Raw genomic sequence first — 112,140 nt, 5'->3', positions numbered from 1 at the left:
GCTGGTCGAGCGCGGCTACCTCAAACTTCTGCGCGGCGGCTGACACACGCACCGATCCCTCCGGAACACACCTCAGTCCTACGCCCGCTCGCGCTACACACGCCGCGCGCTGCGCTCCCAAGCGCAGCGGCGCGACCGCCGGGGGGACACACCCCCTCGAAAATCTTTGTCCACCCCCAACGCCTGAACTCTCCGCCACCGTGACCCCGACACGCCGCGACTTGGCCGCGGCGCTTCGAGGCAAGACGGAGGCTCCCCATGCTCGACAGGTCCGCGCAGCTCGCCACGCGTTACGTCCGCACCCATGAAGCGGCGCGCATGCTCGGCATCTCACCGCGGACGCTGGAGAAATACCGCTGCCACGGCAGCGGCCCGACCTTTCGCAAGCTTGGCGGGCGCGTCGTCTACGCGATCGACGACCTCGAGGCCTGGGCCGACCAGGCCGCGTGCAGCTCGACGTCCGATCCCCGATACGTCGAGGCCCGCGCCGCCGGCCACGCGCATCGCTGAAGCGGGCTCGTCGATGTCATCGCGCCGCCTCATCACAGCCAGCGAACGGAGCAAGCTCGATCCGTTCATCGTCGCCACCGGCGACGCAAGTCCGCGCGACCAGCGCGACCTGATGGAGCGGCCGTTCTTCTCCCTCGCGAAGTCCAGGCGCACCGCTCCGATTCATTACGAGGCAGCCGGCGTGCGCGTCGAGGTCTACGCGGTGCCCGAGCACGGCATGGCGACAATTTGGGACGCAGACGTTTTGATCTGGGCGGCGAGCCAGATCGTCGAGGCCGAGAACCTCGGCTTTAAGACCTCGCGTTTCCTTCGCTTCACGCCCTACCAGCTCCTGACCGCGATCGGTCGGCAGACAGGCGCACGCGATTACAAGCTCCTGAAGGGCGCGCTCGCCCGCCTGCAATCGACCGTCATCCGCACCACCATCCGCAACGGCGAACATTGGCGCCGTCACCAGTTCTCCTGGATCAACGAGTGGGAGGAATGCACGACGCGCGACGGCCACGTCGAGGGCATGGAGTTCGTGCTTCCCGACTGGTTCTACCGCGGCGTCATCGACCGCTCGCTCGTCCTGGCCATCGACCCCGCCTACTTCCGTCTGACGGGCGGCATCGAGCGCTGGCTTTACCGCGTCGCCCGCAAGCATGCCGGCCGCCAGCCGAAGGGTTGGCTATTCGAGATCGCCCATCTCCACGAGAAGTCCGGCAGCTTGGTGCGCGTCTCGGATTTCGCGCTCCAGATCCGGCGCATCGCCGCGCGCCAGCCGCTGCCCGGCTATCGCTTGCGCATCGAGTGGCAGGGCCGCCGCGAGCTGCTACGCATTCTGCCGGCGCACTTATCCACAATCCCTGTGGATGGCGCTGTGGAAACGCTCGGGACTTCGCACGCAAACGGTATCGGGATTTCGCACGCAGCCCTATCGGGACTTCGCACGCATGAACCGCAGTTAACGCTTTGGCCGGAAACGGCGATTCAGGGCCTTAACTTAGAGTCTAACTCAGAATCTAACTCTTGTAGTTGGCGTGCGCGATCTGCGGATAACCAAGTCCCGCCTTCGCAAACCTCTGACCGATCAGCGCAACAGTCGTCGCTGCCCTTCGACCGCAAGCCGGGAGGGAAGAGATGATCGTCGCCCTGCTCAACCAGAAAGGCGGCGTCGGCAAGACGACGCTCGCGCTGCACCTCGCCGGCGAGCTGGCGCTGCATGGCAAGCGCGTCACCCTGATCGATGCGGACCCGCAGGGCTCGGCGCTCGATTGGTCGCAGCAGCGGGCGCGAGAAAACGTCTCACGGCTGTTCGGCGTCGTTGGCCTCGCGCGTGACACACTCCACCGTGAGGCGCCGGAGATCGCGCGCACCGCAGATCATGTCGTCATCGACGGGCCGCCACGGATCGCTGGCCTGATGCGCTCGGCGCTGCTCGCTGCCGATCTCGTGCTGATCCCCGTGCAGCCGTCGCCGTTCGACGGCTGGGCCTCCGCTGAGATGCTCGGCCTGCTCCGCGAGGCCCGCATCTATCGCCCGCAGCTCGCCGCGCGCTTCGTGTTGAACCGCTGCGGCGCGCGCACGGTGATCGCACGGGAAACAGCGGAAACGCTCGCCGATCACGATCCGCCGGTGCTCTCCAGCACCATTGGCCAGCGCGTCATCTTCGCCGACGCCGCACAGTCCGGCCGGCTTGTCTTCGAACTTGCCGAGCAGAGCGCTGCGGCCCGCGAGATCGCAGCGCTCGCCGTTGAAGTCGCAAGGATCGCGCCATGAGCGAGCGCGCCACCCGACGCGGCTTCGCCGCCCGGCCCGGCGGCGCCGAGAGCTGGATCAAGGCGCCCGACGCCTCAAGCCGCCGCAGCGACGAGCCATCCGCTTTCACCGCGCGCCTGACGATCGACGTCACGCCGGCGCTGCGCGGCCGCATCAAGGTCACCGCTTTCCGGCGCGGGATCACCGTCGCCGACATGCTGCGCGACCTCCTGGCGCGCGAATTCCCTGCCGATCCCGGAGAGAGCTCATGAACGACAACGAGCCGTCGCCGCCGCGTGTCGTGCCGCCATCGCATCGGCGCACCGTCGCACTCACCCATGTCGAGCTGACCTGGATCGAGAAGAAGATCGAGCACTGGCTACGCTTCGGCCGGCGCGCCGAGGAGAAGATCCTCGATCGCCGCCGCAGCATCTCGAGCTTCAAGCCAGGCAGCATCTTTGCGTTCGTGCGCTGGGCGTCGAACGACTTCGGCACCGTCGTCTCGCGCATGGATATCGTGCGCGCGGTCGAGCCTGGCGCACGCTTCCAGACGCTGCCCTTCGTTCGCCCCGGCGGCGAGATTCTGCTGCGGGTCGATAGCTGGCCGAAGGTCGAGCGCGTGCTGCAGGCGATCGACGCCGTCGAGGCGCTCGACATCGATCCAGCCGACGCCGCGCCGGAATACTGGCGCCACCTCCACAACCGTCTCGCCGCCGGCCATGAGCCGCGCCCCTACACGCGCGATCAGCACGCCGCCTGGCTCAAGCGCAGGAGCGTCACGCTATGACCCGCTTCGGCTACGTCATGATGACGTACTTCGCCATGCTCGTCTTCATCGGCTTGGCTTTCGTCCATCCGGCGCCGCGCCTGGTCTGGAACGCCACGGCGAGCACACCGACCGGGCTCTATGCGCTCCGCCCGGCCGGTCAGCTCCACGCGCTCGAACTGGTCGCCGTGCGTGCGCCCGAACCGATCGCCAGCTACCTCGCCGATGGCGGCTTCTTGCCCAAGGGCGTGCCGCTGCTGAAGCATGTGATGGCGCTGCCTGGACAGACCGTGTGCCGCGCAGGCGACGCCATCACCGTCGATCGCGTCCCCGTCGGCGCGGCGCGTGAACGCGATCACCTCGGCCGCCCGCTTCCGCGCTGGAGCGGCTGCCACACGCTCGGCCCCAGCGAAGTCTTCCTCATGAACCCGACCGTCCCGGACAGCCTGGACGGGCGCTATTTCGGCGCGCTTCCAACCACCGCGATTGTCGCCCGCGCGGTCCCCTTGTGGACCGACGAGGCCGGTGACGGCCGCTTCGTGTGGCGCGCCCGCACCGAGTGACACGCTTCTCAACCCGCCAACAACGGAGGTTTCCCATGGCGCAGATTGGTCAGTTCACCCGCGACAAGTCCGGCTTCACCGGGCGCATCCAGACGCTCTTCTTCTACCGAGACCTTTCCCTCGTTCCGGCCGAATCCTCCGATGCCGAGAATGCGCCCGACTATCGCATCCATCTCGGCGACGGCGACGGTCCGGAGATCGGCGCGGGCTGGAAGCGCACCGGCGAGAAGGCCGGCGAGTACGTCTCACTCGTCATCGACGATCCCGCACTCGCGCAGCCGATCCGCGCCAACCTCTTTCAGTCGGGCGAAGACAAGTCCGCCTGGGTGCTGAACTGGAACCGTCCGCCGAAGCGCGGCGATGGGAGCTGACCGCATGCGGCGCGCGCTTCTTCTGCTCGCCAGCGTAACGGCGCTCGGCATGCCCGCCGTCGCCGTCCACGCCCAGGCGGCTCCCATCGCGCTGCAGGCTTCGCGCGACTCCTACGCCGCTCTCATTGCCGAAGCCGCGCAACGCTTCGGTATTCCAGCGGCATGGATTCGAGCGATCATGCGGATCGAGAGCCGTGGCGACCGCCGTGCCATCTCACCCAAAGGTGCGATGGGGTTGATGCAACTCATGCCCGAGACCTGGGCTGCGCTGCGCGCTCGCTACGGCCTCGGGCGCGACGCGTTCGATCCACACGACAACATCCTGGCAGGCGCGGCTTTCCTGCGCGAGATGCACGACCGCTACGGATCGCCCGGATTCCTTGCGGCGTACAATGCCGGGCCCGGGCGATACGAAGACTATCGCGATCGGCATCGTCCGCTGCCGCCGGAGACCGTCGCTTACGTGGCTGCACTTGTCCCTTTTGTCGGGGACGGCGCGACCGATGGGCCTGTCCTTATGGCGGCCTCCGATCCGTCGTCCTGGACACAGGCGCCGCTCTTCATCGTGCGGTCGGCAAGCGCTGAGCCGATCGATCCAGCAACGTCCAAAACGCCGCCAAGCAACAGTCCGGCTGCGTTGGCGGTGCGCGATGTGTCAGCAATCGCGCCACAGTCCGACGGCCTGTTCGTCCACGTTTCGCAAGCGGGGCCGAAACCGTGATTGCACTGCTCTCCCACCGTCATGCCGCTACGTCGCCTCGGTCAGCTCGCCCTTTCCCCATCGGCTTGGCGGCTTCCGACGTCCCTGGGGGCTGCATCACTGCCCTCGAGTGCGATTTCGTAGGCAGGCGCGGCACAGTGTTCTTCCGGGAAGAAGGAAGGGCGGGCAAGGGAGGAGCACAGAAACCAACCGACCGAGGGCCAGATAAAAGGCCGCACTGTGCGGCTCGGTTGGGCGGTTGTTTTTCTTGGGTTTTTCCGCCGTTCCGGCAAGGTGCGCGCCTTCGGCGCAATGTGCGCGTTTGCTTCAAGGTCCTGTTTGTCCTGCGATTTGTGAACATTGCCGGAGGCGGCGATGGCGCGTGACGACGATTTCCAGGCCCGGCCTGGCCGCATCCGCTCCTCGCGTGCGCAGCGAGCCAAACCATTCGTCGCCCAGGCGCTCGCCGCCGCCCAGCGGGCCGGCGGCGGCATCTCGCGACAGGGCATGCTCAGAGGCGGGACGCGCTCGACATTCGGGCGCGGCCGGGTCGCCAGCGTGCAGGCCAACCGCCTGCTGACCGGCCGCTCGCGACTGGTGACGATCAAGGCTCGCGTCGTCCGGCACACGGCGCGCTCGGCGCCGCTCGCCACCCATCTCGGTTATCTCCGCCGCGAGGGCGTCACAAGGGACGGGGAGAAGGCCCGCCTGTTCGGTCCGGAGACCGAGGAGGTCGATCCCAAAGAATTCACTGAGCGATGCCAGGACGACCGGCATCATTTCCGCTTCATCGTCTCGCCCGAGGATGCCGCCGAACTCACCGATCTCAAGGGCTACACCCGCGAGCTCGCCGGGCAGATGGAGAAGGACCTCGGGACGAAACTCGACTGGGTGGCCGTCGGTCACTGGAATACCCAGCATCCGCACGTCCACCTCATCGTCCGCGGCGTCTCCGAGGACCGCCAGGACCTCGTCATCGCGCGCGATTATATCAAGGAAGGGATGCGGGCCCGTGCCCAGGATCTGGTCACGCAGGAGCTGGGGCAACGCACCGATCTCGACATCCGTCTCGCGCTCGAACATCAGGTCGAGCAGGAACGCTGGACCCAGCTCGATCGTCAGCTCGTCCGCGACGCCGACCGTCACGGCGTCATCGATCTGGCGCCTGGTGGCGATCGACAACCGGATGAGTTCCACACGTTGAAGGTTGGGCGGCTGCGTCGGCTGGAATCGCTCGGTCTCGCGCATCAGCTCGGGCCAGGCCAATGGGCGATGGACGAGGCAGCCGAGACGACGCTGCGCGAACTTGGCGAACGCGGCGACATCATCAAGCGCATGCACCGCGCCTTGACGGAACGCGGCATCGAGCGTGGCGCGGCCAGCTACGTGCTTGCCGGTGAGAGCCTCGACGACCCCGTCATCGGTAGGCTGGTCGATCGCGGCCTCAACGATGAACTGAAGGGTACGGCCTATGCCGTGGTCGACGGTGTCGACGGCCGCACCCATCATATAAACTTGCCCGATCTCAAGGCCGCCGCCGACAGCGCGATGGGTTCGATCGTCGAACTGCGCAAATTCGACGACGCACAGGGGCGCCGGCGCGTGGCGCTCGCCGTCCGGTCCGATCTCGACATCACCGCCCAGATCACGGCGACGGGCGCCACCTGGCTCGACCGGCAGGCGATCGCATGGGAACCGGCAGCGCTCGGCCAGGGCGGCTTCGGCGCCGAGGTGCGCGATGCGATGGATCGACGCGGCGAAGAACTCGTTCGCCAGGGTCTCGCCGAGCGTCATGCCCGTGGCGTCACCTTCGCGCGCAATCTCATTTCGACGTTGCGCGACCGTGAGGTGGCGGCGCTCGGCGAGAAGCTTGCGATCGAGACCGGGCGTCCGTTCAACCCGTCCGCCTCGGGCGAGTATGTCGCCGGCACCTACCAGCGACGCATGACGCTCGCATCTGGCCGCTTCGCCATGATCGACGACGGGATGGGCTTCCAACTCGTGCCCTGGTCGCCCTCGCTCGAAAAACAGCTAGGCCGTCACGTCTCCGGTGTCGCTCGCGACGACGGCGGCATCGACTGGAGCTTTGGCCGCAAGCGGGGGCTCGGCCTGTGACCCGCCCCGATCCTTCACGTCTATCCCGAAAGGGCCCTGTCATGTCCGCCACCAAAATCCTCTGGGGCCAGGTCATCACCGTCTTGCTGATCGTGCTCATCACGATCTGGACTGCGACCGAATGGACGGCCTGGCGTCTCGGCTTCCAGCCCCAGCTTGGGCATCCCTGGTTCGAGATCTTCCATTTTCCAATCTATCTGCCGCCTGCTTTCTTTGCCTGGTGGTACGGCTACGACGCCTATGCCCCGGATATTTTCATCGAAGGCAGTTACATCGCTGCCTCTGGCGGTCTGATCTCCGTCGTCGTGGCGATCGGCATGTCGGTCTGGCGGGCGCGCGAGGCGAACAATGTCGAGACCTACGGATCGGCGCGCTGGGCGCAGTCACAGGAGGTCAAGGCCGCCGGCCTGCTCGGCCCCGACGGCGTGGTGCTCGGCCGGCTCGAGCGCGACTATCTGCGCCATGACGGCCCGGAGCATGTGTTGTGCTTCGCCCCGACGCGGAGTGGCAAGGGCGTCGGCCTCGTCGTGCCGTCACTGCTGACTTGGCCGGGTTCGGCCATCGTGCATGACATCAAAGGGGAGAATTGGCAGCTCACCGCCGGCTTCCGTGCGCAACACGGCCGCGTGCTGTTGTTCGATCCGACCAATCCGAAATCATCCGCCTACAATCCGCTGCTGGAGGTCCGCCGCGGCGAATGGGAGGTTCGCGACGTCCAGAACATCGCCGACATTCTGGTCGATCCTGAAGGAAGTTTGGACAAGCGAAATCATTGGGAGAAGACCAGTCACGCGCTGCTGGTCGGTGCCATCCTCCATGTTCTCTATGCCGAGGCGGACAAGACGCTCGCCGGCGTCGCCGCCTTCCTCTCCGATCCGAAGCGGCCGATCGAGTCGACGCTCGCCGCCATGATGAAGACGGCGCATTTGGGCGAGGCCGGCGTTCATCCCGTTGTCGCCAGCGCCGCCCGCGAACTGCTGAACAAATCCGATAACGAGCGATCTGGGGTTCTTTCGACCGCCATGTCGTTCCTCGGACTCTATCGTGATCCCGTGGTGGCGGAAGTCACCCGGCGGTGCGACTGGCGCATCGGCGATATCGTTGGCGGTAAGCAGCCGGCGACGCTCTACCTCGTGGTTCCACCCTCCGACATCAATCGGACCAAGCCGCTGATCCGCCTGATCCTCAACCAGATCGGCCGGCGCCTGACCGAGGACCTGCAGGCGAGGGGCGGGCGCCATCGGCTGCTCCTGATGCTGGACGAATTTCCGGCGCTCGGGAGATTGGATTTCTTCGAGAGCGCTCTCGCCTTCATGGCCGGCTATGGGCTGAAGGCCTTCCTGATCGCCCAGTCCCTGAACCAGATCGAGAAGGCCTATGGCCCGAACAACTCGATCCTCGACAATTGCCATGTGCGCGTCAGTTTCGCGACCAATGATGAGCGCACCGCCAAGCGCGTGTCCGATGCACTCGGCACGGCGACGGAGATGAAGGCGATGAAGAACTATGCCGGGCACCGGCTCTCGCCCTGGCTCGGCCATCTGATGGTTTCGCGATCCGAGACCGCCCGGCCGCTGCTCACCCCCGGCGAGATCATGCAGCTCCCGCCCGCGGACGAAATCGTCATGGTCGCGGGCACTCCGCCGATCCGGGCGAAGAAGGCGCGCTACTACGAGGATGAGCGGTTCCAGGAGCGGGTATTGCAGCCGCCGGCGCTGACCAGGCCCACGACCGCGCGGACAGACGACTGGAGCACCCGACCGATTCCAGCGAGTCCCCAGATCGCCGAACTGTCCCCGGCCGAACAGGCGGAGGATGACGATCCAACGGACTCCGAGCGCCGTCGGCAGCCGGAACTTAGCCGGGCGAAGCCGATCGAAAAGAAGGAGCCGATCGACAACGAATTCGCACCCGATCCTGGCGATGACGCGGACGACGACGCTGTTCGCAACAGCCGTATGAACCGCCTCATGCAGGGCGTCGCGCGGCAGGTCTCGCTCGACCCCGGCGACGATATGGAGCTGTGAGACGACGATGAGCACATCGAAGAAAAAATCGGCCGTCTCGGTTTATCTCGATCCTGATGTCATGAAGCGGCTGTCCGCCTATGCTGCCCGGCGCGAGCAATCGATGTCGCTGATCGCGGAAGCCGCCATCGCCTCCTTCCTGTCGCCTGATGCCGATGAGCGGCGCGAGGCTGCCATCGCCAAGCGGCTCGACCAGCAGGACCGGCGTCTGGCGCGCCTCGAACGCGATGTTGGCATCGCCGTCGAGACCCTGGCGCTGTTTATCCGCTTCTGGCTCACCACCACGCCGCCGCTGCCTGAGCCCGCCGCCCAGGCCGCGCGAGCCAAGGCCGGAGCGCGGTACGACAATTTCGTCGCGGCGCTTGGCCGCCGGCTTAATGAGGGGCCGAAGTTGCGCCAGGAGATTCCTGAGGAGGGGGAGGAGTTCGCTCGGTCTCGCGGAGACGCAGAATGAACCCCAATTGGCCAAGACCGGTGGGTGGCTTCTGTCGTCTGTCTCCAATTATTGCGTCACCATTCGCGGCGGTCAGTCTGGGGCATCATCTTGTCGAAGACATCGGGTTCATCTTCAGATTCAAACGAAGTGAACGGCCGTGCGTCATCGAGCAGAAGCAGCGAGATCGCGAAATCGTACTGCTCGGCGAACACCGTCATCTCCCGCACCGGTTCTCGGAACCAGACACCGGTCCCATGATCGATGGTTGCCCTGCCATCAATGAGCAGATCCTGTTTGACGGGAAGCGATGTTGCCGGAATCTCGATCGGTCCCGCGGACGTGCGGAAGAACGCCCCGGTTTTCAACGCTGATGGACTCGAACGGGCCCAAAGAATGAAACCATCGCGGGATACGACGAGGACCGCTCTCTTTTGTGTATAACTGAGCCAGCGCAATGTCGCAGCAATGAGGGAAACACGATACCGATCCGCGCAATGGGCAATCATGTCGAGATCGACCTTGTCCCTCTCTGGGACCTGGCGGCGGAAGTCATCGAGCGGCATCAGGAAGTTGGCAGCGAACACGTTGGCTTGGTGCTCTACCTGTCCATATTCGGAATCCCAGCGAACCACATCCTGTTCACCGCAGCGGAAGCCGTTCGGGTACGCCGCCCGGTGCAGAAGGAAGTGGCCGAATTCGTGGGCCAGGGTGAAATTGATCCGGCCTTTCGAACTGATCCGGTTGTTGTAGATGATTCCCCAGCCCTTGCGGCCAACCGGCGCTTTGAATAGCGCGCCATCGAAACCCGGTAGATTGTCACCCTGGACACTGACAATCGGGTCATCTGGAAACCGCTGCGCAGTGTATTCACGGGCCACCGCCGGGATATCGATCGGAAAACGATCCGCCCCGAACACAGCGTTCAGGAGATGAGTGATCTCGAAAGCCCAGCGCTCGGGTGACGGCGCGCGCGTCATTCGTCGTCGCCCAATAGGTCAGCCATGCGTCGAATCTTGTCTTTGGTGGCCGCGTCCATTTTCCTGTATTTGCGGAAAAAGGCGTTATCTGTGGCGTCTTCGACGCCAACCTTCTCGGTTGTGTCGATAAGGTAATCAGCCGTGACACCGAGGACCGCCGCGATCTTGGCAACTTTGTCGGCCGAGGGGCGCGGCGGATTCTTGTTCTCCAGCTCCCAAATGTAACTTTTACTCGATTCAGCGAGTTCAGCGAGTTTGTCGAGGGTGTAGCCCTTCGCCTTTCGCAGATCTCGGATCTTGTCGCCTAGCGGCGTCGACACGTCATGCACTCCATATTCCAAATCACCTCTGTTCAGAGTAGCGATATATGTGGTCCTTGACAACGCGCATTTCACCTCCCATATTAAGTTCGGAGTAGCGATACTTTTTATTTTATAACCCTGAGAAGGATCAAGATATGGCGGACAAGCGTGGACCTGACACCCATCATGTGGTGCCGAACCATGATGGTGGGTGGGATGTTAAGCGTGGCGGCGGTGAGCGCGCCTCGGGACACTTCGATAGGAAGCAGGACGCGATCGATTACGGCAGGCAGGTGAGCCGCAATCAGGAAACAGAACTGCGCATCCATAACAAGGATGGCCGCATCGGCCAGAGCGACAGCCACGGGCACGATCCCAATCCGCCGAAGGGCTGACCGCCCAACGCCGCGCCTATCCGGGCGCGGCTTTTTATGAGGCACATTCAATCACCGCCATCGGCGGCACGAGGCAAACGAAGATGCAGAAGCTGACGGCGGTGCAGAACGAAGATTTCAACCAACCGAAGGGCATCCAGCGCGCGCGGCGGCTTCCGGATCCCGCGCTCGGAGCCCTGTGGAATTCGATCATCTTAGATGAGCGCCTGAAGGCCCAGCTCCTATCTCAGGCGATGCTGAACTTCACGATGCGCGGCAAGGTCGATCGTAGTGTCATTCCGCTGCACGGCGTGATTCTGCTTGTCGGACCGCCTGGGACCGGCAAGACCTCTCTCGCCCGAGGGTTGGCGCATCGTACCGCCGAGACGTTTCCGGGCGGCGGGTTCCGCCTGCTCGAAGTCGAGCCGCACGCGCTTACCAGTTCGGCGATGGGCAAAACCCAGCGTGCAGTATCAGAGCTGTTCTCCCAGTCGATCGCCGAAGCCGCCGCCGCAGGACCGACCATTGTCCTCCTCGATGAGGTGGAGACGCTTGCCGCCGACCGGTCGAAAATGAGCCTGGAAGCCAACCCGATCGACATCCATCGTGCGACCGATGCCGTGCTTGTTCAGCTCGATGCGCTGGCCGAACGGCATCCGAACCTGTTGTTCCTTGCCACCAGCAACTTTCCCCAGGCGGTCGATGCGGCGTTCACGTCTCGCTGTGACCTAGTCATCCATGTGCCTCTGCCGGATCGTGAGGCGTGCGGGCTTATCCTGAAAGATTGCCTGACTGGTCTCGGTAAGACCTATCCGGCCATCGCGAAGTTGCCCAGCTCGCCGAGTTTCGACCGCTGCGCGGCCGAATGTGTCGGGCTCGACGGACGAGCTATCCGCAAGATGGTGGCCAACGCTTTGGCCAGCAGCCCGCAGACGGCCATGAATCCGGAACGCGTGACGATCGAGGATTTGTTTGCCGCGGCGCGTGCCGCCAAGGCGGGACGTATGTCGGGAGGCAAAGTGTGATGAGCACCGTTGCCAGCCGCACCTTCAAAAGCACGCCGGACCGCGACGCCTCACGGACCTGGACGGCGATCGTCGATCTGTTGACCGAGGGAAAGCCCAGCGATGCGCGGACCGAGCTTCTTGCCATTGCGGGCGTTGCCACCAGTGTGATCGCGGACCAGGCGCCGAAAGATGCCGCCATCACAGTGACCTGTGATGGCCCGCGGACGCGGATCTATTGCCTCTATGACGATGATGCCGTCGAGGGCTCTGACGCCAACGAGGATGCTCTTGGCTTTGATCCACTGAAAGGGGATTGGCGGGTTTCGCTTCCTTGCCTGGCCGATGACCTCGCCTGGGTTCAAGGCGCGCTCAAGAAGCACAGCACCCGCATTACGGCGCGCGATCTCGATGCCGCTATGTCGAGTGCTGACGAGGCGGCGACCACGAAATCCCAGACCCTTGTGTTCGATCCGAAGGGGTTTCTCGGCTCATGACCAACGTCGCTGTCAACACCTATACGCATTCGGTCACCTATGTCGCAGACAATATCCTGAAGAGCCTGAAAGATATCATTCGCCTCAGTGGTCTCGATCCATCGGAGTTCGTCGGCGACTGGGAAACGCACATGCGCGGCGTTCAGACTTGGCTGAACACCGGTGATCTCGAAACCGTAAAGCTCGAAATCTACGACCCGAAAACCGATGCGTTGATCTTCCGATGGGACATCGATATCTCCTACGGCTGGTCGGGTGACGACGGCAATTTCTGGACCGACACCGAACAGCTCAAATACGCGATCAGGAAGGCCGGCTTGGCTCCGAGCGAGGCTCGCTACCGGTTCCTGTTGCATACGAAACCTGGCCGACCGGATGTGATCGGGTGGAGCAAGGCGACCGGGCGCTCGACCGACGGGATGGTGCGGCAAAGCCTCGGCACCACGGTTGAGCACAGCGGCCTTGGCGCCAGCACATCATATCTGAGGAGAGCCTGATGCTCACGGTCGATGAAGCGTTCCGCAAATTCAAAAGCCGTCTCGAGCTGAACGACAGGGAGCAGGCGAACGCGTCGGCGCGCCAGAAGGAAGTGCGGGATTATCTCGACACCAAATTCAAGATCGATCGGAGCTTTCTGACCGGCTCATACGCGCGCTGGACCAAAACGAAGCCTTTGAAGGACGTCGATATCTTCTTCGTTCTGAAGTCATCGGAGGATCATTACCGCTCGAAGACGCCATCGGTAGTGTTGACCGACTTTCACAATGCCTTGATCGAAAAATATGGTGACAAGGCCAAGAAGCAGAACCGCTCAATCAACGTCGATTTCGGCGTGAAGGCCGATGCTGATGACAATACCGACTATCGCGTCATCAGCGTCGATGTCGTTCCGGCATTCGATAAGGACGACGATTTCGAGATTCCCGACAATGAACTCGGCAAGTGGATCGAGACTAACCCTCAAACTCATGCCGCAGAGGCCACCGCAGCGCATCAGGCTTATTCCAACGAATGGAAGGGCCTCGTGCGGATGGTGAAATACTGGAACAACAACCCGAAGCACGGCGAGAAGCCGGTGAAGCCCTCGTTCCTCATTGAGGTCATGGCGCTTCAGTGCCTTCATGGCGGCTGGGGTGGCAGCTTTGACCGGGAGATTCAGGGGTTCTTTGCGACGCTCGCGGCCCGGATTTTCGATGAGTGGCCCGACCCTGCCGGCCTTGGCCCCGCAATCAGCAGTGGAATGGACACTGCCCGCAAGACGCGGGCGCGCGACCTTCTGCGTGCGGCGGAGCGCGAAGCAACTCTGGCAATCGACCATGTGCGTCGCGGCCGGAACGGTGACGCATTGCGAGCCTGGCGCGAGCTGTTTGGCCCCCAATTTCCGCTGTCGTGATGGCCGGCCGCCAAAACCAAAGTGAGATTTCCTGATGTCCGAATGGTCCTTGTCTCAGCTTCTGTCGTCGCTGCATGAAGATATTCAACAGCGCCTCGCGACGGTCCGAAAGTCCTTCAATCATCCAGGCACGAAGGGCGATGCCAGCGAGAACGTTTGGATCAACATGTTGGAGACGTATCTGCCTAAGCGTTATCAGGCGGCTAAAGCGCATGTAGTCGATAGCCTCGGAAACTTCAGTCAGCAAATCGACGTCGTGATTTTCGACCGCCAGTATTCGCCGTTCATCTTCACCTACGAGAACGAGACCATCATCCCCGCGGAAAGTGTCTATGCCGTCTTTGAGGCGAAGCAGACCGCGGATGCCGGTCTGGTGGCCTACGCGCAAGAAAAGGTCGCAAGCGTGCGTCGTCTGCACCGCACGAGCCTCCCTATCCCATATGCGAAGGGCGTGTATCCGGCAAAACCGCTGATTCCGATTCTGGGAGGCCTGCTGACGTTCGAGAGTGAGTGGAGCCCCGCACTTGGACCTTCGTTCGAGAAAGCTTTGGTCGCAAACCTTGGAGATGGGCAGCTCGACATCGGCTGCGTCGCCGCGCACGGTCATTTCTTCTTCGATAGGGAAGCTGACGGCTATAGTTTCATCAACGAGAATAAGCCCGCGACGGCTTTCCTGTTCAAGCTGATCTCTCAACTGCAATTCAGTGGCACCGTTCCAATGATTGACGTTGAGGCGTATGGACAGTGGTTGACGAAGTAGCCTTCTGACGCGGACGAGGATTGTGTGGCCCGATGTGATTCGGTGCCGCAGGAGCTTGAAGTAGCGCTCTCAGTTTTTTGTGATTCCGCACCCAGCAAGTCTTTTTTCTCTGCTCTACGCTCGCCCCCTACGACATCTAAAACCTTGTTGATCTGCCCCATTTATTGCCTCTTTTAATCATCCCCGTTGCCAATCGCATGCCGCGATTGGCCGTTGACGGGGACGATCGTGGCGGTTGCTCCACTCCATTCCGAAGCCTTTTCTCGCGGCGCGCGCATGCTACGCACCGCGCTCGGTCCAGCCATCGCGACCTTCCTCGAAGACCCCTCGATCGTCGAAGTGATGCTTAACCCCGATGGTCGGTTGTGGATCGACCGGCTGTCCGGCGGCCTGGAAGATAGCGGGCGCGTCGTGTCGGCCGCCGATGGCGAGCGGATCGTGCGCCTGGTCGCTCACCACGTCGGCGCCGAGGTCCACGCCGGCGCGCCGCGTGTCTCGGCCGAGCTGCCTGAGACGGGGGAACGCTTCGAGGGATTGTTGCCGCCGGTGGTCGCGGCCCCGGCCTTTGCGATCCGTAAGCCTGCCGTCGCGGTGTTCACGCTCGACGACTATGTCGCCGCCGGCATCATGACCGCCGGCCAGGCGGCCGTGCTGCGCGGTGCCGTCGCCGCGCGCAAAAACATCTTGGTCGCTGGCGGCACCTCGACGGGCAAGACGACGCTGACCAATGCGCTGCTCGCCGAGATCGCCGGCACCACCGACCGCGTGGTGCTGATCGAGGATACGCGCGAGCTGCAATGCCGGGCGCCGAACCTGGTGGCGCTGCGCACCAAGGACGGTGTCGCCTCGCTGTCCGATCTCGTCCGCTCGTCGCTGCGCCTCCGTCCTGATCGCATTCCAATCGGCGAGGTGCGTGGGCCGGAAGCACTCGATCTCCTCAAAGCCTGGGGCACCGGCCATCCCGGCGGCATCGGCACCATCCATGCGGGGACCGCGCTTGGGGCCATCCGCCGCCTCGAGCAGCTCATCCAGGAGGCCGTCATCACGGCCCCGCGCGCGCTGATCGCCGAGACCATCGATTGCATCGCCGTGCTCTCCGGCCGCGGTTCGGAGCGGCGCCTTGCCGAACTCGCCCTTGTCGCCGGGCTCGATCCCGCCACTGGCGACTACCGCGTCATCCCAGCCGCGGCGGGCGGCGAGACCATCCCTCAAGGAGATAGAGCATGACCCGGTTCGCGCTGCGCATCCGTCGCCATATCGCGACGCTTTCCACCATCACCTTCGTCAGCCTGGCGCTGGCCCCGGCGGTTTACGCCTCGGGCTCATCGATGCCCTGGGAGACGCCGCTCAACACCATCCTGGAATCGGTGCAGGGGCCAGTCGCCAAGATCATCTCAGTGATCATCATCACTGTGACCGGCCTGTCGCTCGCCTTCGGCGATACGTCGGGCGGTTTCCGCCGCCTGATCCAGATCGTTTTCGGCCTCTCGATCGCCTTTGCCGCATCGAGCTTCTTCCTTTCCTTCTTCAGCTTTTCGGGCGGGGCGCTGGTGTGATGGCGGGGATCATCGATCCGGATGTCCCGGGCTTCTTCGCGCCGGTTCACCGCGCGCTGACAGACCCGATCCTGATGGGCGGCGCACCGCGGGCGGTCGCAATCGCAAATGGAACGCTCGCTGCCGCCATCGCGCTCGGCCTGCGCCTTTGGATTCCCGGCGCGCTGATCTGGGCGGTGGGACATGCCGCCGCCGTCTGGGCGGCGAAGCGCGATCCGCAGTTCGTTGACGTCGTGCGCCGGCATCTGCGCTACCCGTCCTATCTCGGCGCGTGAGGCTCCCATGCTGAACCTCGCCGAATATCGCAACCGTCCCGCCGGCCTCGCCGAATTCTTGCCCTGGGCCGCCTTGGTCGCCGAGGGCGTCGTCCTCAATAAGGACGGCAGCTTCCAGCGTACGGCGCGGTTTCGTGGACCGGACCTCGACAGCGCTACACCGGCCGAACTGGTCGGCGTCACCGCGCGGCTCAACAATGCACTGCGCCGCCTCGGTTCGGGATGGGCGATCTTTGTCGAGGCGCAGCGCGTCGCGGCCCAGACCTACCCGCATAGCATCTTCCCGGATGCGGCGTCGGCGCTGGTCGACCTTGAACGACAGGACGCGTTCGAAGAAGCCGGTGCGCATTTCGAGAGCCGCTATTTCCTCACCTTCGTCTGGTTGCCGCCGGCCGAGGACGCATCGCGCATCGAAGGCTGGCTCTATGAGGGCCGCGCGCAGACCGGCGTCGATCCGTGGGAGCTGCTGCGCGGCTTCGTCGATCGCACCGACCGCGTGTTGCAACTGGTCGAGGGTTTCATGCCCGAGGTCGGCTGGCTCGATGATGGCGAGACGTTGACCTACCTCCATTCCACAATTTCGACACGCCAGCAGCGTGTCCGCGTCCCCGAGACGCCGATGCATCTCGACGCGCTGCTTGTCGACGAGCCGCTGACCGGCGGGCTGGAGCCGCGGTTGGGACGTTCCCATCTGCGCACGCTCACCGTCGTCGGTTTTCCGACCACGACCCATCCCGGCATTCTCGACGAGCTGAACCGGCTCGCCTTTCCCTACCGCTGGTCGACCCGCGCCATCCTGCTCGACAAGACCGAAGCCGTGAAGCTGCTGACCAAGATCCGACGGCAGTGGTTCGCCAAGCGCAAGTCGATCGGTGCCATCGTCAAGGAAGTGATGACCAACGAGGCCTCGACCCTCGTGGATTCCGACGCCGCCAACAAAGCAGCCGACGCAGACATGGCGCTGCAGGAGCTGGGTTCCGACGACGTCGGCCAGGCCTATGTCACCGCCACCATCACGGTCTGGGACGAGGATGCGGGCATCGCGGCCGAGAAGCTGCGGTTGGTCGAGAAAGTCATTCAGGGTCGCGACTTCACCTGCATGCCTGAAGGGGTGAACGCGCTGGAAGCGTGGCTCGGCTCGTTGCCGGGGCACGCCTATGCCAACGTCCGCCAGTCGCCTGTCTCGACGCTGAACCTGGCCCATATGATCCCGCTCTCGGCGGTCTGGGCAGGCCCGGCGCGCGACGAGCATTTCAAGGCGCCGCCACTCTTCTTCGGCAAGACCGAAGGCTCGACGCCATTCCGCTTCTCTCTTCATGTCGGGGATGTCGGCCATACGCTGATCGTCGGCCCGACCGGCGCTGGCAAGTCGGTGCTGCTCTCGCTGATGGCGATGCAGTTCCGTCGCTATCAGGGCAGCCAGATCTTCGCCTTTGACTTCGGCGGCTCGATCCGCACCGCGGCGCTCGCGATGGGAGGAGATTGGCATGATCTCGGCGGTAGCCTGTCAGCCGGATCGGAGGACAGCGTTTCCCTCCAGCCGCTGGCGCGCATCGATGACGCGGCCGAGCGCGCCTGGGCGGCCGAATGGGTGACGGCGATCCTCGCCAAGGAAGGCGTCACAATCGACCCGACCGTCAAAGAGCATATCTGGTCGGCGCTGACCTCACTCGCCTCGTCGCCCGTTCAGGAACGGACGATCACCGGGCTCGCGGTCCTTCTGCAGTCGACCGCGTTGAAGCAGGCGTTGCAACCCTATTGCGTCGGCGGTTCCTTCGGCCGGTTACTCGACGCCGAGGCCGAGCATCTCGGCTCAGCCTCGGTCCAAGCCTTTGAAACCGAGGGTCTAATCGGCGCTGGCGCGGCGCCCGCTGTGCTCACCTACCTGTTCCACCGCATCGAAGGCCGGCTCGACGGCCGCCCGACCTTGCTGATCATCGACGAGGGCTGGCTCGTCCTCGACGATCCGGCTTTCGCGCAGCAGCTTCGCGAGTGGTTGAAGACGTTGCGTAAGAAAAACGCCTCCGTTGTTTTCGCCACGCAATCGCTCTCGGACATCGATGGCAGCAGCATCGCGCCGGCGATTGTCGAGAGCTGCCCGACACGGGTGTTTCTGCCGAACGAACGGGCCATCGAGCCGCAGATCACCGCCATCTATCGCCGCTTCGGCTTGAACGACCGCCAGATCGAGATCCTCGCGCGAGCCGCGCCCAAGCGCGACTATTACTGCCAGTCGCGCCGAGGCAATCGCCTGTTCGAGTTAGGACTCGGCCCGGTCGCGCTCGCCTTTTGCGCCGCGTCCTCAAAGGCCGACCACGCCGCGATCGAGCGTATTCTCGCCGAACACGGCCGTGACGCCTTCACGCCCGCTTGGCTTGCCGACCATGAGTTGCTCTGGGCGGCCGATCTCATTCCCGACCTCACCAATCTGGAGACACCGTCATGATCAAGCTCCGCCATCTCGCGGCGGTGAGCACCGTCGCACTGACGCTCGCGATCGCTGTTCCACCGGCTCATGCCATCATTGTATTCGACCCAACGAACTACGTGCAGAACGTGCTCACTGCCGCGCGCGAACTGCAACAGATCAACAATCAGATCCAGATGTTGACCAACCAGGCGACCTCGCTGGTCAACCAGGCGCGCAACCTCGCCAATCTGCCGATGTCGACGCTGACCCAGCTTCAGTCATCGATCGCCCAGACGCAATCGTTGCTCAGCCAGGCGCAGAACATCTCCTTCAACGTCCAGCAGATTCAGACAGCTTATTCGAGCGCCTATGGCGCCGCGCCGACCTCGGGGTCGAATGCCTCGCTGTTCGCGCTGGCGCAGACGCGCTGGCAGAACTCCGTGGGGGCGTTCGAGGATAGCCTGAAGGTGCAGGCCGGCGTTGTCGGCAATATCGGCACGAACAATTCCGCCATGTCGTCGCTGGTGACGGCGAGCCAGTCGGCGACCGGTGCGCTACAAGCCGCCCAGGCTGGCAACCAGCTCCTGGCTCTGCAATCGCAGCAACTTTCCGACCTTGTGGCTGTACTCGCCGCCAAGGGGCGGGCCGACGCGCTGCAACAGGCGCGCGATGCTGCAACGGAATCGCAGGGCCAGCAGCAGTACAAGATCTTCTCGACGCGCTCCGGCTATCAGCCCGGCAACGTCACCATGTTCCACGGCAACTGAGGCTTGGGACGATGTGGCGGTCTGACATTTTCCGTGCATTGGCGATCGTCGCCATGATCGGTGTCTTTATCGCGACACTCGCGGCGATCAACCGGCGGCCCGCGCCGTCGGCAGCGCCGGAAGCTCCGCTGGCCTCCGCTCCAGACGATCTTTCGGCCGAGCTGCGCCGGTGCAGCGCGCTCGGCCAACAGGATGCCGAAGATCCGCATTGCCAGGCGGTCTGGGAGGAGAACCGCCGCCGGTTCTTCGGCAGGCCGGCGCGGCCGTTGCCGCCAATGGCCGCGCCGGCCAACCCCGCAGCAACAAATTCGGTAGGGGGAGACGGACGATGAACAATGTCGGCGTCATCGATACCTTCCTCAACACCTTCACGACCTACATCGATTCCGGTTTCGGCCTGATCAAGGGCGATGTCACCTATCTTTCCTCGACCCTGATCGTCATCGACATCACCCTGGCTGGCCTGTTCTGGGCTTGGGGCGCCGATGAGGATGTCATCCAGCGCCTGGTGAAGAAGACGCTCTATATCGGCTTCTTCGCTTTCATCATCACCAACTTCAACAACCTCTCCGCCATCGTCTTCAACAGCTTCGCCGGTCTCGGTCTAAAAGCCGGCGGTTCCTCGATCTCGACCACCGATTTCTTGCGGCCCGGCCGGCTCGCCCAGGTCGGGCTCGATGCCGGGCAGCCGCTCCTCGATGCGGCGAACCAGATGGTCGGGCCGGTCGCCATCTTCACAAACGCCATTCAGATCGCGGTGTTGATGGTGTCGTGGATTCTGGTGTTGATCGCCTTCTTCATTTTGGCGGTCCAGCTCTTCGTCACTCTGATCGAGTTCAAGCTGACGACGCTCGCCGGCTTCATCCTTATTCCCTTCGCACTCTTCAACAAGACAGCGTTCCTGGCCGAGAAGGTGCTCGGCAATATTGTCGCGTCCGGCATCAAGGTAATGGTGCTCGCCATCATCGTCGGCATCGGTACTGGGCTCTTCTCGCAGTTCACGCAGACCTATGCCGGCGGTCAGCCGACCATCGAGCAGGCGCTGTCCGTGGTGCTCGCGGCGCTCGCCATGCTTGGCCTTGGTATCTTCGGCCCCGGTATTGCAACAGGTCTCGTCTCGGGCGCTCCACAACTTGGTGCGGGCGCCGCTGCCGGCACCGGCTTCGCGGTTGCCGGCGTGGCCATGGCCGGCGCCGCCGGCGCTGGAATGGCCGCCAGGGGCGGAGCCGCGGCTCTGTCCGGCGGGGCCGCAGCGGCGCGAGGAGCATCCTTTGGCGCCGGCGCGGCGTCCTCCGCCTATAGCCTCGGCTCGGCCGGGCAATCGGGCGCGGCCGGCGTCGCCTCCGGGCTTGGTGGCGTCGGCCGTGCCGCTGGCGGAGCCGCGACGGCGCCGTTCAAACGTGCTGCATCGCGCGCGGCCAGCAGCTTGAGGGAAAGCTATCAATCAGGCGCGCAAGCTTCCGGCGGCGATGCGGACGCATCGACCGCATCCAATACGACTCCTGCTGGCAACGCCAATCCGTCGTCCCCGCCGGCCTGGGCGCAGCGCATGAAGCGCGGCGCTTCAACCGCCGCCGACGCCATCAAATCGGGTGACGCCCGTGGCGGCGGCCATTCCGTCGATCTATCCGAAGGGGAGTAACCCATGTTCCGCCGACCCACGGTGCGCTACGGGCGCACCCCCGAGCCCGAAACACCCTATCAAAAAGCCGCTCAAGCCTGGGATGAGCGCATCGGCTCGGCCCGTGTCCAGGCGAAGAATTGGCGGCTGATGGCGTTCGGCTCGCTCGCGCTGTCGATGGGGCTCGCCGGCGGCCTCGTCTGGCAATCGACGCACGGCACAGTGGTCCCGTGGGTGGTGCAGGTCGACAAGCTGGGCGAGGCGCAGGCGGCCGCCCCCGCGACGGCCGACTACACGCCCTCAGATCCGCAGATTGCCTGGTATCTCGCCCACTTCATCGAAATGGTCCGCTCGCTACCGGCCGATCCCATCATCGTCCGGCAGAACTGGCTGCAAGCCTATGACTTCACGACGACGGCGGGAGCGGCGGCGCTGAACGACTACGCCCGTGCCAACGATCCGTTCGGCAAGCTCGGCAAGCAGCAAATCGCCCTCGATGTTTCCAGCGTGATCCGTGCCTCGCCGGATTCGTTCCGCGTCGCCTGGGTCGAGCGGCGATATCAGGACGGCGCGCTCGCCGACACCACCCGCTGGACCGCCATTCTCACGGTCGCGATCCAGCCGCCCACCGATGCCGACCGGCTGCGCAAGAACCCGCTTGGCATCTACGTCAACGCCATCAATTGGTCGAAGGAGTTGGGACAATGACCCCGCCGATTTCTTTCGAAGCCGGCGGTTCGGCTTCGCGCACTCTCGTAAACTGGCTACCCCGCAAAGGCGGACATGTGCTTTTCCGTAAAGGCGGATTGGCGGTTCTGCTGATGTCCGTCACCGCACTCGGCGGCTGCGCCCATAATTTCATTCCACCCGACATCAACTATGACGCCGTCGAGCCGGCGACGCTTACCGTCGATCCGCCCGCACCGGTCAAGATCGTCGAGCTGCCGAAACCGCTGCCACTACCCGGCCAGTTGAAGCCGCTGCCGAGTGGCAAACCGTCGCCGGAGGTTGCCGATCCACATGTCCGCGTCGACCAGGCCAATGCCGCCGCGCGCATACAGCCAGTCCGGGCCGGCTTCATCAACGCGGTACAGGTCTATCCCTTCTCCGGTGGCGCGCTCTATCAGGTCTATACAGCACCTGGCGAGATCACCGATGTCGCCCTGCAGGAAGGCGAACAGCTTGTCGGCTCCGGTCCTGTCGCTGCGGGCGACACCGTACGCTGGATCATCGGCGATACCGAGAGCGGGGCGGGGGCGACGAAAAAGATCCACATCCTGGTCAAGCCAACCCGGGCGGATCTGGTGACGAACCTGATCATCAACACCGATCGCCGCACCTATCTTCTCGAACTGCGCTCCACCGAGAAGACCTACATGGCTTCGGTCTCCTGGCAATATCCGGAAGATCAGCTCATCGCGTTGCGCCGGCAGAACCAGGAAGCGCAGGTGGCGGCTCCGATCGCCGCCGGCGTCGATCTCGCCGCAATCAATTTCCGCTATGCGATCCAGGGTGACAATCCGGCCTGGCGGCCGCTGCGCGCGTTCGACGACGGATCGAAGGTATACATTGAATTCCCGTCCGGTATCCGTCAGGGCGAAATGCCGCCGCTCTTCGTCATCGGTCCCGCTGGCGGCTCCGAGCTGGTGAACTATCGGGTCAGCCGCAACTACTACATCGTCGATCGCCTGTTCGGTGCCGCCGAATTGCGGCTCGGCGACAAGGACAGCGAGCGGCGCGTCCGTGTCGTGCGCACCGATGGAAGGCCGCGGTCATGACAGAGGAACCCAACCAGGAAAAGGATGAGGCGCCCACGCCAGTTGTGCCGCCGGACTTGCGGCTCCGGGTTGAAAAGCCGCGCGTGACCCGCCTGTCGCGCCGGGTCTTGATCGTTTTGGCCGGAGTCTCGGCGCTCGCCATCGCAGGCGCGCTTGGCTACGCGCTCCAGACCCGGAACAAGGCCGGGGCAGGGCAGGAGCTGCTATCGACCCAGAACCGTCCTTCGGCCGACGGCCTCGCTGGCCTGCCGAAGGACTATACCGGCTTGCCGCGTCAGGCACCGCCACTGGGGCCGCCACTGCCTGGCGATCTCGGCCGGCCGATCCTCAACGCCGGAGCGGCGCCCAACACCGTCGTGCCGGCGACGACGCCCGATCCCGAAATCCAGCGCCTGGCGCAGGAGAAGGAAGCCGCGCGCGTCAGCCGGCTCTTTGCTCAAGCCGGCCGGCAGCCCCAGGGCGTCGCCTCCGTGGTGCAGCCGGTTATCGCCGGAACGGATACGGCCGCGAATCCCACATCCCCCGTCGATGCCGGCTCGGCGCAGAACATGCAGGACCGCAAGAGCGTGTTTCTTAATGCGGCGACGGACAAGCGCACCGTGAGCCCCGACCGGCTCCAGGCCAAGGCCTCGCCCTATGTCGTGCAAGCGGGCACCGTCATCCCCGCCGCCCTGATCACCGGCATCCGATCGGATCTGCCGGGACAGATCACCGCCCAGGTAACGGAGGCGGTTTATGATTCGCCGACAGGCCGATTTTTGCTTATTCCGCAGGGGGCGAAGCTGATCGGCCAGTACGACAGCTCTGTCGCGTTCGGGCAGTCGCGTTTGCTGCTGGTCTGGAATCGTCTCATCATGCCGGACGGCACTTCGATCGTGCTGGAGCGCCAGCCAGGAGCCGATACCGGCGGCTATGCTGGTCTCGAGGACGAGGTCGACAACCATTGGGGCATGCTGTTCAAGGCGGCCGTCCTCTCGACCCTGCTCAGTGTCGGTGCCGAAGCCGGCACCAGCCAGAACGAGAACAACCTTGTTCAGGCGATCCGCAGCGGCGCCTCCAACAGCATCAGCCAGACTGGCCAGCAGATCGTCCAGCGCCAGCTCAATATCCAGCCGACCCTCACCATCCGACCTGGATTCCCGGTGCGCGTGATCGTCACGCGCGACCTTGTCCTGGCGCCTTATGAAAAGGGAGGAACGCCGTGACCAAGTTGAAGCTCGGACCGATCGCCGACGAGAAGCCCGTGAAACTCACCATTGAATTACCCGCGGCTGCCCATCGCGACCTAGTCGCTTATGCCGAGGTGCCCAGCCGCACAACCGGCCACGCGATCTCCGACCCAGCCAAACTCATCGTGCCCATGATCGAGCGCTTCATGGCGACCGACCGGGCGTTCGCGAAGGCGCGACGGAACTCCATTCAATCCAGAGCGGGAGCGCCCGTGATATCTGGATAACGCTCGCGAAGCATGTCGAGGAAAGGGCGCAGCGAGGGGTTGCCATTCGCCTGGCGCCAGTAGGCGTGAAAATTCAGCCGCGTCGACCCCTCGGCATCATGTACCTCGCGAAAGGTGACGCCCGGATAGGCGGCGCCGGTCGCCCCTTCCAGCGCGAGCAAGACGCCCCAGCCTGCACCGACCATGGTGAGAAGCCGGTCGAGCGCCACATCGTGACGAAGCAATCTGCAAGGGTCGGAGGATCCCACCTTGCTGATGAGAAGCTTCAGGAATTCCGGTCCCGGGCCGCGCTGTGGTAGCAATAGTGCCTCACTCCTTAGCTCGCTCCAATGAACCGCGTCACGAGCTGTCAGCGGATGGTTCTCGGGGAGAGCGACGACCACTCGCTCGCTCCATACCGACAACAACCTGTCGCTCCATGTCGGAGTGTTCTCGGCCACGAAGGCGACGTCGATGGCGGAATTGGCGAGATCGGAGATCAGATGGTCGCTTGATCCGTCAACCAGATGAGTATCGACGTCGGGGAAGCGGTGCCGATGGTCGAGGAGGGTGGCCCGGAGATTACCGGCTGAGAGTGAGGCGTGGACGCCGATGGTCAAGCGACCACTCTCGCCTCGGGATCGAGTCTTCAGGCGCGTGGTGATAGCTTCAGTTTCCTCGACGATGCGGCGTGCGGCGTCGAGGAACTCCTGGCCTTCTATGGTCGGCCGGGTGCCACCATTGGTGCGCTCAAAAAGTGTGGCGTCCAGTTTATGTTCGAGATCCCGCAAGCATCGACTGAGTGTCGATTGGCGGATGTTCAGCGTCTCCGCAGCCTGCCTTAGGCTTCGGTGTCGAGCCGCAACAAGCGCCCAGCGCAGATCTCTGAGTTCGACCGACAAGGCTCACGTCACGACTAGCCGAACGCGAAGGCCTGATTGACGGCGGACCGCACGGTGCCTCCCGTCGTGGGCCCGCCTTCGGCGGTGGAAATGGTTGCCCCACAGTTTTATCGGCCAAGCCATGCGCCACCGGCACCGAGCAACAAAAGAACCGCCGAGACAATAAAGACAAGCGTGCCCCCGCTTGGAATATTTTGTGTGCCGCCGGCAACGAATGCGCCAAAGAGCGCGATGCCAACGGCACCGCCGACCTGTCTTGCCGTCGTCAGCACCGCCGATGCTGTGCCGGAGCGTGTACGCTCCACCTTGGCAAGCGCGGCCGACATCATGGCCGGCGCCGCCACTCCGGTCCCGATTGAGATCAGAAACAGGCCAAGTGCGATTGTTAAGAAAGGAGCTGCGCTATCGAGCCTGTGGAACGACAACAGCCCATTGCCCGCCGCAGCTATCAGCATACCCCCTGCCATAGGCGGCCAAAAACCCACCCGTGCCCCAAGCTGTCCACCAACGATATTGGCGAGCATGATGACGGCGGTAAGCGGCAGAAATGCCAGCCCCGCCATCGCCGGTGAATAACCCCGAACCTGCTGGAAGTAGAGACTGAGAACGAAGACCAATCCGAAGAAGGTCAGGCTGATCACCGTGCCGACAAAGGCCGCGGTCGAAAATCCGGGCAATCGAAACAAGCCCAGTGGCAGCATGGGCTTGGCCGTTATGGCCTCGATCTTGAAGAAGGCGATGCCGACTACCGCGGCGGCGGCGAACCCCGCAAGGACCCACGGATCGGCCCATCCTCGTGCCCCCGCCTCAATCACAGTTCCGGTTAGCATGAACAATGCCAGAGCGGCGGTGATCAGTCCCGCGACGTCGAACCGGCCGTCCACATAGGTCGCGCTCTCGGCGATTTTGGTCCGCGTCCACCAGATGCCCAGCGCGCATAGCGGCAGGTTGATGAGAAAGATTGGACGCCAGCCAAGCCCGGAGATGATGAAACCTCCGATCATCGGACCAGCTGCGACCGCCAGCGCGCCGGACGCGCTCCACCAACTGATCATCCTGATCCGGGCCGCCTCGTCATTGCCACACGCGTGGGCAATCAGCGCCAGTGACGTCGGGAGTATCAGGGCTCCGCCGATGCCCTGTGCAATTCGGGCAGCAATCAGGATCGATGTCGACGGCGCAAGCCCGCATGCAAGCGACGCGACTCCGAAAACAACGAGTCCGGCCAGAAAAATGCGCCGACTCCCGAACCGGTCACCGGCCACGCCCGCCGTCAATAGCAGTGTCGCGAACGCCAATGAGTAGGCATCAATGATCCACTGCAATCCGGACGTCGACGCCCCGAACTCCGTGGCAATTTCCGGCAGAGCGACGTTGGCGACGGTGATGTCGAGCTGCACGACGACAAAGCCGATGCTGGTGACGATAAGCGTCCAGCCGGGGCGCCCGCCATCCTGGGCGGGTTGTCTTACCGCAGTGGAGACAAGGCCGATCATACTATTCCCATCGAGCAGCACACTCTTTCTTTCACGGTGGTCCGCTCAGTGGGCATTCGGATCATCGTCACCCTCCTATTTCAGCTTCGCCGGTTCGCCCAAGGTTTCGAGCGCAACGCGTGCGGCCGCCATCGATGCAGGCCAGCCGGCGTAGAACGCGACGTGGGTGATCAGTTCGCTGATTTCTGCGTAGGTGACACCGTTCGAGCGCCCCAGCACGAGATGATCGGCCAGCGCTTCGGGTCGGTAGGTTGCGACCAGCGCCGCGATCGTAATCAGGCTCCGATCACGTTTCGATAGCTCCGCGCGTTCCCATACTTCGCCCAGCAAGACGGTGTCGGTGTAGTGGACGAGCGTCGGCACGATTGTCCGCACCCGCTCACGCAATTGCTGTCGTTGTTCTGCCATGTATCTCCCGCAAGCATGTCGTTGCAGGGGATTTAGACATTAACCATTGGCTTGAAAATAGGCACGATGGCGCATAACCTGTTTAGCATGGCTAAACAGTCGGCACCAACTTCGGAAATCAATCTATTCGAGGGCATCCCGCAATTCCTCGCGGTCGCCCGCAACGCCAGCTTCCGGGCGGCGGCGCGCGAGCTGGGCGTCACGCCAGGTGCGATAAGCCAGTCGATCAAGTCGCTCGAGCGACGGCTGGGAACGCCGCTCTTCATCCGCAGCACGCGCCACGTTGCGCTGACGGACGTCGGCAGCGTGCTTGCGGATCGCATCGGCGATGTGCGCGCCGTGGTTGCCGACGCTATCCGCCAGGTCGAGGGCTTGCAGGATGAACCCGTGGGAACACTGCGCCTTTGCATACGACGCCTGGCGTTTGGACCGATTGTTGAACAGGCCCTGCCGAGATTTCGGAGCGCGCATCCAAATGTCGCAATCGATATCGAAGTCCGCGACGGGCCGATCGATCTCATTGCCGAAGGGTTCGATGCCGGCATCCGGATTGGAGAATTTCTTGAACCCGACATGTTTGCTGTCCGGATCGGCAAGCCTTTCCACTGGGTTGTCGTCGCCTCTCCCGCCTATCTCGCCAAGCGAGGGACGCCGAAGGTACCGGGCGATCTCCTCGAACATGAATGTATTGGCTACCGCATCGGCAGCGAGCCCATGCCGTACCAATGGGAGTTTCGCGATCGAGATCGCGATCTGCGCGTCCGCCCTCCAACAACCCTGATCGTCAATGACGCTGGCGCGCTCTGCGCTCTTGCGGAGCGAGGCATGGGCCTTGCCTACACTTCGGATCGCATCGCCGAGGACGCGCTTCGCGAGAAGCGCCTTCACACGGTCTTGGTGGATTTTATGCCTCCTGAAGACGCACTCTATCTCTATTATCCCGCCGGAAGCCGCGACCAACCGAAGGTCCACGCGTTTGTCGATGCGGTGATCGCCTCACGCGACCTCTGACGTGTTGGTCGGCCTGTCCTCACGAGGTAGGGTCCGGCCACAGATGCTGAGGCGAGATTTTCGACGCCTCGAAACGCAACACGCCCGTCCGACAAGGGCTCTGGTTTCACACCGGGTGTCGCGATTCAAGAGTGCGGGGAGCGAAAGCAGCCATCGCCGACTGCGGGCAACAGACAGCGCGCGCGTCGCGGCTCAAGGCCCTTGGAAAAGCTTTCGACCAACGAAATCAACAAAGACCTTCAATCGCGGTGAGAGGTGGCGGTTCGACGGCCACAGTATCGAGAACTGGCCGGGATCGACGAGGAAGTCGTCCAGCACAGTGATGAGGCTTCCATTCTTCAGCGCTTCGTGCGCCAGGAAGTCAGGCATGTAGGCGATGCCGAGCGCGACGAGCGCAGCGGCGCGCATCGCTTCCATGTTGTTGCAGGTGAGCGCCGTGCGCCCGCAGAGCGGCGTCTGATCGTCTAACAGTACCCATTCTTGCAGCTTGCCCGTCGTCGGGAAACGAAAGCGGAGGGCGTCGTGCATCTTGAGATCGGCTGGCCGCAAGGGCACGCCCTTGCGATCCAGATAGGCGGGTGCGGCACAGAGCACGAAACGAAATGCCCCCAGCCGACGCGACATCAGGCTGGAATCGACGAGAGTCCCGCTCCTGATCGCCGCGTCGAGTCCGGCATCGATGAGATCGACGAGGTGGTCGTTGAAGTCGAGATCCAGATCGATCTCCGGGTAGAGATCGAGGAATTCCGGCAGGACGGGCAGAAGGAAACGGTAGCCGATCGTCGGCAGGCTGATGCGGAGCGTACCGCGCGGTCCCGTGGCGGCGCGCGCGACCATGTCTTCAGCCTCGCGCAGATCGTCCAGGATGCGGCGGTATCGCTCGTGAAGCAGCGCACCTTCTTCGGTCAGCGAGACGCGGCGCGTCGTGCGGTGGAACAATCTCACGCCGAGCGTCTCTTCGAGCCTGGCGACACTTTTGCCCACCGCTGACGGTGACAATCCGAGGTCGCGTCCCGCTTCGGCGAAACTCAACCGTTCCGCCGTCCGTACGAAAATCGCGATTCCGTTCATCCCATCCATGAGTCGAATATTAGAGCGTTTTGCGCTTTAATGAAACGACAACGAGCGGGATTATCGCCTCATGATCCGCATTGTATCGAGGAAAAGAAGGGGAGGATCGGAACCGCAGCGGTTCCTGGCCCCATTCCCCCGGTGCGAGGACAAGCTTGAAAATACCGGCACATCAACACGGCGGCAGCCCGGTCATTCTTGGCGCAGTCTGTCTCGCGGCGCTCATCCTGCCGCTCAGTTTCTCCGGCGGCGCCGCCGCGACGCCCGCCATCGGCCGTGAACTCCACGGCAGTCCCGAGGCGCTGACCTGGATCACCAACGCTTTCATGTTGACCTTCGGCAGCCTGCTGATGGCGGCCGGTGCGCTGGCCGACCGCTATGGACGCAAGCGCATCTTCACCATCGGCGTCGCTCTATTCGTACTGTTCTCGCTGGCGTTGAGCGTCGCGCCATCCCTCTGGGTCGTCGATCTCCTCCGCGCCGCACAGGGCGTCGGCGCAGCCGCAGCATTGGCGGGCGGGGCCGCTGCGCTCGCGCAGGAATTCGATGGGCATGACCGGACCCGCGCGTTCAGCTTGCTCGGCACGACCTTCGGTGTTGGCCTGGCCTTCGGGCCCCTGACGGCGGGGCTGCTGATCGAGACCGCCGGATGGCGGTCGGTGTTCCTGACGAGCAGCTTGGTCGGCGCGCTGGCGCTGTTCTTCGGCGTACCGCGTATGCGCGAGACGCGCGATCCCGATGCCGCGACGCTCGACTGGCCGGGCACGCTCAGCTTCACCGGCATGCTGGCGCTTTTCACCATCGGCGTGATCGAGGCGCCGGCGCGCGGTTGGACGGATGGTGCGACCATGGGCCTTCTCGCCGGCGCGGCGGTGCTGCTCGCGGTGTTCGTGTGTATCGAGATCCACGCGGTGCGACCGATGCTGGACCTGTCGCTGTTCCGCTATCCGCAGTTCGTCGGCGTGCAGATTCTCCCGATCGCGACCTGCGCCTGTTTCGTCGTGCTGCTCGTCATCCTGCCCTTGCGCTTCATTGGCATCGAAGGCCAGAGCGCGGTCGGCGCCGGGTTGATGATGATGGCGCTCGCAGGCCCGATGCTCGTCGTACCGATGGCGGCTGCCGCGCTGACGCACCGCTTTTCGGCCCATGTCATTTCCGGTGCGGGTCTCATAATCGCGGCCGTCGGGCTGGTCTGGTTGGGTACGGTGGATCTCAACGCCGGCCTCGCCGTACTGCCGCCGATGCTGCTGATCGGCATCGGTACGGGTCTGCCCTGGGGATTGATGGACGCCCTGTCCGTCAGCATCGTTCCAAGGGAGCGCGCCGGAATGGCGACCGGCATCTTCGGCACCGTGCGTGTTGCCGGCGAAGGCGTCGCGCTTGCGATCGTCAGCGCAGCACTGACAGGTCTGATCGGACGGGCGCTGGCCTTGTCGCAAGCCGCATCCATGCCATCAGTTCCGCAGGCGAGCCAGCGCCTCGCAGTCGGCGATATGATGGGAGCGGTCGCGCTCGTCCCCGGCATGGATGCGCCCAGCTTGATCCGGGCCTACGAAGCAGCCTTTCAAACGCTCACCAATATCCTCGCCGCTGTCACCATCCTCTGCGCCATAACGATATTGTGGCTTCTCGCCCGCGCGCCGACCAGTGAGGCCGATGCTCTGCCGAAAACCAGATGTCTTGACTCAAACGGACGGTAAAAACGTCGGCGTGACACGGTCGGGGTAGTCTGGAGTTGTCGCCATCTTTACCACACGTCATCCATGCGGAAATCGGCGGTGTTTGGTAGCTTCCGCGTAGAATGTCGCGCCATGGCGTAGAATCGGCGGGGCTGGCGGGCCACGCCCGACGAAGATGAGCACTATATGTACGCTATAGCCCTCTAACGCCGCACAACTTTAATGATCGGCAGAACTCGAATGCGCGCTGTCCAACGCTTTCTGACCGGTCAAGCGTAACGCTGCCTGCGCTACGAGGCGGGCGATGCGGTCCGACAACTCCCGGTCCGATACGGCTCGGGCAAGTGTAACGCCTCCGCTCAGCATGGCGAGCAGCACGATCGCCTGATCTTTTTGCGAACCGACTGGCGTGCCTGGGGCATCATTGTCCGGCAAACCTGCGGCGACCTCGTCGACGAGGCGCATCAACTCCGCCGTATAAGCAGCGCGCGTATCGTCATCGGCGCGCATCACATCGGTGGACAGGCTCGGCAAGGCACAGCTTTCGCCGAGATCGCAGGTCCGTTTGTAACCAAGATAGAAACCCACGAAGGTCGTCAGCCAGTTCGTCTGGTCGTTGCCTTTGAGCGCTGCAATTCCTTGCCGCAACTCTTCCAAGCCCGACAGCACGGCGATGCGGAAGGCTTCGCTCTTGGATTTAAAGTGCCCATAGAAGGCGCCGTTGGTGACGCCAGCAGCCTTGGTCAATGCTTCGATACCGCCGCCGCCATAGCCCTCCTCCCGGAAAACCCGGCCCGCCGCCGCCACGATCTTGGATTTGGTCTCCTGTTTATGCTCCGGGCTGTAACGCATAGCCGTCCTCATTAAGAGTGATCACTCTTTATCTCTTGCATAGAGAGTGACCAACGTTTATGGATAGAGAGTGTTCGGTATATATCAGATGCCGTTCCCGTTCAAACGAGGAGAACCCTATGCCCATTACGCTCACCGTGCCCGAAGGGCTGCTATCGCCACAGGCCCAGGCCGAGGCCTTTTCCGGGCTGACAGACGCGCTTCTCGAAGTTTCGGGTCTGACCGGGAATGCCTTCATGACGGCCAACATCGTCGGCTCCATCAACGTGTTGCCTAGGGAACATATACTTGCCGGTGGCAAGGTGGCGGCGGCAGCTTTTGTCGAACTCAAGCTCCCCGAGATCGCGCTGGCGACGCCTGAGGCGAAAAGCGCTTTTATTGAGAAGGCAACGGATATCGTCGAAAAGGCAGCCGGAGGACGGCTGAAGCGTGAACATATCTGGTCGAACATCGTCTACGCTCCCGAAGGAGCTTGGGGCATCGCCGGCCGCAGCTACGACAATGCCAGCTTGGTCGAGGCCATAGTGGGCGGCGGCATCGCCCCGTAGCGTTTCGCATCGCTGAATTCTCTAGAGCAACGTGCATTCATCGGAGCGCACGTTGCTCTGGACTGCGAGACGCGAAGATTTCGCGGTCTGGTAGCTTATTGGAGGTCATGCCATGCAGCTTGCCAACTATCTCTTTTTCACGACCCAGTGTGAATCAGCGCTCGACTTCTATACCAAATGTGGCCTTGGTCGGGTCACGGCGCTCATGCGTCATGGCGACCACGGAGTGCCGCTCGCCAGCGAAGGCATGCGCGGCAAAGTCATGCACGCCCGCTTCGAGGGACCTGGTCTTCTGTTCTTCGCCTCGGACAATCACGATGCCGAACCGATGCGAGGCTCCGCTCACATGCTCATCATGGACGACCGCGCGTCTACAGACAGATTATTCATGGCGCTTGCCGATGGCGGCAAGATCACCACACATCTCGCAGTGCAGCCGTGGGGGAGTTATTACGGTAAACTCACTGATCGGTTCGGTGTCCAGTGGATGCTGGACTGTCTATCGTAGACTGCCGTGTGATGGCCATGCGGTGATCGGAGTGTCATCGTGCTGCCGCGCAGAATATCGTGCTGTAGCGTGCAATCGGCGGGGGTGGCGGGCCACGCCCGATGATGATGAGCACTACGTCTACGCTATAGCCCTCTAACGCCGCACGGTGCGACTTCAATGCTAGTTGGCGCAGTTCATCAGCGGTTTTGGCTATTTTCTGAATGGCCGGGTCTGGTGGTTTGTAGCCGGCCGCTTTTGGCGAAGAACCCCCGATATGAAGACGCCCACGGACTTCGGTGCCGATTTCACTTGCACCGGCCCTTGGGGCAGGCCGGATAAGGCGGTTCGTTCGAGAAAGGACTGTACGTTTGGCGAACTCTGGACCTTATCTCCGCTCTGCTGAAGTCGCTCGCCGGTTAGGGGTGAGCGGGAAGGCATTGCGGCTGTACGAGGCGCACGGCTTGCTCCGAGCCGAGCGAACACCAGCCGGCTGGCGGGTCTATGGTCCCGATCAGATCGCGCGTTTGCACCAGGTGATCGCCCTCAAGAACTTCGGCTTTCCGCTCAGCCGGATCGCCGAACTCCTGTCCGGCGGTCTTCCCGACTTGGCGACTTTCCTGGAGCTGCACGAGCAGGTGTTGCGCCAGGAAGCGAAGCGAGTCGACCAGGCACTCCGGCTGCTGTCGGCGGCCCGAGCCAAGCTCGCCGAGCACGGCAGCATTTCCTCGGACGATTTGATGAACCTTACCAAGGAAACCGCGATGACCAACAAGCGCAACGACGATCTGGCCGCCGCCTATCGGGCGGTCGCCGCCAAACACTTTTCCCCGAGCGACCAGGCGACCCTCGCCGCCAACGGCTATGGGGGCATGGACAAGGCCGATGCCGATTGGGAAGCATTGCACGGCGAGGCCACCCGGCTGATGAAGTCCGGCGATCCTTCCTCGCCCGAAGCGATGGACCTTGCCCGGCGCTGGATGGGCAAGGTGTTCGAGGCAACGGGAGGTGACCCTGCGCTGACTCGCAAGATGAGGACCGTGGCGCGCGAGACGCATGAGCAGCCTGCTTTTGCGGCTGCGTCAAGCTCGTCAAATGACATCATGGACTTCGTTGGACAAGCTTACGGCGCGGCCATCGCGGAGGGTATCATGCCAAAACCAGACGACGCAGCCTGATAGGAGCGCCGGTCGATCCGCATGAAATTCCGATTTGAGATCGACCGGTTCGCATAGCCTCGGACCAGAAAGGCGGCTTTGGGTAGCGCGCCAAGCTCGTGGATACGGCTGCTTATGGGCGATTCCCGCCCTTACAGTAGGCCTGCGTGTTGTTGGAAATGCTGTTGGTCGGCCATGCGGCAAATCGGCGGTGAATGAGTAGCCATCGCGCAGAATATCGCGCCATGGCGTAGAATTGGCGGGGTGGCGGGCCACGACCGATAGCGATGATAACTACGTCTACGCCATAGCCCTCTCGGGTGCGATACCATCGTGAAGCAGCCATCGCGGAAATCTTGGCTCGTGACCGGAACGCGGCGGCCGGGCCTCCCGGCTGCAAGGTGTCGCAAAAGCTAGACTTTCATCCCTTAGTTATGCGACAGACGCTTACGCCTACGATGAACAACGAGTATGTTCGCTATCGAGGACCAGACCATCTCCGCCTTGCACCAACCAGATCCGCACATCCGACCGTACCGACCGGAGGACGCGCCCAGAGTGGCTCAGATCTGGCAGGATAGTTGGAACGCGACAGGGCTCGGCGAGGGTTCGCTCAGCGACTACCAGCAAAGGTTAGCCTCTCAGGGGGTGGCGTGGAGTATCCATGTAGCCATTATGGAGGGCGCTATCGAAGGTTTTCTGGCCTTTCAGCGCCCCGATTGGGTAAGACAGTTGTTCGTCTCACCCTCGCATCAGGGCAGAGGTTTGGGCAAAGCACTCCTGCGCCTTGCCAAGCTGGAAATGCCGGACGGATTCTGGCTGCGCACGGATGCGGCCAACGTCACGGCGCGACATTTCTACGAAGGGGCGGGGCTCGCGCTGCGGGACTTGGGCGTCCACCCCGTACACGGGCAGCAGGTTGCAACCTACATCTGGCCATGCCCCGACTGATCCTGTGAACGAGCCGGTGACTACCGCAAGACTACATTGCAGTTTTAGATTTTCAAGATTGAGACCTTCTGCAACATAGTCTTCGATTAGAACCGATGAAGCGGCAAGCATTTGCGCGGCGATGGCGGGCGGCACTGCGATATGTGAGGTCTCCGCGCCGCCCGCCATCAGTCACGCCCGATCTTGCGGCGTTTCCTGCGAGATCGTGGAGGCATATGCCGTCCTCTCCATAGCAAACGCTTGCTTTCCCTTCGCGGTCCAGAGCGCCAGCGCGTGTTCAGCCTGATCGCTTCGGAGCTTGTCGGCCACCCAGAGCAACGCGCCGTAGATCATGGTGCGGTCGTCGCCCGTCAGGTCCGCGACCCCGGACTTGACGACAAGGCCACCGAGTTCGATCAGATGCCGCGTCCGCTTGCGACGTTCGACCTGCCAGGTGCGCATCTGTGGACGCCCCGATGGATGCAAGAAGAATCTTTCGATCAGGCATTGCGCGAGTAAGTGCGGGGTCAGAGTAAAAACTCACCCCTGTGCGAAGCCGGTCAACATATGTTGGGGGGAATATATGGCGGCCTGCGCCATGACCTAACCCGCCTGCGGCGTGACTGCGCTCCTGGCAGCCCGCTCGATATCGTCATCGTTGCCTTAGCTCAGACGATTCGCCGGTTCTTCGATGCAGTCGAGCAGTTCGATCTTACGACGTTGCGATGTGATAGCCGCGACCCTGATTGGCTAGCGTTCGAGTCCGCTTTGCGAACACTGCGCAAATCGATCGGTTTTCAGATCAAGGCGCTTGCCGACTCCTATTCCATTCCTCCTCAGGGAGAATTCTCGGCCTATTTGCCGCAAGGGTCCGACGGAAGCGCCTAACGCTGCGGCCGGCTAGGCCGAGCGAGCCCCACCGCGATGACCATTCTCTGCACACGTGATGGCGCTGGAACTCGGAGAGGCGCGGCGCAATATGGGGCGCAACAAACGTCTGATCTCTTGAGAGAGATGGCGCGCCCGACACGATTCGAACGTGTGGCCTCCACCTTCGGAGGGTGGCGCTCTATCCAGCTGAGCTACGGGCGCATCTCACATTGCCTAGTCCGACCGACCTTAACAGGTCAACGGATTCGGCAATCCTACTCACAAAGCCCCAGCCAGTTCGCTGGATTGCTACGCCCTTATCCGCTGCGCCTTTCCGGAAGCTGCTTACGCGGTGCTTACGCGGAAAAATATCGGACTTGGGCGATCTGCTGAGGCTAACCTAACAATCTGACTTTACGCGTCTTTCCTATTCATACTCAAAACATTGCCCCCTTGACAGCAGCCTTCGGAGGGCAGCGCTCTATCCAGCTGAGCTACGGGTGCATCAGAGATCGAAGGCTCGCGCCTTGATTGTCGCCTTAGCGGCGCAATGCGACGCTACCCTTAGCCGATTTCGCAGCCTTTCGCCAAGCCATATCGGCGCTGCAAAGGCAAATTATGGTCAAAGCGGGCGCGGGCTTGCACTCCCTGGCCCGCGCCCGCTTGACGGAAGCAATGTGGTCGCGGCCGCGCGATCGCGGCGCATCCGCAGCTTCGAAGCCGCGCTCGAAACAGCCATGACGAAACGAACGGCGTGTCGCCCGCGCTAGTCCCGGGCAAGCAACGACCTGCCGCGCCGCCGGCTCACATGCTTACGGCATAGAAAGCGCCTGCACGCGTATTGTACAGTCCAGCAATCAGCTCTCGCGCGGCAGATATGATTATGCCGTCGTTCTGCTAATGTATAGTTGGGAATGAGGACTCGCCGCGGAGTTTGACGATTTCGTCCTTGAGGTGGAGTTTCCGGCGTTTCAATTCGGCCAATTTCAGCTCGTCGGTGGCAGGATGAACCAGAGCCTTCTCGATTTCTTTCTCGAGAGCCTCATGGCGCTGCTCGAGCGCGACCAAATGATTTTCGAGTGACATGCAGAACTCCTTGTTGAAGTCTTCGCACAGGGACAGTGTGCCACAGGATTTCCATTTCGCGAAGGGTTTCGTGACAGCCTGGCGTAAATTTCATGAAGAAGCCGTGGCGCATTTTCCGCGACGGCCTCCGCCATTGCGCTTGCCGCGGGCGGGCGGCCACCCTATTTTCGCGCATCGGATGAAGCTTGGCTTTGGGTTTCGCCTTTCGAGGGATTCCACGATCAAAGCTGTTGAAGTCCAAGGGTGCTGAAATCATGACGGACAAGGTGAGCGAGGCGGACCGCGCGTCGTTGCAGGCTGAGCTCGAGCATTTGCGTCAGGAACATCGCGATCTTGACGTCGCGATCGAAGCTCTCCTCCATCTTGGCGCGGCCGATCAGCTTCAGATTCAGCGGCTCAAGAAACGCAAGCTTATTCTGCGCGACCGGTTATTCTTTATCGAGGATCAGCTGACGCCGGACATTATCGCCTGACCTTGCTCGCTTAAAACCTTCAAAGCTTCTGCAGTCGCGCAAGCGTAAACAGGCCGAATGGCGCGAGCCGGCGTCGTTCGAGCAGCCTGACCGACCGGTTAGCAGCGATCCAGTCACCGAGAATCGACCATTGAAATCCAGGGCGCCAGCCAAGGTCCGCGCTGCGCAGGCTGAGCCAGGATTCGATCCAGGCCATTGGGCCTTTCGCGGCGCCAATGTGATTGACGAGGATGATTTCGCCGCCCCGCTTCACCACGCGGACCAGTTCGTCGAGCGTTGCGTGAGGCTCCGGCACGACAGTCAGCACATAGGGCGCGACGACGGCGTCAAAATGCGCGTCCGGAAAGGCAAGCCGCATCGCGTCCATGACGATGAGGCCTTCGACATTGGCCAGCGCTTTCGCCGAGACGCGCCGCTGCGCCCGCCGCAGCATGGGTTCGGAGAGATCGACGCCGATCAGATGGGTGCGCCGGTCGAACATCGGCAGTTCGAGTCCGGTGCCAACGCCGACGTCGAGAACGCGCCCGCCCGGACGTTCGGCCGCGGCCGCCGCCGCCTGGCGCCCCGGCCGCAGCACGAGCGCGAAGACGAGATCATAGATGGGCGCCCAGCGCGCATAAGATGATTTCACGTGAATATTGTCGAGAACGGCCGCATCCGCGGCAGCGGGCGCGTAAACGGCCTCGAGGGCGCTCGCCTGCCCCGAATGGTTCTGCTCTGTCAAAGGCCCATCCCCCAGCTGCGCCCGGAGCCATGCTAGCCGAAGCCCAGCCCCAACGTTAGTCAGTGTTGAAGTTCACGCGCTGAACCTCTCGGCCATTAAAGCTGAGCCGGCTCGACCTGTATATCCGCAGATTCCCAAGGATGGAGGCGAGGCGCAGCTTCCGTCGAGCTGATAAAGCCGCCGCCCAAAACCCGCGCCTGCGGCTGGTCGGACGCATAAAAAACACAGGCCTGGCCCGGCGACACGCCATCTTCGTCATTGGCGAATTCGACGAAGGCGTCTTCGCCGCGGAGGTAAAGGATTCCCGATACCGGGGGGCGCGTCGAGCGCACCTGCACGAAAATAGGCCGGCCCGCGGCGGAAATATCGGTCAGGGAGCCATCACCGATCCAGTTCAGCGCGCGCAAATGCGCCCGACGCGTGGCCAGCGCCTCGCGCGGCCCCACGACGACACGCGCCTGCGCGGCGTCAAGCTTGACGACGAACAAAGGCTCGCCGGTGTTCGTTCCGCCGAGCCCAAGGCCGCGTCTCTGACCGATAGTGTAATGAATCACGCCCGCATGGCGGCCGAGCACGCGGCCATCGACGTGGACGATATCGCCCGGAACGGCGGCGCCCGGGGACAGCCGTTCGATGAGGTCGCTATATTTGCCGTTTGGGATGAAACAGATGTCCTGGCTGTCGGCCTTGTCGGCGACAATCAGGCCGAACCGCCGCGCCAGCGCCCGCACCTGCGTCTTCGTCATATCCCCCAAGGGGAAACGCAGGAGCTGGAGCTGCGGCTTTGTCGTCGCGAACAGGAAATAGCTCTGATCGCGGGCGCTGTCGAAGGCGCGATACAGCGCCCGCTCGCCGGCCTCGTCGCCTCTTGTCGAGACATAATGGCCGGTCGCGAGCACATCCGCGCCAAGACCGAGCGCGGTCTCGAACAAATCAGCGAATTTCAGCTCGCTGTTGCAGGAAACGCAGGGAATTGGCGTTTCGCCGGTGGCGTAGCTGTGGGCGAAAGGATCAATGACCTTTTCGCGAAAGCGCTCTTCATAATCCAGGACGTAATGGGGAATGCCGAGGCGGGCCGCGACGAGACGCGCGTCATGAATATCCTGACCCGCGCAGCAAGCTCCCTTCCTGTGAACCGCCTCACCGTGATCGTAAAGCTGCATGGTCACGGCGATGACGTCATAGCCCTGCTCCTTAAGGAGCGCCGCGACCACGGATGAATCGACCCCGCCCGACATTGCAACGACGACGCGGGTCTCGGCGGGCGTTTTCGCAAGGCCAAGCGAATTGAGCGCATTGGAATTGGCGCGCTCGTTCGCCGCTGGCGGAGGACTTAGATTCATGTCGCCATCGCTCATTCGATCTTGCCGCCGCAGACGATTCTCCCCGGGCCAATGGCTGAGCGGCAATCGTCGAATGACCGCCGCGCCTGGTTCAACTCACCGATTCAACACCCGACCCCGGCCGTTCTGAGCCGCCCGTAACGCCCGTCCAAGACGAGGCGCGTCTACCACCTCATATAGCCTCTTCACCGCTCGGCGCAATGTCGCAGAGGAGCCGCCCCAGCGAGGTTTTCCGCGCGGCTGAAGTAACCAGCGCGCAAGTCCCGTCACCCGGCTCTCCGTAACGTAACGCCGCGAACGTTTCAAGTTGACACGAAATTCGATGCTTTTCCAAGAAATTCTACAATAATCGCGGTCGAGTAATGACGAATTGTTAACAAAACAACGATGTGCGTTTAGGCAAATCTTAAAACACAGGTCCTATGTTGAGCTCTATCAAGCAGTCAGATCGGTGAGTTTTAATTATGGCCGAACCCAATCGTCATCGCGCGAAATATGTCATCGGCCCGGACGGGAGCCCTTTGACAGTAGCCGATTTGCCGCCGCCTAGCACGAAGCGATGGGTGATCCGGCGCAAAGCTGAAGTCGTCGCCGCTGTGCGCGGCGGCCTGTTGTCCTTAGAGGAAGCCTGCAATCGCTATACTTTGACAGTCGATGAATTCCTCTCATGGCAAATGTCGATCGACCAGCACGGCCTCGCTGGACTGCGCACAACCCGGATTCAACAGTATCGACTATAGAGCATGATCGCTTCAAATCGGAGTGATCATGCTTTTTTATTTGCGGTTATTGTTCCATACTCGCTGCCTGCTGAACGGGCCAGCGTTAGATCGGTAATCTTCATCTGACTAGAAATGTTCGGGCGCCTTTTCCGCTTCTTCCTCATCCAATTTATTGCGCATGATGAATGGCAACTGAGCCAGCGTGAACAGAAAAACCAGAATGAAGAGACCGGGAAACTTGAAGGCGACCCACACGTTGGTCGCCTGGGTTCGCCAAACGATTTCGTTCATGGCGGCCAGCACGAGAAAAAACGTCGCCCAGCGCAAAGTCAGCACGCGCCATCCGTCTTCGGTCAGGGCCATCGCATGATCAAACAGGATCGGCAGCACCGGCCGATTGAAGGCAAGGCCGCCAAACAGCGCGGCGCTGAAGCAGACGTAAAGCACAGTCGGCTTCATCTTGATGAAAGTGGCGTCATGCAGATAGAGCGTCAGCGCGCCGAACGCGACGGCGAGCACAGCCGTCATCAATGGCACGAACGGAATACGGCGCGTCAAGGAAAATGAAGCGATAAGGGCGACTACGACCGCCGCCATCAGCACCAGCGTCGCGATGAAAAGGCCGGCGCTGTCGCCCGACAGGACGGATGCTGGAAGAAAAGGCGCAACGATCGGCTCAAACACCTTGGGCCGCGCATTGGCGAAGAAAAAGAGCGCCAGCGGACCCAGTTCCAGAGCGAGCTTGACCCAGGCGTTTTGCGGCTTTCCGCGGCCTCCGGCTTTTTCCGCCGCCTTCAGATCGGAGTTTTGCTTCAACATTTCGCTCATGCGCCGGATGTTCCGTGTTCGGTTTCTCGTCGCTCTGGTCTAAAGCATAGCCCCGAAAAGTTGGAGACTTTTTGGAGAAAGGCTATGCGCCGAGGAAAGAGTATAGCCCCGAAAAGTTGGAGACTTTTCGGACGAAGGCTATGCGTCGCAGAAAAGCATAGCCCTGAGAAGTTGTGAGCGTCAGGACGACGCGACGCTGTAAAAAAAAGCGTCATGGAAGGAAGAAAGTTCTCAAAGGAACGCGCCGGCCAGGCGATGAGCGCGCTAATGCTTCAAAAAACCCATCTGGACAAGGCTGAGGAAGATTTCCGCCACGATCAGAATGACGATCGTCGCCTCCAGCCTCGTCGCGCGATCGGCGTCGAGAATGTCCGTCAGAATGCGCGCGGTCTCGACGATCATGTCGAGCTTGCGCGTCAATGTTTCGGCGCGCTCCTTCAATTCATATTCATCTTCGAGACGCGCGTAGAGCCGCTCGAGGTCTGGCCGATCCCATAACACGTCCGGCTTTTCCTCGACGGCGACGCGGCCGGAGACGCGGTGTTGCACCAAAAGGGTCTGGCCGATCAGTTTCAGCATCGATCGCCGTTTCCAGGGCGGCCGGCCGCTGCGTGCGAGGCTGGCGGCGAAAGGCTCGATAATGTCGAAGACGGCGTTGACTTCACGCTCGTCGCGGCCGAGCGAAACCGTTTTCGCGAGCGCATCGGCCACGACGAGAACACGCTGTTCCGACAGGTCCTTCATCGCTATGGCGCCGCCGGGCGGGATCTTGTCATCGAAATCGGGGGAGATTTCGAGCACGGCGGATTCGTCGTCGATATGCTCATGCGGACCGGAAACCCGCAGTTTCACCTGTTTCAGGACGTCGTCTTCCTCGAGCGGGGACAGGCCGATCATCACGGCGACGCCGAAACGGTACAGCGCGACGAAGCCATTGCCGCCGACATGGAAAGCGAGCGGATTGGCCGAGATCATATCCGATCGTTCGAGCCCCGCGGGGTCGATCCGGTCGCCAAGGAGGAGCGCCCGCGCGGTGACGCGGCGGATCGGCGCTGAAGCCGGGGCCGTCGTTTGAATGCTGGTCATTGTCGGAACCTAGCTGAGCCGGGGCGGATTGGAAAGAAACCCTCCGACGCCGCACGGCGGCGGCGCGACGCCTCCAAAGCTATCTCCATATTATGTGACGCTTTTAGAACCGCCGGATCAAGCTCAGCGGGAGGCAAGCCCGAGAAGACGGGCGAGATCGCCAATGCCTGCGGCGGCGAGATCAACGGGAACGAGCGGACGCGCCTCTCCCGCGCCGCCCGTTCCGAACTCATCCGGGCGCGCGATATGCGCGGTCCGAAGGCCACACGCCGCGGCGGCGGCAAGATCCGAACTATGCGTCGCCACCATCAGACAGGCGCTCGGCGGCAAGTCGAGAGCTGCGGCCGCTTTCAGGTAAACCCCCGGCTTTGGCTTGTAATCGCCGGCGAATTCGGCTCCGAAAATGGCGTCGAAAACGAAATCATTATGCCGCGCGAGATCGACGAGCAGCGAAATATTGCCGTTCGACATCGGCGCGAGGATGTATGTTTCGCGCAGCTTCGCGAGTCCGCGGGCCGCATCGGGCCAGGCGGGCAGCCTGTGCCAGGCGAGGTTCAGCGCGGTCAGCGCGGCTTCCGGCGCGCCTTCGAGACCGAAGCGCGGCAGGATGCGGTCGAGGTTGCGGCGGTGGATCACGTCGAGCTTCGAGAAAGGGATGCGGCCCGAGCGGACCTCCTCCATGCCGGTTTGATATTCGCCGCGCCAGGCGTCCGCGAAGGCCAGCCAGTCCAGGGCGTAGCCGAAAGGAGTTAGGATGGCCTCCGCCTGCGAGGCGACGCCGCCGCGCCAGTCAACCAGCGTGCCGAACACGTCGAAAAACAGGGCTTTGACAGCGAGAAAGCCGGGGGCCGTCCGGCTCGAACCTATGCTATGCGCCATGCGCCCGATTCCTATACTCATCGCTTTTCATCGCCAATCGCTTTTCTGCGCGGCGCGCGATTTTGGGTATTACAGGCATATTGACGCTGAAGCCGCGCTCGGATATAGAACGCGGCACTCTTGTTAGAGGATGCATTGTGACATTTTTTCTCATCGTATCTTGCGCGTCGGAGATGGGACGGAGATAACTCCGTTATCCCTATCTGGCGCACGTCCGAGGCCCTGAGGGGCCTTTTTTATTGTCCGCAAACCTAACCTCTCGCATGCCTGACTGATCGCAAGTCGAACCATTCGAGTGTATCCGGAGCAAATTATGTCCAATCTGATGACTGGCGCCGAAATGGTCGTCCGGGCGTTGCAGGACCAGGGCGTCGAGACGCTTTTCGGCTATCCGGGCGGCGCGGTGCTGCCGATCTATGACGCGCTCTTTCACCAGAACCAGATTCATCACGTGCTGGTCCGCCACGAACAGGGCGCCGCGCATGCGGCGGAAGGATTTGCGCGCTCGAGCGGCAAGGTCGGCGTTCTCCTCGTGACGTCAGGCCCCGGAGCGACCAACGCGATCACCGGCCTCACCGACGCTTTGATGGACTCGATCCCGCTCGTTTGCATCACGGGCCAGGTGCCGACGCATTTGATCGGCTCCGACGCGTTTCAGGAATGCGATACGGTCGGCATCACGCGGCATTGCACCAAGCATAATTATCTTGTGCGCCAGATCGAGGATCTGCCGCGCATTCTGCATGAGGCTTTCTACGTCGCGCAGAATGGCCGTCCGGGTCCCGTCGTCATCGACATCCCGAAGGATGTGCAATTCGCGGTCGGCGATTATTTCGGCCCGCATAAAATCGAGCACAAAACCTACAAGCCGAAGCTTGAAGGCGACGCCGACAAGATCGAGCAGGCGGTGGCGATGATATTGGCGGCGCGCCGGCCGGTTTTCTATACCGGCGGCGGCGTCATCAATTCCGGGACGGAAGCCTCGCGCCTGCTGCGTGAACTCGTCGATCTCACCGGCTTTCCGGTCACCTCGACGTTGATGGGCCTTGGCGCCTATCCGGCGTCCGGCAAAAAATGGCTCGGCATGCTCGGCATGCACGGCACTTTCGAGGCCAACAACGCCATGCATGATTGCGATCTGATGATCGCCATTGGCGCGCGCTTCGACGACCGCATCACGGGCCGTCTCGACGCCTTTTCGCCGGGCTCGAAAAAGATTCACGTCGATATTGATCCGTCCTCGATCAACAAGAACGTCAAGATCGATCTCGGCATCATCGGCGATTGCACGCATGTGCTGCGGCAGATGGTCGACCTCTATCGCGCGCAAAAGGCTTCGCCGGACGCTTCGGCCCTTGGCCAGTGGTGGACGCAGATCAATCGCTGGCGCGCGCGTAAATCACTTTCCTACAGATCCTCGAAAACGGTGATCAAGCCGCAATATGCGGTGCAGCGGCTCTATGAGCTGACCAAATCGCGGAAAACCTACATTACGACCGAGGTCGGCCAACACCAGATGTGGGCGGCGCAACATTATCATTTCGAGGAGCCGAACCGCTGGATGACGAGCGGCGGCCTCGGCACAATGGGTTATGGCCTGCCGGCGGCGATCGGCGCGCAGCTCGCCCATCCCGACGCTCTCGTCGTCGATATCGCGGGCGAGGCCTCGATCCTGATGAACATTCAGGAGATGTCGACCGCGATCCAATATCGCCTGCCGGTCAAGATCTTCATCCTGAACAATGAATATATGGGAATGGTGCGGCAATGGCAGGAGCTGCTGCATGGCGGGCGCCTCTCGCAGAGCTATTCGGAGGCGCTGCCGGACTTTGTGAAGCTCGCCGAGGCCTATGGCGCCAAAGGCATCCGCTGCTCCAATCCGGCCGACCTCGACGCGGCGATCCTCGAGATGATCGACTCGCCGCAGACGGTCGTTTTCGACTGCATCGTCGACAAGACCGAAAACTGCCTGCCCATGATCCCATCGGGCAAGGCGCATAATGAAATGCTGATGCCCGACGATGACGACATCGAAGGCGTGATCGACGCAGCCGGCAAGATGTTGGTGTAAAGGCGATGAATGCTTTGACAAACACTCCAGTCGCTCCTCTTTCGCCCTATTCCTCGGCGATCGGCAAATCGAACATCGAGACGCATACGCTCTCCGTGCTCGTCGACAACGAGCCGGGCGTGCTCGCCCGCGTCGTCGGCCTCTTCTCCGGCCGCGGCTACAATATCGAGAGTCTGACCGTCGCCGAGGTGGTGCAGTCGGAGCATTTGTCGCGCATCACAATCGTGACGTCTGGAACGCCGGTTGCGATCGAGCAGATCGGCCATCAGCTGGAGCGGCTGGTGCCGATCCACAAGGTCACCGACCTCACCTTGCGCGGCGGCTCCGTCGAGCGCGAGCTGGCGATGATCAAGGTCGCCGGCAAGGGCGCCGACCGTGAGGAGGCGCTGCGCCTCGCCGACGCGTTCCGCGCCCGCGTGGTCGACGCCTCGATCGAGAGTTTTGTGTTCGAGCTGACAGGCGCCGTCGACAAGATCAATCAGTTCATCGAGCTGATGCGGCCGATCGGTCTTGTCGAAGTGTCCCGCACCGGCGTCGCCGCGATCTCGCGCGGCCCGCAGCCGATGTGAAAGCTCGGAATGATTTTTGACAAAGCCGCCCCGGCGCCTAAAAGACGCCCATTCATCATCATCTGAAGCCCGCAAAGCTTGCGGCAGTTTGAGGAAACATCACGCCATGCGCGTCTATTATGATCGGGATGCCGACATCAATCTCATCAAGTCGAAAAAGGTCGCCATCGTCGGCTATGGCAGCCAGGGCCATGCGCATGCGTTGAACCTGCGCGATTCCGGCGTAAAGGATGTCGCCGTCGCGTTGCGCGAGGGCTCCGCCACGGCGGCCAAGGCCAAGGGCGAAGGCCTGACGGTCATGAACGTCGCGGATGCCGCGAAATGGGCCGATGTGGTGATGATGCTGACCCCCGACGAATTGCAGGGCGACATTTACACGGAGCATCTCGCCCCGAATTTGAAGCAGGGCGCCGCGCTCTTATTCGCCCACGGGCTCAACATTCACTTCAATCTCATCGAGCCGCGCAAGGATCTCGACGTCGCTATGGTCGCGCCGAAAGGCCCCGGCCACACCGTGCGCTCCGAATATAAGCGCGGCGGCGGCGTGCCCTGCCTGATCGCCATCGCGCAGGACGCCTCGGGCAATGCGCATGACATCGCGCTGTCCTATGCCTCGGCCATCGGCGGCGGCCGCGCCGGCATCATCGAGACGACGTTCCGCGAGGAATGCGAGACCGACCTTTTCGGCGAGCAGGTGGTGCTCTGCGGCGGTCTTGTCGAACTCATCCGCGGCGGGTTCGAGACCCTGGTCGAGGCGGGCTATGCGCCCGAAATGGCCTATTTCGAATGTCTGCACGAGGTGAAGCTGATCGTCGACCTCATTTATGAGGGCGGCATCGCCAATATGAACTATTCGATCTCGAACACCGCCGAATATGGCGAATATGTCACCGGTCCGCGCATCGTGACGCCAGAGACCAAGGCCGAGATGAAAAAAGTCCTGAACGACATCCAGTCCGGCAAGTTCACCCGCGACTGGATGCTTGAAAACAAGGTCAACCAGACCTCGTTCAAGGCCACGCGCGCAAAAGCCGCTTCGCACCAGATCGAGGAAGTCGGCGCAAAGCTGCGCGCCATGATGCCCTGGATCGGCGCCAACAAGCTGGTCGACAAGGCGAAGAACTGAGCCGATATCGTTGAGGCGCGCAAGCGGCGTGGTCGATCACGCGCCGCCGGCGCCGGCAAGAATCCACCGCCTCCGGGCGGGGGCGGCTTTCGCCGAGCTGATGGCCCTTGATGTTCCGTCAAGGCGCCGCGGGGCTCATGGGCGCGGCAGCGATCGAATGAGATGTCCGCTGATCGGCTGGTCATCCGGGCGTCCGAGGATCGGCGATTGCATTTGTCCGAATCGCGCGCCCGGCGTGTGGCTCCCGCGATTGGGTTGAAAATACGCAGGTTCGCTTGATCTGCGGCGGGAAAGTCAGAGCGACTGGAAAATCGGCGTGAACTTCTTGACGAGCGCGCGTTCCGAGACGACATCCGCCTTCCGGTAAATGCGAAGCCTGCAATTCTTGATCGTTCCCTTGCTGATCTCCAGTTTCTGAGCGATCTGGCCGGTATTTTGGCCTCTCATGATCAAGGTCAAAATCTCGCGCTCGCGTGGCGTGAAGATGTGCAAAATACTGGCGATCCGGCTGATATAGTCGGGCTCGTCGCGGGACGATGACTGCGGTTCGAGGACGAACATTCTCCCTCCCGGCGCCAGTGGGAAATCCCTGTCGAACACTTCCGACTTAAGAACAAAGTCCTTCAGGAGACGCGTCTGAGGGCTCGACCCGGCGAACAGCGTGGCGACCGTCGACATGATGGATGCGTCCGAGGCAACCGCCTGATTCCAGGATTCATTGGAATACACCTCGACGCCGAAGCGATCCTGAATCAATGTGGGCCGCTTTATGAAGCCCTTTATTTCGGTATCGTTCGTGTGCCGAAGATCGTTGAACAGCCATCCGAGATGAGCCCGGTGATATCCTTCGAGGGCCGGAAATATCAGCTGGGCGCGCTGCACGTCGGCCTTTGAAAAATGACCCTTTTCGCGCTCAAGGAAAAGGCCAAAGCAGCAATGTCCAACAGTCGAGAAGAACATTCCCATCTCGTCAGACACATTGGCCGCCGCCTGGAATATTCTGCTATAGATTATCGATTCCGCGCTTGAATTTTTCAGTTCTGAGAGCGTCAAAACTCCAGGGCTGCCATTGCTTTTCCAATACTGTGAAAATGGATCGACGCCCGAGCATTGTTCATTATAGATATCGACGGTCTCATCGGAGACATTATGGGTATATATAACATCAGGCGGCGCAACTCGTGAATAACGGATGATCCAGCTCGATTCATGTCGAATGCTGGCGCCAAATAGATCTATCAGTTCTCGATGAAATCCGTCCGTCCCGATCGATCTCGCGACCCCGCCAAGCCGCCGAAACCATTCTTCGTCATCGAAGCGAAGCAACGGCGATTTCTCAACATGACTGCTCATCGCGTATTCCGCCGATTGCGACATGCGTCCAATCCATAGAATGAGATAGAGCTTGCCGGGACAAAAGCCAAAACGCAAAGGATTTGCAACGGCGTCCGGATCTTGAGCCTACAAAGCTTGTCACCCGCGCCGGGGACACTAAAAACACAAGCCTTTTGTGACGTTCCTTCGCCTCCGTGCCGCGACGGCGGCGTCTTCAACGGCGGTCTGCCCCGTCCGCGTCTATCAGCCAGCGGATCGGTCGCCAAGCAAAGCGCATGCCCGGTGCGGACTGCCCGAGTTCCAGACTGGCTCCCTCGCTTGTCGTCGCTCGATCGGCGCGATCCCGTCTGCGCGCGGGGATGGAGGATGAAGGAGGAGGAGACGGCGCCTATCACTATCTGCCGGCTTCGATAGTGCCAATCGGCACCATTGCGCCGATGCACCGAGGCGAATTAAACAGGACCATAATCAAGACGTCTGGAGGGACGATCCAAGAGTATAAAAGCGGGCGGTGGCGACAGGTCGCCACTGGAAGCGGGCGTTCGAGCCACGAGCTTCTGTCAATTGCTTATTTTCCGCTGTGCGGCCGCAGATAAATCAAGTCCATCTTGTTTTATCCATGTCTCATATAGCGCATACACACTCTCTAAGAATCTCGCGCTTCTGCTGCAGTGAATAATCGCGTCGCCATACGGCGATCACGATACTGCTCTCCTATGTATCCAGCTACCCCATTTCGTAGCGTTGGCAGCGTTATACGCTTGCCTGTCGGATAACACCTCCTGTCACAACCTCTCTATGGCTTTCATGTCTTTGCTCATTTGATAGGCGATGACACTGCATTATAGGCATACTGCTCAAAGTGGTTTCTTACGAAGAAATTATTTTGACATTCGGTTTAACCGCTGTCTAAATCGAGCGTCGCCAAACCTGTGCTCTTAGGCCGCAGCTCTACGCCGACAAGAATCGAAATCGCGAAGGAGGAGAGGGAATGACAAGCATCGTCGAGACGTCACTCGGCAGCGAGGCTGAAGGAAAGCTTCACCGATCTATCAACTGGACCGGCGCCTTCTGGGTAGCGAGCGGCGTCCCGGCCCTCGTCCTCTTCTCCATTGGCGGCATCGCCGGAACGACCGGGAAGCTCGCCTTTCTCATATGGACGGTTTCGATCGTCCTCGGCTTCCTTCAGTCATTTACCTATGCGGAAATAGCGGGCCTGTTCCCGAACAAATCCGGCGGCGCCTCGATCTACGGCGCTGCGGCATGGGTCCGCTACTCGAAATTGGTCGCTCCGCTCTCCGTGTGGTGCAACTGGTTCGCCTGGAGCCCTGTGCTCTCTCTTGGTTGCTCAATTGCCGCGGCCTACATCTTGAACGCGCTGGCTCCCGTCCCGCTGGCAAGTGGACCGGAAGTCGCGCAATGGCTCGCAACGCATGGCGCGAGCATCTCCGGGTCCGACGCCGACAAGGCTGCGGCGGCGGTTGCGGCGCTGACGCCGGATATTCGCAACTGGACGGCGTTCACGCACTCAATCGGCCCGGTCAGCTTCTCGTTCAATGCGGCGTTCTTTGTCGGCGCCGTCTTGATGTTGATGGTTTTCGCGATTCAGCACCGCGGCATTCTCGGCACGGCGAATGTCCAGAAATGGATTGGCCTGACTGTCATCATACCAATGGTCGTCGTCGGTGTGGTTCCGCTTCTTACCGGCAAAGTGGACTGGAGTAACTTCTCTCCGCTCGTTCCACTCGCGGCCGCCTCGGCGCCAGAACCAGGAAGCTGGAACATACCGGGTTGGACTCTCGCCCTCGGCGGCATGTTCATCGCCGCGTGGTCGACCTATGGATTTGAAACCGCTGTCTGCTACACGAGCGAATTTCGCGACCCTTCGAAGGATACATTCAAAGCGATCTTTTATTCCGGCCTTCTTTGCATGGCCCTGTTCATCCTGGTGCCGTTCACATTCCAGGGCGTACTCGGCCTAAACGGAATGCTCGATCCGGCGATCGTCGACGGCTCCGGCGTCGCCCAGGCCATGGCGCATATGGTCGGCGGCGGCAAATTTGTCGAGAGCATCCTTGTGATGCTGATGATACTGGCTCTCATTCTCTCAATCATGACCGCGATGGCCGGATCGTCGCGCACGCTCTATCAGGGATCGGTCGATGGCTGGCTGCCCCGCTACCTCAGCCATGTCAACGAGCATGGCGCGCCGACGCGCGCGATGTGGACCGATCTGACCTTCAATTTGATCCTCCTCGCCATCGCCTGCGCCGACGCCACGAGCTTCTTCTTCATCCTCGCGGTGTCTAACTGCGGCTACATCATCTTCAACTTCCTCAATCTCAATTCCGGCTGGCTCCACCGGATCGATTCGGGGCATGTTCCGCGCCCATACAAAGCGCCCTCCTGGATCATCGGGCTCGGCGCGGTCTTCGCCTTCGTCAACGTCATATTCATGGGCGCCGGCGCGAAAGTCTGGAATCCGGTGGCGCTATGGGCCGGCCTCGGCACGGCGGCGCTCATCATCCCCGTTTTTCTCTACCGGCACTATGTCCAGGACGGCGGCAAGTTCCCGCACGAGACCTTTGAGGATCTTCAAATCGGCGACGGAAAAACGATTGTGACGAAGAAAGCCGGCTTTCTTCCCTATTTGACGCTGATCGCCGGCGTCGTCGTCTTGCTCGCCGCCAACTGGTTCTTCCAGCTCTAAACCTTCCGCGCCCGAATCGTTCCGGTGCGGGCGCGGCTCTCTCAAAAACACGCTTCCAACTTCAATGGAATGCATCAAGGGACGCTCTTCGATGAACACCCATGTCTATTCCCGCCAATCCGTGTTGAATGAACGCCACCGGCAACTCGGGACCAAATTCGAGTCGTCCTGGAACGACATGCCCATCCCGCAGCTCTACGCTACAGATCCTTACGTTGAGACGACAACCGTGCGAACCAGCGCAGGCCTGTTCGATGTGACGGCCCTGCGCCTCATCGACGTGTCCGGGAGGGACGCGCTCAGCGCGCTGAACGAGATGCTTACCTCCGACATCACAAAAATTAAGCCGGGCACATCGGCGCTCAGCAATATCGTCGACGATAACGGCTCTTTGATCGACGACGTTCTGATTTATTGCGACGGTCCGGACGCCTATCGGATTTCGCACGGCGGCGGCGCACTCGAGGATGTTCTGCCGAGCATCGCCGCTGGGCGGGAAGTGCATTTCCGCAAAGACAACGATACGCATATTCTGTCGCTTCAAGGACCGAAGGCGCTCGACATTCTTGCGCCCCATACACCCATGAACCTCGCCGACCTGCGCTATTTCGAGCACCGGAAAACCACTCTGTTTGGCCGCGACGTTTCGATCGCGCGGGGCGGCTATTCGGGTGAGCGCGGTTATGAAGTCTTCTGCAGGGCCGCAGACGCCGTCTTCATCTGGGACTCCATTCTCGACGCCGGAAAGCCTTTCGGCGCGATGGCCGTCTCCTGGGCCTGTCTTGACATCGTGCGCGTCGAGGGCGGCCTTTTGTTCTTCCCTTATGACATGCCAGAGGGCGACACCACGCCATGGGAAGTCGGCGTCGACTGGACGGTTGATCTCGACAAGCCTTCGTTCCGCGGCAAGGACGCTCTCTCGCGCCGACGCGGACAGAAGCGCGTTGCGCAAGTCGGAATCGAGATCGATCATCACGAGGCCATCGAGCCCGGCGCACAGATCTTCAAAGGCGGCAAGCAGACCGGCATCGTCAACAGCAGCACATACAGCCAGCATCTGATGCGTTCGATCGCCCTGGCGCATGTTGAGCCGGCGCACAAAGGGTTCGGGACGGAGCTCGAGATCCGGAGCGACGCCGGAATCTTCAAAGCGCGCGTGGTCAAAACGCCCTTCTACGATCCGCTTCGTCTTCGCACCCATCCCTTGAGCGAGCGGTCTCCACGCTGAACGGGTTCGCCAACGTCTATGATCAACCACAGTTTTGAATAAAAGGATTTGGACATGACACTTCGCGTTGCAATCATCGGGGCCGGCCCGAGCGGATTGGCGCAGCTTCGCGCATTTCAGTCGGCCGGAAAAAAGGGCGCCGAGGTCCCCGAACTCGTGTGCTTCGAGAAACAATCGGATTGGGGCGGTCTTTGGAATTACACATGGCGCACAGGCGTCGACGAGTTCGGCGAGCCGGTGCATGGGAGCATGTATCGCTATCTCTGGTCGAACGGCCCGAAGGAATGTCTTGAGTTCGCCGATTACTCTTTCGAGGAGCATTTCGGCCGGCCCATCCCCTCCTACCCGCCGCGCGCGGTTCTCCACGATTATATCATGGGCCGCGTCGAAAAGAGCGATGTGCGCAAATTTGTGCGCTTCAACACGGTCGCGCACTGGATCGATTTCGATGAGGCGACGCAGAAGTTCACGGTGACCGTGAAAGATCTGAAAAAGGACGAGCTCTACTCTGAAGATTTCGATTACGTCGTCGTCGCAAGCGGCCATTTCTCGACGCCGAACGTTCCCCACTTTCCGGGCATCGAAGTATTCCCTGGCCGCGTGCTTCACGCCCACGACTTCCGCGACGCTAACGAATTCGTCGGAAAGGACCTGCTGGTCGTCGGAAGCAGCTATTCCGCCGAGGATATCGCGAGTCAGTGCTATAAATACGGCGCCAAGTCGATCACCTTCAGCTATCGGACAAGACCGCTGAACTTCCAATGGCCGGAGTGCTTCACCGTCAAACCGCTACTGACCAAGCTCGTCGGCAAGACGGCCACTTTCAAGGATGGTAGCGAGGCGGTGGTCGACGCCGTTCTCTTATGCACGGGCTACCTGCATCATTTTCCGTTCCTGCCGGATCATCTGCGTCTCAAGACGTCGAACCGGCTCTATCCGGGCGGGCTCTACAAGGGCGTCTTCTGGCAGGACAATCCGAAGCTCATCTATCTTGGAATGCAGGATCAATATTTCACTTTCAACATGTTCGACGCGCAGGCGTGGTATGCGCGAGACGTCATTCTCGGGCGCATCGCACTGCCTTCCAAAGAGGAGCGCCAGAAGGACATCGACCACTGGCGCGCATTGGAGGAAAAAGTCGAAACCGCGTTCGACGGAATCGACTTCCAGACCGAATATGTGCGCGACCTCATTCCCGCCACCGACTATCCGATGTTCGATCTCGACCGCGTCGCCCGATTGTTCAAGGAGTGGGAGAACGACAAGGCCGCGAGCATCATGGGCTACCGCGACAACAGCTATGTTTCGGTCATGACTGGAAACCGCGCCCCAACGCATCACACCAAATGGATCGAGGCGCTCGACGATTCATTCGAGGCGTTTTTGCAGCATCCCGCCGCCGCGGAATGAGCGGCGCGCGCTTCAGCTCGAACGAGCTAACGCAGTGTGAACCGCCGCCAATGAATAGGGCGTAACAATGAATCTCGAAGTAACGCGCTCGCTTGACGTCTCAGCTAAAGGGTTGCGGCCGCGATCGCGGCTGCTTTGCGCACCGGGCGGTGGCGCAGCCGCCTTCGTCCTCCGCGCTGGCGACGAGGCGACAATCATCGATCCTGAAGGCCGTCAGATCGGTCAACTTTTTGTCGCCTCGGATAGGCCGGTTCTGAGCAGCCACTTCGCTGATGCTGCGACGCTGACCTTCGGCGGTGATGAATGCGTCACCGCCTGTGGCGCCGACGCCGAACTCGCCCGCGCCTTTCTAGCGGCGCGAGCAGATGCGGAGCTGCTGGAAACGACGTTGTTGTTCGGCCGTGAAAGCGTGGCCGGCGCCAGCGTCCGCTTCAAGGCGCCGGCCGACATGCGCTGCCTCCTTGCGGCTCCGGGCGACCGCATGCGGCCGGACGAGCAAGATGCGCCGACCGAGCTGCGGATCAATATCCAGTCGCCGCACGACCGCGCCGCCGCGCTTCCACCCCCCCTCGCAACGCCAAGGCTTGATCTGCGCGTGAAGGCCGCGACGGCCAGCGGCTATCGCGTCGCGGCTGGCGAATATATTCAGATCATCGACGTCGAGGGGCGTCAATGTTCTGACTTTCTCGCCTTCGACTCCAAGGCTCTCGCAGACGGACGCGAACTCGCCATTGATCCAACGACGACGCGCACGCTGATGGGCTCCGCTACGCCTGGGCCCGGTCTCTATTCGAAATATTTTGATCAGGACATGGGGCCACTGGTCGAAGTCGTGCGCGACACTGTGGGCAGACACGACACCTTCATGCTGGCCTGCAATTCAAAATATTACGACGATATGGGCTATCCAGGGCATGGCAACTGCACTGATAATTTCAATGCGGCGCTCGCGGCTTTTGGCGTCAGGCCCCGCCGCGGATGGCCGGCCGTCAATTTTTTCTACAACACATTCGTCTCCCACGACAACAGCATCGGGATGGACGAACCCTGGTCGCGGCCGGGCGACTACGTGCTGCTCCGCGCTCTGACCGATCTCGTCTGCGCCTCATCTTCCTGCGCCGATGACATTGACCCCGCCAACGGCTGGGCGCCGACCGACATCCACGTCCGGGTCTATGACGCCGCCTCCAACTTTTCCAAAGGGATAGCACACCGCATGACACCCGATGCGCCGCCGAAACTGACGCGCGAGTCCGGCTTTCATTCAAGAACCTCGGCGCTGACGCGCGGCTTCATCGAATACCGCGGCTTCTGGATGCCGCAATGCTTTGCCGCCGCCGGACCTGTTGCGGAATATTGGGCTTGCCGCGAGCGCGCAGCCTTGATGGATCTTTCCGCGTTGCGCAAATTCGAGATCACCGGCCCCGACGCCGAAGCCCTGCTTCAGAGCGCCGTCACGCGTAACATCCGCAAGCTCGCGGTCGGGCAGGTCGTCTATACCGCTCTTTGCTACGAGCATGGCGGCATGATCGACGATGGCACAGTCTTCCGCCTGGGCGAGAATAATTTTCGCCTCGTCTGCGGCGACGATTATTGCGGCGTCTGGCTGCGTCAGCTGGCTGCGGAGCAAGGGCTGCGCGCGTGGGTCAAGTCGTCGACGGATCAACTCCATAACGTCGCCCTGCAAGGGCCAAGATCCCGCGACATTCTACGGGAAGTTCTGGCGACGCCGCCGCATCAGCCTTCAATTGACGAACTCAAATGGTTCCGCTTCACCATCGGCAAGATAGCGAACGCTCCGGTGCTCGTGTCCCGCACAGGCTATACGGGCGAACTTGGCTATGAGATCTGGTGCCATCCCGATTCCGGGCCAAAGGTGTGGGACGCCATCGTTGCGGCCGGCGAACCCTATGGACTCGCGCCGTTCGGCTTCGCCGCGCTCGATATGGTGCGCATCGAGGCCGGTCTGATCTTCGCCCATTTCGAATTCTGCGATCAGACCGATCCGTTTGAAGCGGGCATTGGCTTTTCGGTCCCGGCGGAGAAGCTGGAGTCCTATGTCGGCTCCGAAGCGCTCGCCCGGCGCCGCGCGCACCCGGTCCGTCAACTCGTCGGTCTCGACATCGCGGGAAATGAACACGTCGGCCACGGCGATCCAGTCCATGTGGGACGCGCCCAGGTCGGCGTCGTCACAAGCGCGACGCGCTCGCCGAAGCTTGCAAAGACGATCGCGCTGGCGCGGTTGGATATGGCGTACGCCGCGATCGGAACACCTGTCGAAATCGGGAAGCTGGACGGACAACAGAAGCGGCTGAAGGCGACAGTCACGCGTTTCCCCCATTACAATCCCGATAAATCCCGGGTGAGGGCTTAAATGCGCCGCTGAGGTGGATTGCGGCTGTTTTGGTTTGTCGCCATTGGCGCGATGGTCAAGGAGTTTGAAGTGCTTGTTTCCGGCATAGTCAGTCGGCCTGTATATGAGGCCTTGGCGATCGATCCGACTGGACGAAGTCATCTTATCGCGGCCGATCACGCGATGGCGCCAGGCGCCGAATTGCTGGCGTCCTTGCCTGGCAATGCGAGAGTCGAGTTCTGGTCCGCGCTCGGCGACAGCAGGATCGCCCAATCTCCGCTGCCCGAGCTAAACGCAATCTCGCGTAGCTTCCGATCGACGACGCAGTTGCTCGATGCGCTCCCCCATCGTCTGGCGCGCGAACGGATGGGCTTTCGCCTGTATGCGGTCGGGCTCGAAGCCTTCGTCTGGGACGTCGCGAAGCTCGCGCGCTCCTCGGGCATGGATGATGGCGAATATCACTTGACCCACGCCGGATCGGAACGGCGGCGCGTCTATTGCGTCCACTGCCGCGCTTTCACAGAAAACGTCGCGACCAATATTGTCGCCTGCAGCGGCTGTGGCGCGCATCTGCTCGTCCGCGATCATTTTTCGCGGCGGCTCGCGGCCTTCATGGGGGTGCAGGTTGACGCCGAATCCCCCGGCGAGCTCCCTTCAATTGAAGAGGCATTTCCATGAACGGCGCTGATCAATTCGTGGAGCACCTTGCCTTGAGGGTTCGCGAGGCCGAGCCAATCTCGCCTTTGCTGAAACGCTTCGTTTTTGAGGCCGCGGATGGCGGCGAACTTCCGCCAGCGGGCCCCGGCGCTCATCTTCGCTTGACGCTGCAGGGCGGCGGCCGGCGCTGGAAGAACGCTTATTCGATCGTCTCCGCGCCGGCTGATCGCAGTCACCTCGCCATCATTGTGCGCCGGGTCGCTCAATCGCGGGGAGGGTCCGCCTTTCTGCATGAGGCCGTCGAGACAGGGCATATCGTCGCCGCGCACGAGCCGGGCAATCTGTTCCCCATATCGCGTATCGCGCAGAAACATCTGATGGTCAGCGGCGGCATCGGCGTGACGCCTTTTCTTGCTTATATGACGGCGTTGAAACAAGACGGAGCGCCGTTCGAGCTGCACCACTTTTGCCGGGATGAGGAAGTGTCGGTCTTCGAGAGCATTCTATCCTGCTTCGATGCCTCGAACATCCATATTCATCCGGCTTCGGCGGCGTTCGATCTTTCAGCAGCGCTCACATCGCAACCTCTGGGAACGCATCTTTATACCTGCGGTCCTGAAGGCCTGATGACGATGGCGCTCGCCGCCGCGCGAGACCATGGATGGCCGAAGTCGAAGCTTCACTCTGAATCGTTCGGCGGCGCACACGCCGGCGGCGTTCCGTTCATCGCGATCTTGCAGCGCTCCGGCCTCAAAGTCAGTGTTCGCGACGATCAGACGCTGCTCGAAGCGATTGAGGAAGCCGGCCTTGAGCCTGCCTGCCTGTGTCGCGGCGGCGCCTGTGGCGAGTGCTTGACGAGCGTGATCGAGGGAGAGCCGGATCATCGCGATCATTTTCTTGACGCCGGGGAGCACGCATCGAACCGGTCAATCATGATTTGCGTCTCGAGGGCGAAAACCAACAGCCTCATCCTCGATCTATAGCACGGCGGAGCGCCGGTTCGGCCGTTTGAAACGCCAATGATGTGAACGCAAGCGCGCCAACATCAGCGAAATGAAGCGGAGAAATTGATGAACACGCGGTTCAAACCGACTGAGACATTCCGGCGCGACTTCGCCTTTTGCAACAGCGACGAGGCCATCCTGCGCTTTCCGTTCCCGTTCCCCGAAGACGCCTACATGTACTCGGTCAACATCGAGCCTCATGTCAGGGGCGGGGCGACGCCGGCTCTCGACCATCTGTTCGACATTGACGAACACTATGTAGCGGAATGCCGGGAGAGGGCCCTGGTGCTGCAGGAGGATCCGGGCCGTTGCAAGGTGCTGCCGCATATGATGGCGGCTCAGTGGGACACGCTGGAGCTCATCATGGAGAGCTTCGCCAGGGATTACCCCCAGGACTTCTCTCTCACCAAGGATGGAGCCCGCTGGACCTGGGAGAATCGCCCGCTCGGACTGAAGCAAACATTCACCTTTGGCGATGAGGCGACGCTCCCCTGCGAACCGTTCGAATATATCACGCGCCAGGCGCAGGGCGACTTCACCCTGCAGGACCAGCGCGACGACAATTTATTCGTCGACGGCGGAATGGTCACGACGCAGGCTGACTGGTCGCTCGAATTCAACATCGGCATGACGTTTCACGAATGGCACGGACCGGTTCCGCTCGCGCATCAGATCGGCGTCTTCGACCGCGCGCTGAAATTCCTCTTGCGGCTTCAATATGGCCAGCCGGTGCGCAGATTGAACTGGACGATGACCATCAATCCGAGGCTCGACACCAGCCCGGAAAATTATCCCCTGTGGGGACCGGACCGTACGACCGTCACCCCTGAAAACGTCGCCGACAAGGTGTTTCTGCGCGTTGAATTGCAGACCCTTTTCCGTCTGCCGCGCTCAAACGCCATTCTGTTCGGAATCCGCTGCTATCTGATCAGCGTCGGCGATATCGCAAAAGTCGATAAATGGCGCAAGCGCCTGCATCGCGTGCTGCGCGATCTTCGTCCGGAGCTTGAAGATTACAAAGGGCTGACCCGCTTTCGCAAAATGGTCGTCGATTATCTCGCGCCTTTCGATGACGGCGCCGCGTTGTCGAGCGGAACCCACTCAGAGCAGGCGGAGCTCTAGAGCATATTCCGATCAGATCGGTTCGATCTGATCGAGAAGAATATGCTCAAGCTTTTGAAGCTGGAGCGATTTCTGAGCGATCGAATGACTCCATTCGATCGGTAAGCGCTCTAGCGGCCCAAGGCGACGTTACGGCTTATCGAAAAACCCGCCGATCGTCGATGGAGGATCCGTTTGTGCGCGCTCTGAGGCAAATGCAATCGCTCTATGAGAGTATGGGTGGCGAGGAGGAAATTCGTCGGCTGGTCGAGACGTTCTACGACATTGTCGAGACGGACCCGGAGGCGAAGGAACTACATCTGCTTCATCTGCGGGGACACGGCGTCGCCCATTCTCGAATCGAGCAATTTAACTTCCTGTCCGGTTTTCTCGGTGGTCCGCAATATTACGTGCAGAAATATGGGCATGCGCATCTTCGAGAGATGCATGCGCATGTTCCGATCGGCCGCAAGGAGCGGGATCTTTGGCTCGCCTGCATGACGAAGGCGATTGCCAAGGTTGGTCTCGGTTCACAGACCGCGGATCGGCTAATGCGTCATTTTACTCGGGCCGCCGAGGGGTGTCGAAACCAGGACTGACCACCGGAGCGCGACTTTTTTTGACGCTTCATCGTTCGTTGCGCGTCCGATCGGTATCTGGCGCAGCGGCGCGCCAGCGCGGGATGATTGAATAGTCTGGGCTTACGCAGCCCTCGCATAGGCAGACAACGACTTGGCGCCTTTCCTCCCGGGCGCCTTGCCGGAGGGCGAGCGGCAAAGGAATCCCGCTTCGCTCTCCGGTCCTTTCTCGATCGCAATACAATAATCGCGATGACAACAGCCGGCAAAAACAGCCGCAGCCGATTAAAGCGCGAATAATACGGAAGCGCATTAAAGCCGCGCTGATGCACAGGAAGCGAGGCCGGTCAGATCGATCGAATGACTCCATTCGATCGGAGAGCGCTCTAGTCCTGGGGGTCAAGCCCGGAAAGATAGTCGACGATCGCGGCGACGCTCTCATCAGGGGCCGGCGCCCCGTAGGTCTTCCGCATCTTCGCGACTTCTTCCCCCCACGCGGTTGGCGAAAGCCGAGGCTGGTAGAGCACCATGCCGCTCGAGTGGCATATCAGGCAATTGCTGTTAATCGCCTTCGCGTTCGCTCCACCCGGAAAGCGACGATCGCTTTCGGGAAAAGTCACGGAGACGCTTTTCAGCGTGACGCCGGCGGCCGAAACGGTGGTTTCCGATTCCGCCGCGACGGAGCAGCCGACCGAGGCGCAAAGCGCAACCGCGGCGAAGATCTGCGTGATCATGGGCAAACCCTTCCTACCTTTAAGAGACGGTGATCGGCGTCGATTCAATGACGTTCAGCATGTAGCCGCCCGGATTCCAGGTCGGAAGCGGCGGCTGCGTAAGGCCAGCTTTGTTCGTCGTCCGCACCATCAGCATCCGCGGCCCCCGCTCCGCCGCAGTGAAGTTGATCTGCCAGAGCCTGAAGCTGTATTGCCCTTCGTCCGTACCCAGCGTCGCCGGCGTCCAGCTTGTCCCGCCATCCGCCGAAAAGTCGACGCTCGCGACGCCCGAGTCGCCGCCGAACGCAAGACCGCGAACCAATGTCGGCTTGCCCGCTTCTATCGTGGCGCCGGCGGAAAGGTTTGTGATGAAGGAGCGCGGAACCATCCTGCTGATGGGAACGGTCTTGAATCCCTTTTCCCCAGGCTTGACATTGGCGCCTGGCGTGTCGGGGATCCGATAGGCCGTCTTCATCCAGAAGTTTTCGTCAGGCTCGCCGAGCACTTCTATCGAGCTGAGCATCTTGATCCAATAAGTCGAATACCAGCCGGGCACGATTAGCCGGAGCGGAAAGCCGTTGAGAATCGGCAGCTGTTCGCCGTTCATGAGATAAGCGATCATGACCTCGCCATCGCGCGCATGATCGATGTCGAGCGACTTCATAAAATCCGGCGTCGCCGGCAGCACGCCTTCTTCGAGCCCCCTGAAGCGCACCTGAACGGCCCCGGCCCTGACGCCAGCTCTGTCCAATACGTCGCGCAGCCGGACGCCTGTCCATTTGGCGTTGCCCATGGCGCCGTGGCCCCATTGGCCGCCCGGAACGCGTGGCTGGAAAAATCCGCGCGAGTTGCCCGAACATTGATTGACGGCCGCGATCTCAAACCGCGGCAGCGCGAGAATTTCGCTAAGGCTCAGCGACAGCTCCTGGTTCACCAGACCTTTGACGGAGAGACGGAACGAGGTCACGTCGATCGACTCCGGTATGTCGGCAAGATGCCAGCGCACAAAAAACTGGTCGTTCGGCGTGAAAACGCCCTTGTCGAAGACGGAAAACGGCGTCTCGAGTAGCGGCGGCCGCGTCCGTTGCAGGATCATCTCGCCCTTCTGCGGGAACGCCTTGGTCAGGGGGCGCTCGCTCGGCGGGCCCGGCAAGTGAAGATTGAGGGTTTCAGCCGAAGCCCCGAAAGATCCTGAGGCGATCATGACCCCAAGGGCGCTCGCGCGTTCGAGGAATTGGCGTCGTCCAAATCGCAGGTCGACCATCGCGTCGTCTCCTCCCCATCATTGAAATTTAGTTTGAATAGCCAGCCTGCATCGCGCCGCGGCGCGTTGTCGGAGGCAGCCGATTGAACCAGGGCCTTCCATGTCTTCGACGCCTTGCCGCATCAACGCAAACGGGAACGCGCTTGCAAACATGAATCGGTCTTTGATGAACCCGTCGGCCTTAAAGTATATTTTACCACCCCTAGCAAACGTATAGATATCTTGCGACATAAACACATTTTTAGTCCCGGAAGCGATAGTGATCTTGGTCCAGCATCACGACGGGCGTCACGTCGTCATTTTGACCAGCATCAAGCTGAAGAATGCGACGAAGAGAAAAGCGGCAAAGCCCAACACGAAGGGACGAATGCCCTTTGCCCGCAGCTTGGCGATGTCCGTTTCGAGTCCCATCGCGGCAAGCGCCATTGAGAGAAGAAAAGTCGTCGCTATGACGATCGGCGCCTTCGCTTCGCCGGGGACGCTTATTATGCTGTTGACGCCGACGAGCGCGATGAAGCCCAGGACGAACCAGGGCATCGGCGCTTTGGCCTGGATGTGACCGTGACCGTCGCGGCGGGCGCGGCGCGTAGCGACGAGGCCAAGAGTGATGACCAGGGGCGCGAGCATCATCACGCGAGACAGCTTGGCGATCGTGCCGAACTCGCCCGCCTGTTCGCCATCCTGGTAGGCGGCGGCGACCACCTGCGCAATCTCATGGATCGAACTTCCAGCCCATAGGCCATAAGCGTGGGGGTCAAGGTGCAACAGCGCCGGCAGCATCGGGTAGACGACCATCGCGATCGATCCAAAGACCGTGACGCAGGCGACCGCATAGGCCACATCCTCGTCATGGGCGCCGGTCACTGTGTTCGTCGCGATGACCGCGGAAGCGCCGCAGATCGAGGTTCCGGCCGCGATCAGCTCAGCAAGCTTGCGGTCGACGCCGAGGATCTGACCAGCCCATTTGGTGAACAGAAAGGTGGCGACGAGCGTCAGGGCGATCACGCTGACGCCGCTGGCGCCAACCGCGATCACCTGCGTCGCCGTTAACTGGAGGCCCAGCAGTATGATGCCGAAGCGCAAAATCCGGCGCAGCGAAAAGGCGATGCCCGCTTTGAGACGCGCCGGAGTTCCGATCATATTGCGATAGCCAATGCCGATCACGATGGCGAGAATCATCGGACTGAAGGCGGAGAGGCCCGGCAATTGCCTCAGCGCGAAGGCAAGTCCCGCGATCGCGGCGGCCAGAATCAGGCCCGGCCAGATGCTGGTGCGCGCGGGCGCGACATGCGCGAGATGGGAGCCCGGCTTCAAAGCCGTGGAATGCAGGGTAGCGTGGAAATCGGGTCGGGTGGGCGCGTTCATGGCCGGAATCCTCAATCGTCCCGGCCAATATGATGACTGATGATTAATCTATCCAACGCATTTTCTGTATTGAATTGTTCGATTTATAAGAACGATCGAAAAGAGCCAGCGTGAATTCAGGGATCTCGTCCAACCAGTCGAGGACTCTCTCTGATGAATCGACCGGTTCAAAGGGTCGGCAAAGGTCGCCCGGCGCCGGCGCCGAAAGACTGCGCCAAGGACTGGACGCGGTGAACGTCGAGGCTGACATTCAGTTTGCGGGCATTCTGCGAAATGGGCGCCTTGACGTCGTTTCGCTTCCAGCTTAATCAGCTTATCATGATCATATAATTTTGTCGAGATAAGAGTGAGCGACCAGGGGCGAGAGGCCATGCTGAACGAAGGTCAAACGAGCCGCCCCGCCGGGCTTCGGACTCGCTCGCGTCAGCCGGCGGCCGATCGCGTTAAGGCCGCGCCCGGCAAGCGTCCGCCCAAGCGTCCGCCGAAGGCATCTCGCATGATCGCGCTGGCGTCCGTCTGCCTCGTGACGCTAACCGGGATCGAGGCCGCCCTCGCCGCTCCTGTCGTGACTGAGCGCGTGATAGAGGTCGAGCACGTCAAAATCGAGACGACAAAGACGTTCGAGCAAGTCGAGGCGGCGCTTGACGGCGCTCTTCCCCCGATCGATCCGGCGATCGCGGCGGCGTTGACGAATGGCGATAGCGGGCTCGCCAAAAAGCTGGAGCATGGCGCGGAGCTTTTCATCTTCCTGAAGCGCGACCACGGCGCTTTTCTGCGCAGCGCCGGCCGGTCCCGCAAGGCGCTGCAATATGAAATCGGCAATCCGCTCACGGCGACCATGATGACGCAGCACGAGCTACCGGCGGCGCTTTATGCTCCGCTGCGGGTTGTGCTGTATGAGAACGCGGCGGGAGGCGCGACATTTGAATACGACAAACCCTCCACGCTCTTTGGTCAGTTTGGCGACGAACGGGTCGCCGCGGTCAGCCGCGATCTCGACGCCGAGCTTGAGCGCGCTTTGCGGCGCGCTGCGGAATGAGCGATCCAAAGCGCCGGCGAGCGCGGCGATGCGCCGGCTCGCATGCGTGAAACCCCGTTTCAAAATGGCGAGGGCGGCTGTCGGCGTAGCAGCGCGACGAGAATAAGGCAGGCGAAAGCGCCGGCCGCGGCGGCCAGAAAGCCGTCGATATAGGCGAGCACGGAAGCCTGTTGAGCAACGTTCGCCGCGAGAAGTTTGGTCGCCCGCGCGGCCGTCTCCTCGAGGTCGGCCGTGCGCGCGCCGACGGCGGCGCGATAGGCCGCGAGGCGCTCAATCGTTAACGCCGCCAACCCGTCGACATGCGCGCCGACGAGATTGGAGTGGATCTGTTCGCGGATCCTGACGAAAGTCTGCATGAAAGCGGTGCCGATCTCGCCGCCGAACAGACGGCTCATCTGCATCAGGCTGCCGATCGTCAAAGCGTCCGCCGGATTGATCGAACGAACGATCAAGACAATCAACGCGGTCAGCGCGAATGATTGACCAATCGCCTGCAGGATCTGCGAGGGGAGGAAGTCATCGGTCGCCCACTCGCTTGTGAGGTTGGTCGCCATCAGGCAGGCGGCGCCAATCAAGGCGGTGCCGAACGCCAGCACGAGACGCGCGTCGGCGCGTTTCAGCAAGGCGCCAAGCAGCAGGACGATGGCGAACTGCGGCAGGGCGATCCAAAGCAACACGGCTCCTACCTGAAGCTCCCGGAAATTTTGCACGGTCTGCAAATAGTTCGGGATGATGTAGGCTGTCGAGAGGATGATGAAGCGATAGCCGGCCAGGAGAGCCATGAGAAGCAACAGGTTTTCGCGGGCCATCAGCCGTATGTTGATGAAGGGACGCGCCGCGATGAGTTCCCTGACGACGAAGAACATCGTTAGCAGCGCGCCTGAAATCAAAAAGCCGTTGACGAGGCCATTGTTGGTCCAGTCCAGCCTGTTGCCTTGATCGAGACCAGCGTAGAGCAGCGCGAAGCCGAACCCGGCGTATATGAGCCCCGGCCAATCCAGATCGCGCAAACACATCGACGTCGGGGGATCACGCGGCACGCCATAAAAGATGCAGCCGAACATCAGTGGCAGGGCGAAACAATACTGCCAGTCGATCCACGCCCACGACAGATGGTCCGAAAACCAGCCTTCGAGGGAAGCGCCGATGTTCTGCGACATTTCCGAATTCATCGCATAGACAGCGACGCCGTAGATGACGAGACGCGGCGGCAGGCTGCGCACAATAAAACTGATGGTCAGCGGAATGAACGTGCCGGAGCCGAGGCCGCCGAGAAACTGGGCCGCGAGGAAGGCGTTTAGATTAGGCGACAGCGGCGCGAGAAGGCTTGTCGTGAAGAACAGCACGATGCCAAGCAGCAGAAAACGCCGCACGCCGAAGACGGCCGCCATATAGGGAGAGGCGACGCCGCTCATCATCTGACCAACGCCGAAACTCGTCGTGATCCATGCGCCTTCATCGAAGCCGGCATGGAGGCCGCCGCGCAGATCGGTAAGGCCAAAGGTGGTGACGCGGCTGCCAAGTGTGCTCATCATCGCGCCAAGCAAAACACCCAGAATGCCGATATAGGGGCGCAGCGTATCGGCGCGAAGGCGCGGCGGCGCGGCTGACGCGATCGAAACAGGAGAGGCCATCACTTGGTCGCGGCAGGCGGCGCCATAGCCGCGCCAGCGCCAGCCCCCTCGCCGTTTCTCGTATCGATCGTGGCGACGACGGACATGCCCGGCCGCACCAAAGCGCCGAGCGCCGGGTTCGGATCGAGCACGATCTTCACCGGAACGCGCTGGACGACTTTAGTGAAGTTGCCCGTCGCATTATCTGGCGGCAGCAGGGCGAATGTGCTGCCTGTGCCTGGAGACCAACTGTCGACATGGCCGGTCAGCTTCAGATCCGGAAAGGCGTCGACGGTAACGCGCGCCGGCTCTCCAATCCGGATGTTCGTCATTTGCGTTTCCTTGTAATTGGCGATCACCCAGATGTTGGGCAGCGGCACCACGGCAATCACCTGCGCGCCCGCATTGACGAATTGTCCCGGGCGCACCTGGCGCTGACCGACCAATCCATCGGCCGGCGAAAGGATGCGCGTATAGGTCAGATTGTTGTGCGCGAGATCGGCCGCGGCGGCGGCTGCGCGCAACTGCGCCTCAAGCTGTTTCTTCTGGACGTCGAGACTGGAGAGAAGGGCCTTTTGCTGATCGAGCTGCGCCTGATTCAGGAGGAGTTGCGCCTCGGTGCGTTTTTCATTGGCGTCCGCCTGCTCGGCCAGTTGCGGCAGCCCGGCGATGCGGGTTTGCAGCAATTCCTGCTGACGCTTCTGTTCGAGCTGGTAGCGCTTGAGGTCCGCTTGCGTTGCTTCGATCGTCGCCTCGGCCTGACGAACAAGGGCCCGCTGCACGTCTTTCTGGTTGGCCAGATTATCGAGGCTCGCCTGCGCCGCCGCGCGAGAAGCCTCCGCTTGCTCCAGCGCCGCAGTGTAGTCGGAAGGATCGATTTCGACGATGAGATCACCTTTGCGCACGGGCTGATAGTCGCCAACAGCGACCGTCTTCACATAGCCCGAAACCTTCGCCGCGAGCGGCGTGACGTCGCCGACGATGTAGGCGTCGTCGGTCGTCTCGAAGCGGGCGGCGCCGGTCCAGCGGTTCCAATGTCCCGCGATGAACCAGGCGAGATAGCCAATCGCCGCGACCAGAATGACGCGCAGGAGCGGATAAAGCCATCTCGCCCGGGAGTCTCGCGGCGGCGCCGCAGCCGGGGCTTGCGACAGTGGCGGATCTTTCGCCGCGTCATCCATCAGCGCGACATTCCGGCAGGACGAGCGCCCTGCCGGCTCGCGTCCGGCTCAGCAAAGGGCTTCGGCGCCGCTTCCTTTCCAGCATCATTCCCCCATTTGGCTTTTGCGTGCGCGCCCGCGACCTGCCCGGCGAGCCGGGCGCGCGCTGCCTGAGCGCGGGCAAGACCATAAACGCCACCATACGGCGCCGTGCGGCCTTGAAACAGCCCGGCGCGCCATGAATTGAGTTGGGAGCGGAGGCGTGTTAGCAACGGCTCATCGTTCATTTCCGCTGATCCCCTGCCGCTTCAACGCCGGGAGCGATTGGCCGGCACGCGAGACTGCCTGTGGTTCCGGATCGAAGAGGAGCAACGACATGAGTAAAATTGCCTATCATGTAGTCGAGCACGATGGAGGCTGGGCCTATACGTTGGATGGCGTGTACTCGGAGACTTTCCCAAGCCATGCCGCTGCTGTCGCCGCGGCGAAACGCGTGGCGGAAGAACAGAGGACGCCGGGAGAGACCGAGGAAATCGAATATGAAACCGAAAAGGGAAAATGGAAAACCGAGCGCGCCGACGGCGATGATCGGCCATCGACCGAGGTCATCGAATAGCGCGACGGGGGAAAAGCCGTTATCTCCCGGCGCCGCCCTGTTGAACGCTGCGATACCCGCGCTGACTTTGATATGCCGCTCGTCATGTTAACTGCGGCCGCCGGGGCTCGGCGAGCCGGCGCCGTTGCAGGGGAAACACATGTTCAAGGGTTTGCTGACCGATAAAGCCGGCGGGTCTTACGCGACAAAACTGACGCAGCTCGACGAGGCTCAATTGCCGGACGGGGACGTCACGGTGCGCGTGGCCTATTCGACACTGAACTACAAGGACGCATTGGCGATCACCGGCCGTTTCCCTGTGGTGCGTCATTTTCCTATGGTTCCGGGCATTGACCTCGTCGGCGCCGTGGAAGACAGCGGCAGCCCGAAATTCAAGCGCGGCGATCTCGTCCTTGTCAATGGCTTTGGCATCGGCGACGTCCATTGGGGCGGTCTCGCGGAACGCGCGCGCCTCAAAAGCGACTGGCTGATTCCGCTGCCGAAAGCGTTTACGCCGCGTCAGGCAATGGCGATCGGCACGGCGGGTTATACTGCGATGCTCTGTGTTATGGCGCTGGAGCATAATGGCGTCACGCCGGACAAGGGCGAGGTGCTCGTCACCGGCGCGGCGGGGGGCGTCGGCGGCATCGCCATCGCGCTGTTGCATAAGCTCGGCTATGCCGTCGTCGCTTCGACAGGCCGGGCGGCGGAAGCAGATTATTTGAAAGGTCTCGGCGCGGGGGAAGTGATCGACCGTGCGAAGCTGTCTTCGCCCGGCGAACCGCTGCAAAAGGAGCGCTGGGCCGGCGCGATCGACAGCGTCGGCAGCCATACTCTCGCAAATGTCCTCGCGGCCATGCGCTATGGGGGCGCGGCGGCCGCCTGCGGACTTGCGCAGGGGCTTGATCTGCCCGGCTCCGTCGCGCCCTTCATCCTGCGCGGCGTCACTCTCGCAGGGATCGACAGCGTCTACCGCCCGATGCCCGACCGCCTCGAGGCCTGGCGCCGGTTATCGAGCGATCTCGATACGAGGAGGCTCGATTCCCTGACGCATCAAATCGGCCTCGACGAGACGATCGGCTACGCCTCGAAAATACTCGAGGGAGCCGTGCGCGGGCGCCTCGTCGTCGCCATCGATCAGGGCGCCGCGGGCTGACCGAACCGCCGGCCCGCCCCGTGGCCTCACAACTCGCCGGTGAGGAATTGCGCTCGCCCGTGACCAAACGACCAGTCCTCGTCAGTGTTCTCGACGCAGGACACCATGAGGTCCGCCGGATCGACGCCGCAGCGCTCATGCAGATAACGGGCAAGACGGGCGTAGAAGTCGACCTTCTGCGCCTGAGGGCGCGGGCGAGTCGTTACCTGGACAACCACGACATTGGCGGTTCTGGCAATCCCAAGACCCGTATCCTTAATGACCATGCGAGAGGCTGGATGCTCGTTAACGATCTGATAGCGGTCGTCCGCGGGCACGTGGAACGCATCAAGCATGGCTGCATGGGCCGCATCGAGAAGGGCGGCGAGGCTTTCGTCGGAGCGGCCTTCGACGAGGTCAAATCGTAAAAGAGGCATGAGAGTCCTGTCTGTTCTGCTCCGGGCGGCGGAGCGGGCGGGCGAAAACTAGACCGTTTTCCAAATGCATATAATTGGAAAATGTGCTGTTCCCTTTAGTTTGATGCGCGGGCTTTTAGCCGATCAACGCTCGCTTGAAGAAACCGGCGCGGCTTTTGGCATGCAGCGCTCGGCCAGCTTCAGAGAGCGTCAGGGGGCCGATCTCGGCCGCAAGATTGAAATTCCGCCGGTCAGCGCAGCGATGCGCGCCTTTCTCGACCCGCAGTCTCGCGTCGATGCATCTTGCAAGGACAACTGGAAAGGTCGCGGCGGCTCTGACGGCGACGGCTGGCGAGCTTTTCGCCAAACCGCCGGCCCTGCGCGACGAATTTACCGCCGCGCCTCCGAGAGATGGTCGAACCGGCGGCGGTAAGCGCCAAGGCCCATCGTATCCGAGCGCAGATCCATGATGAAGTCATGCAGCTCGGCGGCGGGAGCCAGCGCCTCGACATCGTCCCAGCCGGGCCAGCCGGGCTTTTCGGTATAGCCCATGATTTGGCCGCGGCGCCCGCTCAGCAAGCGTTGCGCGGCGGCCGTGAAGGCATTTGGCACGCTGACCGTTATGTGGTCGACCGGCTCCAGCAACACAGGCTCGGCCTTCGCCAAAGCTTCCGCGATCGCGATGCGCGTCGCCGTCCTGAACGCCATATCGGAGCTGTCAACCGCGTGGAAGCCGCCATCGACAAGGGTCACCCCGACGTCGACCACCGGATAGCCGAGCGGGCCCTTCTGCATCGCCTCTTCGGCGGCTTCGCGCACCGCGGGAATATAGTTCCTCGGCACGGAGCCGCCGACGATCTTATCCGTAAACAGGAAGCCTGCGCCGCGCGGGCGCGGTTCTACCTCGAGCTTCACGTCGGCGAACTGACCGTGGCCGCCGGTCTGGCGTTTCACCCGGCCATGCTGCGACACCGCGCGCCGGATCGTCTCTTTATAGGCGATTTTCGGCGCGCTGACCGTAACGAGAACATTATAAACCGAGGAAAGGCGCTCGATCGCCGCATTGAGATGGATCTCGCCCTGCCCCCTTAGCACCGTCTCGCCCGTCTCGGGGCGATGCTCGATGCTGAGCGAAGGATCGTCCTGGACAAGCTTTTGCAGAGCGGCGGAAAGCTTGACGTCATCCTTTCGATCCTTCGTCGTCACGGCGAGTTCATAGACCGGCGGCGGCGGCTCGGGGAAGGGCTCCATCTGCGCGCCGCCGAGAAACGCGCCGGTCGCCACCCCGTCGAGGCGGCCGAGCGCAACAAGCTCCCCGGCGTCGGCTTCTGGCGCGCGAACCGATTCCGCGCCGGCGAAGCGGTAGATGCCGCCGACACGGACGCCATCGAGCGTCGCGCCATCGCGCAGGGCGCCGCGCCAGACGCGGCCGTAGCAGAGCTTGCCAGCCTGCACCGTCTTGAAAATCTGAACCGCCGGCTGGTCACCAGCCGGAACGCCGCGCCGCTGCGCCGTCTCAATCGCCGTCGGCACGTCGTGACGCAAGGCTTTCCACAAGCGATAGACGCCATGCCCGCGGCTCGCCGCGCCGATCAGCACTTCGACGATCGAGCCTTTCGCCTGGTCTTTGCGCAAGTGCTGATAAAGCTCCTCCGGCGTCGGCGTGACGTCTTCGAGGAGCTTCTCCATCAAGGCGTCATCCTGATCCGCCAACGTTTCGGTAAGGCCCGTCAACGCCTGCTTTTCGGGTTCGCGCATCTGCGGCGGCAGTTCGATCGGCTCGACGCTCTGTTTCTCGCCATAGCGGTAGGCGCGCCCGGTCACGACGTCGATATAGCCGATGACGGCGTCGCCGGCGCGGATCGGCAGCTGGCGCGCCAGCAGCGGACGCGTCGAATGCGTCTGCAACGCCGCGATCGCATCCTGGAACGAGCCCGCGAGCGTATCTATCTTGTTGATGAAGATGAGATGCGGCAGGTTGTGCTCTTCGAGCGATTTCAGGAGCAACGGCAGATTCGAGATGCGCTCGGTCGTCGGTTCGCAGACAACCACCGCAAGATCGACCGCCATCAGCGCGGCGGACGTTTCAAAAGCAAATTCCACCGAACCGGCGCAATCGAGAATCGACCAGCGCTCGCCGAGAAAGGCGCAATGGCCAAGCCTCGCCTCGGAGCCAGGGCGCCCGCGCACGTCCGTCTGGCGCTTTGCCGGCGCCCCCGCCGCGAGCAGGAGCGCGTCGAATAAAGTGGACTTGCCGGCGCCTTGGGGGCCTATAAGCGCAATTGAGCGCGGTCCAGCAGCGGCCTTCGGGACAGAACCTGTCATGGCGGCGCTTCCTCCATCCGCGGGTCGCCGAAACGGCGATCCAGCAGCGGTTTGGATTGTCTTGCTCTTAGGTTCATTCTCGGAGGATCGCGGCTTTTGTCAATCGAGCGTATCGCCGCCTGGACACTGGAGTGCGCCGCCGCCGGCGCGCCGGCTCAAGTGGCGCCCTATTTGCTGCAACGAGAGAGCCGCCCGCGCGCGCGCCGGAAAAGCCGACACGCCAATATTCGCTGAGGAAACAGCCAAGCCCCGCCTTAAGCCATTCGAAAAGTGAGCGTCGCGCTCCCTTCGCCCCATCTGACGCGCCAGAGACGGCGTAGCTTTACCCTAAAATGAGGCCCTGATGACGAAAGCTATCGATCCAGTTTCGGCGAATGGGGCGGCCGCAATCGAGCGCCCGCTCATCGACGACATTCGTCTGCTCGGCCAATTGCTCGGCGAAACCATTCGCGAGCAGGAAGGCGAAGACACGTTCGAGCGCATCGAGACTATTCGCCGTCTGAGCGTCGCCTTCCAGCGCGATGCCGACCTCGAGGTCGAACGCAAACTGAACGAATTGCTGCATGGGCTGACGTCGGAACAGGCGATGGCGGTGATACGGGCGTTCACCTATTTCGCCCATCTCGCCAATATCGCCGAGGATCGCCACAATATCCGCCGGCGCGCCGAACAGGCCGAAAAGGAGCCGCACCTTCACGAGGGCGGCACGCTCGCCAAGACGTTCGAGCGCCTCTCGGCCGCGGCCATCGCGCCGGAGACAATCGCCGGGGCGATCGGGCGCAGCGTCATCTCTCCCGTATTGACCGCCCACCCGACGGAAGTTCAGCGCAAGAGCCTGCTCGACGCCGAGCGTTCAGTCGCCCAGCTTCTCCTCGCCCGGGAAAGCATCAAAGGCCAGCGCGAGCGCAAGCAGAATGAACTTCTGCTGCGCGCCAGAATCGCGCAGCTCTGGCAGACCCGCCTTTTGCGCTATGCGCGGCTGACCGTCCGCGACGAGATCGAAAACGCGCTCGGCTTTTACAACACGACCTTCCTGCGGCAGATTCCGCGCCTTTACGCCGAACTCGAGGATCATCTCGGCGGCGCGCCGGTCGGATGCTTCTTCCGCATGGGCTCATGGATCGGCGGCGACCGCGACGGCAATCCCAACGTCAACGCCTCGACGCTTGAACTCGCCCTCAGACGCCAATGCGACGCGGCGCTGCGCTATTATCTGCGCGAGATTCACGAACTTGGCGGCGAACTTTCGATTTCGGGGAAGCTGTTTGGCTGCACGCCCGAGCTTCGGGATCTGGCGGACCGCTCCGGAGACGAAAATCCGCAGCGCGAGGACGAGCCTTATCGCCGCGCCCTGATCGGCATCTATTCAAGGCTCGCCGCCACGCTTTTGCTGCTGACGGGCGGCGAGGCTCTGCGGCACGCCGTTCCGCCGGGCGAACCTTACGCGGACGCCGGCGAACTGCAGGCCGATCTCGCCATCGTCGAGGCTTCGCTTCGCGCCAATCATGCCGCAGCCCTGGTTCCCGCCCGGCTCGGGCCGCTGCGCCGCGCCGTCGACGTGTTCGGCTTCCACCTAGCCTCGGTCGATCTGCGCCAAAGCTCCGACCGGCACGACGAAACGCTGAAGGAGCTTTTGCGCGTCGCGCGAGTGGTTGACGATTACTCCGCGCTCGATGAAGCGCAGAGGCAAAAGCTCCTCGTCGACCTTTTGCGCGATCCGCGGCCGCTGCGCGTTCCGGGCGTCGCCTATTCGCCCCGCACGGAAGAGGAGCTTGAGATCTTCGAGTCCGCGCGCGACGCGCGTCAGTCTTTCGGCGCTCGCGCCGTGGTGCATTACATCATCAGCCATACCGAGACGGTCAGCGACCTTCTGGAGGTTCTGATTCTGCAAAAAGAATGCGGCATGATGCATGGCGTCCTTGGCGACGCCGGCGCTTCAGCCGAACTCATGATCGTTCCGCTGTTCGAGACGATCGAGGATCTGCGCAACGCCGAAGCCATCATGCGCGCCTTCTATGTGCTGCCGGGCGTCGCCGATCTGGTGCGCGCCTCCGGCGCGGAGCAGGAGATCATGCTCGGCTATTCCGACAGCAACAAGGATGGCGGCTTCTTCACCAGTAATTGGGAGCTTTACCGCGCCTCCACCGCTCTCGCCAAATTGTTCGAGCAGCATCAGGGCGTCGCGCTTCGCCTTTTCCACGGACGCGGCGGCACCGTCGGACGCGGCGGCGGCCCGAGCTATCAGGCAATCCTCGCGCAGCCGCCAAGGACGGTCAATGGACAGATCAGGCTGACCGAACAGGGCGAAGTCATTTCGTCCAAATACGCAAATCCGGAAATCGGGCTGCTCAACCTCGAGGCCCTTGTCGCGGCGACCCTTGAGGCGACCCTATTGCCGTCGGCGGGCGCGGTCCCGCAGGCGTTTCTCGACGCGGCGGCGGAGCTTTCGCAAGCCAGCATGAAGGCCTTCCGCGCAGTGATCTACGACAATCCCCGCTTTGTCGATTACTTCTTCACCGCGACGCCGATCGCCGAGATCGCCGAACTCAACATCGGCTCGCGTCCGGCCTCGCGCAAATCGACGCGGCGGATCGAAGATCTGCGGGCGATTCCGTGGAGCTTTTCCTGGGGTCAGGCGCGCCTTAATCTTCCGGGCTGGTTCGGATTCGGTTCGGCGGTCGAGCATTTCATCGCCGGCGCGCCTAAGGAAAAGATGGCGCTGCTCCAGCGCATGAACGCCGAATGGCCATTCTTCCGCGCGCTTTTGTCGAACATGGACATGGTGCTCGCCAAGGCCGACATGGGGATCGCCAAACGCTATGCGGAGCTGGTGCCGGATCAGGAACTCGCGCACGCCGTCTTCGCTTCCCTCGACCATGAATGGCGGCGCACGACGAAGGCGCTGAACGAGATTACCGGCGCGACGACGCGGCTCGCCGATAATCCGGCTCTCGCCGGCGCGATCAAGCACCGCTTTCCCTACATCGCGCCTTTGAACCATCTGCAGGTGGAGCTGCTGCGGCGCTGGCGCGGCGGCGACCACGACGACAAGACCTTGCGCTCGATCCTCATCACCATTAACGGCATAGCGGCGGGCTTGCGCAATACCGGCTGAACCACGATCCTCGCCTCACGCTGAACGCGGCTCCGCCGGGAGCTGCGCCCTGCCCCCTTGAGGCCAAACAGTGACCGATTACGTCCGTAAAATCCTCGACGCGCGCGTCTATGACGTCGCGTCGGTGACGCCGCTCGAACGCATGACCCGGCTCAGCCAGAGGCTGGGCTGCCCGGCCCTTCTGAAACGTGAGGATTTGCAGCCCGTCTTCTCCTTCAAAATTCGAGGGGCCTATAATCGCATCGCAAGGCTGTCAGCCGAGGCGCGCGCGGCCGGCGTCATCTGCGCCTCGGCCGGCAATCACGCGCAAGGCGTTGCCTTGTCGGCTCAGCGCCTCGGCATAGCGGCGACGATCGTCATGCCCGTGACAACGCCTCCGATCAAGATCGACGCCGTCCGCTATTGGGGCGGCAATGTGGTGCTCTACGGCGACGCCTTCGACGAGGCCTACGCCCACGCAAAGAGTCTTGAGAAGGAGCATGGCCTGACGTTCCTGCATCCCTTCGACGATCCGGACGTCATCGCGGGCCAGGGCACGATCGGCATGGAGATCTTGCAGCAGCATCCGGACCCGATCGAAGCGATCTTTGTGCCGATCGGCGGCGGGGGCCTTGCCGCGGGCGTCGCGTCCTATGTGAAGTTCCTGCGGCCCGAGACGCAGGTGATCGGCGTCGAGCCGGTCGACGCCGCATCAATGAAAGCCGCCATCGACGCCGGCGAGCGCGTCATCCTCGATCGCGTCGGCCTTTTCGCGGATGGCGTCGCGGTTCGCCAGGCGGGCGTCGAGACGTTCCGTCTCTGCCGCAAGCTGCTCGATGACGTGCTGCTCGCCGACACCGACGAAATGTGCGCCGCGATCAAGGATATTTTCGAGGACATGCGCGTCATCGCCGAGCCGGCCGGCGCGCTGTCCCTTGCCGGGCTCAAGGCCTATGCGCTGAAGAACCCGCAACGGACCGGCGCGCTCATCGCGATCAACAGCGGCGCCAATATGAATTTCGACCGGCTGCGGCATGTCGCCGAGCGCGCGGAAGTGGGCGAAGCGCGCGAGATCCTGCTCGGCGTGACGATCCCCGAACAACGAGGCAGCTATCGCCGCTTCGTCGAGATTCTCGGCAGCCGCACCATCACCGAGTTCAATTACCGCTACGCCGGCGGCGAAAAGGCTCATGTTTTCGTCGGTCTGAAGCTGGCCGAGGCGAAAAGCGAAAAAGGCGTCGTGATCGAGCAATTGAAAAAGGCCGGCTATGGCGTGCTCGACATCAGCGCCGATGAAACCGCAAAGCTCCATGTCCGCTATATGGTCGGCGGCGGCGCCCCTGGCCTCAGCGACGAGGTGATCCTGCGCTTTGAGTTTCCCGAACGGCCCGGCGCGCTACGCAAATTTCTCGACTGTCTTGGCGCGGACTGGAACATCACTTTATTCCATTATCGCAACCACGGCGCCGATTATGGCCGCGTATTGGTCGGCGTGCAGGCGCCGCAAGCGGACAGGGCGCGCTTTGAAGAGCGTATCGCCAGCCTCGGCTATCCTTTCGAGGAGGAGACGGATAATCCCGCCTATCGCATGTTCCTGAAAGGCTGAATGCCGTTCTGGCTGGTTACCCCCGACGCATCGACCGTGCATCTCTGCCCGTCGATGTCCTCAGGGGGCCGCCGACTTTTTACGATGGGCGATGAGCGCGGCGACGGCGCAGGAGGCGATGCGGGTCCGCTCCGAATCGGCGCGGCTCGTGAGGATGATCGGAACCCGCGCGCCGAGAACGATGCCGGCGGCGTCGGCGCCGCCGAGGAAGGTCAGTTGCTTCGCCAGCATATTGCCCGCCTCGAGATCGGGCGCGACCAGTATGTCCGCGCAGCCCGCCACATTGGAGACGATCCCTTTTTCGGCGGCCGCTTCGGGACTGATGGCGTTGTCGAAGGCGAGCGGCCCGTCGACGAACGCGCCCGTGATCTGTCCGCGCTCGGCCATCTTGCAAAGCGCGGCGGCGTCGACGGTCGACCGCAGCTTCGAATTGACCGTCTCGACGGCCGAAAGCACGGCGACCCGCGGCTTCTCGATGCCAATGATATGCGCGAGGTCGACGGCGTTTTGCACGATGTCGCGTTTCTGGTCGAGATCGGGCGCGATGTTCACCGCGGCGTCGGTCAAAAGAAGCGGGCGCGGATATCCCGGCGCGTCTATGAGATAGACGTGGCTGAGCCTGCGCCCTGTGCCAAGTCCGCTGTCGGGCGCCAGAACGGCGTGGAGCAATTCGTCGGTGTGCAGCGAGCCCTTCATCAGGAGGGCCGCTTCGCCGTCCCGCACCAGCGCCACGGCGGCGGCCGCGGCGGCGACGCTGTGCGGCGCGTCAACGAGCCGGAACGCCGAAATATCGACCTTGGCCGCCTCCGCCGCCTTCAGGATCTTGGCTTTGGGTCCGACCAGGATCGGCGTAATGAGGCCAGCATGAGCCGCCTCCACCGCCGCGCCGATCGCGTTGGCGTCGCAAGGGTGGGCCACCGCCGTCACGGCGGGCTCCAAGCCCTCCGTCGCGGCAAGGAGCGCGTGGAAGCGTTCATGCCGGCTGAGCCGCACATCGGGGAGTTCTATCCGCTGCCGACGCACCTTTTCCGTCGGCGCGCGCACGTGAGCGACGCCGCTGATGACAAGCTCGCCGTTCTGATTGAGGCAGCGGCAATCGAGAACCAGATTTCCTTTTTCCGGATGCTTTTCCGCGACGGTGACGGACGTCGTGATCGTGTCGCCAATGCTGACGGGCCGAAGGAAGCGCAGATCCTGACCGAGATAGATCGTCCCCGGCCCCGGCAGCTCCGTGCCAAGAACGGTCGAGATCAGGCTCGCCCCCAGCATGCCATGCGCGATGATCCGATGAAACATATCGGTCTTGGCGTAGGCAGGATCCATATGGGCCGGATTGACGTCGCCCGAAACGACCGCGAAGAGATCAATGTCCTGCTGCGTCACCGTATGCGAGAGGCTGGCGCTGTCGCCGACCGCAAGCTCGTCGAAAGTGCGATTTTCGATCATCTGGGCGTCGGACGCGGAGGTCATCTGGGGCTCAATGTTCGAGAACATATTGGCCCGGCGCGTCTTCGATCGCCGGGTAGCGCTTTGAACCTGTCGCCGACGGCGCGATGCGCTCGCTGGAAAGAGAGTCGAGCCAGTTCCACCACGCCGGCCACCAGGAGCCCTCGCGGCGCTCCGCGTCAGCCAGCCATTCATCCGGGCCGATGTAAAGCGCGCCGACCGGGCGATGCCCGACGCGAAAATGCCGATGCGGGTGGCCGGGCTCGCTGACGACCCCTGCATTGTGGCCGCCGGAGGTCAGGACGAATGTGAGGTCGGCGTCGTTCAGGAGATGAATCTTGTAGACTGAACGCCAGGGCGCGATGTGGTCCGTCTCCGTGCCGACGATGAACAACGGAACGCGGATGTCGCTGATCGCAATCGGCTTGCCGCCGACGGTGAAGCGGCCCTCGGCGAGCTCATTGTCAAGGAAGAGGCGGCGCAGATATTCGCCATGCATGCGGGCCGGCATGCGCGTGCCGTCCGCGTTCCAGGCCATGAGATCGTTCGGATGGTCGCGCTCGCCCATCAGGTAGATTTTGATCAAGCGCGACCAGATCAGATCGTTGGAGCGCAGCAGCCGGAAGGCCCCGGACATCTGGCGGCTGTCGAGGTAGCCTTGCGCCCGCATGACGTCGTCGAGAAAAGCCAGCTGGTCCTCTGTGATGAACAGCTGCAGCTCGCCAGCCTCGGTAAAGTCCGTCTGCGCGCAGAACATCGTGACGCTCGCCAGCCGGTCGTCTCCGTCGCGCGCCATCGCCGCCGCGGCGATCGAAAGAATCGTGCCGCCGAGGCAATAGCCGCAGGCGTGGATCTTGGCGCCCTGGCAAATGTCGCTCACGGCGTCGAGCGCCGCTATGACTCCCTTGGCGCGGTAATCGTCGAGCGTGGCGTTTCTGAATTCGGGGCCTGGATTGCGCCAGGAAATGGCGAAGACAGTGTGCCCCTGTGCGACAAGATTGCGGATCAGCGAATTTTCCGGCGAAAGATCCAGAATATAATATTTCATGATCCAGGCCGGAACGATCAGCACCGGTTCGCGCCGGACCTCGGCCGTCGTCGGCGCGTATTGGATCAGTTCGATCAGATCGTTGCGAAACACGACCTTGCCCGGCGTCGCTGCGAGATCGCGCCCGATGCGGAGTTCGTCCGGGCCGCAGGGGCGGCCCGACACGGATTCCTGCAGATCGGTCAGAAGGTGGACGGCCCCGGCGACAAAGTTGCCGCCATTTGTGTCCTTCGTAGCCCGAATGACTTCCGGATTGATCCAGGGAAAGTTCGAGGGCGAGAACACGTCGAGGAGCTGGCGCACCGCGAAGGATACGACGCGCTGGTTGCCGCGGTCGACCCCGGCAGGCCCACTCGCCGCCATCGCCCACCATTCCTCGGCCAGCAGGAACGCGTTTGCGAACATATTGAAAGGCGGCTTGCGCCACGCAGCATCGCCAAAGCGATGATCCGTCGGCGGCGGAACGATCGAGGTCGCGCCGCCGTCCGCGAACGCGAGGCGCCGCCACTGATGCGCAGCCGCCCTTGCGAGTTCCAGACGCCGCATCGGAGCGTTTGCGAGATGCGCGCCCCAGTCCATGAATGCGAGCCACGGCGCAATGAGGGACATGCCGCCCGATACATTGCCTTCCGCCGCATGGAGAATGCCGTCGAGCTCCCTCGCTCCGAAAGCCGCCTTCTCCGGCAAAGCGGCAACCGGGCTCTGCGCCGGCGCAGCAGGCTGAAGCGGCCGGAAAAGCTCCTGGTTCATCGCGCAACCCGTTCGCTCTTGAGATTAACTTCGCTCTTGGAGCGTAAAGCAAAATTGTTGCAGTGCAAAGACAAGCCTGCGTGTGCGGCGTTGCCCCCTGCTTGCGGGCGTTATGAACTGAGACGATGGAGCGCGATGCGATTCGTGATGCAGATGCGGCGGGCCGACGGCAAAGAGATCAAGCCCTCGCGCTCGAGCTGGGACAGCGTCCGCGACACCGTCTCGATGGTCAGTCCCAGATAGTCCGCCATATCCTGGCGCGCCATAGCGAGATCTATCGTTTGGCCCGCAGGCCCGCGGTCCGCCATGTCGATCAGAAAAGCGGCGACTTTCTGGGACGCGCTGCGCCGCCCGAGCACGAGAGAGTGCTCCTGGGCGCGCCGCAGGTTCTGCAGCGCATAGGAGAGAAACTGCCGCGCCGTCCAATCGTCGGCGGAGGCGATCGCGTCAAGACCGCGCCAACGATAGGAGGCCACCGCGCATTCACTGACCGCTTCGGCGGAAAGCCGATGCTCGGCGCCCGTCTCGAAACCGAACATGTCTCCTGGGAGATAGAAAGCGTCGATTTGCCGACGGCCGTCGCTCCTGAACTTACAGGTCCGCACGACGCCGCTCACCACCTTGTAGAAAGAGACGTTGTCGCAGCCATCCGCGTAAATTTCGGCGTCGGGCAAAAAATGCAGCAGTTGCCCCGCCTGAGCGAAGCCGCCATCGCGCCTTTCGGCGGATGGGATCGCCCACGCGAGCCGCGAAGGAGCGGCGTGAACCGCCGCAAATCTGTGATCGGCAGAGATCGAAAGAGAGGCTGGCATCGAGAGCTCCTGTCTTGAAAAAGACCGTGCGTCTCGTGTAGCGCCAAGCCGGCGGCGCGAATATCGGGTTTGGTCCTACGGGCTTCTACGTAGCGCCCGGCCTGGACGAAAGCCGGACGACTTTGGACGCAATCGCGCCGCGATCCCGTCAAAAGTCTCAAATTCGTTTCTCATCAATAAGTTAGAGCATGACGCCGTCCAAAACGGCTTCCGCTTGCGGGCTGGTGCTCAAGCTAGGGCGCGACCCCGTCGTCCTCGCCAAGGATGGTGAGGACGCTGTCGACCAAGGCATTGTCGAGCAAGGGTTTTTCGAGAACGAACTGGACGCCGGCGGCGCCGGCCCGCGCGCGAAGCCCCGCCGTCGCATGATTGGTGAGAAGGATCGCGGGCAGCCGTATGTTGCGCGCACGAAGACGCCTCAGCAATTCGAAGCCGTCCATATGCGGCATGCCATCGTCCAGGATGACGCAGCCGGCGCGAGGCAGATCGATGTCGGCCAGCAGTTCGACGCCGTCCCTGTGAGCATGCACATTGACGCCTTCGAGCCTGAGCGCGAATTGAAGCGCATCGCGCACCCCCTGGTCGTCATCGGCGATCAGGACGAGATGCTCGCGGTCAGGCATAGATGAAGCTCCAGCGTCCCACGAGCCGCTACATCGCGTAAAAATCTGATTCATGATGGAAATGGTAGCGGCAGACGGCGTCGCCGCGCCTTGATTCAGCGCAACCCCAAGAGCCGTTCTAAACAGGCGGCCGGCGTTCGAGCCGCCTCACGCGTCAGTCCACGGGAGCGGATCGGACCACGAACACCATCCGCACCAGTTCCGACAGGCTGGACGCGCCCATTTTGGTCATTACATTGGCGCGATGGACCTCGACCGTGCGAGCGCTGATGTTCAGATCGTAAGCGATCGTCTTGTTGGGTTGCCCGGCGACGAGGCCGTCCAGCACCTCGAGTTCGCGCGCCGACAGGCTGGCGAGCTTTGCCCTCGCCGTCGTCACTTCGTCGTCGCGGCGGGCGTTGCGGGCGTGACGGTCGAGCGCGATGCGGACCGCCGTCAGAAGCGATTCGTCATCGAACGGCTTTTCGAGGAAATCAATGGCGCCCGCTTTCATCGCCTCGACGGCGAGCGGCACGTCGCCGTGGCCGGTCATAATGATAACCGGCAGGCCAAGGCGCCTCGCCTTCAACTGGCGCTGAAGCTCCAGCCCGTCCATGCCCGGCATTCGGACGTCGGTGATGACGCAACCCGGTTGCACGGTCGCTATGGCGTCGAGAAAGGCCGCCGCCGACTCGTGAACCCTGACGGCGAAGCCCGAGGCCGTCAGCAGAAAGGCCAGCGCCTGGCGCACCCCGTCGTCATCGTCGATCAGGTGAACCACAGGATCACTGGCCATCGTTCAGCTCCTCATGGCTCAGCGCCTTGAGCGTGAGGCGGAAGATCGTGCCGCCCTCGGGATTGGGTTCGACCCATAGCCGCCCGCCATGCGCTTCGATGATCGTCCGCGAGATGGAAAGACCGATTCCCATGCCGTCGGGCTTGGTGGTGACGAAGGGTTGAAACAGCTGAGAGGCGATCTCCTCGGCAATGCCGGGTCCCGTATCGGCGACGCTGACCTCGACCATGCCATCGTCGAATTCAGCCGTGGAGATAATGAGATCGCGCCGGGTGGTTTCCTGCATCGCCTCGATGGCGTTTCGCATCAGGTTCAAGATGACTTGCTGAATCTGGATCTTGTCCACCAGTACGAAGGCGACGCGCGGATCGAATGAAAAGGCGACGCGAACGCCGGTTTCCTTGATGCCGACGAGCGCCAGCGCGCTCGCCTCCTCGATCAGCTTGGCGAGACTTTCGACCTGCCGCTCGCTTTCGCCGCGGGACACGAATTGACGCAGCCGCCGGATGATCTGGCCGGCGCGCAGAGCCTGGTCGGCCGCGCGCTCGATGGCGTCGCGGATCATCGCCGCTTTCGGGTTTTCCTTTCCGTCGAGCAGGCGCCGGCAGCCGTTCAGATAGCTGGCGATCGCCGTCAACGGCTGGTTCAACTCATGCGCGAGGGTCGAGGCCATCTCGCCCATTGCTGTAAAACGCGAAATGTGGACAAGCGCGGACTGCAGATCCTGCAGCCGCTGCTGGGTCTCCTGCCTCTCGGTGAGATCGCGCACGAAGCCGGTAAAGAAACGGCTGTCGCCCGACCGCATTTCGCCGACCGACAGCTCCATTGGAAAGGTCGAGCCGTCGCGGCGCAGTCCGACGACGACGCGGCCGAGGCCGATGACGCGCCGTTCGCCCGTCGCAACGTAACGGTCGAGATACGAATCATGTTGTTCGCGATAGGGCGAAGGCATCAAAATGCTGACGTTCCGGCCGAGTATTTCTTCGGCCGTATAGCCAAACAGCCGCTCCGCCGTGGAGCTGAAGGATCGCATCATGCCCCGGCTGTCGATGACGATCATCGCGTCCGGCGCTGTGTCGAGAACGGAGCGCAGATGCGCTTCACGCTCCAGCAGCGCCATCCGCTCCCGTTTCGCCCTCGTAATGTCGCGCCCGACTTTCGCGACCCCGAGAAGGCGCCCTGATCCGTCGAATACCGGGGAGACGGTGAGCGATACGTCGATGATCTCGCCGTCCCTGCGCCGGCGCAGGGTTTCATAGTGCTCGATCCGCTCGCCACGCCTGATCCGCTCCAAAAGGGCAAACGTCTCGCCCTCATGCCCCTCAGGAAGAAGCGCCGCCATCGTCTCGCCGATCATCTCTTCGGCCGCATAGCCGAGGATCGCTTCGGCGCCCCGGTTCCAGTCCGTGATGACGCCGTCCATCGTCTCGCCGACGATGGCGTCGTCGGACGCGGTCACGATCGCGGCGAGGCGGTCCTTCGCCTCCTCCTCCAATTTCTGGCGGCCGGCGTCGATCAGAACCCCATGCGCCTCGATGGGGCCGCCCTCGCCGCCCCCGATGCGCCCCCGCGCTCTCAGCCAGCTGCCGGCCGCGGCCGGCGAGGCCGTCCTGAAGTCGAAGTCGAAGCCTTTGAATGTCCTGACGCTCTCCTGCAGCGCGTCTTGCGCGACGGCCCTGTCCATCAGGTGGATCAAGTCGAGGAAGTCCGCAAAGTCGAGCGGGGCGCTCGAACGGCGCCCAAGCAGAACCGCCGCTTGAGCGGAAAGGTCAACCGCGCCGGTCAAGGGGTTCCATCGCCAGACGCCGATGTCCGCCGCTTCCACGGCGCGCTGCAACGCCTCTGCGCCCGGAGACCGATCCCCCGAGGGAATGTCATTGTTCGCGCGCATAAAGGAATCCACGTTTAGATTCACCGCCGAAACAAGCTTATCATTCCCGTCGCGCCGGTGGAATTGCGGTTTGGAGCACATCGCCGCCTCTGGAGCAATCCAACGTTCGGCGCTCGGCCCCCGCCTTGACCGAGGTCATGGCGCCCGCCATCCGCCCATGCTGCATTGCCCGCCAGCGAGACGGCAAGAAGCGCCAGACGCGGACAACGATTGGAGAAGATTATGAAAGCGCTCGTTTATCAGGGACCCGGCAAGAAAGCCCTGGAAGACCGCCCGAAGCCCGAAATCAAGGCTCCGGGCGACGCGATCGTCAAAATCGTCAAAACGACGATCTGCGGCACCGATCTGCACATCCTCAAGGGGGATGTCGCGACCTGCGCTCCCGGCCGCATCCTCGGCCATGAAGGGGTTGGCGTCATCGACAGCGTCGGCGCGGGCGTCATCGCCTTCAAGCCGGGCGACCGGGTTCTGATTTCCTGCATATCGGCCTGCGGCAAATGCGACTACTGCCGGCGGGGCATGTACTCCCATTGCACGACCGGCGGCTGGATCCTCGGCAATGAAATCGACGGCACGCAAGCCGAATATGTCCGCACGCCGCACGCCGATACGAGCCTCTATCCGATCCCCGCCGGAGCCGACGAGGAAGCGCTGGTGATGCTGAGCGACATTCTGCCGACCGGCTTCGAATGCGGCGTCCTCAATGGCAAGGTCGCGCCGGGATCAAGCGTCGCGATCGTCGGCGCTGGACCGATCGGCCTTGCCGCGCTGCTGACCGCGCAATTCTATTCTCCCGCCGAAATCATCATGATCGACCTCGATGATGGCCGCCTCGGGATCGCGCGCCAGTTCGGCGCGACGCAGACGGTCAACAGCGCGGACGGCAAGGCGGCCGAAGCAGTCAAGGCGCTGACCGGAGGCATCGGCGTCGATACGGCGATCGAGGCGGTCGGCATCCCCGCGACTTTCCTGATCTGCGAGGATATCGTCGCGCCGGGCGGGGTCATCGCCAATATCGGCGTGCATGGCGTCAAGGTCGATCTGCATCTTGAGCGGCTATGGTCGCAAAACATCACCATCACGACGCGCCTCGTCGACACCGTGACGACGCCCATGCTGCTCAAAACCGTGCAGTCAAAGAAAATTGATCCGACCCGGCTGATCACGCACAGATTCGCGCTCGATCAGATCCTCGACGCCTATGACACATTCGGCCGCGCCGCGGATACGAATGCGCTGAAGGTGATCATCTCGGCCTGACCCCCTTGGGGCGCCGGCCGCTGGACGACGCTGGCGCGCGTGATGCGCGGCGCGCGCTGTCCATCGAGGAGGCCAGATGATACAAGCCGTCATGACGTCACGCAGGCGAGCCGCAAGGCTCGGCATTGCGCGCCGCGATTTTGGAATGCTTGTCGAGACAGGAGCGCCTCATGGGTCCTGACGCCAATCGTCGCCCCGATCGAAGCGGCGCCAAGATCTACCTCATCGGAGGCGGCATCGCTTCTCTCGCGGCCGCCGCCTTCCTCATCCGTGACGGGCATGTCCCCGGCCGCAACATCACGATCCTCGAAGAACTCGACCGGCTCGGCGGCAGCCTCGATGGGGCGGGCTCGGCCGAACACGGCTATGTCGCGCGCGGCGGGCGCATGCTGGAGAGCAAATACCGATGCACTTATGATCTGTTCTCGTCGATTCCAACCATCGACAAGAGCCGGACCGTCACGCAGGAGATTTTTCAATGGAACGAGGTGATCAGGACGGGCTCGAAGTCTCGCCTCGTGCGCGCCGGACGCAAGCTCGATTCGCCCGAGTTCGGGCTCAGTGAGAGGCATATACTGACGCTGGAGCGGCTCGCGGTCGAACCCGAGGCGCTGTTGGGCCGCAGCAGCATAAAGGATCAGTTCGACGTCTCCTTCTTCGAGACGAACTTCTGGTTCATGTGGTGCACGACCTTTGCATTCCAGCCCTGGCACAGCGCGGTCGAATTCAAGCGCTATCTTGTGCGTTTCGCGCACATGATAGATGGATTCAACCAGCTCAAGGGAATCATGCGCACGGTTTATAACCAGTATGATTCGCTTGTGCGCCCGCTGAAGGCGTGGCTGGACGAGCACGGCGTCTCCTATGTGCTCGGCGCAAAAGTCACAGATCTGCGTTTTATCGAAGACGGCGACGGCAAGGCGGTCGAGCGGGTCGTCTTCGAGAAGGCGGGCGTGAGCGAGGAGATCGCCATCGGCCCCGGGGACTATGTCATCGTGACGCTCGGCTCGATGACCGAGGCCTCGGACCTTGGCTCCAACACGGCGCCGCCGGCTTTGAACGGCAAGCGCGAAGGCGGCGCCTGGACGCTTTGGGAGAAGATCGCCGAGGGCCGCCCGGAGTTCGGAAAGCCATCCGCCTTCGCCGATCACATCGACGAATCAAAATGGGTTTCATTCACGGCGACGCAGCGCGATCCGGCCTTCTTCACCATCATTCGCGACTTCACCGGCAACACGCCCGGCGAGGGCGGCCTCATCACCTTCGCGGATTCGAGCTGGCTCATGTCGATCGTGCTGCCGCACCAGCCGCACTTCATCGGCCAGCCGCGCGACGTCAATGTGTTCTGGGGCTATGGACTTCATGTCGATGCGCCCGGCGATTTCGTCCGTAAACCGATGGCCGCTTGTTCAGGGCGCGAGCTGATGACCGAAATCCTCGGTCAACTCCGCATCGAATCCGGGGCCGCCCGCATCCTCGAGACCACCGTTGTTATCCCCTGCATGATGCCCTTCATCACGAGCCAGTTCCTGCGGCGGGAAAAGGGCGACCGGCCGGCGGTCGCGCCCGAAGGCTGGCGCAATCTCGGCTTCGTCGGGCAATTTGTGGAACTGCCTGATGATGTGGTCTTCACCGTCGAATATTCGGTCCGTTCCGCACAGGCGGCGGTCTCGAAGCTGCTCGATCTCGATACAAAACCAGCGCCCGTTTATAAAGGACAGTTCGATCCGCGTGTGTTGTTGAAGGCCTTCGTCACATTGCATGATCTCCACATGTGACACGTTTGCGGCTTGGATCGGCGATCGGCGCGGCGGCGCGGCTTGATTGGAATCAATGTCCGCGGCAAATCGGCAGAGTAGATGAGGGGCCTATGAGAAAATCGGTCGCCAGCACGCGGAGCCAGCCGTGACCCCCGCCGCGGCGGCTGGCGTCGTCACATCGGTTCGAGGCGCCGTCGTCGACGTAACCTTCGAAGGCCAGTCGCTGCCGGCGATCAACACCGCCATGATCGTCGAATGGGACAGGCCGGAAGCTCTGATCCTCGAAGTGCATAGCCACCTCGATCCCGGCACTGTCCGCGCCATCGCGCTGCAGGCGACCGCCGGACTCGCGCGTGGAGTGCCCGTGCGCGCCACGCGCGAGCCCATTTCGACGCCGGTCGGGAATGCTGTTCTCGGGCGGCTCCTCGACGTCGTCGGGACATTGCGCGATCGCGGGCCCGCGCTGCCGGATGATACGCCCCGCCGCGCCATCCATCATGCGCCGCCGGCGCTGAAGGACGAAACCTCGACGACCGCGGTGTTCGAGACCGGCGTCAAGGTGATCGATCTTCTGGCCCCGCTCGCGCAGGGCGGCAAGGCGGCGATGTTCGGCGGCGCCGGCGTCGGCAAGACAGTGCTGGTGATGGAGCTGATCCACGCCATGGTCGAGAAATATCAGGGCATCTCCGTCTTCGCCGGCGTCGGCGAGCGCTCCCGCGAGGGCCATGAGCTGCTGACCGATATGCAGGGCTCCGGCGTGCTCGCGCGCACCGTGCTCGTCTATGGACAGATGAATGAACCGCCGGGCGCGCGCTGGCGCGTGCCGATGACCGCGCTCGCCATCGCGGAATATTTCAGAGACCAGAAGCATCAGAACGTGCTGCTGCTGATGGACAATGTGTTTCGCTTCGTGCAGGCTGGCAGCGAGGTGTCGAGCCTGCTCGGACGTCTGCCCTCACGGGTCGGCTATCAGCCGACCCTCGCAACGGAAGTCGCCGCGCTGCAGGAGCGCATCGCCTCGGTGGCGGGAGCGGCCGTCACCGCCATTCAGGCCGTCTATGTTCCGGCGGACGACTTTACCGACCCCGCCGTGACGGCGATCTCGAGCCACATGGACAGCATCATCATGCTGTCGCGCGCGCAGGCCGCCGAAGGTTTCTATCCCGCCGTCGATCCGCTCGGCTCGTCCTCGGCGCTGCTCGATCCTCTGATCGTGGGCGAGGAGCACTATCGCATCGCCGAGGCCGCGCGCAATACGATCGCCCGCTTCAGGGACCTGCAGGACATCATCGCCCTGCTCGGCGTCGAGGAGCTCGGCGCAAGCGATCGCCTGATCGTCAAGCGGGCGCGCAGGCTCCAGCGTTTCCTCAGCCAGCCCTTCGCCGTGACGGAGGCCTTCACCGGCGTCCCCGGCCGCAGCGTGGCGCGCGCCGACACGCTGAAAGGCTGCAAAGCCATTCTCGACGGCGAGACCGACGATTTCGCGGAAAGCTCACTCTATATGGTTGGAACGCTCGACGAAGCGCGCGAAAAAGAGGCCGCGTCCGCTAAAAAAGGATCGGGAAGCGCGTCATGAAGCTGCGCATCGTCACGCCACTTTCGGTCGTCGTCGATGAAGACGGCGTGCTCGCGCTGCGCGCCGAGGATTGCAGCGGCGGCTTCGGAATCCTGCCCCGGCACGCGGATTTTCTGACAAGCCTCGTTATCTCCATCGTCAGCTGGAAAAGCGGCGATGGAAAGCGCCGCTATTGCGCGGTGCGCCGCGGCGTCCTTTCCGTCACCGGCGGAGAGGCGATCGCCATCGCCACGCGCGAGGCGGTGGCGGGCGAGGATCTCCTGACGCTCGATCAAACGGTGCTCAGCCGCTTTCGCGCCGATATCGAGACGGAGCGCACCGAACGCGTCGAGAGCACGCGGCTGCAGCTCAACGCCATCCGCCAGATCATGCGCCATCTGCGGCCTGACGGGCGCGGCGCCACGGGATCTTTGTGATGAGCGCGCGCGAACCGGAGCCCGGCGAAGAAGACCCGCTGGTCAAAGGCGTCCGGCTGCGCGGCGAGCGGCATCGGCGCTGGCTGCGCGAGGGCGATCCCTCCGTGGCCCGCCGCCTCGCCCAGATCGGCGTGCTCGGCTGGATCATCGTCACGCCGATGCTGATCGGCATTTTCGCGGGCCGCTGGCTGGACCAGAAATTCAACTCGGGCCTATTCTGGACCGCGCCGCTGCTGATGCTTGGATTGGGTCTTGGATGCTGGTCCGCGTGGAAATGGATCAAGGACGCATGAACTTCTGGCCGTTCGACACCCTTCCCGCCGCCGGGACCGTCATCAGCCTCGTGGCGTATTTCGCAGGCGGCGTCGCGCTTGGCCTTGCCTATTTCGCGGCGCTCTGGCAAAGCGCCCGCCTGTTCGCTTCGGGCGGCCATACGGCGGTCGCCGTCGCGCTGACGATCGGCCGCTTCATCCTTCTCGGCGGCGCGCTGGCGCTGGCGAGCTTGCACGGCGCCCCGCCGCTGCTCGCCATGGCGCTCGGCGTGCTCATCGGCCGCGCCCTCGTCATGCGCAGGCTCAAAGAGGCGGCTGCATGACTTCGCCGCTCGCCAGCGTTGCGCTCTTTCATCTCGGCCCCGCGCCGATTACGGCTGGCGTCGTCGTCACATGGGCGATTATCGTCGTCCTCGCCGGCGGCGCCTTTCTCCTCACGCGCCGGCTGTCGCTTGTTCCTTCGGCGACACAGGCTGCGATGGAGCTCGTCGTCGAGACTTTGGACAGTCAGATCCGCGACACGATGAATGTCGAGCCGGCGCCCTATCGCGCCTTCATCGGCACTTTGTTCGTCTTTATCTTCGTCGCCAATTGGTCGTCGCTCGCGCCCGGCGTCGAGCCGCCGACGGCCCACATCGAGACCGACGCCGCGCTCGCGCTCCTCGTCTTCGTCGCTGTGATCTGGTTTGGCGTGCGCGCCGGCGGCCTGCGCGGCTATCTTGCCACTTTCGCCGCGCCGAACCCGATCATGATCCCGCTCAATTTCGTCGAGAGCCTCACGCGCACATTCTCCCTGCTCGTGCGCCTGTTCGGCAATGTGATGAGCGGCGTCTTCGTCATCGGCATTGTCCTGTCCCTCGCCGGCCTTCTCGTGCCGATCCCCCTGATGGCGCTCGATCTCCTCACCGGAGCGGTGCAGGCCTATATCTTCGCGGTGCTCGCGATGGTCTTCATCGCCGGCGCGGTCAGCGAGGGGAAGCCCGCCAACGATTCCTCAAATCAAAGGACCTCCGCATGAATTGGTTAGCCCTTGCCAGCATTGTTTCGGCGGCTGTCGCGGTCTCTTTCGGCGCCATCGGCCCGGCGCTTGCCGAGGGGCGCGCGGTAGCCGCCGCGATGGATGCGATCGCCCGCCAGCCGGAGGCCTCGAACACCATTTCCCGCACGCTCTTTGTCGGCCTCGCGATGATCGAGACGATGGCGATCTACTGCCTCGTCATCGCGCTGCTGCTTTTGTTCGCCAACCCGCTGCTGAAATGACGTCATGACCATCGATTGGTGGACGCTTGGCCTCCAGACCGTCAACGTCCTTATTCTGGTCTGGCTGCTTGGGCGTTTCTTCTGGCGTCCGGTCGCGGCGATCATCGAACAGCGCCGCGCCGCCGCACAGCAAATTCTCGCGGAAGCCGAGGCAAAGCGCAATGAGGCGAGCGCGGCGCTCGCGGACATCGAAAAAACGCGCGCCGGCTTCGCGCAAGAACGCGAGACGGTCCTTGCCGCCGCGCACGAAGAGGGCGAGCGCGAGCGGGCGGCGCGCCTGCAGGCGGCAGCGACGGAGGCCGAATCCCAGCAGGCGGCGGCGCGCGCCGCGATGCAAAAAGAGCAGGCCCTGGCGGAAAAAGCATTCGCCGATCGAGCGAGCCGTCTAGCCGTCGAAATCGCCGGACGCCTTGTCGCGCGGCTCGATGGAGCAGCGGCGCGCGCCGCCTTTCTGGACTGGCTGCTGAAAGAGATTCGCGACCTGCCCGATGCAACTCGGCAGGCGGTCGCCGCCGATGGCGTGACGCTCGAGGCGATCAGCGCGGCGCCGCTCGACCCCACAGAGGAGGAGCGCTACCGCAAGCTGATCACGGAAGCGCTCGGCGCGCAGCCCCGGATCGTCTTCAGGGCGGACCCCGGTTTGATCGCAGGACTCGAACTGCGCGGCCCTCAACTCGTCGTCAACAATAGCTGGCGCTCCGACCTCGATCGCATTCTCGCGGATTTGACGCATGACAACAGAATCTGACGCCGATGCGCAAGCCGACCGCTGGCTCGAAGGCGCGAGCGAAAAACTCGGCGCCGCGAAGCTTGGCCCCCAAGCCGACGCGATCGGCCGCGTCGAGGAAGTCGGCGACGGCATCGCCCTCATCTCCGGCCTGCCCAACGTCGGCCTCGATGAGCTTTTGCGCTTCGACAAGGGGCAATATGGTTTCGCGCAGGTGCTCGAGCGCGATCGCGTCGGCTGCGTGCTGCTCGACGAAGCGGACGCCATCGAGGCGGGCGACGCCGTGCGCGCCGGCGGCGATGTCGTGCGCGTGCCGGTGGGGCCGGCGCTGCTTGGCCGCATCATTGATCCGCTCGGCCGGCCGCTCGACGGCAAGGGGCCGATCGCGGCCGAAGCGCTGGAGCCGATCGAGCGTCCCGCCCCCGCGATCATCGACCGCGATCTCGTGACCGAGCCGGTCCAGACCGGCCTCGTTGTCGTCGATGCGCTGTTTGCACTCGGGCGCGGGCAGCGCGAGCTCATCATCGGCGACCGCGCCATCGGCAAAACCACGATCGCGGTCGACGCGATCATCAATCAAAGGACGAGCGACATAATCTGCGTCTATGTCGCGGTCGGCCAGAAAAGTTCAAGCGTCCGCCGCGCTATTGACGCAATCACGGCGAGCGGAGCGCCGGAACGCTGCATCATCGTCGTCGCGCCGCCGGCAAGCTCGCCGGGGCTGCAATGGATCGCGCCGTTCGCCGGCTTCACAATGGCTGAATATTTCCGCGACCGCGGTCAGCATGCCCTGATCGTCATCGACGATCTGTCGAAACATGCGGCGACCCACCGCGAGATTGCGTTGCTGACGCGTCAGTCGCCGGGGCGCGAGGCCTATCCCGGCGACGTGTTCTATGTTCATGCGCGGCTGCTGGAGCGCGCGGCCAAGCTCTCCAAGGAAAAGGGCGGCGGCTCGCTGACGGCGCTGCCGATCGCGGAGACAGACGCGGGCAATCTCAGCGCCTATATCCCGACCAATCTCATCTCGATCACGGATGGTCAGATCGTGCTCGACGCGAAGCTCTTTCATGAAGGGCAGAAGCCGGCCGTCGACGTCGGCGTCAGCGTCAGCCGCGTCGGCGGCAAGACGCAGGCGCGCGCGCTGCGCGAAGCCGCCGAGATGCTGCGCCTCGACTACGCCCAGTTTCTCGAACTCGAGATGTTCACCCGCTTCGGCGGCATGCCCGACACGCGCGTGCGCGCCCAGCTGACGCGCGGCGCGCGCATCCGCGCCATTCTCGCACAGCCCCAGCACGCGCCGCTGCGGCTGGCAGACGAAGTCGCGCTGATCCTCTCCATTCAATCCGGCCTGCTGGACAAGCTTCCCGTAGCAATCGTCCCCGCGTTCCGGCAAGGCCTCGCCGATGCGCTCGGCCGCGGCGCGCCGGACGCCGTGCGGCTCATCGAGGAGACCGGGACGCTCGATGAAGCGCACAAGCAGGCGCTGCTGCAGACGCTGCAACATTATGTTCAGTCCATCACGCCGCCGGTGAAAGCGGCGGGCGCGCCATGACCGAACGGCTCGCCGAAATCAGCGCCCGTATCGAGGGCATGCGCCAGCTCGGCGCCGTGGTCAATGCGATGCGCGGCATCGCCGCGGCGCGCGCGCAGCAGGCCCGCCGCCAATTGCTTGCCGTCGACAGCTATGCGGCGACCATCGCCGCCGCGATCGGCCGCGTCGTCGCGTTGGCGCCGCCGCCGGCGTCAATCGCGCGCGCATCGGGCCGGCCAGCGCTCGTGCTGTTTTGCGCGGAACAGGGATTTGCCGGCGCCTTTAGCGAGCGCGTATTCGACGCCGCGGGCGCTGATCTTTCGGCCTCCGACCTTTTTCTGATCGGCTCGCGCGGCGCGACCCTCGGCGCTGAACGAGGCGTCAACGCCGGCTGGAAAAGCGCCATGCCCGCGCATACCGACGGCATCCCGAAACTTGCGGACTGCATCACCGAGGCGCTCTACGGAAAGATCGCGACGGCAGAGATCGACCGGCTCGACGCCGTCTTCAGCCAATGGCGGCCGGGCGGCGGCGTGCATGTTGAACGGCGCCGCCTCTTTCCCATGGATTTGTCCGTATTTCCGCCACCCCGCGACAGGAACTGCCCCCTCCTCAACCTCCCCGCGACGACGCTTCTTTCCGGACTGACCGCGGATTACATGCATGCGCAGCTTTGCAACGCCGCGCTGCACGCCTTCGCGGCCGAGAACGAGGCGCGAATGGAGGCGATGGCTTCGGCGCGACGGCAGATCGAGCGCCAGCTTGCCGCATTGCAGGCGAGACAGCGCCTTGTACGTCAGGATGAGATCACAGCCGAGATCATCGAGCTCGCCGCCGGCGAAACAGCGATGTCCGACGTCTTCGCCGCGCCTCGCGCCGCAGCGCGCAAAGCCAAGCGTGAAGGCGGTGAAGCGGATCGAGGCTGATCTCCAACCCGCAGCCTGATCCGCAGATCTCGAAGTGTTCGGCGAACGATCCTGCCATTGTCGAGATGGTCTGATACGAATTCAGATCGTCATCACTCTGACGATTATTGTCCGTGTCGAGAGACTCAATTTCGATTACAGCATGATTACAAGGCGCAATTTGCATATCCAATGTTTGCAATGACGTTCATTTCACTTTATTGAACGCGCTTTCTGATATGAACGGCCGATTTCAGCGCCGGACGCAGCGGGAGAGACGATCTTGACTGGCCAGTTGCTCACGAAGGACCATTCGAGAATTGGATGCGAGCGTCTGCGGTCAAAGATGATGACGGCGGAGGACGCGGCCGCGCTGATTGGCTCTGGCGCAACTGTCGGCATGAGCGGCTTTACGGGGTCCGGCTATCCGAAGGCCGTGCCGCTGGCGCTCGCCGCCCGCATCGAGGCGGAGCATAAGGCCGGCAATCCATTTCGCCTGCGCATCTGGACCGGCGCCTCCACCGGCCCCGAACTCGATGGCGCGCTCGCTCGCGTTGACGGCATCGAGCTGCGGCTGCCCTATAATTCCGATCCGATCGCCCGCGAAAAGATCAATCGCGGCGAGATGGAATATTTCGACATGCATCTCAGCCAGGTCGCGCCGATGGCGTGGCAGGGCTTCCTTGGTCCGCTCGACACGGCGGTGATCGAGGTCACCGGCATCCGGCCGGACGGGTCGTTGATTCCCTCTTCGTCCGTCGGCAACAACAAGACATGGCTCGACCGGGCGCGGCAGGTCATCCTTGAAGTCAATCGCTGGCAAAATCCCGCGCTCGACGGCATGCATGATATTTATTATGGCACCGCGCTGCCGCCGAACCGCGTGCCGATCCCGCTCATTCGCACGGACGATCGCATCGGTCAGCCTTATCTGCAATGCGACCCCGACAAGATCGTCGCCATCGTCGAAACCGATGCGCCTGATCGCAACCTGCCCTTCTCGGCGCCCGACGAAGCGGCGCGCAGCATCGCCGGACACCTCATCGAATTCTTCCGGCATGAGGTGGCGAAGGGCCGGTTGCCGCAGTCGCTGCTGCCGCTCCAGTCGGGCGTCGGCAATATCGCCAACGCCGTATTGAGCGGGCTGCTCGACTCGCCGTTCGAGAACCTGACGGCCTATACAGAAGTCATCCAGGACGGCATGCTGGACTTGCTGGCCGCCGGAAAGCTGCGCGTCGCTTCGGCCACAGCCTTCTCGCTGAGCCCGGAGGCGGCCGCCTCGCTCAACGACAATATGGCGGACTTCCGCGACAAGATGATTTTGCGCCCGCAAGAGATCAGCAACCACCCGGAACTGATCCGCCGTCTCGGCTGCCTCGCGATGAACGGATTGATCGAGGCCGATATTTATGGCGCCGTCAACTCCACGCATGTGATGGGATCGCGCATACAGAACGGCATCGGCGGCTCCGGCGATTTCGCGCGCAACGCTTTCGTGTCGATCTTCATGACGCCATCAACCGCGAAGGGCGGCAAAATCTCGGCGATCGTGCCGCAATGCTCGCATGTCGATCATATCACGCAGGACGTGCAGGTCATTGTGACCGAGCAGGGCCTTGCCGATCTTCGCGGCCTTTCGCCGAAGCAGCGCGCCGAACTCATCATCGCAAAATGCGCTCATCCCGCTTACCGGCCGGCGCTCGAAGATTATTATCGGCGCGCGAAGAAAGGCTCCTACGGCCAGCAATCGCCTTCGCTGCCGGGCGAGGCGCTGTCCTGGCACCAGCGCTTCATCGAGACAGGCTCGATGCTGCTCTGACCGGCGCTCAGGCGGCCGACGCCTCCATCATGTCCATGCCGCGAAAGATGGAGCAGCGCCGGAAGGCTTCGAGCGACGGCTTTTCCCTCTTTTGATGACAGAATTTTCCGACCAGCTTGGCGAGGCCCTTGATGTCGCGCCCCGTCGCCGCCGGAAAAAGATCAACCAGCCGCGCGATCAGCTCATCGTCGACGTCGAGTGCGAACTGGTCGACCATCACGCGCCAGATCTTGCGCCGAGCATCCGTGTCCGGCGGATAATATTTGATGAGGGCGATGCAACGGGAAACAATCGCCTCGTCGATATCGTCGATGCGGTTGGTGGTCAGAAACAACAGCCCGTTGAAATATTCCAGCACCCTCAGAAAGACGCCGACCACCGCGTTCATGGTCATGTCGTTGTCGCGTTTCTTGATGTAGACGTCGGCCTCGTCGATCAGCATCACGGCGCCCCAGCGCTGCGCGCGCGTCAACACCTCCTTGAGGGCGCTTTCCATGGCCGCCACATTGAGGCCGAGCTGGCCTGAGTGGACGCGGTAGAGCGGACGCCTGATGATCTCCGAATAGACCTCCGCGGTCAGGGTCTTGCCGACGCCGGGCGGGCCGGCGCACAACACCGTGGTGCCGCCTGATTTTCCCGCCACGATATCGTCCATCAGCACATCCATTTCGGCGGTCAGTATGTCGATGAGATCGGTTTGTTCGGGCGGCAGAACGAGCTTCTGCTTCAGGGCGGGCTTGTATTCATAGGGCTCCATGTCGTCCACATGGACCCAGATGTAATGATGCAGTTCGAGATGAAACATCAGCACAAAGCCATGCACCGGGATCTTGGTGAACAGCCCCGCCGGCAATGCGTCCTGCAACTCCTTGACCTCGTCTTCGGCGTCGAACTTGCTGCTCTTTGAAGCCTTGCGCAGATAGGGCGTCAGGATTTCGCCCGGAACGTCGAGAGTGAGGGCGCGATTGGTCAAAATGCTTTCGTCATTGACCAGCCGGGCCGGCGACCCGGTGGTTGACAACACCACAATGTCCTTGCGCGACCAATCCATCTCGCGATGCGAGGAATTCGGATCCTCCGCATAAAACCCCGTGCCGCGCGCCGAAAATTGTCCGCCGTACCGGGCGCGCCAGTCGAAATAGCGATCAATCGTCTCGTCGTAAGCGGCGATCAGTTCCGGCGTTTCCTTCAGAAAGCCCTTCGCCGCGAAGATTTCCCCAATGGTCTTGCCGTCGATGTCATTGCTGCTCACGCGCACGGTATTGACCGCCACCGCGCCTTTGGCGTTGGCCTTCAGTTCGATAAAGAGCCTGCCGGCTTCCTCATTCGAAGCCGGCGTATAGTCAAGCCGCGTTATCACGTAAGGCAAGGGCTTGGTCGCGACATTCGCCGTGAACACCCATCCGCGAATAGCGTCGGCGAGCAGATAGCGGACGATCGCGGGGAGCACCATTTCGAGATCGTTCGGACCGAAGCGCACGCCCTTGTCATTGAGGGTCTGGCGCAACGTCGACAATTGCGCCGCGCGGATCTGCATGTCCGGGCCCGCCTTGCGGTAAAGCTCGCCAAGGAGGCCAATCTGGGCGTCGGACAATTGGCTGAACGCCACTTCGACCCTGTCGCCGAAGCGCAACTGCTCCTTGAGGGCGGCGAGGTCGGGAAACTCGCCGATCATCGCTTCGATATAAGGCCGCTCAATCTGGACTTTCATCATGCCTTCGATCCCCGCTCAGGGCGCGAACAGAGGGCGCCGGCCCCGGAACCGCCGCTCCGGCGCAGCCGCGACGGGAGCCCGGCAGGTTCACACCCTTAGTGATTATTGATGACCATTTCCGCATGAGGCTTCGAGACCGGAGCCAGACTCTTCCCGCAAACGCCGGCCATCGTCGGTGATGATTTGAGTCTGTTCGATTCGAGCCAATTCGGACGTTTTGTGATCGGGTTGCGAAAACCGTTCCATTTCATGCGGACGGCCATTCGCGCTCCCGGCGGGCGCGCCAACGCTGACGCAGCGTCGGATTTGGGCGCGTGAAATGTCGGAAAGCTTGCAAAGAGCGCGGCGCGCAACAGGCAGAGCCGCCGCGGGAACGGACGAGGAACATCAGAGCGCAGAGAAATTTTCGGCGCTAAATCAAATTTAGGAGATTTGGCTGGCTTTCCTTGAGCGCGCGAGAGCTTTAGACTCAGCAAGGCTTAAGCAGAGCAAGACAGGCGCATCAGCCGGGGGTTGAGATCTTGACGACAGAAAGCAGCACGCGGAAGACGAAATGGGTTTACGCGTTCGGCGGCGGCAAGGCCGAAGGGACGACCAAAATGCGCGACCTTCTCGGCGGCAAGGGCGCAAACCTCGCCGAGATGGCCAATCTCGGCCTTCCCGTGCCCCCCGGCTTCACCATTACGACGGAAGTCTGCACCTATTTCTACAAGAACGGGAAGAGCTACCCGCCCGAACTCGAAGCCGATGTGAACGCGGCGCTCGAGGCGACCGGCGCCATCGCTGGCCATGTCTTTGGAGATCCGGTCAATCCGCTGCTCGTTTCGGTCCGCTCCGGGGCGAGGGCCTCCATGCCGGGCATGATGGACACCGTGCTGAACCTCGGCCTCAACGACGTCACCGTCGAGGCGCTGGCGCAGAGTTCGGGCAATGCGCGTTTCGCCTATGATTCCTATCGCCGCTTCATCCAGATGTATTCGAATGTCGTGCTCAATATCGATCACCACGAATTCGAGACGATCCTCGATAGCTTCAAGGACCGCAAGGACGCGACGCTCGACACGGATCTCGATGCGGCGGACTGGAAGGAAGTGATCGCCGATTATAAGGCGAAGGTCGCCGAAATGCTGGCCGAGCCCTTCCCGCAGGACCCGAAAGCGCAGCTTTGGGGCGCGATCGGCGCCGTCTTCGGCTCCTGGATGAATCCCCGCGCCGAAACATACCGGCGGTTGAACGGCATTCCCGCGAGCTGGGGCACCGCCGTCAATGTGCAGGCGATGGTTTTCGGCAATATGGGCGAGACCTCCGCGACGGGCGTCGCCTTCACCCGCGATCCCTCGACGGGCGAGAACCTGCTCTACGGCGAATTTCTCATCAACGCGCAAGGGGAGGATGTCGTCGCTGGCATCCGCACGCCGCAGAACATCACCGAGGCCGCGCGCATCGCGGCCCGTTCGGAGAAGCCCTCGATGGAGGCGGCGCTGCCGGAGGCCTTCGCCGAATTCCGGCGCACCACCGCCCTGCTTGAAAAGCACTACCGCGACATGCAGGACATAGAGTTCACCGTCGAGAACGGCAAACTCTGGATGCTGCAGACGCGCTCCGGCAAACGCACCTCCAAGGCCTCGCTGCGCATCGCCGTCGAAATGGCCAATGAGGGGCTGATCACCCGCGAAGAAGCGATCGCGCGCATCGATCCGGCCGCGCTCGACCAGTTGCTCCATCCGACGATTGACCCAAAGGCCGAGCGCAAAATCGTCGCGACCGGCCTGCCGGCTTCGCCGGGCGCTGCGAGCGGCGAGATCGTCTTCAGTTCCGAAGACGCCGAGACGGCGAAGGCCGCGGGCAAAGCCGTGATCCTCGTACGCATAGAGACGAGCCCGGACGACATTCACGGCATGAATGTCGCCGAGGGCATTCTGACGACGCGCGGCGGCATGACCTCCCATGCGGCCGTGGTGGCGCGCGGCATGGGCAAGCCCTGCGTCTCCGGCGCCGGAACAATCCGCATCGATTACAAGACCGAGAAGATGACGGCGGCCGGCGTCGAGTTCTCGAAAGGCGACATCATCACGATCGACGGAGCGGCGGGCCAGGTGCTCCAGGGCGAAATCGCCATGCAAAAACCCGAGCTCTCCGGCGAATTTCAGGCGCTGATGGGCTGGGCCGACGCGATCCGCCGGATGGCCGTGCGCGCCAACGCAGAGACGCCGCAGGACGCCCGGATTGCGCGCCAGTTCGGCGCCGAAGGCATCGGGCTCTGCCGGACGGAGCATATGTTCTTCGAGGGCGACCGCATCATCGCGGTGCGCGAGATGATCCTCGCCGATGATGAGGCCGGACGGCGCAAGGCTTTGGCCAAGCTTTTGCCGATGCAGCGCAGCGATTTCGCCGAGCTGTTCGAGATCATGTCCGGCCTGCCGGTGACGATCCGCCTGCTCGATCCGCCGCTGCACGAGTTTCTGCCGCAATCGGACGAAGAGATCGCAGAGGTCGCCGCGTCAATGGGCGTCTCAGCCGACGCCCTCAAGCGCCGGGCCGCCGAATTGCATGAATTCAATCCGATGCTCGGCTTTCGCGGCTGCCGGCTGGCGATCGCCTTCCCCGAGATCGCCGAAATGCAGGCGCGCGCGATCTTCGAGGGCGCCATCGCCGCCGGAAAGCAGACCGGCAGAGTCGTGACGCCCGAGATCATGGTGCCGCTCGTCATCGCCAAGGCCGAATTTGATCTGGTGCGGGCGACGATCGACCAAATGGCGCAGACGGTGGCGAAAGAGACGGGGGAAACCATCCCCTACCATGTCGGCACGATGATCGAGCTGCCCCGCGCGTGCCTGCGCGCCGCCGAAATCGCCGAGACGGCGGAGTTCTTCTCCTTCGGCACCAATGACCTCACCCAGACGGGCCTTGGCATTTCGCGCGACGACGCCGCCTCATTCCTTGGGCGCTACACGGCGAAAGGCATCCTGCCGGCTGATCCCTTCGTCACGATCGATCAGGACGGCGTCGGCGAACTCGTCGAAATCGCCGCCGAGCGCGGACGCAAAACCCGGCCCGACATCAAGCTCGGCATTTGCGGCGAACATGGCGGCGATCCGCATTCGATCGCCTTCTGCGAGAAAATCGGCCTCAGCTATGTGTCCTGCTCACCCTTCCGCGTGCCGATCGCAAGGTTGGCCGCGGCGCAGGCGGCGCTGGCCAAAAAGGGCGATTGATCGGGCTCGAACGGCGCGACGGCTGTCGCCGACGCCCTTACGCGGGAGGGGAGCGCAATTCGACGGCGTCGCGCCTCGGAGGGGCGCCGAACATGCGCGCATATTCCCGGCTGAATTGCGAGGCGCTCTCATAGCCGACCCGATAGGCGGCGCTCGTCGCATTGGCGGCCTCCGCCAGCATGAGGCGGCGGGCTTCGAGCAGCCTTAACTGTTTTTGATATTGCAGCGGCGTCAGCGAGGTCATCGCCTTGAAATGGTGGTGGAAAGACGACGGGCTCATATGCGCGACGGCGGCAAGGCGCTCGATGCGCACCGGGCTTGCGAATTCTTTCCGCATGACATGGATTGCCCTGGCGATGCGTTGGGTATGGCTATCGGGCAGCGTCAGGCGCCGGATTGCCGCCCCGTCAGGGCCGGTCAGCAGCCAATAATACAATTCCCGCATGATCGAGGGATAGAGCGCCGGGATGGCGTGCGGCGTCTTCAGCAGGCGCATCAATCGCAATGCGCAGTCGATCAGCGGCGGCCCGAAGTCGCCGACGAAGACGCCAAGGCTTCGGTCAGTCGCGGCGATTGGATCTGCCGGCTCGGCGAACTGCTCCATGACCTCGCGCATGAGATTGACGTCGATCTCGATGACCATGGCAAGGAAAGGTTTGCCCGGGGCCGCGTGCGTCACCCTCCCGAGAATGGGTAAATCCAGGCTGACCACCAGATATTGCAGCTCGCCATAGTCAAAAACCTCATCGCCGAGCATGACCTGCTTGGCGCCCTGCACGTTAATGCATAACGCCGGCTTATAGAGCGCGTGCCGAGGCGAAGTCGGCCGATCGGATCGCATCAGCATCAGCGCTTCGACGCCAGTTGCGTAAAACGCGCCGCTGCTCGCACGCGTGTCGGTATAGGCGAGAACGGCGTCCCTCAAGGCTGACGACATGCGAAATCTCCGCGGACGATCCAACATAGCGCTTGCCGCGCTCCGACGCCAAGGGCGGCTGGAGGATTAGGCAAATAATTCAAATATCCGGGCATTCAGCAGGGACAGTCGGCGCGGTAGCTTGCGCCTCACACGAGCTCACGGAGAAAAGCCAATGCCGACCATCGAACATGACGCCCGCCACAACAGAGTAGCGCTCGTGACCGGCGCCAGCCGCGGCCTTGGCCGCAATACCGCGCTGAGCCTCGCCAGCAAAGGCGTCGACGTCATCATCACCTATCACTCCAACCGGGATGAGGCGAAGTCCGTCGTTTCGGCGATCGAGGCCTTCGGCCAAAAGGCCGCCGCCTTGCAGCTCGACACCGGCGACAGCGCGTCTTTCGACGGCTTTGCCGCGCAGCTGGCGAAGACACTGAGGGAAAGCTTCGGCGTCGAAAGGTTCGATTATCTCGTTAATAACGCGGGAATCGGCCTCCATGCCGCCTTCGCGCAGACGACGGAGGCTGATTTCGACAGGCTGATCAACGTCAATCTCAAGGGCGTGTTTTTCCTGACGCAGAAGCTGCTGCCGCTCATCGCCGACGGCGGGCGCATCGTGAATCTTTCCTCGGGCCTGGCCCGCTTCACCCTGCCCGGCCTCTCGGCCTATGCCGCGACAAAGGGCGCCATCGAAGTGCTGACCCGTTATCTCGCAAAGGAGCTCGGCGCGCGCGGCATTGCCGTCAACACGGTTGCGCCGGGTGCGATCGAGACCGACTTTAGCGGCGGCTTGGTGCGCGACAACCCCGAGGCCAATCGAAGCGTCGCCTCGCAGACGGCGCTCGGACGGGCCGGCTTGCCGGACGACATCGGGCCGATGATCGCCTCGCTGCTGTCTGATGATAACCGCTGGGTGAACGGGCAGCGCATCGAGGTGTCCGGCGGCGCCTATCTCTGATGCCGGAGACTTTGGAGGGAATCGTCATATCGCGGCGGTCGCGGCCCGGATCATGGCCGGCTCAAAGCTGACGCCCTCATCAAAAACGATCGGCGATGGAAGCCCAAGCCGCCTTGAAAAAAACGGATGGTCTAGAGCGGAATGCGTTCAAGCGGAAACGCATTTCGCTCTCTAAGCCTTTGTTTCACCGCATGATGTGGGCCCGAAAAGTCTGCAACTTTTCGGCATCATGCTCTAATGGGTCGCGGCGGTGACGCTGCTTGGCTCGACCGAAAACTCCACCGCCTCGATGAGCGCTTCGCCGGCGAGCGTCATCAGCTCGACGCGGAGGGGGACGACGACATGGGCGCCCTCGACCGGGGCCAGCCAGACTTGGATCTGCCGGTTCTCCGCCATGAAACGGGTCGAACGCGAATCCCGCTTGTGGCCCGCGATCGGCGTATAGCGCGCGGCGCAGACCGAGACCGGGCCTGAATAGCCGGGGATCGAAACGGTGCGCGTGCCTGTATACATCAGCGTGATGTCGAAGCGCACGAAGCCGTCGTAAACGGGGATGCGGCGATTGCACGCGGATGGGCCGACGAGCGGCTGGCCGTTCGGCACCGCCATGATGAAGGCGCTGGTCGGGTCGAGAACATTGCGCTTATGGCTTTCCGTGACGGGAACGCGGCCGTCCCTGTCCTCCCAGGGCGGGGAAATATCGACAGCCTTGACGTTGCCGCCGACGAGCGCCATGCGGACGGTGCGGGTTTCCTGCGAATTGCCGGACGTCGTTGCATAGGTCGCGGGCGCGAGTGAGCCGCTCCGCATCGAGCCGGTCGAGGTCAGGGCCATTCTGACGTCGGCGACCAGCGCCGCGACGCCAGTCAATTTTGCATTGAAATCAATGCGGTATTTGTTGGAGTCCAACGACCCGACGGCGGCGGCGTCGCCAATATGCAGTCCGACCAAACTCACGGCGTAGCGCGCGCGCACGATCTCCGCGCGGGCGGGGGCGAAGCCAAGCTGCAAACCAAGGCCAAGAGCAAATGCGAGGCCGACAAGGCGAATCAAGGGCGATCTCCTCGGCGCGCGATGAATGCAGTTCGAATCAACGCGGCCGCCCAACGTGTTTGTCCGACGTCTTTGTAACGCAAAATCTTGTCCGAAATGTCGGCAAATTTTTAGCAAATCCCTCAAGATTTCCGCGCCGGTTGCGGCTCGCCAGCAGGGCGGCGCGGCCAAACCGGGTCAAAGCGCCCCGTCCATATTGGCGGCGCGCGGCTTTCCTTTATAGTCTTTTCGGTTCTTGTGCGAACCCGGCTCGAGCGTTATCAGCGATCATGCGCCATAAATTGAAAAACAAAGCCGTCCGCGCGGGGCCGCCCCTGCGGTCTCTTCTTCTTGGCCTCGCCGGCTGGGGACTCGCGTTATCGGCCTCGCCTCTTTGCGCGCTGACCCTCGACAGTCCTCAGGCCGTCCTCGGCCAGTGGGAACTGTCGCTCGAAGGCAGCAACAAGACCTGCCGCCTGACGTTGCGGGGCGAGCAGATACATGGCGGCTTTTACATCGGCATGCCCGCCGGATGCCGGCGCGCCTTGCCGGTCCTGTCGAATATCGTCGCCTGGGGTTTACCGGACAGCGCGCATCTCGACCTCGCGGATGTCAATGGCGCTCCTCTGCTCTATTTTACGATGGAGAATGACGCCCTTGTCGCGACGGGGACGCAGGGCGAAACCTATCGGCTGACCTTCGTTGTGAGCGCCCCGGGGCATGCCGCCGCTGCGCCAGACGCGTTGCGCCTCGACGCGGCGCCGCCCGCGGCCGCTCCGGTCAAAGCCGCCCCGCTTCGTTCCGCGGACGTGCCGGGGCGTTACGCCGTCCTGCGCGAGGGCGGGCGTGACACCGGCTGCATGGTGACCCTCGACGTCGGCGGCAAAGCCTTTTTGTCTCCGGCCTGCCGCGATCAAGGCATTGTGATCTTCGATCCGATGGGCTGGCGCCTCGCGGGCGGACGGCTCGTGCTGAGGGCGCGCAAGGGACACACGGCTCAGCTCGACCTGCAGCCGGACGGCAGCTGGCTCAAAGACCCCAAAGACGCCAAAAGCCTCGCCCTGAAAAAGCTTTAGGGCAGGGTTTTTGCAGGCGGACGGCTGATCCGGCGCTACATTGCCGCGCGAGTCCTTCGCGCCTCGACGAGCCCCGCGGTCGAGGAATCGAGGCCTTCCGTCGAAAGGCCGGAGTCCGAGACGATGGGGCCGAGTTTGAGCGCCAGTTCCTTGCCTAGTTCGACTCCCCATTGATCGAAGGAGTTGATGTCCCAGATGACGCCCTGCACAAACACCTTGTGCTCATAGAGCGCGATCAGCCGGCCGAGCGTGCGCGGCGTCAGTTGCCTGTAGAGAAACGTGCTCGACGGCCTGTCGCCCTGAAACACTTTGTGCGGGGCGAGAGCCTTGATCGCGTCAGGGCTCAGCTTTTGTGATTCGAGCAGCGAAACGACCTCCGCGAGCGAGCGGCCCTGCATCAGCGCCTGGCTCTGCGCGAGGCAGTTGGCGAACAGGATTTCGTGATGCTTTGCGTCGGCCGCGATCGGCTCGGCGGCGACGAGAAAATCGATCGGCACGATTTCCGTGCCCTGATGCAGCAGCTGAAAGAAAGCGTGCTGGCCATTGGTGCCGGGCTCGCCCCAGATGACGGGGGCGGTGGCGCGCGTGACGGCGGCGCCCGAAAGATCGACCGACTTGCCGTTCGATTCCATGTCGAGCTGTTGCAGATAGGCGGAAAAGCGCGCCATCCTCTGATCGTAGGGGATTACGGCATGGGTCGCAAAGCCAAACACATTGCGATACCAGACGCCGAGCAGCGCCATCAGCACGGGAATGTTGCGATCGAGCGGCGCCTCCATGAAGTGCCGGTCGATATCCTCGCCGCCGCGCAGAAAATCCTCGAAATTGTCGCGGCCGATGCCGATCGCCAGCGAAAGCGCGATTGCAGACCAGACCGAATAGCGCCCGCCGACCCAATCCCAGAAGCCGAACACGCGATCGCTTGCGATGCCGAAGGCGGCGATCTTTTCGAGCTGCGTCGAGACGGCGCAGAAATGATCGCCGATCGCCGCCTCTCCAAGCTTTTCCGCGACATATTTGCGCGCGGTCGCGGCGTTGGTCATCGTCTCCAGCGTCGTGAACGTCTTGGAGCAGATGATGAAAAGCGTCGTCTCGACAGGGACGCGCCGCATCGTATCGGCGAAATCCGCGCCGTCGACATTGGCGACGAAATGCAGGCTGAGGTGATCGGCGATGAAAGGCGAGAGCGCGCGCGCCGCCATGGCGGGGCCAAGGTCCGAGCCGCCAATGCCGAAGTTGACGATGTCGGTAAAGCGTTCGCCATTGGCCGCCCTGATCTCGCCATTGCGCACCCGCTCGGCGAAGGCTTCCATCTTGCGCCGCTCGGCGATGACCTGCGGCATGACGTCAACGCCAGCGGCCCGCATCGGCGCGCCGCCGAGATTGCGCAAAGCCATGTGCAGGGCCGCGCGATGTTCAGTGCCATTGACGGGATCGCCATTGAACAGGGCGGCGCGCCGCGCCTCGACTTTGGCGGCGCGCGCGAGGTCGAGCAGCAGCCCTCGCGTCTCATCGGTGACGCGGTGTTTCGAGAAATCAAACAGGAGATCGTCGAAGGCGACAGAAAAGCGCGCGAATCGCCGCGGATCGGCGGCGAATAAATCCGAGATCCTGCGCCCGCTGATCTGCAGCTTGTGCGCTTCCAGCGCGGCGAAAGCTTGCGCGACTTCACTGCTGGCCATGGGCGAACCTCGCTGACGACGACGGCGCGTTATGTAACGCATTCAGCGCGCCAAGACAAAGCCGCCGCTCGCGCCGGAGCATGACCCCAAAGAGTCGCGGAGTTTTAGAACAAGGCGATGCGGGGAAACGGAGCGCCATGCTGCAAAAGCAGATCCGCCGGACCCTTCGGCCCGGCGGATGATTTTTGAAAACGCGGCGTGAGCGCTTCCGCGATTTTACGGATTGTAGGCGCGTTCGCCGTGCGAGGTGATGTCGAGACCTTCGAGTTCGGCGTCTTTCTTGACCCGGAGCCCGATCACGAGATCGACGAGCTTGTAGAGGATGAACGAGCCGACGCCCGACCAGAGCAAAGTGAAGCCCACCGCCTTCAGCTGGATGATCAGCTGCGCCACCATGTCGTAATCGCCGGGCGAACCCGTGCCGGGCACTTTGATGTAGTCGGTGAGGCCGACGCCGCCGAGAGCCGGGGCCACCAGAATGCCGGTCGAGATCGCGCCGACGATGCCGCCGACGCAATGGACGCCGAAGACATCGAGCGAGTCGTCATAGCCGAACCACTTCTTCACATAATCGACAAAGAAGAAGCAGATGGCGCCGACGGCGAGGCCGAGGACGATCGATCCCATCGGGCCTGCGTATCCGGACGCCGGGGTCACGGCGACGAGGCCGGCGACCGCGCCGGAGATCATGCCGAGCAGCGACGGCTTGCCTTTAAGCGCCCACTCGACGAGCATCCACGACAGCGTCGCGGCCGAGGTGGCGACAAAGGTGTTGACGAAGGCGAGCGCCGTCGTGCCGTTCGACTCGAGGTTCGAGCCCGCGTTGAAGCCGAACCAGCCGACCCACAGAAGGGAGGCGCCGATCATCGACATGGTGACCGAGTGGGGCGGACCGACTTCGCGCGGGAAGCCGATGCGCTTGCCCATCACGAGACAGCCGACGAAGCCGGCGATGCCCGCATTGATATGCACGACGGTGCCGCCCGCGAAATCAAGCGCGCCGAGCTGGAAGAAATATCCGGCGTTGGCCTGCACCGCCTCGAGCGCGGATTGCGCGGCGGCCTTAGAGGCGTCGTCCTTCGCCGCTGCGAGGGCTTTGGCGGCGTCGCCGAGGGCGTCCGGGCCGGCCCAATACCAGACCGCATGGGCGATCGGGAAATAGATGAAGGTCACCCAGAGGGCGATGAACACGATCAACGCGGAAAATTTGATGCGCTCGGCGAAAGAGCCGATGATCAAGGCCGGGGTGATGCAGGCGAAGGTCATCTGAAACGCCATATAGACATATTCAGGAATGACGACGCCATTGGAGAAGGTCGCGACCGTCGACGACGGATCGACCCCTTTCAGGAACGCTCTGCTGAAGCCGCCGATGAATGCGTTCCAATCCGTGCCGAGGATTGGGAACGCGGCATGCGATCCTTCGGTGAAGGCGAGCGAATAGCCGTAGACGACCCAGATGATCGACACGAGCGCGACGATCGCGAACACTTGCGAGAGCACCGCGGCCATATTTTTGGAGCGCACCAGGCCGCCGTAGAAAAGCGCAAGGCCGGGGATAGACATCATCAGAACGAGGGCGGTGGAAACGAGCATCCAGGCCGTGTCGCCCTTGTTCGGAATCGGCGCCGGGGCGGCGGCCGCCGCCGCGGGCGCGGCGTCCTGCGCGAAAGCGAGGCCCGCCGCGGCGCACGCGATGAGCAGCCCGAGGCCTATCGATCGGGCTCGTATCGGTGGAGGAAACGCAAATTTCATTATGTACTCCTGCGAGTCTTGAAAAGAAGGGTCAAAGAGCGTCGAGGTCGCGTTCGCCGGTGCGGATGCGAACGGCCTGGTCGAGCCCGCTGACGAAGATTTTGCCGTCTCCGATTTGGCCGGTTCGCGCTGCTGCGCCGATCGCCTCGATCGTCGCGTTGACGAGATCTGGCGGGATCGCGACCTCGACTTTCAGTTTGGGCAAGAAACTGACCGCGTATTCCGCCCCACGATAGATTTCCGTGTGGCCTTTCTGGCGTCCGTAGCCTTTGACCTCAGTCACTGTCATCCCGTGCACGCCGAGGTTTGTCAGCGCGTCACGGACCTCGTCCAACTTGAACGGCTTTATGATCGCAACAACCATTTTCATGTGGATTTTCCTGTTTGCGTCTACCTGAGAGCCGTAGATTTGTCCGTGAGTCGGCCCGCCGCTAAACAGCAGGGCGCGTCAGACGCGCCCATGCTTGCGTGGTGCTTAGCAAGCGTTGGGCCTCCCGACAGCCGGCCCTGCATTTTTTGCGCGAAAAGCTGCGATTTGTCATGTTTCAGCTGGCCGCCGTGGCGGCGATTGCTCGTCACGGAGGCCTGGCGATGGGATGGGACGCCAAATTTTCAAGGGGTTTCGAAGCCGACGACGCTGGATTTGAGAATTCTCGCATTCCAATCAGGCATAGCGCCTAATAATTAGGCAGCCACCGGCTCCTGTGCGGGAGAGGCCGCCGGATTGAAAATTTCTCTGATTTTCACGAATTTTGATCTGGAATGATGCATCCCGCCGCCACGGACGCGCCCGCCCGGGCCGTTTTGGCGGAAATGGCGCAAAATTCCGAATAAACACCTCCGCCGACCTCAGCCGTCGGAGCGCCGGCGACGGATCAAGCCTTCTTGCATGACGGAAGCGACCAGCCGGCCTTCGCGGGAGAAAAAAAGTCCGCGCGTCAGCCCCCGGGCGCCGCTCGAATTCGGGCTGTCCTGCGCATAGAGCAGCCATTCGTCGGCGCGAAAGGGCCGGTGAAACCACAAAGCGTGATCGAGGCTCGCCACCTGGAGCCGAGGGTCGAACACATAATATCCGTGACCGATGAGCGCCGTGTCGAGCAGGGTCATGTCGGAGAGATAGGCGAGAACGGCGCGATGAATGGCGGGGTCATCGGGCAGCGGTCCTGCCGCGCGCAGCCAGACGTCCTGGACAGGGGCGCCGGGCTCGTGCCGCACGTAGCGCGAGGGATCGACGGGACGGGCCTCGATCGCCCGGTCGCTGGCGAACCAGCGCTTGATGGGTTCGGGCATGACCGAGCCGAACTTTTCGATCAGTTCCGCTTCGCTCGGAAGCGTTTCCGGCATTGGCGCGTTCGGCATCGCGACCGCGTGTTCAAAGCCCTCCTCCTCGGTCTGGAAGGAGGCCGAGAGGGAGAAAATCGCGCGCCCGTGCTGGATTGCGTTGCAGCGCCGCGTTGTGAAGCTCTTGCCGTCGCGCAGCCGATCGACCTCGTAGACGATCGGCGCCTGCGGATCGCCGGCCAACAGGAAATAGCCATGCAACGAATGCGGCGTCCGGCCGGAGACAGTGCGGGACGCGGCGACAAGGGCTTGCGCGACGACGAGCCCGCCAAACACGCGCTGCCAGCCGATCTGCGGGCTGCGGCCGCGAAAAATGTTCTCTTCGATCTTTTCGAGATCGAGCATCGTCAAAAGTTCGGCGACGGCGGTAGGCGCGGACTGCGGCATGGCGGGACCCATTCCAAGTGGACGCCATGACCTGCAGGGTTCGGGCGAACCCGTCAAGTCAGCGGATGGGCACAAGTCACCAGACGCGGGGGAGCAACCTGTAACGAACGCGCCGCGCATAGTCCGCATAGCCTTCGAGGCGACAATGAAGCTCGCGGTCTTCGAGGAGCGTGCGGAGAATCAGCAGGGCGCCGAGCGCGAGCGCCCCTGCGAGCCCGAACCACGAGCCGAGCAGTAAGGCGGTCGATGCGAAGAAAAGCAGAGCGCCGGCGTAGAGCGGATGCCGGATGACCGCGTAGGGGCCGCTCGAGACGACTGTCTGGCCGCGCTCTGTTTGAATGCGCACGACATTCGCCAGGAAGGCGTTGGCGGCGAAGGTCGCGTATGAAATCCAAAAGGAGACGGCGAGCCCGGCCGCGCCGATCCATTGCAGCCAGACCGGCATGATGGACCAGCCAAACCGCGCCGCGTCGAGACCCATCAGGATCAGCCAGGCGATAAAAAGCACGATGAAACTCGCCATGATGACCTTGTCCCAGAGCGGTTGGCCGCTCTGGATCGGGGGCCGCAGGCGCTCTTCAAGAAGAGCTGGATCATCGCGGGCGAGCATGCGCGTGATCAGCGCCGCGCCTGCGACGAGGATAATCAGGAAAGCCCAGGCCGCGGGCCAGGCGAAGGTTCCCGCGGCCCCGAACAGGAGCGCCCCGAGAATCAAAAATTCCGCGGCGACCGCAATACAGACTTTCTTCATCGAACGACCGGCGCGCGCCGGCTCCCGCGTTGAGACCGGGATCAAAGTCTATTGCAAATCCTTCGAGACGTCCTCGACCGGTTGTTTCGATTCCATCGTGATGGTTTTGATCTTGCCGCCCGCGGCGGCAATCGCCGTGGCGAGATCGACGCTGCGGATCGACTGGTCGGCAAAAGTCCTGAAATACCATTTGAGGTTCTTGAGGTCGGCGACGCTGGTCCAGAGCGTATATTCCGGCAGGACGCTATTCCCGTTTTTTTCGCGGACGGAGCCGACGGGAATGTCAAAGGCGTTGAGGAGATGAAAGGCCTGGAGCACCGCGTCTGGTCCGGTGGCCGATTGCGGAGCCGACTGCGAAAACACCACCGCGCGCACCATCCGCGAGGGGGGCGTATAATCGCCCGGCAGGCCATGAAGCCCCGTGCCTTCGCCGAACTGAGCGAATTTGATGTCGGACAATTCGACCGGCGGGACATTCGTCACGCTGAGATTGATGTAATTGCGCAGATTGGTCATGTGCCAATCGAACGTCGGCGAGTTGGTGAGGACGCCGAGCGGATTGTCGTGGATCACGAGCTTGCCGTCGATCGGCTCGATCACCACGGAATTGCCGTTACGGTCATGGACGACGAAATGGACCGGCGGCGCCTGTTTGATGGCGTCGAGAACGACGGGAAGCAGCGCTACTTTGTCGAAATTGGCCTTGACCTCTTCGACCGACGCGAAATTGCCGAGCAGCCAGTTGCCATATTCGAAAGGCGCCATGCCGCGTGCAATCGTCTCGGGGCTGGCCTCGGGATAGGACGCGTAGCCGGGGAAGTAGAACAGGCCGACGTAAAGCCCCTGGTCGTTGATGCCATCGATGATATCCGGCAGGCCGACGGCATTGGCGCCGAGCATGCCATATCTGGTCGTGTAGCTGAGGCCTTTTGCGCCGTCCGGGGTCGATCCGGTGATCTGAGTTCCTTTAGGAATGACGACGACATTCGATTGAAGATCGAAACCGAATTCCAATGTGCGCCCCGGAACGACAGCGCCGTCCGCTGCGACGAGGCGCAGGCCGGTGCACGCGGACGCCGGCGGCGCGAGAGCAATCATCGCCGCCAAGGCGGCGGCAGCCCATCGACGGATCATCATTCCCCCCTTTCCATTCCGGCGCGCAAGACGCCGGTTCGCTACGCGCAGACCTTTGCGCCAAGTTGATTTGAACGTCGGCGGGAAAGATAGATGATGATCTGAAACAAATTGGAAATTGTTTTTCGACATTCGACAATGGCGAGGCGGACAGGCGCCTTCAATCAGAAAGGCCTGGAGCCTTGGCGCATCGAAATAACGCCGCCGCCCTGGGCCTTTCCGCCGGTCTCGCGATCGCCGACGGCTCACCGGGACGGGCGGCGGTCAATCCTGTAGCGGACGCGCCTCCTCCGGCAGCATGATCGGGATTCCGTCGCGGATCGGATAGGCGAGCTTCGCCGCCCGCGAAATCAATTCCTGGTTCTGCGCATCATATTCGAGCGTCGTCTTGGTGCGCGGACAGACGAGAATTTCGAGGAGGCGCGGATCAATGCGCGAGGGCTCGGGCGCAGGGGTCGGCTTACTGGCTTTATCGGTCATCAAGGGGCCTTCTACTGCAGGGTCGTCTGAGGGTTCTTACCGCGCGACAGCTCAATTTCGGTGATCGCCACGAGCACATCGGCGCGGCCTTTGAGGTCCTTTGCTTCGAGCAGGGCCTGTTTTTCCTTGGGGCCGAACGGGCTCATCATGGACAGCGCATTGACGAGCGCCTCATTCGGCGCCTCGTGGATACTGTCCCAGTCGAGCTGTAGATCATTGGTCTCGGCAAAGCTGCGCAAGGTGCGCAAGAGGCCGTCGCGATCAACGAGATCCTCTCCGGCGGAGGGGCTGAAATCAACGGCGAAAGGCGTGAAATCGGCGCGGCACTGGCGATAGGGCGTGACTGCGTCGATCTCTTCGATCACCCTGAACCGCGCTATGCCGGTCAGGGTCAGAAGATATCGTCCATCGCCCGTCTCGGCCAATTGGGTGATGCGTCCTATGCAGCCGACCGGAAACAGCCCGCGCGCGGAGGCGTCGGGGTCCGGCTGGATCATGCCGACCATGCGATGGCTCTTCAGCACATCGTCGACCATCGCGAGGTAGCGCGGCTCATAGATGTTCAGCGGCAACTGCCCGCGCGGCAGAAGCAGGGCCTTGGCGAGCGGAAAGATCGGAAAGGAAACGGGCAACTCGCCGGGGGCATAGGCTTGGTTCATCCCCATGTGCAGATCCTCGACCTCGACAGCCTCTTGCATCTCGAGACATCCCCGCCCGCGGCGCTCGATCGGCCATTATACATTGATCGGAAAGAAAAACTATGCTCCGGCCAGCCTGTGGCGTCAGATCGCGAGAAGGATTCGGGCGATTTCGTCCGGATGGGTGATCATCGCTTCATGGGGAGCGCGAAGCTCGATCCAGCGCCAGCCCGGCCATGAGCGCACGAGCGCGCGCGAGCCCTCGATGGTCGCATAGGACGGCTCGGAGCAGTGAACATAGGTGCGCGGAAGGCCATTGCCGACCGGGTTCCGCAGGGTCAGCGCGCTGGTATAGGTTCGCATCGGATGCGGCGTCAGACGCCGCAGAACCCAATCATAATCGGCGCTTCCCGGCCGAAGGCCGATGGACTGAGGCAGCGCCAGCGGCGCGGGGGCGGCAAGGCCGCCGTTGGCGCGCTCCGCGGCCTCGATGCGCGCTTGCGCCTCCGCCGCAGGATAGGTCGAAAAGACGCTTTTGCCGCTTTCGGGCACGATGGCGTCGAGATAGACGAGATGACCGATCGCCTCGGGAATGCGGTCGGCGACGCCGGAGATCGGAACGCCGCCAAAACTATGGCCGACGAGCACGACGTCGCGCAGCTCTTCGCTCACGATCAGCTGAACGAGATCCTCGACGAAGGTTTCGATGTCAATCCGCGGGCCAAGGAGATGGGCGCGATCGCCCATTCCGGTAAAGCTCGGCGCATAAACGCTGTGGCCAAGCGCGCGCA

At 62.6% G+C, this 112,140-nt stretch carries 108 protein-coding genes and 1 tRNA gene (2 of these 109 running past the window's edge); 68 read left to right on the top strand and 41 right to left on the bottom strand.

The features are described 5' to 3' along the window. The 12 genes from SIN04_RS16085 to SIN04_RS16030 form a co-directional block, all read left to right on the top strand. On the top strand, window positions 1-43 hold the 3' portion of the coding sequence (locus tag SIN04_RS16085) for a DUF2285 domain-containing protein (protein ID WP_134490811.1). 593 nt of this gene lie to the left of the window's left edge; the window shows 43 of its 636 coding nt (coding positions 594-636); the start codon falls outside the window, past its left edge; it ends in the stop codon at window positions 41-43. A 215-nt stretch (window positions 44-258) separates the two neighbouring features. Next, the gene (locus SIN04_RS16080; protein WP_134490809.1) at window positions 259-510 is read left to right on the top strand and encodes a helix-turn-helix transcriptional regulator; all 252 of its coding nucleotides are present in this window, start codon (window positions 259-261) and stop codon (window positions 508-510) included. Between the two features lie 13 nt (window positions 511-523). Next, window positions 524-1,636, top strand: coding sequence for a replication initiator protein A (locus SIN04_RS16075; protein ID WP_134490807.1), 1,113 nt, complete (start codon window positions 524-526; stop codon window positions 1,634-1,636). Continuing rightward, complete coding sequence (parA, locus tag SIN04_RS16070) at window positions 1,633-2,271, top strand: ParA family partition ATPase (RefSeq protein WP_134490805.1); 639 nt, start codon at window positions 1,633-1,635, stop codon at window positions 2,269-2,271. The genes SIN04_RS16075 and parA overlap by 4 nt, the downstream gene beginning before the upstream one ends. Then, window positions 2,268-2,522, top strand: coding sequence for a hypothetical protein (locus SIN04_RS16065; RefSeq protein ID WP_341264054.1), 255 nt, complete (start codon window positions 2,268-2,270; stop codon window positions 2,520-2,522). Before parA ends, SIN04_RS16065 begins: the two co-directional genes overlap by 4 nt. Then, window positions 2,519-3,037, top strand: a complete 519-nt coding sequence (locus SIN04_RS16060) for a DUF2840 domain-containing protein (RefSeq protein WP_341264053.1) — start codon at window positions 2,519-2,521, stop codon at window positions 3,035-3,037. Before SIN04_RS16065 ends, SIN04_RS16060 begins: the two co-directional genes overlap by 4 nt. Continuing rightward, window positions 3,034-3,579 (top strand): S26 family signal peptidase, encoded by a 546-nt coding sequence (locus SIN04_RS16055; protein WP_134490803.1) that lies wholly within the window; start codon window positions 3,034-3,036, stop codon window positions 3,577-3,579. The genes SIN04_RS16060 and SIN04_RS16055 overlap by 4 nt, the downstream gene beginning before the upstream one ends. A 35-nt stretch (window positions 3,580-3,614) precedes the next feature. Next, window positions 3,615-3,950: a DUF736 domain-containing protein gene (locus SIN04_RS16050; protein ID WP_134490801.1), complete on the top strand. Its 336-nt coding sequence runs from the start codon at window positions 3,615-3,617 to the stop codon at window positions 3,948-3,950. A 4-nt stretch (window positions 3,951-3,954) separates the two neighbouring features. Next, window positions 3,955-4,671 carry a lytic transglycosylase domain-containing protein gene (locus SIN04_RS16045; RefSeq protein WP_134490799.1) on the top strand — a complete coding sequence of 239 codons (717 nt, stop codon included), beginning with the start codon at window positions 3,955-3,957 and terminating at the stop codon, window positions 4,669-4,671. 354 nt (window positions 4,672-5,025) lie between these two features. After that, window positions 5,026-6,765: a relaxase/mobilization nuclease domain-containing protein gene (locus SIN04_RS16040; protein ID WP_341264052.1), complete on the top strand. Its 1,740-nt coding sequence runs from the start codon at window positions 5,026-5,028 to the stop codon at window positions 6,763-6,765. A 41-nt stretch (window positions 6,766-6,806) separates the two neighbouring features. After that, on the top strand, window positions 6,807-8,792 hold the full coding sequence (locus SIN04_RS16035; RefSeq protein WP_341264051.1) for a conjugal transfer protein TraG: 1,986 nt from the start codon (window positions 6,807-6,809) through the stop codon (window positions 8,790-8,792). 7 nt (window positions 8,793-8,799) lie between these two features. Then, window positions 8,800-9,246: a CopG family ribbon-helix-helix protein gene (locus SIN04_RS16030; protein WP_134490793.1), complete on the top strand. Its 447-nt coding sequence runs from the start codon at window positions 8,800-8,802 to the stop codon at window positions 9,244-9,246. Between the two features lie 56 nt (window positions 9,247-9,302). Here SIN04_RS16030 and SIN04_RS16025 read toward each other — a convergent pair whose 3' ends face one another. After that, a complete protein-coding gene (locus tag SIN04_RS16025; protein WP_134490791.1) occupies window positions 9,303-10,205 on the bottom strand; it encodes an ImmA/IrrE family metallo-endopeptidase in 903 nt (300 codons plus the stop codon). Next, window positions 10,202-10,525, bottom strand: a complete 324-nt coding sequence (locus SIN04_RS16020) for a helix-turn-helix domain-containing protein (RefSeq protein ID WP_076401874.1) — start codon at window positions 10,523-10,525, stop codon at window positions 10,202-10,204. The genes SIN04_RS16025 and SIN04_RS16020 overlap by 4 nt, the downstream gene beginning before the upstream one ends. Before the next feature lie 137 nt (window positions 10,526-10,662). Here SIN04_RS16020 and SIN04_RS16015 point away from each other — a divergent pair, with 137 nt between their 5' ends. The 17 genes from SIN04_RS16015 to SIN04_RS15935 all read left to right on the top strand — a co-directional run bounded on the left by SIN04_RS16015 (window position 10,663) and on the right by SIN04_RS15935 (window position 24,398). Next, on the top strand, window positions 10,663-10,902 hold the full coding sequence (locus tag SIN04_RS16015; RefSeq protein ID WP_134490789.1) for a DUF2188 domain-containing protein: 240 nt from the start codon (window positions 10,663-10,665) through the stop codon (window positions 10,900-10,902). 83 nt (window positions 10,903-10,985) lie between these two features. Further along, entirely contained in the window at window positions 10,986-11,906 is a 921-nt protein-coding gene (locus tag SIN04_RS16010) for an AAA family ATPase (RefSeq protein WP_134490787.1), read from the top strand. Then, window positions 11,906-12,382, top strand: a complete 477-nt coding sequence (locus SIN04_RS16005) for a hypothetical protein (protein ID WP_134490785.1) — start codon at window positions 11,906-11,908, stop codon at window positions 12,380-12,382. The genes SIN04_RS16010 and SIN04_RS16005 overlap by 1 nt, the downstream gene beginning before the upstream one ends. Beyond that, the gene (locus SIN04_RS16000) at window positions 12,379-12,879 is read left to right on the top strand and encodes an HORMA domain containing protein (protein ID WP_134490783.1); all 501 of its coding nucleotides are present in this window, start codon (window positions 12,379-12,381) and stop codon (window positions 12,877-12,879) included. Before SIN04_RS16005 ends, SIN04_RS16000 begins: the two co-directional genes overlap by 4 nt. Beyond that, the gene (locus SIN04_RS15995) at window positions 12,879-13,775 is read left to right on the top strand and encodes a CBASS oligonucleotide cyclase (protein ID WP_134490781.1); all 897 of its coding nucleotides are present in this window, start codon (window positions 12,879-12,881) and stop codon (window positions 13,773-13,775) included. The genes SIN04_RS16000 and SIN04_RS15995 overlap by 1 nt, the downstream gene beginning before the upstream one ends. Window positions 13,776-13,809: 34 nt before the next feature. Then, entirely contained in the window at window positions 13,810-14,535 is a 726-nt protein-coding gene (gene nucC, locus SIN04_RS15990) for a CBASS effector endonuclease NucC (protein ID WP_134490779.1), read from the top strand. Between the two features lie 228 nt (window positions 14,536-14,763). Next, complete coding sequence (gene trbB / locus SIN04_RS15985) at window positions 14,764-15,762, top strand: P-type conjugative transfer ATPase TrbB (RefSeq protein WP_134492596.1); 999 nt, start codon at window positions 14,764-14,766, stop codon at window positions 15,760-15,762. Beyond that, window positions 15,759-16,091, top strand: coding sequence for a TrbC/VirB2 family protein (locus tag SIN04_RS15980; protein ID WP_134490777.1), 333 nt, complete (start codon window positions 15,759-15,761; stop codon window positions 16,089-16,091). Before trbB ends, SIN04_RS15980 begins: the two co-directional genes overlap by 4 nt. Further along, on the top strand, window positions 16,091-16,366 hold the full coding sequence (locus tag SIN04_RS15975; protein ID WP_166795960.1) for a VirB3 family type IV secretion system protein: 276 nt from the start codon (window positions 16,091-16,093) through the stop codon (window positions 16,364-16,366). Before SIN04_RS15980 ends, SIN04_RS15975 begins: the two co-directional genes overlap by 1 nt. 7 nt (window positions 16,367-16,373) lie before the next feature. Continuing rightward, a complete protein-coding gene (gene trbE / locus SIN04_RS15970) occupies window positions 16,374-18,812 on the top strand; it encodes a conjugal transfer protein TrbE (protein ID WP_341264050.1) in 2,439 nt (812 codons plus the stop codon). Beyond that, window positions 18,809-19,543 (top strand): P-type conjugative transfer protein TrbJ, encoded by a 735-nt coding sequence (gene trbJ / locus SIN04_RS15965; RefSeq protein ID WP_134490771.1) that lies wholly within the window; start codon window positions 18,809-18,811, stop codon window positions 19,541-19,543. The genes trbE and trbJ overlap by 4 nt, the downstream gene beginning before the upstream one ends. A gap of 11 nt (window positions 19,544-19,554) precedes the next feature. Next, complete coding sequence (gene trbK-alt, locus SIN04_RS15960; protein WP_134490769.1) at window positions 19,555-19,875, top strand: putative entry exclusion protein TrbK-alt; 321 nt, start codon at window positions 19,555-19,557, stop codon at window positions 19,873-19,875. Further along, entirely contained in the window at window positions 19,872-21,185 is a 1,314-nt protein-coding gene (gene trbL, locus SIN04_RS15955) for a P-type conjugative transfer protein TrbL (RefSeq protein WP_341264049.1), read from the top strand. Before trbK-alt ends, trbL begins: the two co-directional genes overlap by 4 nt. Before the next feature lie 3 nt (window positions 21,186-21,188). Continuing rightward, the gene (gene trbF / locus SIN04_RS15950; RefSeq protein ID WP_134490765.1) at window positions 21,189-21,872 is read left to right on the top strand and encodes a conjugal transfer protein TrbF; all 684 of its coding nucleotides are present in this window, start codon (window positions 21,189-21,191) and stop codon (window positions 21,870-21,872) included. Next, the gene (trbG, locus tag SIN04_RS15945; RefSeq protein ID WP_134490763.1) at window positions 21,869-22,942 is read left to right on the top strand and encodes a P-type conjugative transfer protein TrbG; all 1,074 of its coding nucleotides are present in this window, start codon (window positions 21,869-21,871) and stop codon (window positions 22,940-22,942) included. The genes trbF and trbG overlap by 4 nt, the downstream gene beginning before the upstream one ends. Next, complete coding sequence (locus tag SIN04_RS15940; RefSeq protein ID WP_134490761.1) at window positions 22,939-24,147, top strand: TrbI/VirB10 family protein; 1,209 nt, start codon at window positions 22,939-22,941, stop codon at window positions 24,145-24,147. Before trbG ends, SIN04_RS15940 begins: the two co-directional genes overlap by 4 nt. Continuing rightward, entirely contained in the window at window positions 24,144-24,398 is a 255-nt protein-coding gene (locus tag SIN04_RS15935; protein ID WP_134490759.1) for a DUF2274 domain-containing protein, read from the top strand. The genes SIN04_RS15940 and SIN04_RS15935 overlap by 4 nt, the downstream gene beginning before the upstream one ends. On the opposite strand, the gene SIN04_RS15930 is transcribed toward SIN04_RS15935, so the two are convergent. The 3 genes from SIN04_RS15930 to SIN04_RS15920 all read right to left on the bottom strand — a co-directional run bounded on the left by SIN04_RS15930 (window position 24,362) and on the right by SIN04_RS15920 (window position 27,183). Continuing rightward, on the bottom strand, window positions 24,362-25,279 hold the full coding sequence (locus tag SIN04_RS15930; protein WP_134490757.1) for a LysR family transcriptional regulator: 918 nt from the start codon (window positions 25,277-25,279) through the stop codon (window positions 24,362-24,364). The genes SIN04_RS15935 and SIN04_RS15930 overlap by 37 nt on opposite strands. 107 nt (window positions 25,280-25,386) lie before the next feature. Beyond that, a complete protein-coding gene (locus SIN04_RS15925; protein ID WP_134490755.1) occupies window positions 25,387-26,775 on the bottom strand; it encodes an MFS transporter in 1,389 nt (462 codons plus the stop codon). A 75-nt stretch (window positions 26,776-26,850) separates the two neighbouring features. Continuing rightward, window positions 26,851-27,183, bottom strand: coding sequence for a carboxymuconolactone decarboxylase family protein (locus tag SIN04_RS15920; RefSeq protein ID WP_134490753.1), 333 nt, complete (start codon window positions 27,181-27,183; stop codon window positions 26,851-26,853). Between the two features lie 66 nt (window positions 27,184-27,249). On the opposite strand from SIN04_RS15920, the gene SIN04_RS15915 reads away from it, so the two are divergent. After that, window positions 27,250-28,194, top strand: coding sequence for a LysR family transcriptional regulator (locus SIN04_RS15915; RefSeq protein WP_134490751.1), 945 nt, complete (start codon window positions 27,250-27,252; stop codon window positions 28,192-28,194). A 192-nt stretch (window positions 28,195-28,386) separates the two neighbouring features. Here the strand turns inward: SIN04_RS15915 and SIN04_RS15910 are convergent, their stop codons facing one another. After that, window positions 28,387-29,274, bottom strand: coding sequence for a LysR family transcriptional regulator (locus SIN04_RS15910; protein WP_134490749.1), 888 nt, complete (start codon window positions 29,272-29,274; stop codon window positions 28,387-28,389). A gap of 146 nt (window positions 29,275-29,420) precedes the next feature. On the opposite strand from SIN04_RS15910, the gene SIN04_RS15905 reads away from it, so the two are divergent. After that, window positions 29,421-30,965 (top strand): MFS transporter, encoded by a 1,545-nt coding sequence (locus SIN04_RS15905; RefSeq protein WP_134490747.1) that lies wholly within the window; start codon window positions 29,421-29,423, stop codon window positions 30,963-30,965. A 198-nt stretch (window positions 30,966-31,163) separates the two neighbouring features. Here the strand turns inward: SIN04_RS15905 and SIN04_RS15900 are convergent, their stop codons facing one another. Beyond that, window positions 31,164-31,796 carry a TetR/AcrR family transcriptional regulator gene (locus tag SIN04_RS15900; RefSeq protein ID WP_134490745.1) on the bottom strand — a complete coding sequence of 211 codons (633 nt, stop codon included), beginning with the start codon at window positions 31,794-31,796 and terminating at the stop codon, window positions 31,164-31,166. Between the two features lie 119 nt (window positions 31,797-31,915). Between SIN04_RS15900 and SIN04_RS15895 the strand changes: the two genes are divergently transcribed. The 4 genes from SIN04_RS15895 (at window position 31,916) to SIN04_RS20285 (ending at window position 34,939) form a co-directional block, all read left to right on the top strand. Then, window positions 31,916-32,344, top strand: coding sequence for a tautomerase family protein (locus SIN04_RS15895; protein WP_134490743.1), 429 nt, complete (start codon window positions 31,916-31,918; stop codon window positions 32,342-32,344). 112 nt (window positions 32,345-32,456) lie between these two features. Further along, window positions 32,457-32,852, top strand: a complete 396-nt coding sequence (locus tag SIN04_RS15890; protein WP_134490741.1) for a VOC family protein — start codon at window positions 32,457-32,459, stop codon at window positions 32,850-32,852. Between the two features lie 419 nt (window positions 32,853-33,271). Then, window positions 33,272-34,009, top strand: coding sequence for a MerR family transcriptional regulator (locus tag SIN04_RS15885; protein WP_244605842.1), 738 nt, complete (start codon window positions 33,272-33,274; stop codon window positions 34,007-34,009). A gap of 450 nt (window positions 34,010-34,459) precedes the next feature. After that, the gene (locus SIN04_RS20285; protein WP_134490737.1) at window positions 34,460-34,939 is read left to right on the top strand and encodes a GNAT family N-acetyltransferase; all 480 of its coding nucleotides are present in this window, start codon (window positions 34,460-34,462) and stop codon (window positions 34,937-34,939) included. A 171-nt stretch (window positions 34,940-35,110) separates the two neighbouring features. Here the strand turns inward: SIN04_RS20285 and SIN04_RS15875 are convergent, their stop codons facing one another. The 3 genes from SIN04_RS15875 to SIN04_RS15865 all read right to left on the bottom strand — a co-directional run bounded on the left by SIN04_RS15875 (window position 35,111) and on the right by SIN04_RS15865 (window position 36,874). Next, window positions 35,111-35,380 (bottom strand): conjugal transfer protein TraD, encoded by a 270-nt coding sequence (locus tag SIN04_RS15875; RefSeq protein WP_134490735.1) that lies wholly within the window; start codon window positions 35,378-35,380, stop codon window positions 35,111-35,113. A 553-nt stretch (window positions 35,381-35,933) separates the two neighbouring features. Continuing rightward, window positions 35,934-36,010: transfer RNA gene (locus SIN04_RS15870), tRNA-Arg, on the bottom strand. A 675-nt stretch (window positions 36,011-36,685) separates the two neighbouring features. Then, on the bottom strand, window positions 36,686-36,874 hold the full coding sequence (locus SIN04_RS15865; RefSeq protein ID WP_134490731.1) for a YdcH family protein: 189 nt from the start codon (window positions 36,872-36,874) through the stop codon (window positions 36,686-36,688). A gap of 254 nt (window positions 36,875-37,128) precedes the next feature. Here SIN04_RS15865 and SIN04_RS15860 point away from each other — a divergent pair, with 254 nt between their 5' ends. After that, window positions 37,129-37,347, top strand: a complete 219-nt coding sequence (locus SIN04_RS15860; RefSeq protein WP_134490729.1) for a YdcH family protein — start codon at window positions 37,129-37,131, stop codon at window positions 37,345-37,347. Window positions 37,348-37,366: 19 nt separating this feature from the next. Here the strand turns inward: SIN04_RS15860 and SIN04_RS15855 are convergent, their stop codons facing one another. Continuing rightward, complete coding sequence (locus SIN04_RS15855) at window positions 37,367-37,984, bottom strand: class I SAM-dependent methyltransferase (protein ID WP_244605995.1); 618 nt, start codon at window positions 37,982-37,984, stop codon at window positions 37,367-37,369. A 182-nt stretch (window positions 37,985-38,166) separates the two neighbouring features. Then, complete coding sequence (mnmA, locus tag SIN04_RS15850; protein WP_134490725.1) at window positions 38,167-39,414, bottom strand: tRNA 2-thiouridine(34) synthase MnmA; 1,248 nt, start codon at window positions 39,412-39,414, stop codon at window positions 38,167-38,169. A gap of 464 nt (window positions 39,415-39,878) precedes the next feature. Here mnmA and SIN04_RS15845 point away from each other — a divergent pair, with 464 nt between their 5' ends. Beyond that, the gene (locus SIN04_RS15845) at window positions 39,879-40,154 is read left to right on the top strand and encodes a DUF1153 domain-containing protein (RefSeq protein WP_134490723.1); all 276 of its coding nucleotides are present in this window, start codon (window positions 39,879-39,881) and stop codon (window positions 40,152-40,154) included. A gap of 108 nt (window positions 40,155-40,262) precedes the next feature. On the opposite strand, the gene SIN04_RS15840 is transcribed toward SIN04_RS15845, so the two are convergent. The 3 genes from SIN04_RS15840 to SIN04_RS15830 all read right to left on the bottom strand — a co-directional run bounded on the left by SIN04_RS15840 (window position 40,263) and on the right by SIN04_RS15830 (window position 42,929). Then, window positions 40,263-40,964 carry a septation protein A gene (locus tag SIN04_RS15840; protein WP_341264048.1) on the bottom strand — a complete coding sequence of 234 codons (702 nt, stop codon included), beginning with the start codon at window positions 40,962-40,964 and terminating at the stop codon, window positions 40,263-40,265. Window positions 40,965-41,228: 264 nt separating this feature from the next. After that, a complete protein-coding gene (locus SIN04_RS15835) occupies window positions 41,229-42,050 on the bottom strand; it encodes an RMD1 family protein (protein WP_174512416.1) in 822 nt (273 codons plus the stop codon). Window positions 42,051-42,173: 123 nt separating this feature from the next. Next, the gene (locus SIN04_RS15830; RefSeq protein WP_134490717.1) at window positions 42,174-42,929 is read right to left on the bottom strand and encodes a haloacid dehalogenase type II; all 756 of its coding nucleotides are present in this window, start codon (window positions 42,927-42,929) and stop codon (window positions 42,174-42,176) included. A 313-nt stretch (window positions 42,930-43,242) separates the two neighbouring features. Between SIN04_RS15830 and SIN04_RS15825 the strand changes: the two genes are divergently transcribed. The 3 genes from SIN04_RS15825 (at window position 43,243) to ilvC (ending at window position 46,695) form a co-directional block, all read left to right on the top strand. After that, a complete protein-coding gene (locus tag SIN04_RS15825; protein WP_134490715.1) occupies window positions 43,243-45,000 on the top strand; it encodes an acetolactate synthase 3 large subunit in 1,758 nt (585 codons plus the stop codon). 5 nt (window positions 45,001-45,005) lie between these two features. After that, on the top strand, window positions 45,006-45,569 hold the full coding sequence (ilvN, locus tag SIN04_RS15820; protein WP_134490713.1) for an acetolactate synthase small subunit: 564 nt from the start codon (window positions 45,006-45,008) through the stop codon (window positions 45,567-45,569). A 106-nt stretch (window positions 45,570-45,675) separates the two neighbouring features. Beyond that, entirely contained in the window at window positions 45,676-46,695 is a 1,020-nt protein-coding gene (gene ilvC, locus SIN04_RS15815) for a ketol-acid reductoisomerase (protein ID WP_174512419.1), read from the top strand. Between the two features lie 294 nt (window positions 46,696-46,989). Here ilvC and SIN04_RS15810 read toward each other — a convergent pair whose 3' ends face one another. Continuing rightward, the gene (locus SIN04_RS15810; protein WP_134490709.1) at window positions 46,990-48,048 is read right to left on the bottom strand and encodes a helix-turn-helix transcriptional regulator; all 1,059 of its coding nucleotides are present in this window, start codon (window positions 48,046-48,048) and stop codon (window positions 46,990-46,992) included. Window positions 48,049-49,021: 973 nt separating this feature from the next. Here SIN04_RS15810 and SIN04_RS15805 point away from each other — a divergent pair. From SIN04_RS15805 to SIN04_RS15770, 8 genes are all read left to right on the top strand, one after another. Next, the gene (locus SIN04_RS15805) at window positions 49,022-50,740 is read left to right on the top strand and encodes an APC family permease (RefSeq protein WP_134490707.1); all 1,719 of its coding nucleotides are present in this window, start codon (window positions 49,022-49,024) and stop codon (window positions 50,738-50,740) included. Between the two features lie 91 nt (window positions 50,741-50,831). Beyond that, window positions 50,832-51,968, top strand: coding sequence for an aminomethyltransferase family protein (locus SIN04_RS15800; protein WP_134490705.1), 1,137 nt, complete (start codon window positions 50,832-50,834; stop codon window positions 51,966-51,968). A 54-nt stretch (window positions 51,969-52,022) separates the two neighbouring features. Further along, on the top strand, window positions 52,023-53,378 hold the full coding sequence (locus SIN04_RS15795) for an NAD(P)-binding domain-containing protein (RefSeq protein WP_134490703.1): 1,356 nt from the start codon (window positions 52,023-52,025) through the stop codon (window positions 53,376-53,378). Window positions 53,379-53,445: 67 nt separating this feature from the next. Further along, complete coding sequence (locus tag SIN04_RS15790) at window positions 53,446-55,752, top strand: DUF1989 domain-containing protein (RefSeq protein ID WP_134490701.1); 2,307 nt, start codon at window positions 53,446-53,448, stop codon at window positions 55,750-55,752. 18 nt (window positions 55,753-55,770) lie between these two features. Beyond that, the gene (locus SIN04_RS15785; protein WP_280178177.1) at window positions 55,771-56,409 is read left to right on the top strand and encodes a dimethylamine monooxygenase subunit DmmA family protein; all 639 of its coding nucleotides are present in this window, start codon (window positions 55,771-55,773) and stop codon (window positions 56,407-56,409) included. After that, window positions 56,406-57,371: a PDR/VanB family oxidoreductase gene (locus SIN04_RS15780; protein WP_134490699.1), complete on the top strand. Its 966-nt coding sequence runs from the start codon at window positions 56,406-56,408 to the stop codon at window positions 57,369-57,371. The genes SIN04_RS15785 and SIN04_RS15780 overlap by 4 nt, the downstream gene beginning before the upstream one ends. An 87-nt stretch (window positions 57,372-57,458) precedes the next feature. Further along, window positions 57,459-58,514, top strand: coding sequence for a heme-dependent oxidative N-demethylase family protein (locus SIN04_RS15775; RefSeq protein ID WP_134490697.1), 1,056 nt, complete (start codon window positions 57,459-57,461; stop codon window positions 58,512-58,514). 176 nt (window positions 58,515-58,690) lie between these two features. Beyond that, window positions 58,691-59,092, top strand: coding sequence for a group II truncated hemoglobin (locus SIN04_RS15770; RefSeq protein WP_244605840.1), 402 nt, complete (start codon window positions 58,691-58,693; stop codon window positions 59,090-59,092). 365 nt (window positions 59,093-59,457) lie between these two features. Here the strand turns inward: SIN04_RS15770 and SIN04_RS15765 are convergent, their stop codons facing one another. The 3 genes from SIN04_RS15765 to SIN04_RS15755 form a co-directional block, all read right to left on the bottom strand. Continuing rightward, window positions 59,458-59,805 (bottom strand): cytochrome c, encoded by a 348-nt coding sequence (locus SIN04_RS15765; RefSeq protein ID WP_134490695.1) that lies wholly within the window; start codon window positions 59,803-59,805, stop codon window positions 59,458-59,460. Window positions 59,806-59,824: 19 nt separating this feature from the next. Beyond that, on the bottom strand, window positions 59,825-61,048 hold the full coding sequence (locus SIN04_RS15760; protein ID WP_134490693.1) for a molybdopterin-dependent oxidoreductase: 1,224 nt from the start codon (window positions 61,046-61,048) through the stop codon (window positions 59,825-59,827). Window positions 61,049-61,336: 288 nt separating this feature from the next. After that, entirely contained in the window at window positions 61,337-62,413 is a 1,077-nt protein-coding gene (locus SIN04_RS15755; protein WP_134490691.1) for a YeiH family protein, read from the bottom strand. Window positions 62,414-62,909: 496 nt separating this feature from the next. Between SIN04_RS15755 and SIN04_RS15750 the strand changes: the two genes are divergently transcribed. Next, entirely contained in the window at window positions 62,910-63,452 is a 543-nt protein-coding gene (locus SIN04_RS15750; protein WP_134490689.1) for a DUF302 domain-containing protein, read from the top strand. Between the two features lie 59 nt (window positions 63,453-63,511). On the opposite strand, the gene SIN04_RS15745 is transcribed toward SIN04_RS15750, so the two are convergent. Both SIN04_RS15745 and SIN04_RS15740 read right to left on the bottom strand, forming a co-directional pair. Then, complete coding sequence (locus SIN04_RS15745) at window positions 63,512-65,086, bottom strand: MFS transporter (RefSeq protein ID WP_134490687.1); 1,575 nt, start codon at window positions 65,084-65,086, stop codon at window positions 63,512-63,514. After that, complete coding sequence (locus SIN04_RS15740) at window positions 65,086-66,246, bottom strand: HlyD family secretion protein (RefSeq protein WP_134490685.1); 1,161 nt, start codon at window positions 66,244-66,246, stop codon at window positions 65,086-65,088. Before SIN04_RS15740 ends, SIN04_RS15745 begins: the two co-directional genes overlap by 1 nt. Window positions 66,247-66,601: 355 nt before the next feature. On the opposite strand from SIN04_RS15740, the gene SIN04_RS15735 reads away from it, so the two are divergent. After that, the gene (locus SIN04_RS15735) at window positions 66,602-66,841 is read left to right on the top strand and encodes a DUF2188 domain-containing protein (RefSeq protein WP_134490683.1); all 240 of its coding nucleotides are present in this window, start codon (window positions 66,602-66,604) and stop codon (window positions 66,839-66,841) included. A gap of 139 nt (window positions 66,842-66,980) precedes the next feature. Then, window positions 66,981-67,976 carry an MDR family oxidoreductase gene (locus tag SIN04_RS15730; RefSeq protein WP_134490681.1) on the top strand — a complete coding sequence of 332 codons (996 nt, stop codon included), beginning with the start codon at window positions 66,981-66,983 and terminating at the stop codon, window positions 67,974-67,976. Between the two features lie 26 nt (window positions 67,977-68,002). On the opposite strand, the gene SIN04_RS15725 is transcribed toward SIN04_RS15730, so the two are convergent. After that, window positions 68,003-68,392, bottom strand: coding sequence for a tautomerase family protein (locus tag SIN04_RS15725; protein WP_134490679.1), 390 nt, complete (start codon window positions 68,390-68,392; stop codon window positions 68,003-68,005). A gap of 369 nt (window positions 68,393-68,761) precedes the next feature. Further along, complete coding sequence (locus SIN04_RS15720; protein WP_134490677.1) at window positions 68,762-70,696, bottom strand: elongation factor G; 1,935 nt, start codon at window positions 70,694-70,696, stop codon at window positions 68,762-68,764. A gap of 343 nt (window positions 70,697-71,039) precedes the next feature. Between SIN04_RS15720 and ppc the strand changes: the two genes are divergently transcribed. Then, window positions 71,040-73,811, top strand: coding sequence for a phosphoenolpyruvate carboxylase (gene ppc / locus SIN04_RS15715; protein WP_134490675.1), 2,772 nt, complete (start codon window positions 71,040-71,042; stop codon window positions 73,809-73,811). 70 nt (window positions 73,812-73,881) lie between these two features. Beyond that, a complete protein-coding gene (gene ilvA, locus SIN04_RS15710; protein WP_134490673.1) occupies window positions 73,882-75,396 on the top strand; it encodes a threonine ammonia-lyase, biosynthetic in 1,515 nt (504 codons plus the stop codon). Between the two features lie 60 nt (window positions 75,397-75,456). On the opposite strand, the gene SIN04_RS15705 is transcribed toward ilvA, so the two are convergent. The 6 genes from SIN04_RS15705 to SIN04_RS15680 form a co-directional block, all read right to left on the bottom strand. After that, window positions 75,457-76,866 carry a bifunctional enoyl-CoA hydratase/phosphate acetyltransferase gene (locus SIN04_RS15705; protein WP_244605839.1) on the bottom strand — a complete coding sequence of 470 codons (1,410 nt, stop codon included), beginning with the start codon at window positions 76,864-76,866 and terminating at the stop codon, window positions 75,457-75,459. Between the two features lie 7 nt (window positions 76,867-76,873). After that, window positions 76,874-78,640, bottom strand: a complete 1,767-nt coding sequence (locus SIN04_RS15700) for a PHA/PHB synthase family protein (RefSeq protein WP_134490671.1) — start codon at window positions 78,638-78,640, stop codon at window positions 76,874-76,876. Between the two features lie 110 nt (window positions 78,641-78,750). After that, a complete protein-coding gene (locus SIN04_RS15695; RefSeq protein ID WP_174512440.1) occupies window positions 78,751-79,452 on the bottom strand; it encodes a helix-turn-helix domain-containing protein in 702 nt (233 codons plus the stop codon). A gap of 233 nt (window positions 79,453-79,685) precedes the next feature. Then, window positions 79,686-80,075, bottom strand: a complete 390-nt coding sequence (locus SIN04_RS15690; protein ID WP_134490669.1) for a response regulator transcription factor — start codon at window positions 80,073-80,075, stop codon at window positions 79,686-79,688. A gap of 154 nt (window positions 80,076-80,229) precedes the next feature. After that, the gene (fixJ, locus tag SIN04_RS15685; RefSeq protein ID WP_134490667.1) at window positions 80,230-80,850 is read right to left on the bottom strand and encodes a response regulator FixJ; all 621 of its coding nucleotides are present in this window, start codon (window positions 80,848-80,850) and stop codon (window positions 80,230-80,232) included. Further along, complete coding sequence (locus SIN04_RS15680; RefSeq protein ID WP_134490665.1) at window positions 80,840-82,741, bottom strand: PAS domain-containing sensor histidine kinase; 1,902 nt, start codon at window positions 82,739-82,741, stop codon at window positions 80,840-80,842. The genes fixJ and SIN04_RS15680 overlap by 11 nt, the downstream gene beginning before the upstream one ends. A gap of 222 nt (window positions 82,742-82,963) precedes the next feature. Here SIN04_RS15680 and SIN04_RS15675 point away from each other — a divergent pair, with 222 nt between their 5' ends. The 12 genes from SIN04_RS15675 (at window position 82,964) to SIN04_RS15620 (ending at window position 94,270) form a co-directional block, all read left to right on the top strand. Further along, the gene (locus SIN04_RS15675) at window positions 82,964-84,001 is read left to right on the top strand and encodes a zinc-dependent alcohol dehydrogenase family protein (protein ID WP_134490663.1); all 1,038 of its coding nucleotides are present in this window, start codon (window positions 82,964-82,966) and stop codon (window positions 83,999-84,001) included. Between the two features lie 170 nt (window positions 84,002-84,171). Then, the gene (locus tag SIN04_RS15670) at window positions 84,172-85,779 is read left to right on the top strand and encodes an oleate hydratase (protein WP_341264047.1); all 1,608 of its coding nucleotides are present in this window, start codon (window positions 84,172-84,174) and stop codon (window positions 85,777-85,779) included. A 127-nt stretch (window positions 85,780-85,906) separates the two neighbouring features. Next, on the top strand, window positions 85,907-87,337 hold the full coding sequence (atpD, locus tag SIN04_RS15665; protein ID WP_134490661.1) for a F0F1 ATP synthase subunit beta: 1,431 nt from the start codon (window positions 85,907-85,909) through the stop codon (window positions 87,335-87,337). After that, the gene (locus SIN04_RS15660) at window positions 87,334-87,753 is read left to right on the top strand and encodes a F0F1 ATP synthase subunit epsilon (RefSeq protein ID WP_134490659.1); all 420 of its coding nucleotides are present in this window, start codon (window positions 87,334-87,336) and stop codon (window positions 87,751-87,753) included. The genes atpD and SIN04_RS15660 overlap by 4 nt, the downstream gene beginning before the upstream one ends. Beyond that, window positions 87,753-88,046, top strand: a complete 294-nt coding sequence (locus tag SIN04_RS15655; protein WP_134490657.1) for an AtpZ/AtpI family protein — start codon at window positions 87,753-87,755, stop codon at window positions 88,044-88,046. The genes SIN04_RS15660 and SIN04_RS15655 overlap by 1 nt, the downstream gene beginning before the upstream one ends. Next, a complete protein-coding gene (locus tag SIN04_RS15650) occupies window positions 88,043-88,348 on the top strand; it encodes an ATP synthase subunit I (protein WP_134490655.1) in 306 nt (101 codons plus the stop codon). Before SIN04_RS15655 ends, SIN04_RS15650 begins: the two co-directional genes overlap by 4 nt. Next, complete coding sequence (locus tag SIN04_RS15645; RefSeq protein ID WP_134490653.1) at window positions 88,345-89,043, top strand: F0F1 ATP synthase subunit A; 699 nt, start codon at window positions 88,345-88,347, stop codon at window positions 89,041-89,043. The genes SIN04_RS15650 and SIN04_RS15645 overlap by 4 nt, the downstream gene beginning before the upstream one ends. Next, complete coding sequence (locus SIN04_RS15640) at window positions 89,040-89,285, top strand: F0F1 ATP synthase subunit C (protein WP_134490651.1); 246 nt, start codon at window positions 89,040-89,042, stop codon at window positions 89,283-89,285. The genes SIN04_RS15645 and SIN04_RS15640 overlap by 4 nt, the downstream gene beginning before the upstream one ends. 4 nt (window positions 89,286-89,289) lie before the next feature. Beyond that, window positions 89,290-90,033 carry a F0F1 ATP synthase subunit delta gene (locus tag SIN04_RS15635; protein WP_134490649.1) on the top strand — a complete coding sequence of 248 codons (744 nt, stop codon included), beginning with the start codon at window positions 89,290-89,292 and terminating at the stop codon, window positions 90,031-90,033. After that, complete coding sequence (locus SIN04_RS15630) at window positions 90,017-91,567, top strand: F0F1 ATP synthase subunit alpha (protein WP_134490647.1); 1,551 nt, start codon at window positions 90,017-90,019, stop codon at window positions 91,565-91,567. The genes SIN04_RS15635 and SIN04_RS15630 overlap by 17 nt, the downstream gene beginning before the upstream one ends. Further along, on the top strand, window positions 91,564-92,472 hold the full coding sequence (locus SIN04_RS15625; RefSeq protein ID WP_134490645.1) for a F0F1 ATP synthase subunit gamma: 909 nt from the start codon (window positions 91,564-91,566) through the stop codon (window positions 92,470-92,472). The genes SIN04_RS15630 and SIN04_RS15625 overlap by 4 nt, the downstream gene beginning before the upstream one ends. Before the next feature lie 328 nt (window positions 92,473-92,800). Next, window positions 92,801-94,270 carry an acetyl-CoA hydrolase/transferase family protein gene (locus SIN04_RS15620; RefSeq protein WP_341264476.1) on the top strand — a complete coding sequence of 490 codons (1,470 nt, stop codon included), beginning with the start codon at window positions 92,801-92,803 and terminating at the stop codon, window positions 94,268-94,270. 7 nt (window positions 94,271-94,277) lie between these two features. Here SIN04_RS15620 and SIN04_RS15615 read toward each other — a convergent pair whose 3' ends face one another. Then, a complete protein-coding gene (locus SIN04_RS15615; RefSeq protein WP_134492585.1) occupies window positions 94,278-95,981 on the bottom strand; it encodes an ATP-binding protein in 1,704 nt (567 codons plus the stop codon). Between the two features lie 602 nt (window positions 95,982-96,583). On the opposite strand from SIN04_RS15615, the gene ppdK reads away from it, so the two are divergent. After that, window positions 96,584-99,199, top strand: a complete 2,616-nt coding sequence (ppdK, locus tag SIN04_RS15610) for a pyruvate, phosphate dikinase (protein ID WP_244605992.1) — start codon at window positions 96,584-96,586, stop codon at window positions 99,197-99,199. Window positions 99,200-99,236: 37 nt separating this feature from the next. On the opposite strand, the gene SIN04_RS15605 is transcribed toward ppdK, so the two are convergent. Beyond that, entirely contained in the window at window positions 99,237-100,136 is a 900-nt protein-coding gene (locus SIN04_RS15605; RefSeq protein ID WP_134490641.1) for an AraC family transcriptional regulator, read from the bottom strand. 154 nt (window positions 100,137-100,290) lie between these two features. Between SIN04_RS15605 and SIN04_RS15600 the strand changes: the two genes are divergently transcribed. Beyond that, window positions 100,291-101,073 (top strand): SDR family oxidoreductase, encoded by a 783-nt coding sequence (locus SIN04_RS15600; RefSeq protein WP_134490639.1) that lies wholly within the window; start codon window positions 100,291-100,293, stop codon window positions 101,071-101,073. A 234-nt stretch (window positions 101,074-101,307) separates the two neighbouring features. Here the strand turns inward: SIN04_RS15600 and SIN04_RS15595 are convergent, their stop codons facing one another. Continuing rightward, a complete protein-coding gene (locus SIN04_RS15595; RefSeq protein WP_134490637.1) occupies window positions 101,308-102,126 on the bottom strand; it encodes a DUF3108 domain-containing protein in 819 nt (272 codons plus the stop codon). 281 nt (window positions 102,127-102,407) lie between these two features. Between SIN04_RS15595 and SIN04_RS15590 the strand changes: the two genes are divergently transcribed. After that, the gene (locus SIN04_RS15590) at window positions 102,408-103,181 is read left to right on the top strand and encodes an AprI/Inh family metalloprotease inhibitor (RefSeq protein ID WP_166795957.1); all 774 of its coding nucleotides are present in this window, start codon (window positions 102,408-102,410) and stop codon (window positions 103,179-103,181) included. Between the two features lie 35 nt (window positions 103,182-103,216). Here the strand turns inward: SIN04_RS15590 and pgi are convergent, their stop codons facing one another. The 9 genes from pgi to SIN04_RS15545 all read right to left on the bottom strand — a co-directional run. Further along, window positions 103,217-104,863, bottom strand: coding sequence for a glucose-6-phosphate isomerase (pgi, locus tag SIN04_RS15585; protein WP_134490633.1), 1,647 nt, complete (start codon window positions 104,861-104,863; stop codon window positions 103,217-103,219). Between the two features lie 216 nt (window positions 104,864-105,079). Further along, window positions 105,080-106,618: an ammonium transporter gene (locus tag SIN04_RS15580; RefSeq protein ID WP_134490631.1), complete on the bottom strand. Its 1,539-nt coding sequence runs from the start codon at window positions 106,616-106,618 to the stop codon at window positions 105,080-105,082. 31 nt (window positions 106,619-106,649) lie between these two features. Next, the gene (locus SIN04_RS15575) at window positions 106,650-106,988 is read right to left on the bottom strand and encodes a P-II family nitrogen regulator (protein ID WP_134490629.1); all 339 of its coding nucleotides are present in this window, start codon (window positions 106,986-106,988) and stop codon (window positions 106,650-106,652) included. A 479-nt stretch (window positions 106,989-107,467) separates the two neighbouring features. After that, entirely contained in the window at window positions 107,468-108,346 is an 879-nt protein-coding gene (tesB, locus tag SIN04_RS15570) for an acyl-CoA thioesterase II (protein WP_134490627.1), read from the bottom strand. A 76-nt stretch (window positions 108,347-108,422) separates the two neighbouring features. After that, on the bottom strand, window positions 108,423-109,097 hold the full coding sequence (locus SIN04_RS15565; RefSeq protein WP_341264046.1) for an isoprenylcysteine carboxylmethyltransferase family protein: 675 nt from the start codon (window positions 109,095-109,097) through the stop codon (window positions 108,423-108,425). A gap of 48 nt (window positions 109,098-109,145) precedes the next feature. Then, a complete protein-coding gene (locus SIN04_RS15560; RefSeq protein ID WP_341264045.1) occupies window positions 109,146-110,234 on the bottom strand; it encodes a choloylglycine hydrolase family protein in 1,089 nt (362 codons plus the stop codon). A gap of 261 nt (window positions 110,235-110,495) precedes the next feature. Continuing rightward, window positions 110,496-110,711 (bottom strand): Trm112 family protein, encoded by a 216-nt coding sequence (locus tag SIN04_RS15555; RefSeq protein WP_134490621.1) that lies wholly within the window; start codon window positions 110,709-110,711, stop codon window positions 110,496-110,498. Window positions 110,712-110,722: 11 nt separating this feature from the next. Continuing rightward, window positions 110,723-111,376 carry an LON peptidase substrate-binding domain-containing protein gene (locus SIN04_RS15550; RefSeq protein ID WP_134492583.1) on the bottom strand — a complete coding sequence of 218 codons (654 nt, stop codon included), beginning with the start codon at window positions 111,374-111,376 and terminating at the stop codon, window positions 110,723-110,725. A 117-nt stretch (window positions 111,377-111,493) separates the two neighbouring features. Then, window positions 111,494-112,140, bottom strand: partial view of an alpha/beta hydrolase gene (locus tag SIN04_RS15545; RefSeq protein WP_341264044.1) — the 3' portion only. It continues 13 nt past the right edge of the window; 647 of the gene's 660 nt are visible here — the last part of the coding sequence; its start codon lies off the right edge, out of view; it ends in the stop codon at window positions 111,494-111,496.

This window comes from Methylocella tundrae (assembly GCF_038024855.1).
GTDB lineage: Bacteria > Pseudomonadota > Alphaproteobacteria > Rhizobiales > Beijerinckiaceae > Methylocapsa > Methylocapsa tundrae.
The sequence above is the reverse complement of the archived record's forward strand: the minus strand, read 5'-3'. Positions and strand labels throughout refer to the sequence as shown.

Bases quoted from the DNA above. Each gene is read 5' to 3' on its own strand.
- SIN04_RS15655 (WP_134490657.1), top strand. From the start codon at position 87,753: ATGAGCGCGCGCGAACCGGAGCCCGGCGAAGAAGACCCGCTGGTCAAA.
- SIN04_RS15765 (WP_134490695.1), bottom strand. From the start codon at position 59,805: ATGATCACGCAGATCTTCGCCGCGGTTGCGCTTTGCGCCTCGGTCGGC.
- SIN04_RS15670 (WP_341264047.1), top strand. From the start codon at position 84,172: ATGGGTCCTGACGCCAATCGTCGCCCCGATCGAAGCGGCGCCAAGATC.
- SIN04_RS16060 (WP_341264053.1), top strand. From the start codon at position 2,519: ATGAACGACAACGAGCCGTCGCCGCCGCGTGTCGTGCCGCCATCGCAT.
- pgi (WP_134490633.1), bottom strand. From the start codon at position 104,863: ATGGCCAGCAGTGAAGTCGCGCAAGCTTTCGCCGCGCTGGAAGCGCAC.
- SIN04_RS15735 (WP_134490683.1), top strand. From the start codon at position 66,602: ATGAGTAAAATTGCCTATCATGTAGTCGAGCACGATGGAGGCTGGGCC.
- SIN04_RS15890 (WP_134490741.1), top strand. From the start codon at position 32,457: ATGCAGCTTGCCAACTATCTCTTTTTCACGACCCAGTGTGAATCAGCG.
- SIN04_RS15845 (WP_134490723.1), top strand. From the start codon at position 39,879: ATGGCCGAACCCAATCGTCATCGCGCGAAATATGTCATCGGCCCGGAC.
- SIN04_RS15980 (WP_134490777.1), top strand. From the start codon at position 15,759: ATGACCCGGTTCGCGCTGCGCATCCGTCGCCATATCGCGACGCTTTCC.
- trbG (WP_134490763.1), top strand. From the start codon at position 21,869: ATGACCCCGCCGATTTCTTTCGAAGCCGGCGGTTCGGCTTCGCGCACT.
- nucC (WP_134490779.1), top strand. From the start codon at position 13,810: ATGTCCGAATGGTCCTTGTCTCAGCTTCTGTCGTCGCTGCATGAAGAT.
- SIN04_RS15635 (WP_134490649.1), top strand. From the start codon at position 89,290: ATGACCATCGATTGGTGGACGCTTGGCCTCCAGACCGTCAACGTCCTT.
- fixJ (WP_134490667.1), bottom strand. From the start codon at position 80,850: ATGGCCAGTGATCCTGTGGTTCACCTGATCGACGATGACGACGGGGTG.
- SIN04_RS15780 (WP_134490699.1), top strand. From the start codon at position 56,406: ATGAACGGCGCTGATCAATTCGTGGAGCACCTTGCCTTGAGGGTTCGC.
- ppc (WP_134490675.1), top strand. From the start codon at position 71,040: ATGACGAAAGCTATCGATCCAGTTTCGGCGAATGGGGCGGCCGCAATC.
- parA (WP_134490805.1), top strand. From the start codon at position 1,633: ATGATCGTCGCCCTGCTCAACCAGAAAGGCGGCGTCGGCAAGACGACG.
- SIN04_RS20285 (WP_134490737.1), top strand. From the start codon at position 34,460: ATGTTCGCTATCGAGGACCAGACCATCTCCGCCTTGCACCAACCAGAT.
- SIN04_RS16055 (WP_134490803.1), top strand. From the start codon at position 3,034: ATGACCCGCTTCGGCTACGTCATGATGACGTACTTCGCCATGCTCGTC.
- SIN04_RS15895 (WP_134490743.1), top strand. From the start codon at position 31,916: ATGCCCATTACGCTCACCGTGCCCGAAGGGCTGCTATCGCCACAGGCC.
- SIN04_RS16040 (WP_341264052.1), top strand. From the start codon at position 5,026: ATGGCGCGTGACGACGATTTCCAGGCCCGGCCTGGCCGCATCCGCTCC.
- SIN04_RS16010 (WP_134490787.1), top strand. From the start codon at position 10,986: ATGCAGAAGCTGACGGCGGTGCAGAACGAAGATTTCAACCAACCGAAG.
- SIN04_RS15580 (WP_134490631.1), bottom strand. From the start codon at position 106,618: ATGAAATTTGCGTTTCCTCCACCGATACGAGCCCGATCGATAGGCCTC.
- SIN04_RS15675 (WP_134490663.1), top strand. From the start codon at position 82,964: ATGAAAGCGCTCGTTTATCAGGGACCCGGCAAGAAAGCCCTGGAAGAC.
- SIN04_RS15660 (WP_134490659.1), top strand. From the start codon at position 87,334: ATGAAGCTGCGCATCGTCACGCCACTTTCGGTCGTCGTCGATGAAGAC.
- SIN04_RS15605 (WP_134490641.1), bottom strand. From the start codon at position 100,136: ATGTCGTCAGCCTTGAGGGACGCCGTTCTCGCCTATACCGACACGCGT.
- ilvN (WP_134490713.1), top strand. From the start codon at position 45,006: ATGAATGCTTTGACAAACACTCCAGTCGCTCCTCTTTCGCCCTATTCC.
- SIN04_RS15915 (WP_134490751.1), top strand. From the start codon at position 27,250: ATGGCGCATAACCTGTTTAGCATGGCTAAACAGTCGGCACCAACTTCG.
- SIN04_RS15920 (WP_134490753.1), bottom strand. From the start codon at position 27,183: ATGGCAGAACAACGACAGCAATTGCGTGAGCGGGTGCGGACAATCGTG.
- SIN04_RS15940 (WP_134490761.1), top strand. From the start codon at position 22,939: ATGACAGAGGAACCCAACCAGGAAAAGGATGAGGCGCCCACGCCAGTT.
- SIN04_RS15560 (WP_341264045.1), bottom strand. From the start codon at position 110,234: ATGATGATCCGTCGATGGGCTGCCGCCGCCTTGGCGGCGATGATTGCT.
- trbK-alt (WP_134490769.1), top strand. From the start codon at position 19,555: ATGTGGCGGTCTGACATTTTCCGTGCATTGGCGATCGTCGCCATGATC.
- SIN04_RS16015 (WP_134490789.1), top strand. From the start codon at position 10,663: ATGGCGGACAAGCGTGGACCTGACACCCATCATGTGGTGCCGAACCAT.
- SIN04_RS15805 (WP_134490707.1), top strand. From the start codon at position 49,022: ATGACAAGCATCGTCGAGACGTCACTCGGCAGCGAGGCTGAAGGAAAG.
- trbL (WP_341264049.1), top strand. From the start codon at position 19,872: ATGAACAATGTCGGCGTCATCGATACCTTCCTCAACACCTTCACGACC.
- SIN04_RS15725 (WP_134490679.1), bottom strand. From the start codon at position 68,392: ATGCCTCTTTTACGATTTGACCTCGTCGAAGGCCGCTCCGACGAAAGC.
- SIN04_RS15795 (WP_134490703.1), top strand. From the start codon at position 52,023: ATGACACTTCGCGTTGCAATCATCGGGGCCGGCCCGAGCGGATTGGCG.
- SIN04_RS15630 (WP_134490647.1), top strand. From the start codon at position 90,017: ATGACAACAGAATCTGACGCCGATGCGCAAGCCGACCGCTGGCTCGAA.
- SIN04_RS15705 (WP_244605839.1), bottom strand. From the start codon at position 76,866: ATGACCTCCGCGTCCGACGCCCAGATGATCGAAAATCGCACTTTCGAC.
- SIN04_RS15810 (WP_134490709.1), bottom strand. From the start codon at position 48,048: ATGAGCAGTCATGTTGAGAAATCGCCGTTGCTTCGCTTCGATGACGAA.
- SIN04_RS15790 (WP_134490701.1), top strand. From the start codon at position 53,446: ATGAATCTCGAAGTAACGCGCTCGCTTGACGTCTCAGCTAAAGGGTTG.
- SIN04_RS16050 (WP_134490801.1), top strand. From the start codon at position 3,615: ATGGCGCAGATTGGTCAGTTCACCCGCGACAAGTCCGGCTTCACCGGG.
- SIN04_RS15565 (WP_341264046.1), bottom strand. From the start codon at position 109,097: ATGAAGAAAGTCTGTATTGCGGTCGCCGCGGAATTTTTGATTCTCGGG.
- SIN04_RS15575 (WP_134490629.1), bottom strand. From the start codon at position 106,988: ATGAAAATGGTTGTTGCGATCATAAAGCCGTTCAAGTTGGACGAGGTC.
- SIN04_RS15750 (WP_134490689.1), top strand. From the start codon at position 62,910: ATGATCGCGCTGGCGTCCGTCTGCCTCGTGACGCTAACCGGGATCGAG.
- SIN04_RS16075 (WP_134490807.1), top strand. From the start codon at position 524: ATGTCATCGCGCCGCCTCATCACAGCCAGCGAACGGAGCAAGCTCGAT.
- SIN04_RS15695 (WP_174512440.1), bottom strand. From the start codon at position 79,452: ATGCCAGCCTCTCTTTCGATCTCTGCCGATCACAGATTTGCGGCGGTT.
- SIN04_RS16065 (WP_341264054.1), top strand. From the start codon at position 2,268: ATGAGCGAGCGCGCCACCCGACGCGGCTTCGCCGCCCGGCCCGGCGGC.
- SIN04_RS15650 (WP_134490655.1), top strand. From the start codon at position 88,043: ATGAACTTCTGGCCGTTCGACACCCTTCCCGCCGCCGGGACCGTCATC.
- SIN04_RS15720 (WP_134490677.1), bottom strand. From the start codon at position 70,696: ATGACAGGTTCTGTCCCGAAGGCCGCTGCTGGACCGCGCTCAATTGCG.
- SIN04_RS15600 (WP_134490639.1), top strand. From the start codon at position 100,291: ATGCCGACCATCGAACATGACGCCCGCCACAACAGAGTAGCGCTCGTG.
- SIN04_RS15900 (WP_134490745.1), bottom strand. From the start codon at position 31,796: ATGCGTTACAGCCCGGAGCATAAACAGGAGACCAAATCCAAGATCGTG.
- SIN04_RS15550 (WP_134492583.1), bottom strand. From the start codon at position 111,376: ATGGGGATGAACCAAGCCTATGCCCCCGGCGAGTTGCCCGTTTCCTTT.
- SIN04_RS15860 (WP_134490729.1), top strand. From the start codon at position 37,129: ATGACGGACAAGGTGAGCGAGGCGGACCGCGCGTCGTTGCAGGCTGAG.
- SIN04_RS16000 (WP_134490783.1), top strand. From the start codon at position 12,379: ATGACCAACGTCGCTGTCAACACCTATACGCATTCGGTCACCTATGTC.
- SIN04_RS15730 (WP_134490681.1), top strand. From the start codon at position 66,981: ATGTTCAAGGGTTTGCTGACCGATAAAGCCGGCGGGTCTTACGCGACA.
- SIN04_RS15830 (WP_134490717.1), bottom strand. From the start codon at position 42,929: ATGGCGCATAGCATAGGTTCGAGCCGGACGGCCCCCGGCTTTCTCGCT.
- SIN04_RS16025 (WP_134490791.1), bottom strand. From the start codon at position 10,205: ATGACGCGCGCGCCGTCACCCGAGCGCTGGGCTTTCGAGATCACTCAT.
- mnmA (WP_134490725.1), bottom strand. From the start codon at position 39,414: ATGAATCTAAGTCCTCCGCCAGCGGCGAACGAGCGCGCCAATTCCAAT.
- SIN04_RS15680 (WP_134490665.1), bottom strand. From the start codon at position 82,741: ATGCGCGCGAACAATGACATTCCCTCGGGGGATCGGTCTCCGGGCGCA.
- SIN04_RS15760 (WP_134490693.1), bottom strand. From the start codon at position 61,048: ATGGTCGACCTGCGATTTGGACGACGCCAATTCCTCGAACGCGCGAGC.
- SIN04_RS15555 (WP_134490621.1), bottom strand. From the start codon at position 110,711: ATGACCGATAAAGCCAGTAAGCCGACCCCTGCGCCCGAGCCCTCGCGC.
- SIN04_RS15835 (WP_174512416.1), bottom strand. From the start codon at position 42,050: ATGACCAGCATTCAAACGACGGCCCCGGCTTCAGCGCCGATCCGCCGC.
- SIN04_RS15775 (WP_134490697.1), top strand. From the start codon at position 57,459: ATGAACACGCGGTTCAAACCGACTGAGACATTCCGGCGCGACTTCGCC.
- SIN04_RS15745 (WP_134490687.1), bottom strand. From the start codon at position 65,086: ATGGCCTCTCCTGTTTCGATCGCGTCAGCCGCGCCGCCGCGCCTTCGC.
- SIN04_RS15840 (WP_341264048.1), bottom strand. From the start codon at position 40,964: ATGAGCGAAATGTTGAAGCAAAACTCCGATCTGAAGGCGGCGGAAAAA.
- SIN04_RS15640 (WP_134490651.1), top strand. From the start codon at position 89,040: ATGAATTGGTTAGCCCTTGCCAGCATTGTTTCGGCGGCTGTCGCGGTC.
- SIN04_RS15700 (WP_134490671.1), bottom strand. From the start codon at position 78,640: ATGAACCAGGAGCTTTTCCGGCCGCTTCAGCCTGCTGCGCCGGCGCAG.
- SIN04_RS15690 (WP_134490669.1), bottom strand. From the start codon at position 80,075: ATGCCTGACCGCGAGCATCTCGTCCTGATCGCCGATGACGACCAGGGG.
- SIN04_RS15975 (WP_166795960.1), top strand. From the start codon at position 16,091: ATGGCGGGGATCATCGATCCGGATGTCCCGGGCTTCTTCGCGCCGGTT.
- SIN04_RS15925 (WP_134490755.1), bottom strand. From the start codon at position 26,775: ATGATCGGCCTTGTCTCCACTGCGGTAAGACAACCCGCCCAGGATGGC.
- ilvC (WP_174512419.1), top strand. From the start codon at position 45,676: ATGCGCGTCTATTATGATCGGGATGCCGACATCAATCTCATCAAGTCG.
- SIN04_RS16030 (WP_134490793.1), top strand. From the start codon at position 8,800: ATGAGCACATCGAAGAAAAAATCGGCCGTCTCGGTTTATCTCGATCCT.
- SIN04_RS15740 (WP_134490685.1), bottom strand. From the start codon at position 66,246: ATGGATGACGCGGCGAAAGATCCGCCACTGTCGCAAGCCCCGGCTGCG.
- SIN04_RS15865 (WP_134490731.1), bottom strand. From the start codon at position 36,874: ATGTCACTCGAAAATCATTTGGTCGCGCTCGAGCAGCGCCATGAGGCT.
- SIN04_RS15825 (WP_134490715.1), top strand. From the start codon at position 43,243: ATGTCCAATCTGATGACTGGCGCCGAAATGGTCGTCCGGGCGTTGCAG.
- SIN04_RS15615 (WP_134492585.1), bottom strand. From the start codon at position 95,981: ATGAAAGTCCAGATTGAGCGGCCTTATATCGAAGCGATGATCGGCGAG.
- SIN04_RS15620 (WP_341264476.1), top strand. From the start codon at position 92,801: ATGACGGCGGAGGACGCGGCCGCGCTGATTGGCTCTGGCGCAACTGTC.
- tesB (WP_134490627.1), bottom strand. From the start codon at position 108,346: ATGCCGCAGTCCGCGCCTACCGCCGTCGCCGAACTTTTGACGATGCTC.
- trbJ (WP_134490771.1), top strand. From the start codon at position 18,809: ATGATCAAGCTCCGCCATCTCGCGGCGGTGAGCACCGTCGCACTGACG.
- SIN04_RS15645 (WP_134490653.1), top strand. From the start codon at position 88,345: ATGACTTCGCCGCTCGCCAGCGTTGCGCTCTTTCATCTCGGCCCCGCG.
- SIN04_RS16080 (WP_134490809.1), top strand. From the start codon at position 259: ATGCTCGACAGGTCCGCGCAGCTCGCCACGCGTTACGTCCGCACCCAT.
- trbE (WP_341264050.1), top strand. From the start codon at position 16,374: ATGCTGAACCTCGCCGAATATCGCAACCGTCCCGCCGGCCTCGCCGAA.
- SIN04_RS15800 (WP_134490705.1), top strand. From the start codon at position 50,832: ATGAACACCCATGTCTATTCCCGCCAATCCGTGTTGAATGAACGCCAC.
- SIN04_RS15910 (WP_134490749.1), bottom strand. From the start codon at position 29,274: ATGGATGGGATGAACGGAATCGCGATTTTCGTACGGACGGCGGAACGG.
- SIN04_RS15625 (WP_134490645.1), top strand. From the start codon at position 91,564: ATGACCGAACGGCTCGCCGAAATCAGCGCCCGTATCGAGGGCATGCGC.
- trbF (WP_134490765.1), top strand. From the start codon at position 21,189: ATGTTCCGCCGACCCACGGTGCGCTACGGGCGCACCCCCGAGCCCGAA.
- ppdK (WP_244605992.1), top strand. From the start codon at position 96,584: ATGCGCGACCTTCTCGGCGGCAAGGGCGCAAACCTCGCCGAGATGGCC.
- SIN04_RS15995 (WP_134490781.1), top strand. From the start codon at position 12,879: ATGCTCACGGTCGATGAAGCGTTCCGCAAATTCAAAAGCCGTCTCGAG.
- SIN04_RS15755 (WP_134490691.1), bottom strand. From the start codon at position 62,413: ATGAACGCGCCCACCCGACCCGATTTCCACGCTACCCTGCATTCCACG.
- SIN04_RS16045 (WP_134490799.1), top strand. From the start codon at position 3,955: ATGCGGCGCGCGCTTCTTCTGCTCGCCAGCGTAACGGCGCTCGGCATG.
- SIN04_RS16035 (WP_341264051.1), top strand. From the start codon at position 6,807: ATGTCCGCCACCAAAATCCTCTGGGGCCAGGTCATCACCGTCTTGCTG.
- SIN04_RS15875 (WP_134490735.1), bottom strand. From the start codon at position 35,380: ATGCGCACCTGGCAGGTCGAACGTCGCAAGCGGACGCGGCATCTGATC.
- SIN04_RS16005 (WP_134490785.1), top strand. From the start codon at position 11,906: ATGAGCACCGTTGCCAGCCGCACCTTCAAAAGCACGCCGGACCGCGAC.